The 111,711-nt window shown below is 72.2% G+C and carries 106 protein-coding genes and 1 tRNA gene (1 of these 107 only partly in view); 73 read left to right on the plus strand and 34 right to left on the minus strand.

From position 1 onward, the window contains the following. Positions 1-572 precede the first annotated feature (572 nt). The 25 genes from argS to ACFP2E_RS08435 all read left to right on the plus strand — a co-directional run bounded on the left by argS (position 573) and on the right by ACFP2E_RS08435 (position 25,055). Positions 573-2,249 carry an arginine--tRNA ligase gene (argS, locus tag ACFP2E_RS08315; RefSeq protein ID WP_378523164.1) on the plus strand — a complete coding sequence of 559 codons (1,677 nt, stop codon included), beginning with the start codon at positions 573-575 and terminating at the stop codon, positions 2,247-2,249. Between the two features lie 10 nt (positions 2,250-2,259). Then, positions 2,260-3,666, plus strand: a complete 1,407-nt coding sequence (gene lysA, locus ACFP2E_RS08320; protein WP_378523165.1) for a diaminopimelate decarboxylase — start codon at positions 2,260-2,262, stop codon at positions 3,664-3,666. After that, a complete protein-coding gene (locus tag ACFP2E_RS08325; RefSeq protein WP_378523435.1) occupies positions 3,644-4,969 on the plus strand; it encodes a homoserine dehydrogenase in 1,326 nt (441 codons plus the stop codon). Before lysA ends, ACFP2E_RS08325 begins: the two co-directional genes overlap by 23 nt. Next, positions 4,966-6,063 carry a threonine synthase gene (thrC, locus tag ACFP2E_RS08330; protein ID WP_378523166.1) on the plus strand — a complete coding sequence of 366 codons (1,098 nt, stop codon included), beginning with the start codon at positions 4,966-4,968 and terminating at the stop codon, positions 6,061-6,063. The genes ACFP2E_RS08325 and thrC overlap by 4 nt, the downstream gene beginning before the upstream one ends. A gap of 3 nt (positions 6,064-6,066) precedes the next feature. Further along, on the plus strand, positions 6,067-6,969 hold the full coding sequence (gene thrB, locus ACFP2E_RS08335; protein ID WP_378523167.1) for a homoserine kinase: 903 nt from the start codon (positions 6,067-6,069) through the stop codon (positions 6,967-6,969). A 284-nt stretch (positions 6,970-7,253) separates the two neighbouring features. Then, positions 7,254-9,161 carry a transcription termination factor Rho gene (gene rho, locus ACFP2E_RS08340; protein WP_378523168.1) on the plus strand — a complete coding sequence of 636 codons (1,908 nt, stop codon included), beginning with the start codon at positions 7,254-7,256 and terminating at the stop codon, positions 9,159-9,161. 113 nt (positions 9,162-9,274) lie between these two features. Next, on the plus strand, positions 9,275-9,643 hold the full coding sequence (locus ACFP2E_RS08345; RefSeq protein WP_378523169.1) for a response regulator transcription factor: 369 nt from the start codon (positions 9,275-9,277) through the stop codon (positions 9,641-9,643). A 64-nt stretch (positions 9,644-9,707) separates the two neighbouring features. Beyond that, positions 9,708-11,189, plus strand: a complete 1,482-nt coding sequence (locus tag ACFP2E_RS08350; protein WP_378523170.1) for a sensor histidine kinase — start codon at positions 9,708-9,710, stop codon at positions 11,187-11,189. A 98-nt stretch (positions 11,190-11,287) separates the two neighbouring features. Beyond that, positions 11,288-11,503, plus strand: a complete 216-nt coding sequence (gene rpmE / locus ACFP2E_RS08355; RefSeq protein WP_378523171.1) for a 50S ribosomal protein L31 — start codon at positions 11,288-11,290, stop codon at positions 11,501-11,503. A gap of 114 nt (positions 11,504-11,617) precedes the next feature. Then, positions 11,618-12,691 carry a peptide chain release factor 1 gene (gene prfA / locus ACFP2E_RS08360; RefSeq protein ID WP_378523172.1) on the plus strand — a complete coding sequence of 358 codons (1,074 nt, stop codon included), beginning with the start codon at positions 11,618-11,620 and terminating at the stop codon, positions 12,689-12,691. Next, positions 12,688-13,551 carry a peptide chain release factor N(5)-glutamine methyltransferase gene (prmC, locus tag ACFP2E_RS08365; protein ID WP_378523173.1) on the plus strand — a complete coding sequence of 288 codons (864 nt, stop codon included), beginning with the start codon at positions 12,688-12,690 and terminating at the stop codon, positions 13,549-13,551. Before prfA ends, prmC begins: the two co-directional genes overlap by 4 nt. Beyond that, the gene (locus ACFP2E_RS08370; RefSeq protein WP_378523174.1) at positions 13,548-14,207 is read left to right on the plus strand and encodes an L-threonylcarbamoyladenylate synthase; all 660 of its coding nucleotides are present in this window, start codon (positions 13,548-13,550) and stop codon (positions 14,205-14,207) included. Before prmC ends, ACFP2E_RS08370 begins: the two co-directional genes overlap by 4 nt. A 12-nt stretch (positions 14,208-14,219) precedes the next feature. Further along, positions 14,220-15,362, plus strand: coding sequence for a glycosyltransferase family 4 protein (locus ACFP2E_RS08375; protein ID WP_378523175.1), 1,143 nt, complete (start codon positions 14,220-14,222; stop codon positions 15,360-15,362). A 119-nt stretch (positions 15,363-15,481) separates the two neighbouring features. Beyond that, positions 15,482-15,973, plus strand: coding sequence for a hypothetical protein (locus ACFP2E_RS08380; protein WP_378523176.1), 492 nt, complete (start codon positions 15,482-15,484; stop codon positions 15,971-15,973). A gap of 108 nt (positions 15,974-16,081) precedes the next feature. Then, positions 16,082-16,237, plus strand: a complete 156-nt coding sequence (locus ACFP2E_RS08385) for a hypothetical protein (protein WP_378523177.1) — start codon at positions 16,082-16,084, stop codon at positions 16,235-16,237. A 10-nt stretch (positions 16,238-16,247) separates the two neighbouring features. Beyond that, a complete protein-coding gene (atpB, locus tag ACFP2E_RS08390; RefSeq protein ID WP_378523178.1) occupies positions 16,248-17,081 on the plus strand; it encodes a F0F1 ATP synthase subunit A in 834 nt (277 codons plus the stop codon). A gap of 82 nt (positions 17,082-17,163) precedes the next feature. After that, complete coding sequence (gene atpE / locus ACFP2E_RS08395; RefSeq protein ID WP_082550515.1) at positions 17,164-17,349, plus strand: ATP synthase F0 subunit C; 186 nt, start codon at positions 17,164-17,166, stop codon at positions 17,347-17,349. Between the two features lie 44 nt (positions 17,350-17,393). Beyond that, the gene (locus ACFP2E_RS08400; protein ID WP_378523179.1) at positions 17,394-17,966 is read left to right on the plus strand and encodes a F0F1 ATP synthase subunit B; all 573 of its coding nucleotides are present in this window, start codon (positions 17,394-17,396) and stop codon (positions 17,964-17,966) included. Then, positions 17,966-18,775 (plus strand): F0F1 ATP synthase subunit delta, encoded by an 810-nt coding sequence (locus ACFP2E_RS08405; protein WP_378523180.1) that lies wholly within the window; start codon positions 17,966-17,968, stop codon positions 18,773-18,775. Before ACFP2E_RS08400 ends, ACFP2E_RS08405 begins: the two co-directional genes overlap by 1 nt. Positions 18,776-18,828: 53 nt before the next feature. Then, positions 18,829-20,466 (plus strand): F0F1 ATP synthase subunit alpha, encoded by a 1,638-nt coding sequence (atpA, locus tag ACFP2E_RS08410; protein WP_378523181.1) that lies wholly within the window; start codon positions 18,829-18,831, stop codon positions 20,464-20,466. A gap of 2 nt (positions 20,467-20,468) precedes the next feature. Beyond that, entirely contained in the window at positions 20,469-21,386 is a 918-nt protein-coding gene (locus tag ACFP2E_RS08415; RefSeq protein WP_378523182.1) for a F0F1 ATP synthase subunit gamma, read from the plus strand. 5 nt (positions 21,387-21,391) lie between these two features. Further along, positions 21,392-22,846, plus strand: a complete 1,455-nt coding sequence (gene atpD, locus ACFP2E_RS08420) for a F0F1 ATP synthase subunit beta (RefSeq protein WP_378523183.1) — start codon at positions 21,392-21,394, stop codon at positions 22,844-22,846. 46 nt (positions 22,847-22,892) lie between these two features. Further along, on the plus strand, positions 22,893-23,291 hold the full coding sequence (locus ACFP2E_RS08425) for a F0F1 ATP synthase subunit epsilon (protein ID WP_378523184.1): 399 nt from the start codon (positions 22,893-22,895) through the stop codon (positions 23,289-23,291). 82 nt (positions 23,292-23,373) lie between these two features. Then, complete coding sequence (locus tag ACFP2E_RS08430; protein WP_378523185.1) at positions 23,374-23,814, plus strand: DUF2550 domain-containing protein; 441 nt, start codon at positions 23,374-23,376, stop codon at positions 23,812-23,814. Further along, complete coding sequence (locus tag ACFP2E_RS08435) at positions 23,811-25,055, plus strand: MFS transporter (protein WP_378523186.1); 1,245 nt, start codon at positions 23,811-23,813, stop codon at positions 25,053-25,055. The genes ACFP2E_RS08430 and ACFP2E_RS08435 overlap by 4 nt, the downstream gene beginning before the upstream one ends. On the opposite strand, the gene ACFP2E_RS08440 is transcribed toward ACFP2E_RS08435, so the two are convergent. Then, complete coding sequence (locus tag ACFP2E_RS08440; protein WP_378523187.1) at positions 24,982-25,572, minus strand: cob(I)yrinic acid a,c-diamide adenosyltransferase; 591 nt, start codon at positions 25,570-25,572, stop codon at positions 24,982-24,984. The genes ACFP2E_RS08435 and ACFP2E_RS08440 overlap by 74 nt on opposite strands. 165 nt (positions 25,573-25,737) lie before the next feature. On the opposite strand from ACFP2E_RS08440, the gene ACFP2E_RS08445 reads away from it, so the two are divergent. After that, entirely contained in the window at positions 25,738-26,115 is a 378-nt protein-coding gene (locus ACFP2E_RS08445) for an STAS domain-containing protein (RefSeq protein ID WP_378523188.1), read from the plus strand. 71 nt (positions 26,116-26,186) lie between these two features. After that, the gene (locus ACFP2E_RS08450; protein ID WP_378523189.1) at positions 26,187-28,214 is read left to right on the plus strand and encodes a protein meaA; all 2,028 of its coding nucleotides are present in this window, start codon (positions 26,187-26,189) and stop codon (positions 28,212-28,214) included. 24 nt (positions 28,215-28,238) lie between these two features. On the opposite strand, the gene ACFP2E_RS08455 is transcribed toward ACFP2E_RS08450, so the two are convergent. After that, entirely contained in the window at positions 28,239-28,745 is a 507-nt protein-coding gene (locus tag ACFP2E_RS08455) for a DUF427 domain-containing protein (protein WP_378523190.1), read from the minus strand. Positions 28,746-28,838: 93 nt separating this feature from the next. Here ACFP2E_RS08455 and ACFP2E_RS08460 point away from each other — a divergent pair, with 93 nt between their 5' ends. The 3 genes from ACFP2E_RS08460 to ACFP2E_RS08470 all read left to right on the plus strand — a co-directional run bounded on the left by ACFP2E_RS08460 (position 28,839) and on the right by ACFP2E_RS08470 (position 30,834). Beyond that, positions 28,839-29,231, plus strand: coding sequence for a hypothetical protein (locus tag ACFP2E_RS08460; protein ID WP_378523191.1), 393 nt, complete (start codon positions 28,839-28,841; stop codon positions 29,229-29,231). A gap of 113 nt (positions 29,232-29,344) precedes the next feature. Continuing rightward, positions 29,345-29,869, plus strand: a complete 525-nt coding sequence (locus tag ACFP2E_RS08465; protein WP_378523192.1) for a ferritin — start codon at positions 29,345-29,347, stop codon at positions 29,867-29,869. A gap of 56 nt (positions 29,870-29,925) precedes the next feature. Further along, complete coding sequence (locus ACFP2E_RS08470) at positions 29,926-30,834, plus strand: FAD-dependent oxidoreductase (RefSeq protein ID WP_378523193.1); 909 nt, start codon at positions 29,926-29,928, stop codon at positions 30,832-30,834. A gap of 28 nt (positions 30,835-30,862) precedes the next feature. On the opposite strand, the gene ACFP2E_RS08475 is transcribed toward ACFP2E_RS08470, so the two are convergent. Both ACFP2E_RS08475 and ACFP2E_RS08480 read right to left on the minus strand, forming a co-directional pair. Beyond that, positions 30,863-31,318 carry a hypothetical protein gene (locus ACFP2E_RS08475; protein WP_378523194.1) on the minus strand — a complete coding sequence of 152 codons (456 nt, stop codon included), beginning with the start codon at positions 31,316-31,318 and terminating at the stop codon, positions 30,863-30,865. A 21-nt stretch (positions 31,319-31,339) separates the two neighbouring features. Continuing rightward, positions 31,340-32,665 carry a hypothetical protein gene (locus ACFP2E_RS08480; RefSeq protein WP_378523195.1) on the minus strand — a complete coding sequence of 442 codons (1,326 nt, stop codon included), beginning with the start codon at positions 32,663-32,665 and terminating at the stop codon, positions 31,340-31,342. A gap of 235 nt (positions 32,666-32,900) precedes the next feature. Here ACFP2E_RS08480 and ACFP2E_RS08485 point away from each other — a divergent pair, with 235 nt between their 5' ends. Beyond that, entirely contained in the window at positions 32,901-33,395 is a 495-nt protein-coding gene (locus tag ACFP2E_RS08485; RefSeq protein WP_378523196.1) for an NUDIX domain-containing protein, read from the plus strand. Between the two features lie 111 nt (positions 33,396-33,506). Here ACFP2E_RS08485 and ACFP2E_RS08490 read toward each other — a convergent pair whose 3' ends face one another. Both ACFP2E_RS08490 and ACFP2E_RS08495 read right to left on the minus strand, forming a co-directional pair. Further along, positions 33,507-34,499 carry a helix-turn-helix domain-containing protein gene (locus tag ACFP2E_RS08490; RefSeq protein ID WP_378523197.1) on the minus strand — a complete coding sequence of 331 codons (993 nt, stop codon included), beginning with the start codon at positions 34,497-34,499 and terminating at the stop codon, positions 33,507-33,509. Beyond that, a complete protein-coding gene (locus ACFP2E_RS08495; protein ID WP_378523198.1) occupies positions 34,499-35,434 on the minus strand; it encodes an oxidoreductase in 936 nt (311 codons plus the stop codon). Before ACFP2E_RS08495 ends, ACFP2E_RS08490 begins: the two co-directional genes overlap by 1 nt. 213 nt (positions 35,435-35,647) lie before the next feature. On the opposite strand from ACFP2E_RS08495, the gene ACFP2E_RS08500 reads away from it, so the two are divergent. From ACFP2E_RS08500 to ACFP2E_RS08530, 7 genes are read left to right on the plus strand one after another with little or no spacing between them, the layout of a single operon-like run. Beyond that, positions 35,648-36,784 carry a hypothetical protein gene (locus ACFP2E_RS08500; RefSeq protein ID WP_378523199.1) on the plus strand — a complete coding sequence of 379 codons (1,137 nt, stop codon included), beginning with the start codon at positions 35,648-35,650 and terminating at the stop codon, positions 36,782-36,784. Beyond that, on the plus strand, positions 36,781-38,226 hold the full coding sequence (locus ACFP2E_RS08505) for an ABC transporter substrate-binding protein (protein ID WP_378523200.1): 1,446 nt from the start codon (positions 36,781-36,783) through the stop codon (positions 38,224-38,226). The genes ACFP2E_RS08500 and ACFP2E_RS08505 overlap by 4 nt, the downstream gene beginning before the upstream one ends. Then, on the plus strand, positions 38,223-39,155 hold the full coding sequence (locus ACFP2E_RS08510) for a branched-chain amino acid ABC transporter permease (RefSeq protein ID WP_378523201.1): 933 nt from the start codon (positions 38,223-38,225) through the stop codon (positions 39,153-39,155). Before ACFP2E_RS08505 ends, ACFP2E_RS08510 begins: the two co-directional genes overlap by 4 nt. Then, on the plus strand, positions 39,152-40,378 hold the full coding sequence (locus tag ACFP2E_RS08515; RefSeq protein WP_378523202.1) for a branched-chain amino acid ABC transporter permease: 1,227 nt from the start codon (positions 39,152-39,154) through the stop codon (positions 40,376-40,378). The genes ACFP2E_RS08510 and ACFP2E_RS08515 overlap by 4 nt, the downstream gene beginning before the upstream one ends. Beyond that, on the plus strand, positions 40,365-41,246 hold the full coding sequence (locus ACFP2E_RS08520; protein ID WP_378523203.1) for an ABC transporter ATP-binding protein: 882 nt from the start codon (positions 40,365-40,367) through the stop codon (positions 41,244-41,246). The genes ACFP2E_RS08515 and ACFP2E_RS08520 overlap by 14 nt, the downstream gene beginning before the upstream one ends. Then, on the plus strand, positions 41,243-41,956 hold the full coding sequence (locus ACFP2E_RS08525) for an ABC transporter ATP-binding protein (protein ID WP_378523204.1): 714 nt from the start codon (positions 41,243-41,245) through the stop codon (positions 41,954-41,956). The genes ACFP2E_RS08520 and ACFP2E_RS08525 overlap by 4 nt, the downstream gene beginning before the upstream one ends. A 9-nt stretch (positions 41,957-41,965) precedes the next feature. Further along, positions 41,966-42,538 (plus strand): hypothetical protein, encoded by a 573-nt coding sequence (locus ACFP2E_RS08530; RefSeq protein ID WP_378523205.1) that lies wholly within the window; start codon positions 41,966-41,968, stop codon positions 42,536-42,538. A gap of 13 nt (positions 42,539-42,551) precedes the next feature. On the opposite strand, the gene ACFP2E_RS08535 is transcribed toward ACFP2E_RS08530, so the two are convergent. After that, positions 42,552-43,103 carry a DUF952 domain-containing protein gene (locus ACFP2E_RS08535; RefSeq protein ID WP_378523206.1) on the minus strand — a complete coding sequence of 184 codons (552 nt, stop codon included), beginning with the start codon at positions 43,101-43,103 and terminating at the stop codon, positions 42,552-42,554. A gap of 17 nt (positions 43,104-43,120) precedes the next feature. After that, positions 43,121-43,798: an endonuclease NucS gene (nucS, locus tag ACFP2E_RS08540; protein ID WP_378523207.1), complete on the minus strand. Its 678-nt coding sequence runs from the start codon at positions 43,796-43,798 to the stop codon at positions 43,121-43,123. Positions 43,799-43,955: 157 nt separating this feature from the next. Here nucS and ACFP2E_RS08545 point away from each other — a divergent pair, with 157 nt between their 5' ends. The 3 genes from ACFP2E_RS08545 (at position 43,956) to ACFP2E_RS08555 (ending at position 47,426) form a co-directional block, all read left to right on the plus strand. Continuing rightward, entirely contained in the window at positions 43,956-45,746 is a 1,791-nt protein-coding gene (locus ACFP2E_RS08545) for a 3-hydroxyacyl-CoA dehydrogenase family protein (protein WP_378523208.1), read from the plus strand. Between the two features lie 83 nt (positions 45,747-45,829). Then, the gene (locus ACFP2E_RS08550) at positions 45,830-46,585 is read left to right on the plus strand and encodes a hypothetical protein (protein WP_378523209.1); all 756 of its coding nucleotides are present in this window, start codon (positions 45,830-45,832) and stop codon (positions 46,583-46,585) included. Between the two features lie 46 nt (positions 46,586-46,631). Beyond that, on the plus strand, positions 46,632-47,426 hold the full coding sequence (locus ACFP2E_RS08555) for an alpha/beta fold hydrolase (RefSeq protein WP_378523210.1): 795 nt from the start codon (positions 46,632-46,634) through the stop codon (positions 47,424-47,426). A 28-nt stretch (positions 47,427-47,454) separates the two neighbouring features. Here the strand turns inward: ACFP2E_RS08555 and ACFP2E_RS08560 are convergent, their stop codons facing one another. Continuing rightward, positions 47,455-47,997 (minus strand): CGNR zinc finger domain-containing protein, encoded by a 543-nt coding sequence (locus ACFP2E_RS08560; protein WP_378523211.1) that lies wholly within the window; start codon positions 47,995-47,997, stop codon positions 47,455-47,457. A gap of 39 nt (positions 47,998-48,036) precedes the next feature. Between ACFP2E_RS08560 and ACFP2E_RS08565 the strand changes: the two genes are divergently transcribed. Continuing rightward, positions 48,037-49,020 (plus strand): DMT family transporter, encoded by a 984-nt coding sequence (locus ACFP2E_RS08565; RefSeq protein ID WP_378523212.1) that lies wholly within the window; start codon positions 48,037-48,039, stop codon positions 49,018-49,020. A gap of 17 nt (positions 49,021-49,037) precedes the next feature. Here the strand turns inward: ACFP2E_RS08565 and ACFP2E_RS08570 are convergent, their stop codons facing one another. The 4 genes from ACFP2E_RS08570 to mce form a co-directional block, all read right to left on the minus strand. Further along, the gene (locus tag ACFP2E_RS08570) at positions 49,038-50,228 is read right to left on the minus strand and encodes an AI-2E family transporter (RefSeq protein WP_378523213.1); all 1,191 of its coding nucleotides are present in this window, start codon (positions 50,226-50,228) and stop codon (positions 49,038-49,040) included. After that, complete coding sequence (locus ACFP2E_RS08575; protein ID WP_378523214.1) at positions 50,225-51,487, minus strand: hypothetical protein; 1,263 nt, start codon at positions 51,485-51,487, stop codon at positions 50,225-50,227. Before ACFP2E_RS08575 ends, ACFP2E_RS08570 begins: the two co-directional genes overlap by 4 nt. Positions 51,488-51,687: 200 nt before the next feature. Further along, positions 51,688-53,040 (minus strand): crotonyl-CoA carboxylase/reductase, encoded by a 1,353-nt coding sequence (gene ccrA / locus ACFP2E_RS08580; protein WP_378523215.1) that lies wholly within the window; start codon positions 53,038-53,040, stop codon positions 51,688-51,690. 145 nt (positions 53,041-53,185) lie between these two features. Then, positions 53,186-53,650, minus strand: coding sequence for a methylmalonyl-CoA epimerase (gene mce, locus ACFP2E_RS08585; protein WP_378523216.1), 465 nt, complete (start codon positions 53,648-53,650; stop codon positions 53,186-53,188). Positions 53,651-53,864: 214 nt separating this feature from the next. Here mce and ACFP2E_RS08590 point away from each other — a divergent pair, with 214 nt between their 5' ends. The 8 genes from ACFP2E_RS08590 to ACFP2E_RS08625 all read left to right on the plus strand — a co-directional run bounded on the left by ACFP2E_RS08590 (position 53,865) and on the right by ACFP2E_RS08625 (position 61,344). Further along, positions 53,865-55,067 (plus strand): acetyl-CoA C-acetyltransferase, encoded by a 1,203-nt coding sequence (locus ACFP2E_RS08590; RefSeq protein WP_378523217.1) that lies wholly within the window; start codon positions 53,865-53,867, stop codon positions 55,065-55,067. Next, entirely contained in the window at positions 55,064-56,029 is a 966-nt protein-coding gene (gene meaB / locus ACFP2E_RS08595; protein ID WP_378523218.1) for a methylmalonyl Co-A mutase-associated GTPase MeaB, read from the plus strand. The genes ACFP2E_RS08590 and meaB overlap by 4 nt, the downstream gene beginning before the upstream one ends. An 83-nt stretch (positions 56,030-56,112) precedes the next feature. Further along, positions 56,113-57,234, plus strand: coding sequence for a glycosyltransferase family 4 protein (locus tag ACFP2E_RS08600; protein WP_378523219.1), 1,122 nt, complete (start codon positions 56,113-56,115; stop codon positions 57,232-57,234). Next, entirely contained in the window at positions 57,231-58,406 is a 1,176-nt protein-coding gene (locus tag ACFP2E_RS08605) for a glycosyltransferase (RefSeq protein ID WP_378523220.1), read from the plus strand. The genes ACFP2E_RS08600 and ACFP2E_RS08605 overlap by 4 nt, the downstream gene beginning before the upstream one ends. Before the next feature lie 171 nt (positions 58,407-58,577). Continuing rightward, a complete protein-coding gene (locus tag ACFP2E_RS08610) occupies positions 58,578-59,960 on the plus strand; it encodes a UDP-glucose dehydrogenase family protein (RefSeq protein ID WP_378523221.1) in 1,383 nt (460 codons plus the stop codon). Between the two features lie 110 nt (positions 59,961-60,070). Continuing rightward, entirely contained in the window at positions 60,071-60,241 is a 171-nt protein-coding gene (locus ACFP2E_RS08615) for a hypothetical protein (protein ID WP_378523222.1), read from the plus strand. A 56-nt stretch (positions 60,242-60,297) separates the two neighbouring features. Continuing rightward, a complete protein-coding gene (locus ACFP2E_RS08620; RefSeq protein WP_378523223.1) occupies positions 60,298-60,819 on the plus strand; it encodes a PH domain-containing protein in 522 nt (173 codons plus the stop codon). A 36-nt stretch (positions 60,820-60,855) separates the two neighbouring features. Beyond that, positions 60,856-61,344, plus strand: coding sequence for a MarR family winged helix-turn-helix transcriptional regulator (locus ACFP2E_RS08625; protein ID WP_378523224.1), 489 nt, complete (start codon positions 60,856-60,858; stop codon positions 61,342-61,344). 83 nt (positions 61,345-61,427) lie between these two features. Here the strand turns inward: ACFP2E_RS08625 and ACFP2E_RS08630 are convergent, their stop codons facing one another. Together ACFP2E_RS08630 and ACFP2E_RS08635 are read right to left on the minus strand one after the other, a co-directional pair. Then, positions 61,428-62,207 (minus strand): GNAT family N-acetyltransferase, encoded by a 780-nt coding sequence (locus tag ACFP2E_RS08630; RefSeq protein WP_378523225.1) that lies wholly within the window; start codon positions 62,205-62,207, stop codon positions 61,428-61,430. 257 nt (positions 62,208-62,464) lie between these two features. Continuing rightward, positions 62,465-63,850, minus strand: coding sequence for an HNH endonuclease signature motif containing protein (locus tag ACFP2E_RS08635; RefSeq protein ID WP_378523226.1), 1,386 nt, complete (start codon positions 63,848-63,850; stop codon positions 62,465-62,467). 414 nt (positions 63,851-64,264) lie between these two features. Between ACFP2E_RS08635 and ACFP2E_RS08640 the strand changes: the two genes are divergently transcribed. The 3 genes from ACFP2E_RS08640 to ACFP2E_RS08650 all read left to right on the plus strand — a co-directional run bounded on the left by ACFP2E_RS08640 (position 64,265) and on the right by ACFP2E_RS08650 (position 67,267). Further along, positions 64,265-64,429, plus strand: a complete 165-nt coding sequence (locus tag ACFP2E_RS08640; RefSeq protein WP_378523227.1) for a hypothetical protein — start codon at positions 64,265-64,267, stop codon at positions 64,427-64,429. Positions 64,430-64,476: 47 nt separating this feature from the next. After that, the gene (locus ACFP2E_RS08645) at positions 64,477-66,189 is read left to right on the plus strand and encodes a methylmalonyl-CoA mutase (RefSeq protein ID WP_378523228.1); all 1,713 of its coding nucleotides are present in this window, start codon (positions 64,477-64,479) and stop codon (positions 66,187-66,189) included. A 94-nt stretch (positions 66,190-66,283) separates the two neighbouring features. Beyond that, positions 66,284-67,267: a co-chaperone YbbN gene (locus ACFP2E_RS08650; protein WP_378523229.1), complete on the plus strand. Its 984-nt coding sequence runs from the start codon at positions 66,284-66,286 to the stop codon at positions 67,265-67,267. Positions 67,268-67,292: 25 nt separating this feature from the next. On the opposite strand, the gene ACFP2E_RS08655 is transcribed toward ACFP2E_RS08650, so the two are convergent. From ACFP2E_RS08655 to ACFP2E_RS08690, 8 genes are all read right to left on the minus strand, one after another. After that, complete coding sequence (locus ACFP2E_RS08655) at positions 67,293-67,814, minus strand: hypothetical protein (protein WP_378523230.1); 522 nt, start codon at positions 67,812-67,814, stop codon at positions 67,293-67,295. Continuing rightward, on the minus strand, positions 67,811-70,567 hold the full coding sequence (gene ppdK / locus ACFP2E_RS08660) for a pyruvate, phosphate dikinase (protein ID WP_378523231.1): 2,757 nt from the start codon (positions 70,565-70,567) through the stop codon (positions 67,811-67,813). Before ppdK ends, ACFP2E_RS08655 begins: the two co-directional genes overlap by 4 nt. Positions 70,568-70,612: 45 nt before the next feature. Beyond that, positions 70,613-71,410 carry an NUDIX domain-containing protein gene (locus tag ACFP2E_RS08665; RefSeq protein ID WP_378523232.1) on the minus strand — a complete coding sequence of 266 codons (798 nt, stop codon included), beginning with the start codon at positions 71,408-71,410 and terminating at the stop codon, positions 70,613-70,615. Between the two features lie 141 nt (positions 71,411-71,551). Next, positions 71,552-72,487, minus strand: a complete 936-nt coding sequence (locus ACFP2E_RS08670) for a hypothetical protein (RefSeq protein WP_378523233.1) — start codon at positions 72,485-72,487, stop codon at positions 71,552-71,554. A gap of 213 nt (positions 72,488-72,700) precedes the next feature. Continuing rightward, on the minus strand, positions 72,701-74,890 hold the full coding sequence (glgB, locus tag ACFP2E_RS08675; protein ID WP_378523234.1) for a 1,4-alpha-glucan branching protein GlgB: 2,190 nt from the start codon (positions 74,888-74,890) through the stop codon (positions 72,701-72,703). Further along, on the minus strand, positions 74,887-76,296 hold the full coding sequence (locus tag ACFP2E_RS08680; RefSeq protein ID WP_378523235.1) for a hypothetical protein: 1,410 nt from the start codon (positions 76,294-76,296) through the stop codon (positions 74,887-74,889). Before ACFP2E_RS08680 ends, glgB begins: the two co-directional genes overlap by 4 nt. Then, a complete protein-coding gene (treS, locus tag ACFP2E_RS08685; RefSeq protein ID WP_378523436.1) occupies positions 76,293-78,059 on the minus strand; it encodes a maltose alpha-D-glucosyltransferase in 1,767 nt (588 codons plus the stop codon). The genes ACFP2E_RS08680 and treS overlap by 4 nt, the downstream gene beginning before the upstream one ends. Before the next feature lie 17 nt (positions 78,060-78,076). Next, positions 78,077-80,080 (minus strand): alpha-1,4-glucan--maltose-1-phosphate maltosyltransferase, encoded by a 2,004-nt coding sequence (locus ACFP2E_RS08690; RefSeq protein ID WP_378523236.1) that lies wholly within the window; start codon positions 80,078-80,080, stop codon positions 78,077-78,079. A gap of 180 nt (positions 80,081-80,260) precedes the next feature. On the opposite strand from ACFP2E_RS08690, the gene glgP reads away from it, so the two are divergent. Beyond that, positions 80,261-82,846: an alpha-glucan family phosphorylase gene (gene glgP, locus ACFP2E_RS08695; RefSeq protein ID WP_378523237.1), complete on the plus strand. Its 2,586-nt coding sequence runs from the start codon at positions 80,261-80,263 to the stop codon at positions 82,844-82,846. Between the two features lie 133 nt (positions 82,847-82,979). Here the strand turns inward: glgP and glgX are convergent, their stop codons facing one another. Next, complete coding sequence (glgX, locus tag ACFP2E_RS08700) at positions 82,980-85,121, minus strand: glycogen debranching protein GlgX (RefSeq protein WP_378523238.1); 2,142 nt, start codon at positions 85,119-85,121, stop codon at positions 82,980-82,982. A gap of 172 nt (positions 85,122-85,293) precedes the next feature. Here glgX and ACFP2E_RS08705 point away from each other — a divergent pair, with 172 nt between their 5' ends. The 4 genes from ACFP2E_RS08705 (at position 85,294) to ACFP2E_RS08720 (ending at position 88,282) form a co-directional block, all read left to right on the plus strand. After that, on the plus strand, positions 85,294-86,073 hold the full coding sequence (locus ACFP2E_RS08705; protein WP_378523239.1) for an enoyl-CoA hydratase/isomerase family protein: 780 nt from the start codon (positions 85,294-85,296) through the stop codon (positions 86,071-86,073). 20 nt (positions 86,074-86,093) lie between these two features. Beyond that, entirely contained in the window at positions 86,094-86,405 is a 312-nt protein-coding gene (locus ACFP2E_RS08710) for a hypothetical protein (RefSeq protein ID WP_378523240.1), read from the plus strand. 108 nt (positions 86,406-86,513) lie between these two features. After that, a complete protein-coding gene (locus ACFP2E_RS08715; protein ID WP_378523241.1) occupies positions 86,514-87,308 on the plus strand; it encodes an electron transfer flavoprotein subunit beta/FixA family protein in 795 nt (264 codons plus the stop codon). An 11-nt stretch (positions 87,309-87,319) separates the two neighbouring features. After that, positions 87,320-88,282 (plus strand): electron transfer flavoprotein subunit alpha/FixB family protein, encoded by a 963-nt coding sequence (locus ACFP2E_RS08720; protein ID WP_378523242.1) that lies wholly within the window; start codon positions 87,320-87,322, stop codon positions 88,280-88,282. A gap of 107 nt (positions 88,283-88,389) precedes the next feature. Here the strand turns inward: ACFP2E_RS08720 and ACFP2E_RS08725 are convergent, their stop codons facing one another. Further along, positions 88,390-89,901: a lysyl oxidase family protein gene (locus ACFP2E_RS08725; RefSeq protein ID WP_378523243.1), complete on the minus strand. Its 1,512-nt coding sequence runs from the start codon at positions 89,899-89,901 to the stop codon at positions 88,390-88,392. A 212-nt stretch (positions 89,902-90,113) separates the two neighbouring features. On the opposite strand from ACFP2E_RS08725, the gene ACFP2E_RS08730 reads away from it, so the two are divergent. The 6 genes from ACFP2E_RS08730 to ACFP2E_RS08755 all read left to right on the plus strand — a co-directional run bounded on the left by ACFP2E_RS08730 (position 90,114) and on the right by ACFP2E_RS08755 (position 93,421). Beyond that, entirely contained in the window at positions 90,114-91,364 is a 1,251-nt protein-coding gene (locus tag ACFP2E_RS08730) for a glutamate-5-semialdehyde dehydrogenase (protein ID WP_378523244.1), read from the plus strand. Between the two features lie 32 nt (positions 91,365-91,396). Next, positions 91,397-91,552 carry a hypothetical protein gene (locus ACFP2E_RS08735; protein ID WP_378523245.1) on the plus strand — a complete coding sequence of 52 codons (156 nt, stop codon included), beginning with the start codon at positions 91,397-91,399 and terminating at the stop codon, positions 91,550-91,552. Positions 91,553-91,620: 68 nt separating this feature from the next. Then, positions 91,621-92,229, plus strand: a complete 609-nt coding sequence (gene nadD, locus ACFP2E_RS08740) for a nicotinate-nucleotide adenylyltransferase (RefSeq protein ID WP_378523246.1) — start codon at positions 91,621-91,623, stop codon at positions 92,227-92,229. Further along, positions 92,226-92,600, plus strand: coding sequence for a ribosome silencing factor (gene rsfS, locus ACFP2E_RS08745; protein WP_378523247.1), 375 nt, complete (start codon positions 92,226-92,228; stop codon positions 92,598-92,600). The genes nadD and rsfS overlap by 4 nt, the downstream gene beginning before the upstream one ends. Then, a complete protein-coding gene (locus ACFP2E_RS08750; RefSeq protein WP_378523248.1) occupies positions 92,593-93,225 on the plus strand; it encodes a histidine phosphatase family protein in 633 nt (210 codons plus the stop codon). Before rsfS ends, ACFP2E_RS08750 begins: the two co-directional genes overlap by 8 nt. Before the next feature lie 123 nt (positions 93,226-93,348). Further along, positions 93,349-93,421, plus strand: a tRNA-Ala gene (locus ACFP2E_RS08755). On the opposite strand, the gene ACFP2E_RS08760 is transcribed toward ACFP2E_RS08755, so the two are convergent. The 6 genes from ACFP2E_RS08760 to ACFP2E_RS08785 form a co-directional block, all read right to left on the minus strand. Next, on the minus strand, positions 93,413-95,077 hold the full coding sequence (locus ACFP2E_RS08760) for a recombinase family protein (RefSeq protein ID WP_378523249.1): 1,665 nt from the start codon (positions 95,075-95,077) through the stop codon (positions 93,413-93,415). The two genes, ACFP2E_RS08755 and ACFP2E_RS08760, sit on opposite strands and share 9 nt — an antisense overlap. Before the next feature lie 17 nt (positions 95,078-95,094). Next, positions 95,095-95,310 carry a hypothetical protein gene (locus ACFP2E_RS08765; RefSeq protein WP_378523250.1) on the minus strand — a complete coding sequence of 72 codons (216 nt, stop codon included), beginning with the start codon at positions 95,308-95,310 and terminating at the stop codon, positions 95,095-95,097. A gap of 290 nt (positions 95,311-95,600) precedes the next feature. Further along, a complete protein-coding gene (locus ACFP2E_RS08770; protein WP_378539312.1) occupies positions 95,601-96,206 on the minus strand; it encodes a hypothetical protein in 606 nt (201 codons plus the stop codon). 240 nt (positions 96,207-96,446) lie between these two features. Then, on the minus strand, positions 96,447-97,742 hold the full coding sequence (locus ACFP2E_RS08775) for an MFS transporter (protein ID WP_378523252.1): 1,296 nt from the start codon (positions 97,740-97,742) through the stop codon (positions 96,447-96,449). Continuing rightward, positions 97,739-98,320, minus strand: coding sequence for an ArsR/SmtB family transcription factor (locus ACFP2E_RS08780; protein WP_378523253.1), 582 nt, complete (start codon positions 98,318-98,320; stop codon positions 97,739-97,741). Before ACFP2E_RS08780 ends, ACFP2E_RS08775 begins: the two co-directional genes overlap by 4 nt. A 174-nt stretch (positions 98,321-98,494) precedes the next feature. After that, entirely contained in the window at positions 98,495-99,052 is a 558-nt protein-coding gene (locus ACFP2E_RS08785) for a hypothetical protein (protein WP_378523254.1), read from the minus strand. A 215-nt stretch (positions 99,053-99,267) separates the two neighbouring features. Here ACFP2E_RS08785 and ACFP2E_RS08790 point away from each other — a divergent pair, with 215 nt between their 5' ends. Next, positions 99,268-99,648, plus strand: coding sequence for a hypothetical protein (locus tag ACFP2E_RS08790; RefSeq protein ID WP_378523255.1), 381 nt, complete (start codon positions 99,268-99,270; stop codon positions 99,646-99,648). A gap of 33 nt (positions 99,649-99,681) precedes the next feature. Here the strand turns inward: ACFP2E_RS08790 and ACFP2E_RS08795 are convergent, their stop codons facing one another. Next, positions 99,682-100,683 (minus strand): glycoside hydrolase family 26 protein, encoded by a 1,002-nt coding sequence (locus ACFP2E_RS08795; RefSeq protein ID WP_378523256.1) that lies wholly within the window; start codon positions 100,681-100,683, stop codon positions 99,682-99,684. Between the two features lie 219 nt (positions 100,684-100,902). Between ACFP2E_RS08795 and ACFP2E_RS08800 the strand changes: the two genes are divergently transcribed. The 3 genes from ACFP2E_RS08800 to ACFP2E_RS08810 are packed head-to-tail and all read left to right on the plus strand — an operon-like array spanning position 100,903 to position 102,808. Beyond that, positions 100,903-102,003 (plus strand): glycosyltransferase, encoded by a 1,101-nt coding sequence (locus tag ACFP2E_RS08800; protein WP_378523257.1) that lies wholly within the window; start codon positions 100,903-100,905, stop codon positions 102,001-102,003. A gap of 3 nt (positions 102,004-102,006) precedes the next feature. Next, a complete protein-coding gene (locus ACFP2E_RS08805) occupies positions 102,007-102,168 on the plus strand; it encodes a hypothetical protein (protein ID WP_378523258.1) in 162 nt (53 codons plus the stop codon). A 10-nt stretch (positions 102,169-102,178) separates the two neighbouring features. Further along, positions 102,179-102,808, plus strand: a complete 630-nt coding sequence (locus ACFP2E_RS08810) for a sortase (protein ID WP_378523259.1) — start codon at positions 102,179-102,181, stop codon at positions 102,806-102,808. On the opposite strand, the gene ACFP2E_RS08815 is transcribed toward ACFP2E_RS08810, so the two are convergent. Continuing rightward, positions 102,801-103,586, minus strand: a complete 786-nt coding sequence (locus tag ACFP2E_RS08815; RefSeq protein ID WP_378523260.1) for an SDR family NAD(P)-dependent oxidoreductase — start codon at positions 103,584-103,586, stop codon at positions 102,801-102,803. The two genes, ACFP2E_RS08810 and ACFP2E_RS08815, sit on opposite strands and share 8 nt — an antisense overlap. Before the next feature lie 204 nt (positions 103,587-103,790). Here ACFP2E_RS08815 and leuS point away from each other — a divergent pair, with 204 nt between their 5' ends. Both leuS and ACFP2E_RS08825 read left to right on the plus strand, forming a co-directional pair. Beyond that, a complete protein-coding gene (gene leuS, locus ACFP2E_RS08820) occupies positions 103,791-106,271 on the plus strand; it encodes a leucine--tRNA ligase (RefSeq protein WP_378523261.1) in 2,481 nt (826 codons plus the stop codon). A gap of 34 nt (positions 106,272-106,305) precedes the next feature. Next, complete coding sequence (locus ACFP2E_RS08825; protein WP_378523262.1) at positions 106,306-107,193, plus strand: DegV family protein; 888 nt, start codon at positions 106,306-106,308, stop codon at positions 107,191-107,193. Positions 107,194-107,252: 59 nt separating this feature from the next. Here ACFP2E_RS08825 and ACFP2E_RS08830 read toward each other — a convergent pair whose 3' ends face one another. Next, positions 107,253-107,714 (minus strand): DUF6326 family protein, encoded by a 462-nt coding sequence (locus ACFP2E_RS08830; protein ID WP_378523263.1) that lies wholly within the window; start codon positions 107,712-107,714, stop codon positions 107,253-107,255. A gap of 278 nt (positions 107,715-107,992) precedes the next feature. On the opposite strand from ACFP2E_RS08830, the gene ACFP2E_RS08835 reads away from it, so the two are divergent. The 3 genes from ACFP2E_RS08835 to holA form a co-directional block, all read left to right on the plus strand. Beyond that, positions 107,993-109,039: a helix-hairpin-helix domain-containing protein gene (locus ACFP2E_RS08835; RefSeq protein WP_378523264.1), complete on the plus strand. Its 1,047-nt coding sequence runs from the start codon at positions 107,993-107,995 to the stop codon at positions 109,037-109,039. Between the two features lie 7 nt (positions 109,040-109,046). After that, the gene (locus ACFP2E_RS08840) at positions 109,047-111,374 is read left to right on the plus strand and encodes a ComEC/Rec2 family competence protein (protein ID WP_378523265.1); all 2,328 of its coding nucleotides are present in this window, start codon (positions 109,047-109,049) and stop codon (positions 111,372-111,374) included. Between the two features lie 65 nt (positions 111,375-111,439). Next, positions 111,440-111,711, plus strand: the 5' end (the start) of a protein-coding gene (gene holA, locus ACFP2E_RS08845; RefSeq protein WP_378523266.1) for a DNA polymerase III subunit delta. The gene runs 745 nt beyond the window's last position; 272 of the gene's 1,017 nt are visible here — the first part of the coding sequence; it begins with the start codon at positions 111,440-111,442; its stop codon lies off the right edge, out of view.

Consider the following 111,711-nt stretch of genomic DNA (forward strand, 5'->3'; position numbering starts at 1 on the left):
CCACGTCGACGACGGCACCTTCCTCTGGCGCAGTCCGTACGGACACGCCTACCTGCGTGACGAGACCGGAACCCGCGACGTCACCCCCGACCCCGCCGCCACCCGGCAGCGACTGATCGACGCCCATCGTGGGGTCGACCCGCCCGAGGAGTAGATGCCCCGCCCCACACCCCGCCAGGCAACGCTCGGCGGGGACACGGGCGTGTCACCACCCCGCATGCCAGAGGGTCTCGACGGGCTCGACCGGCGTACCTCACCGCCGTGCGTGGCTCGCGGGGTCTCGACGGGCTCGACCGGCGTACCTCATCGCCGTGCGTGGCTCGCGGGGTCTTGACGGTCTCGACGGGCTCGACCGGCGTACATCGCCGCCCTGCGCCGGCTGCGGGGGTCTCGACGGGCTCGACCGGCGTACATCGCCGCCCTGCGCCGGCTGCGGGGGTCTCGACGGGCTCGACCTCCGTTGGTCGCCGCCCTCCACACCTCGACGGGTCTCGGCGGGCTCGGCCGGCGCGCGGCTGCCGGATGGCGGTATGGGTTCGGGTGGGGCGGCGTGTCGCGGATACCCTTGCGCGGTGACTCCCGAGCAGCTCTCCGCCACGATCGTCGACGTCCTGACGACCCTGTCCGACGAGGGTGCCCTCACCCTGCCCGACGGGGTCCCGACGACGGTGACGGTGGAGCGTCCGCGCCAGCGGGAGCACGGCGACTACGCCACCAACGTGGCGTTGCAACTGGCCAAGAAGGCCGGCATGAACCCGCGCGAGCTGGCCACCCTGGTCCAGCAGCGTCTCGAGGCCGCCGACGGCATCGCCAAGGTCGACGTCGCCGGCCCGGGCTTCCTCAACATCTCCGTGGCCGCGGACGCGCAGGGCCAGGTCGCCCTGGACGTCGTCACGGCGGGGGAGACCTACGGCCGCAACGAGGCGCTGGCAGGGCAGCGGATCAACATCGAGTTCATCTCCGCGAACCCGACCGGGCCGCTGCACCTGGGCCACACCCGCTGGGCCGTCCTGGGTGACGCCATCGCCCGTGTGCTCTCCGCCGCGGGCGCCGAGGCCACCCGCGAGTTCTACATCAACGACCGCGGCAACCAGATGGACAAGTTCGCGGCCAGCATCGAGGCCGCCGCCCTCGGCCGCCCGGTGCCGGAGGACGGCTACCGAGGCGACTACATCGCCGACCTCGCCCGCGCCGTCGTCGCCGAGCAGCCCGGCATCCTCGACCTCCCCGACGAGGAGCGCCTCGTCGCGTTCCGCGAGGCCGGCTACGCCCTGCAGCTCAAGGAGCAGCAGGACCAGCTCGACTCCTTCAACACCCACTTCGACGTCTGGTTCTCCGAGCGGCAGCTCCACGACAACGGCAAGGTCGAGCACGCTCTGGAGGTCCTCGACAAGCAGGGCCACCTGTTCGAGCAGGACGGCGCGCTGTGGATGCGCACCACCGACTTCGGCGACGACAAGGACCGCGTGCTCCGCCGTACCAACGGCGAGCTCACCTACTTCGCCTCCGACACCGCCTACTACGTCGACAAGCGCGAGCGCGGCTTCGACGTGTGCATCTACCTGCTCGGCGCCGACCACCACGGGTACGTCGGGCGCCTCAAGGCGATGGCCGCCTGCGCGGGCGACGACCCGGCCGAGCACATCGAGGTCCCGATCGGCCAGCTGGTCAAGATCATGCGCGACGGCGAGGAGGTCCGGCTCTCGAAGCGTGCCGGCGAGATCGTCACCCTCGGCGAGCTGGTCGACCTGATCGGCGTCGACGCCCTGCGCTACTCCCTGGCGCGCTACCCCGCCGACAGCCCGCTGACCCTCGACGTCGCGGAGATCACCAAGGCCTCCAACGACAACCCCGTCTACTACGTGCAGTACGGCCACGCCCGCACCTGCCGGATGATGGAGAACGCCGCCGATCTCGGCATGTCCGTCGCCGACGCCCGCGACGGCTTCGACCCTGCGCTGCTCTCTCACGAGCTCGAGGGCCAGCTGCTGCGCGCGCTGGCGGAGTTCCCGCGGGTCGTCGCCAGCGCAGCCGAGCTGCGCGAGCCGCACCGGATCGCCCGCTACCTCGAGGCGACCACCTCGGTCTTCAACAAGTGGTACGACACCCGCGAGTGCCGGATGCTCCCGCAGGGCGACGAGCCCGTCGGCCCGGTCAACCTGACCCGCCTCGTGCTGGTCGCCGCCACCCGCACCGTCATCGCCAACGGCCTCGACCTGCTCGGCGTCTCCGCGCCCGAGCGCATGTGAGCGCGGACCGTTGCCTGCACACGAAGCCGGCTGGGCCCACGCCGACGGAGCCCTCAAGGGTCCGTCGTGGCTGCGCCAGCCCGCCGACCCCAACACCCTGGTCCAGCACCTGTGGTCCACGACCGCCGAGAAGGTCGACGGCCGGCTCACCGTCGGCGGTGTCGCGCTGACCGACCTGGTCGCCGAGCACGGCTCCCCGGCGTACGTCCTCGACGAGGCCGACTTCCGGGCCCGCGCCCGGGCCTTTCGCGACGCCTTCTCGGCGTACGACGTCTACTACGCCGGCAAGGCCTTCCTCTGCACCACCGTGGCCCGGTGGGTGGCGGAGGAGGGGCTCCACCTCGACGTGTGCACCGGCGGCGAGCTCGCCGTCGCCGAGCGGGCCGGCTTCGACCCCGCCCGGATCGGCTTCCACGGCAACAACAAGAGCGTCGCCGAGCTGCGCCGCGCCGTCGAGATCGGCGTGGGCCGGATCATCGTCGACTCCTTCCATGAGATCGACCGGCTGGCGGCCGTCACGGCCGACCTCGGCCGCACCGCCGGCGTGATGGTCCGGGTGACCGCGGGCGTCGAGGCCCACACCCACGAGTACATCGCCACCGCCCATGAGGACCAGAAGTTCGGCTTCTCGATCACCTCCGGCGACGCCCTCGACGCCGTACGCCGCGTGTCCGAGGCCCCTGGCCTCGAGCTGCTGGGCCTGCACTCCCACATCGGCTCGCAGATCTTCGACTCGTCCGGGTTCGAGGTCGCGGCCCGCCGGGTGCTCGCGCTGCACGCGCGGGTCTCGGAGGAGCTCGGCGTGACCATGCCGGAGATGGACCTCGGCGGCGGCTTCGGCATCGCCTACACCACCCAGGACGACCCGGCCGACCCCGCGCAGCTGGCCACCGAGCTCAGCAAGATCGTCGAGCACGAGTGCCGCGCGCTGGGCGTCGACCGCCCCCGGCTCTCCATCGAGCCCGGCCGCGCGATCGTCGGCCCGGCCATGTGCACCGTCTACGAGGTCGGCACGGTCAAGGAGGTCGCCCTCGACGGCGGCGCCCGCCGCACCTACGTCTCGGTTGACGGCGGCATGAGCGACAACCTCCGGACCGCCCTCTACGACGCCGACTACTCCTGCACCCTCGCCTCGCGCGCCTCCGAGGCCGCGCCGGTGCTGGCCCGGGTCGTGGGCAAGCACTGCGAGGCGGGCGACATCGTGGTCAGCGACGAGTTCCTGCCCGGTGACGTCGCGCCCGGCGACCTGGTGGCGGTGCCCGGCACCGGCGCCTACTGTCGCTCGATGGCGTCCAACTACAACCACGTGCCGCGGCCGCCGGTGATCGCGGTGCGGGACGGCGGGACACGGGTGGTGGTCCGGCGCGAGAGTGTGGATGACCTGTTGGCGACTGATGTGGGAGCACACGGTGAGTGAGAGCAAGGCGTTGCGGGTGGCCGTCCTCGGCTGCGGCTCGGTGGGGTCGCAGGTGGTGCGGCTGCTCGAGGAGCAGGCCGGCGACCTGGCGGCCCGGGTCGGCGCCCCGGTCGAGCTCGCGGGCGTGGCGGTTCGCCGCGTAGACGCCGCGCGCGAGGTCGAGGTGCCCGAGGGTCTGCTCACCACCGACGCCGAGGCCCTGGTCCGCAGCGACGACGTCGACCTGGTGGTCGAGGTCATCGGGGGCATCGAGCCCGCCCGCTCGCTGATCCTGGCCGCGCTCGAGCACGGCAAGTCGGTCGTGACGGCCAACAAGGCGCTCCTCGCCGACGACGGCCCGACGCTGTTCGAGGCGGCCGCGAAGGCCGGACGCGACCTCTACTACGAGGCCGCCGTCGCCGGGGCCATCCCGATCCTGCGCCCGCTGCGCGAGTCCCTGGCCGGCGACCGCGTCACCCGCGTGCTCGGCATCGTCAACGGCACGACCAACTTCATCCTCGACAAGATGGACACCTCCGGCGCCGGCTTCGCCGAGGCCCTCGAGGAGGCCCAGGAGCTCGGGTACGCCGAGGCGGACCCGACCGCCGACGTCGAGGGCTTCGATGCCGCCGCCAAGGCCGCGATCCTGGCCTCGCTGGCGTTCCACTCGCGGGTCACCGCGGCCGACGTCTACCGCGAGGGCATCTCCGAGGTCACCGCCGCCGACGTGCAGTCCGCCCGCGAGATGGACAGCGTCGTGAAGCTGCTGGCCATCTGCGAGCTGCGCACCACCCCCGAGGGCGACGAGGCCGTCGCGGTCCGGGTCCACCCGGCGATGATCCCGCGCAGCCACCCGCTGGCGTCGGTGCGCGAGGCCTACAACGCGGTCTTCGTCGAGTCCGAGGCCGCCGGGCAGCTGATGTTCTACGGTCCCGGCGCCGGAGGCTCGCCGACCGCGTCCGCCGTGCTCGGCGACCTCGTCACCGTCGCCCGCAACCGCCTCGCAGAGACCCGCGGCGCCGGCGAGTCGGCGTACGCCGACCGGGCGGTGCTGCCGATGGGGGAGACCGTCACCCGCTACCACGTTGCGATCGACGTCGACGACCGCGCGGGCGTGCTCGCGGCGGTGGCCACGGCGTTCGCCGACAACGACGTCTCGATCCAGACCGTCCACCAGGAGGGCCGCGACGAGGACGCCCAGCTCGTGGTCGTGTCGCACACCGCGACCGACGCCCGGCTCGCGGCGACCGTCGAGCACCTGCGGGGCAGGGACTTCGTCCGCGAGGTCACCTCGGTGATGCGCGTCGAGGGAGGCGCGGAATGAGCCACGACACCACCGCACGGCGGCAGTCGCTCACCCGCCAGTGGCGCGGAGTGATCGAGGAGTACCGCCCGCTGCTCGACATCCCCGAGGGCGTCCCCGCCGTCACCCTCCGCGAGGGCGGCACCCCGCTCGTGCCGTCCGGCTGGCTCTCCGAGCTCACCGGCGCCGAGGTGTGGCTGAAGGTCGAGGGCGACAACCCCACCGGCTCCTTCAAGGACCGCGGCATGACCACCGCCATCTCGGTCGCGGTGCACGAGGGCGCGAAGGCGGTCGTCTGCGCGTCCACCGGCAACACGTCGGCCTCGATGGCCGCCTACGCCGCGCGCGCCGGCCTCAAGCCGCTGGTGCTCGTCCCCGAGGGAAAGATCGCCGCCGGCAAGATGGCGCAGGCCATCCTCCACGGCGCGCAGATCATCATGGTGCGCGGCAACTTCGACCACTGCCTGGAGATGGCCAAGGGGCTCTCCGAGCGGTACCCCGTCGCCCTGGTCAACTCCGTCAACCCGGTGCGGCTGGAGGGCCAGAAGACCGCGGCGTTCGAGATCGTCGACTTCCTCGGCGACGCCCCCGACTTCCACCTGCTCCCGGTCGGCAACGCCGGCAACATCTCGGCGTACTGGCTGGGCTACACGCAGTACGCCGACCTCGGGCACGCCTCCCGGCGTCCGGTGATGCGCGGCTTCCAGGCGGAGGGTGCCTCCCCGCTGGTGACCGGCGAGCCGTTCCCCCACCCGGAGACCAAGGCGACCGCGATCCGCATCGGCAACCCGGCGTCGTGGAAGCTGGCCGTCGCCGCCCGCGACGAGTCGTGCGGCCGCTTCGCCGCCGTCACCGACGAGCAGATCCTGTCCGCGCAGCGCGACCTCGCCTCCCGCGACGGCGTCTTCGTCGAGCCCGCGTCGGCCGCGGGGGTGGCCGGGCTGCTGCAGGAGCTCGAGGCGGGGGAGTCCTACGCCGGCCGGTCGGTGGTCGTCACGGTCACGGGCCACGGGCTCAAGGACACCGCGACCGCCCTGGAGGGCTTCGGCGACCTCGTGGACAACGTCGTCGACGCCGACGTGGACGAGGCCGCCCGCGCGGCCGGGCTGCGCTGAGCCGTGGCGACCTTCGTCGACGGGCCCGTCCGGGTCACCGTGCCCGCGACCTCGGCCAACCTCGGCCCCGGCTTCGACTCGCTGGGCCTCGCGCTCGACCTGCGTGACGAGCTCAGCGCCGAGGTCTGCCGCACCGGCCTCGAGATCGAGGTGGAGGGCGCGGGCGAGGCGGACGTGGCCCGCGACGAGTCGCACCTCGTGGTGCGGGCGATGCGCGCGGCGTTCGAGGCCATGGACGCCGCCCCGACGGGGCTGCGGCTTCACTGCCGGAACCGCATCCCGCACGCGCGCGGCCTCGGCTCGTCCTCGGCCGCGATCGTCGGCGGCCTGGCGCTCGCCCGCGCGCTGGTCGCCGGCGGGAGCCTGCTGCTGGACGACGACGCGGTCTTCGACCTCGCGGTCCGGCTCGAGGGCCACCCCGACAACGTGGCCCCCGCGTTCTACGGCGGCTTCGTCATCTCCGGTTCCGAGGACGGCACGAGCTACGCCGTCGGCGCGCCCGTCGACCCCCGCGTGAGCGCCGTCGTCTTCGTGCCGCCCGTGGGCGTCAGCACCGAGAAGGCCCGCGGCCTGCTGCCGGAGTCCGTCCCGCACGCGCACGCCGCCGCCGATGCCGGCCGGGCCGCGCTGCTCGTCGCCGCGCTGGGCGGACAGCCCGAGCAGCTCTGGCGCGCCACCCGCGACTTCCTCCACCAGGACTACCGTCGACCGGCCATGCCGGACTCGCTGGCGCTGGTCGACGAGCTCCGCGGCGACGGAATCGCCGCCCTCGTCTCGGGCGCCGGCCCGACCGTGCTGGCGTTCACGGCCGGTGGTCAGGCGGGGCTCGACCTCCTGGCGCGGTGCCCGTCCGGGTGGGAGGCGCTGCCCCTGGCCGTCGACCACCGGGGCGCTCTGGTTCTCTGAGGGTCGACGCAGGCCACGCCGGGAACGTGCCCGATGCCACATCGCGTGGCCCTGGTGGTACCGTGGCCGACGTCAGCGGTCCCGTCGGACCCTCGACGCCGCACCCGTCCCGAGCAGGGACCGCGGTGCGAACCCCTTCCTCATCCCCGTGGGTCTCCCACGCAGCCGCTCGTCCTCCTGTGACGCCGGGCGGCGAGGAAACCATGACCAGCCGTGACCAGCCGTGACGGGGCGGCCGACGACCTCCCGCCGGCCCGGCACTGATGACGTGGGAAGGACCTCACGTGACCGAAACCATCGAACCCGCTGCCGAGGGCGCCAAGGCCGCCCCGAAGAAGCGCGGCGGGCTCAACGGCATGCTGCTCGCCGACCTCAAGGCCATGGCCGGCAGCATGGGCATCGCCGGCGCCGGCAGCATGAAGAAGGCGCAGCTGATCGAGGCGATCAAGGGTGCCCAGTCCGGCGGCCAGTCCTCGGGGGGCCAGTCCTCGGGGGGCCAGTCCTCGGGGGGCCAGTCCTCGGGGGGCCAGTCCTCGGGGGGCCAGACCGCGGGCAAGCAGGACCCTGGCAAGCAGGACTCCGACGACCGCGGCCGGGAGCAGCAGCGCGACCAGCGCCGGGACGAGCAGAAGGACGGGCGCAAGGACGAGCAGCGAGACCGCTCGGACCAGCAGGCCGGGAAGCAGGCCGACCGGCGCGCCCGCACCGAGCAGCGCCAGCAGCAGTCGGAGAAGCAGCAGGCCGACAAGCAGCAGGCCGACAAGCAGCAGGCCGACAAGCAGCAGGGCGACCGGCGCGACCGCGGCGACCAACGCGGGCAGCGTGACCAGCAGCGGGACACGCAGCGTGACAAGGGTGACCGTGGCGACCAGCGCCAGCAGCGGGACCAGCAGCAGGCCGACAAGCGGGACAGGTCCGACCAGTCCGACCAGGGCGACCAGAGCGGTCGCGACGACGAGGGCCGCAGCCGCAACCGGCGCCGCCGCGGGCGTGACCGCGACCGCAGCCGTGGCGGCCAGCGCAACGAGCCGGACACCACGATCCTCGAGGACGACGTCCTCGTGCCGGCGGCCGGCATCCTCGACGTGCTCGACAACTACGCGTTCGTGCGGACCAGCGGCTATCTGCCTGGCCCGGACGACGTCTACCTGTCGCTCACCATGGTCAAGAAGTACGGCCTGCGCCGCGGCGACGCCGTGGTCGGCCAGGTGCGCCAGCCCCGCGAGGGCGAGCGCAAGGAGAAGTTCAACCCGATGGTGCGCCTCGACAGCGTCAACGGGGCGGACCCCGAGGCCGCGCGGTCGCGGGTCGAGTTCAGCAAGCTGACCCCGCTCTACCCGAGCGAGCGGCTGCGCCTCGAGACCGAGCCGGGCAACCTCATCGGGCGGGTCATCGACATCGCCGCGCCGATCGGCAAGGGCCAGCGCGGCCTCATCGTCTCCCCGGCCAAGGCCGGCAAGACGATGATCATGCAGTCGATCGCCAACTCGATCACCACGAACAACCCCGAGTGCCACCTGATGGTGGTCCTGGTCGACGAGCGGCCCGAGGAGGTCACCGACTTCGAGCGCTCGGTCAAGGGCGAGGTGATCTCCTCGACGTTCGACCGTCCCGCGGCCGACCACACCATGGTCGCGGAGCTGGCGATCGAGCGGGCCAAGCGGCTCGTGGAGCTCGGCCACGACGTGGTCGTCCTGCTCGACGGCATCACGCGCCTCGGCCGCGCCTACAACCTCGCCGCCCCGGCGAGCGGGCGGATCCTGTCCGGCGGCGTCGACTCGGCGGCGCTCTACCCGCCGAAGCGCTTCTTCGGTGCTGCCCGCAACATCGAGAACGGCGGCTCCCTCACCATCCTCGCGACCGCGCTCATCGAGAGCGGCTCGAAGATGGACGAGGTGATCTTCGAGGAGTTCAAGGGCACCGGGAACATGGAGATCCGGCTGCGGCGCGACTTCGCCGACAAGCGGCTCTTCCCGGCCATCGACGCGGTGCAGTCCGGCACCCGCCGCGAGGAGCTGCTCATGAGCAAGGAGGAGCTCGCCATCGTCTGGAAGCTCCGGCGGGTCCTGTCCGGCCTCGACGGCCAGCAGGCCCTCGAGCTGCTGCTCGAGCGGCTGCGGAAGAGCCAGACGAACATCGAGTTCCTGATGCAGGTGCAGAAGTCGACGCCCACCCCGGGCTCCGACGACTGAGACCTCGACCGGTGAACCGGGCCGCACGCGCCGCGTGCGGCCCGGTTCACCTTTCTCGGGGGGCCGCGGCGGTTAGGCTGCGCCCACAGATCACATCCGGAAGGGGGAGTGGCGTGGCCAGGATCCTCGTCGCTGACGACGACGTCGACATCCGTGAGCTCGTGGAGTTCAAGCTGTCGACCATGGGACACGACATCGTCGCCGTGTCCGACGGCGCCGCTGCCATCGACGCCTGCAAGGCGCAGCGCCCCGACCTCGCCGTGCTCGACGTCATGATGCCGGGCGTCTCCGGCCTCGACGCCGTGCGGGTCATCCGCTCCGACCCGTCGCTCTCCGACCTGCCCGTCATCCTGCTCACGGCGCGCGCCCAGGAGTCGGACGTGGAGACCGGGTTCGACTCCGGCGCCGACGACTACATCACCAAGCCCTTCAGCCCGCGGGAGCTCGCCTCCCGCGTCGAGGCGCTCCTCACCCGCGACTGATGGATCTCGCGCCGCTCGGGCCCGGCACGTCGTGACCACCCCAGGCTCCCAGTCGGCTGCCCGCGTGGTGGCCTCCGCGTTCGCACCCGTGCGCGCCACGGCCGTGCTGCTCGTGGTCGTCGCCGTGGTCGGGCTGGGCTCGACCGTGTACGCCGTCGCCCGGCTGTCGCAGGACGTCCACCCCGCGCAGCAGGCACACCGGGCGGCGCTGCAGGACGTCACCGACATGGCGCTCGCTGCAGCGGCCTACGAACGCTCCGACGACCGAGCGCACCTCGTCGATCACCGCACCGCGCGCGAGCGCTGGGCCCGGCACGCCGGACTCGTCGAGGAGCTCGCGGTCAGCGACCGGGCGCTCGCCGCGGTCGTGGCGGCCGAGGTGGAGGAGACGCGTGCCTGGACCCGGGCGTCGCTGCGGCCGGGTGACCAGCCCCTCGACGACGTCCGGGCCGCCCACGACCGCACGGTGGCGGCGCTCGAGCGGGAGCTCGCCGGCGCCCGCGGTCTCGCCGTCACCGTGGGCGGCGTGACGCTGGTGCTGCTGGTGGTCGTGGCCACGTCGGGCGCCTGGCTCATGGGCCGGTCCCGCCGGCTGCTGCTCGCCGAGGTGGCGGGCCCGCTCGCCGAGCTCGAACGAGCGGCGCGACGGCTCGCGTCCTCCGGGGCCGGTGAGCGCGCCGAGCAGACCGGCAGTCGCGAGGTGCGGTCCGTGGCCGCGGCCCTGAACCAGCTGGCCGAGGCCGAGGACCTCGCCCGGGCGGTCGAGCTCCGCGTCCACCAGGAGCTGCGCTACCTCGACACCGCCCGGAGCGACTTCGTCGCCAACGTCTCCCACGAGCTGCGGACGCCGCTCGCCACCATCAGCGGCTACCTCGAGCTGATCAACGACGAGTTCGACGGCCGGGTCGCCCCTCACCACCAGAAGATGCTGGACGCGATGCGTCGCAATGTCGGACGTCTCCGGCTGCTCATCGAGGACCTGCTCACGCTGTCGCGAGCCGAGTCCGGGGTCGACGAGCTGGAGGAGGTCGACCTCGCCGCGATCGTCGTCGACGTCGTCACCGACCTTCGGATCCCGGCCGCCAACCGGGGCATCCGCATCGACCTCGGCCTGGTGGCGGGGGAGCGGCTCTCGCTCCTGGCCGACCGCCCCATGCTCCAGCGCGCGCTGCGCAATGTCGTCGGCAACGCGGTGAAGTTCACCCAGGGCAGCGGCGTGGTCGACGTCTCCGTGTCGCGTGACGCGGACGACCTGCTGGTGGTGGTGCGGGACCACGGCATCGGCATCCCCGCCGGCGAGCTCGACCGCCTCGGCACCCGCTTCTTCCGGGCGTCCAACGCAGTCGCCAAAGAGATCGCCGGGACCGGCCTGGGGGTCCGGATCGTCCAGGAGGTCGTCGACGAGCACCGGGGCGAGCTCCGCGTGCAGTCCGTCGAGGGTGAGGGCACCACCGTCACCGTGCGGCTGCCGCAGACCTCCGCAAGGCCGGTCCCTCACGGCCCGGTGGGCGTCACGGTCGCCCCGTCACTGGATCAGCGGTCCTGATTACCGGTCGGCTGGACCGGGGTGGCACAATTCATGGCTGGTTCCGGTTCACGTGGTCCGCAGGGCGCGGACGACGACCCGGCGACTGAGAGGACACCATGAAGAAGGACATCCACCCGGACTACGTCGTCACCGAGGTGACCTGCACCTGCGGCGCGACGTTCACCACCCGCAGCACCGCGACCTCCGGCAACATCCACGCCGACGTCTGCTCGCAGTGCCACCCGTTCTACACCGGCAAGCAGAAGATCCTCGACACCGGCGGCCGCGTCGCCCGCTTCGAGGCCCGCTACGCCAAGGCTGCCAAGAAGTAGCCCCGTCCAGGCGCCGGCCCCCCGCTACGGCGGGTGGCCGGCGCCTGTCGATTTCTGCACCTCACCCCAGGCCGATCCCGGCCGTCCATCCAGAGCACGCAGCAGGGAGGCGCGATGTTCGAGGCCGTCGAGGGGCTCGTCGCCGAGCACGCCGAGCTCGAGCAGCGCCTGGCCGCGCCCGAGACGCACGCCGACCCCCGGCTCGCCAAGCGCCTCAACCAGCGCTACGCCGAGCTGTCGTCGGTCATCGACGCGTGGCGGGAGTGGCAGCGGCTCGGCGACGACGTCGAGGCCGCGCGCGAGCTGGCGGCCGAGGACCCCGCCTTCGCCGAGGAGGTGGAGGCGCTGGCCGACCGGCGGGCCGTGACCGAGGAGCGGCTGCGCCGGCTGCTGGTGCCGCGCGACCCCGCCGACGCCAAGGACGCCCTCCTCGAGGTGAAGTCCGGCGAGGGCGGCGAGGAGTCGGCGCTCTTCGCCGGCGACCTCCTCCGCATGTACACCCGGTACGCCGAGCGGCGGGGCTGGAAGGTCGAGGTCCTCGACGCGACCGAGTCCGACCTGGGCGGCTACAAGTCGGTGACCGTCGCGGTCAAGGCGAAGGGCACGCCCGAGCCGGGGGAGGCGCCGTACGCCCTCCTCAAGTTCGAGGGCGGCGTCCACCGCGTGCAGCGGGTGCCCGTCACGGAGTCGCAGGGGCGCGTGCACACCAGCGCCGCCGGGGTCCTGGTGCTCCCGGAGGCCGAGCAGGTCGACGTCGTCATCGACGAGAACGACCTGCGCGTCGACGTCTTCCGCAGCAGCGGACCCGGCGGCCAGAGCGTCAACACGACCGACTCGGCCGTGCGCATCACCCACGTGCCGACGGGCATCGTCGTGAGCTGCCAGAACGAGAAGAGCCAGCTCCAGAACAAGGAGCAGGCGCTGCGCATCCTGCGGTCCCGGCTGCTCGCGGTCGCTCAGGAGGAGGCGGATGCCGAGGCCAGCGAGGCGCGGCGCAGCCAGGTGCGCACCGTCGACCGCTCGGAGCGCATCCGCACCTACAACTTCCCGGAGAACCGCATCTCCGACCACCGCACCGGCTACAAGTCCTACAACCTCGACCAGGTGCTCGACGGCGAGCTGCAGCCCGTCCTCGAGTCCTGCGTCGAGGCGGACCTGGCAGCGCGGCTGGCCGCCCTCGAGGCATGAGCGGCGCCGACGTCGACCGGCGCGCCCTCCTGGCGGAGGCCGCCGCGCGCCTGGGCTCCGGTGGCGTGGCCAGCCCCGAGCACGACGCCGCCGAGCTGCTGGCCCACGTGCTGGGCTGCCGCCGGGGCGACCTCGTGCTGCGGTCGGTCGTGCCGGGTGAGGTGGCGGAGCGCTTCCGCGCCCTGGTCGAGCGCCGGACGGGCCGGGAGCCGTTGCAGCACCTCCTCGGCACCGCCCACTTCCGCCACGTCGAGCTCGCGGTGGGGCCGGGGGTCTTCGTGCCGCGCCCCGAGACCGAGCTCCTCGCCGGCTGGGCGGTGGAGGCGGCGCTGTCGCTCGAGCGGCCGGTGGTCGTCGACCTGTGCACGGGGTCCGGGGCGATCGCCAAGGCGGTGGCCCACGAGGTGCCGCACGCCGAAATCCACGCCGTCGAGCTCGACGAGGTGGCCCACGGCTGGGCCACGCGCAACCTCGCGGGGACCGGGGTCGACCTGCGGCAGGGCGACATGGCCGAGGCCTTCGCCGACCTCGACGGCACCGTCGACGTGGTCGTCTGCAACCCGCCGTACATCCCGCTCGAGGCGTGGGAGTCGGTGGCCCCCGAGGCGCGCGACCACGACCCGTCCCTCGCGCTGTGGTCGGGGGACGACGGGCTGGACGCGATGCGGGTGCTCGAGGCGCGCGCCGCGCGGCTGCTGCGGCCCGGCGGAGTGCTCGGTGCGGAGCACGCCGACGAGCAGGGGGAGAGCGCCCCGGCGGTCTTCAGCGTCACCGGACGGTGGGGCGAGGTGCGCGACCACCGCGACCTGGCCGGGCGTCCGCGCTTCGTGACGGCGCGACTGGCAACATACCTGTCGTGAGCGAGCGATACCCGACGTCCACCGACGAGGAGCGCGAGGCAGCCGTCGCCGCGGCCAGCACGGCCGTGCAGCAGGGCAAGCTGGTCGTGCTGCCCACCGACACCGTCTACGGCATCGGCGCCGACGCCTTCGACCCGGCGGCCGTGCGCGCGCTGCTGGCCGCCAAGGGGCGCGGCCGCGAGATGCCGCCACCGGTCCTCGTCAGTGCCGCCACCACCCTCGACGCCATCGCCGTGGGTGTGCCGGGCTACGCCCGGGCGCTCGTGGAGGCCTTCTGGCCCGGGCCGCTGACGCTCGTCTGCACCCAGCAGGCCTCCCTCCAGTGGGACCTCGGCGACACCCGCGGCACGGTCGCGGTGCGGATGCCCGACCACCCGGTGGCACTGGCGCTGCTGGAGCGGACCGGCCCGCTGGCCGTGAGCTCCGCCAACCTCACCGGCAAGCCGGCGGCCGTGGACGCGGACCAGGCCGAGGAGATGCTGGGGGACAAGGTCGAGGTCATCGTCGACGCGGGGGAGGCGCCCGGCAAGGAGGCCTCGACGATCGTCGACGTGACCGGCACCCAGGGGCGTGTGCTGCGCCGCGGTGCCCTCTCGCTCGAGGAGATCAACGCCGTGCTGGAGCCGCTGGGCGCCACCCTGACGGACGACGCCTGAGGCGCGGGGTCGATGCGGGAGTACCTCGTCGTCTTCCTCGTCGCGGCCGCCGTGACCTACCTGCTCACGGTGGTCGCCCGCGAGATCGCGCTGCGGACCGGTGCCGTCGCCGCGGTCCGTGACCGCGACGTCCACGACGAGCCGATCCCCTACCTCGGCGGCCTGGCGATGCTGGGCGGGCTCTGGGCGGCGTTCCTGGTCGCGCGCGAACTGCCCTTCCTCTCCACCAACGGCGGGCCGTTCGTCTTCCGGGACGCCGGGATCGTGCTCATCGCCGGCACCATGATCTGCGCGGTGGGGGTGCTCGACGACCTGTTCGAGATCGATGCCCTGTCCAAGCTCGGCGGGCAGGTGCTCGCGGCCGGCTTCCTGATCTTCTCCGGCATCCAGTACACCTTCTTCCCCACGCAGGACGGTGGACAGTTCGCGCTCGACGCCGCGCAGGGGGCGCTGCTGACCGTGCTGATCGTGGTCGCCACCGTCAACGCCGTGAACTTCGTCGACGGCCTCGACGGGCTGGCGGCCGGCGTGGTCGGCATCGGCTCGCTGGCGTTCCTCGTGTTCTGCTACCAGCTCGCCAACCTCAACGGCGTCTCCCTGGCGATCACCGGGGCGCTGCTCAGCGCAGCGCTGGCCGGGGCCTGCGCCGGGTTCCTGCCCCACAACTTCAACCCGGCGAGGCTGTTCATGGGGGACAGCGGCTCGATGCTGATCGGGCTCGTGCTGTCGGCCAGCGCGGTGACCCTGTCGGGCCAGTTCTCCGGAGCGGAGCTCACGCAGGGCGCGTCCGGCTCGCAGGCCAGCCTGCTGCCCACCCTGCTCCCCGTCCTGCTGCCGGTCTCGATCCTCATCGTGCCCATGGCCGACCTGCTGCTGGCGGTGGTCCGGCGGACCCGCGCCGGGCGCTCGCCGTTCGCCCCGGACAAGCAGCACCTGCACCACCGGCTGCTCGAGATCGGGCACTCGCAGCGCAGGGCCGTCCTGATCATGTGGATGTGGGCGGGCCTGGTCGCGTTCGGCACCGTCGTGGCCAGCCTCTACACCGGCGGGCTGATGTGGGCCTCGCTGGCCGGCGCCGCGGTCCTCACGATCGTGCTGACGTTCGCGCTGCCCGTCGTCCACGCCCCGCACCTGCGCGCCCACGAGGACGTCTGACCGAGGGTGCCCCGACCCCCCGGTTTCCGGGCCTCCGGGGACTTTGTGATAGTTTTCACGAGCCCTCGGGAGACCTGCCCGGGGCCGACGCCCCGCCCTACCGATCCAGGACGGACGCCATGGTCCAGACCCCCCGACGCACCCGCGACAGCGGGGTGACCGTCCTCCTCGGAGGCTTCGTGGTCACCGTGGCGATCGGCGTCCTCGCCGCCGTCCTCGGCGGCGTCGTGGACGGGTCGACCGCGGCGTGGGGGGCGCTCGTCGGGGCGCTCGTCGTCGCCGTGGTCTGCGCCGGCGGCTCGTTGGTGGTCAACGTCGTCGCCGGCGTCCTGCCCACGGCGTCGCTGCTGTTCGCGCTGCTGACGTACACGCTGCAGGTGCTCGTGCTGCTGATGGTGTTCGTCGCGCTCGAGCGGTCCGACCTGCTCGGGGCGCGCCTGGACCGCGAGTGGCTTGGCGTGACCGCCGTCGTCGCCACCCTCGTGTGGCTGGTGACGCTGGTGCTGCTCTCGACGCGGCGCCGCATCCCCGCCTTCGACCTGCCGGCCCCGGAGGGGGCCACGGAGCCCCGTGAGGGGCGTCCGCACGGGGCCGAGGGGGGTGAACGATGACCCGCGGCGACTGCTATTGTCCGGGGCGCGATGAGTCAGCACAGTCCTCCGCCTGCGAGCGGGGACGACCGACCCAAGGGCGATCCGTGGCACGCGTTCGGTTACGTCGTGTCCGGAGTGGTCTTCTACGGCCTGCTCGGCTGGTTGGCGGACCGGTGGCTCGGAACCTCGTTCCTGGTGGCGCTGGGCATCGTGTTCGGTGCGGGGCTCGGCATCGTCATGACTTTTGCCCGCTTCAACCGTGCGGCTCCGCACGACGACTAGAGGAGAACTGGTGACCAACGCAGCCGTCGTGGTGCGCACCGCTGATGGAGAGGGCTTCACCCCGCCCGGCCCGGCAGACTTCGACCTGCCCCCCATCGGTGGCGGGGACGCCACGTTCATGATGTTCGGCCAGGAGTTCGTGCTCGGCGTGACCAAGCCGATGCTCCAGGTCGTGCTCGCGGGCATTCTGGTGTTCGCCTTCTTCTACCTGGCCGCCCGCAAGCGCGCCATGGTCCCGGGCCGGCTGCAGTACGTCGGCGAGGAGGCCTACGGCTTCGTCCGCAACAGCCTGGGCCGCGAGATCATCGGCGGCCACGACTTCGCGCGGTTCGTGCCCTACCTCTTCGCGCTCTTCTTCTTCCTGCTGATCAACAACCTGTTCGCGACGATCCCGTTCTTCCAGTTCCCGACGTTCTCGCGCTCGGGCATGGTCTACGGACTCGCGCTGATGAGCTGGGTCATCTACAACGCCGTCGGCATCAAGAAGCACGGCTTCGCCGGCTACTTCAAGTTGCAGTCGGTGCCCTCGGGCATCTCCGGGCCGATCCTCCTGCTGCTCGTGCCGCTGGAGTTCATGTCCAACATCGTGGTCCGCCCGGTCACGCTGGCCCTCCGTCTCTTCGCCAACATGTTCGCCGGCCACCTGCTGCTGATCCTCTTCGCGCTGGGTGGCGAGTACCTCCTCCTGGAGGGCGCGGCGCTGGTGAAGCCGGTCGGCATCCTCGCCTGGCTGCTGTTCATCGCGGTGGCCTTCCTGGAGGTGCTGATCCAGTTCCTGCAGGCCTACGTCTTCGTCCTCCTGAACGCCATGTACATCCAGGGCGCGCTCGCGGACGAGCACTGAGCAACACCCCTGAGTTCACCCCAGTAACACCCTTCGAAGAAGCAACAACCGAAAGGAAATCGCCGTGGACGGCAACCTCAACATGATCGGTTACGGCCTGGCTGCGATCGGCCCCGGTGTCGGTATCGGTCTGATCTTCGCCGCCTACATCAGCGGTGTCGCTCGCCAGCCGGAGGCCCAGAGCCGCCTGCAGTCGATCGCCATCCTGGGCTTCGCGCTCGCCGAGGCGCTGGCGATCATCGGTATCGCCCTCGCCTTCGTGCTCTGACGGGTCCCACCACTTCCTGACCCAGGACTCCGGAAGGACCTTCCATGCAGACACTTGACGCCCCGGTGGTGGTGAGGGCAGCCGAGGAGCTCAACCCGCTCCTGCCCCACGGCATCGAGATCATCCTCTCGCTCGTCGTCTTCGGGCTGCTCTTCCTCCTCGTGAGGAAGTACGTCGCCCCCGCGTTCGAGGAGACCTACGCCGCGCGTACTGCGGCTATCGAGGGTGGCCTGGCCGCGGCCGAGACCAAGCAGGCCGAGGCCGACGCCAAGCTGGCCGAGCTCGAGCAGCAGCTCGGTGAGGCCCGCCACGAGGCCGCTCGCATCCGCGAGGAGGCCCGCGAGCAGGGTGCCGCGATCATCGCGGAGATGCGCGAGCAGGCCCAGACCGAGGCCTCGCGCATCGTCGAGCACGGCAAGGCGCAGATCGAGGCGGAGCGGCAGCAGGCCGTGACGTCGCTGCGCAGCGAGGTCGGCGCCCTGGCGACGTCCCTCGCGAGCCGCATCGTCGGGGAGAGCCTGGAGGACGACGAGCGGTCCAACCGCGTCGTCGAGCGCTTCCTGGCCGACCTCGAGACGCTCGAGTCGTCGCAGACCGCCGGGAACGAGGCGCGCTGATGACGATGCGAGGCGCGTCGGCCGAGGCGCAGGGCGCCCTGGTCGACCAGCTCGAGCAGGGTCTCGGCTCCGCCGACGCCGCGAAGGTGGGCGACGACGTCCTCGGCCTCGCCGGCGTGGTGCGGTCCGAGGCCGGGCTGCGGCGCGTCGCGACCGACGTCTCGACCCCGTCGGAGGCCAAGGCCGGTCTGGTGCGCAACCTCTTCGAGGGCAAGGTCGAGCCGCTCGCGCTCGACCTGGCGGTGGAGGCGGTGCGTCGTCGCTGGACGGCCAGCCGCGACCTTGCCGACGCCCTGGAGCACCTCGGGGTCGTGGCGCTGGTCCATTCGGCCGGCAGCGGCGACGCCCGGCGGCTGGCCGACGAGCTCTTCGTCGTCGGCCAGCTCGTCAACGACAACGTGGAGCTGCGCTCCGCGCTGTCCGACCCGGCTCGCAGCGTCGACGACAAGCGCGGGCTCCTCCGCTCGCTGCTCGACGGCAAGGCGCTGCCCGCGACCGTCCGTCTGGTGGAGCAGGCACTGGCCGGCTCGCACCGCTCGACCGGGGTCGCCATCGCCGAGTACCAGAAGGTCGCGGCTGCGGTCTACGGCGAGCAGGTGGCGCGGGTCCGCGTCGCCCGCCCGCTGAACGACGGCGACCGCGAGCGCCTGCGCCAGGCACTGAGCCGCCAGTACGGCCGCGAGGTCCACCTCAACGTGGTGGTCGAGCCCGGGCTGGTCGGCGGCATGCGCGTCGAGATCGGTGACGACGTCATCGACGGCAGCGTGTCCGCGCGGCTCGACGAGGCCCGACGCAAGCTGGCCGGCTGACCCGGCCCCCAACCGAACATCCAGTAGTACGAGAGCCAAGAGAGTAGGCAGAGATGACGGAGCTTTCGATCCGTCCGGACGAGATCCGGGACGCGCTGCAGCGCTTCGTGTCCGAGTACCAGCCCGACGCCGCCAGCAAGGAAGAGGTCGGCACGGTCGCCCAGGCCGGTGACGGTATCGCCCGGGTCTCCGGTCTGCCGTCGGCCATGGCCAACGAGCTGCTGGAGTTCGAGGACGGCACGCTGGGCATCGCCCTGAACCTCGACACCCGCGAGATCGGTGTCGTGATCCTCGGTGACTTCGACAAGATCGAGGAGGGCCAGACGGTCCGCCGCACCGGCGAGATCCTCTCGGTCCCCGTCGGCGACGGCTTCATGGGCCGCGTCGTCGACCCGCTGGGCAACCCGATCGACGGCCTGGGCGACATCGAGACCGTCGGCCGCCGCGCCCTGGAGCTCCAGGCGCCGACCGTGACGCAGCGGAAGTCGGTCCACGAGCCGCTCGCCACCGGCATCAAGGCCATCGACGCGATGACCCCGATCGGTCGCGGCCAGCGCCAGCTGATCATCGGTGACCGCGCGACCGGCAAGACGACGATCGCGATCGACACGATCATCAACCAGAAGCAGAACTGGGACTCCGGCGACCCGACGAAGCAGGTCCGCTGCATCTACGTCGCCATCGGCCAGAAGGGCTCGACCATCGCCTCCGTGCGTGGCGCCCTCGAGGAGGCCGGCGCGCTGGAGTACACCACCATCGTCGCCGCCCCCGCGTCCGACAGCGCCGGCTTCAAGTACCTCGCTCCCTACACCGGCTCGGCCATCGGCCAGCACTGGATGTACGACGGCAAGCACGTCCTGATCGTCTTCGACGACCTGACGAAGCAGGCCGAGGCCTACCGCGCCGTGTCGCTGCTGCTGCGCCGCCCGCCGGGTCGTGAGGCCTACCCGGGTGACGTCTTCTACCTGCACAGCCGGCTCCTCGAGCGCTGCGCCAAGCTCTCGGACGAGATGGGCGCGGGCTCGATGACCGGTCTGCCGATCATCGAGACCAAGGCCAACGACGTCTCGGCGTTCATCCCGACCAACGTCATCTCGATCACCGACGGCCAGATCTTCCTGCAGTCGGACCTGTTCGCGTCCAACCAGCGCCCGGCCATCGACGTCGGTGTGTCGGTGTCCCGCGTGGGTGGCGCCGCGATGACCAAGGCGATGAAGGCCGTCACCGGCTCGCTGAAGGTCGACCTCGCGCAGTACCGCGCCATGGAGGCCTTCGCGATGTTCGCCTCCGACCTCGACGCGGCGTCGCGCCAGCAGCTCGACCGCGGCCAGCGGCTCATGGCCCTGCTGAAGCAGCCGGCCTACTCGCCGTACCCGCTCGACGAGATGACCGTCTCGCTGTGGCTCGGCACCACCGGCCGTCTCGACCGCGTCCCGGTCGGCGACGTCATCCGCTTCGAGCAGGAGTTCCTCGACTACCTGCGCCGCTCGCACGACGGCATCCTGTCGGCGATTCGCGAGTCGCTGAAGTTCGAGGACGAGACCGAGAAGTCGCTCGAGGGTGCCTACGACTCCTTCCTCGACCAGTTCGAGACGTCCGAGGGCGGCTCGATCAAGGTCGGCACCGAGCCCCAGGCCGAGGCGCTTGAGGACGAGGACCAGGAGCAGATCGTCAAGCAGAAGCGGGGCTGACGATGGCCGTATCGCTGCGTGAGTACCGCGCGCGGATCAGATCGACCGAGTCGATGAAGAAGATCACGCGCGCCATGGAGCTCATTGCTGCGTCCCGAATCATCAAGGCGCAGCAGCGGGCCCAGTCGGCCGCGCCCTACGCCCGCGAGCTGACCCGTGCCGTGTCCGCGGTGGCGACGTACTCCAACGTCGAGCACCCCATGACGCAGGAGTCGGAGGACCCCAAGCGGGCCGCCGTGCTCATCGTCACCAGCGACCGCGGCCTCGCGGGCGCCTACTCCTCGAGCGTCATCAAGGAGTACGAGCGCCTCGCGGAGAAGCTCCGGGACGAGGGCAAGGAGATCGACACCTACATCTGCGGGCGCAAGGGCGAGGCGTACTTCAAGTTCCGCAACCGGCGGATCATGAAGTCCTGGACGGGCTTCTCCGACCAGCCGTCGTACGACGTCGCCGCCGAGGTGGGTCAGACCCTGATCGACGCCTTCCTCGCGGACGCCCAGACCGATGAGGGCGGGGTGGACGAGGTCCACGTCGTCTACACCCGGTTCCGGTCGATGCTGGTGCAGGAGCCCACCGCGGTGCGGCTGCTGCCCCTGGAGGTCGTCGAGGGGGAGGAGCGACCCGCCTCGGACGAGGTGCTGCCGCTCTACGAGTTCGAGCCGTCCCCCCAGGAGGTGCTCGACCAGCTCCTGCCGCGCTACGTCCAGAGCCGGATCTTCTTCGCGTTCCTGCAGGCGGCGGCTTCCGAGCTCGCCGCCCGGCAGAAGGCGATGAAGTCCGCGACGGACAACGCGGAAGAGCTGATCAAGAAGTACACCCGAATCGCCAACCAGGCCCGCCAGGCCGGCATTACCCAGGAAATCAGCGAGATCGTCGGAGGCGTCAACGCGCTCGCCGACGCCACCTCCGGGAGTGAGTGAGAGACATGACTGCAACGGTTGAAGAGACCAAGGAGACCGGCGCTGCGGGTGTCGGTCGCATCGCCCGGGTGATCGGCCCGGTCGTCGACATCGAGTTCCCCGTTGACTCGATGCCGGAGATCTACAACAAGCTCGAGGTCGAGGTGACCCTGGCGGGCGAGACCACGGTCCTCCCGCTCGAGGTGGCCCAGCACATCGGTGAGGGCATGGTCCGCGCCATCTCGCTGAAGCCGACCGACGGCCTGGTCCGGGGCGCCTCGGTGCGCGACACCGGCAACCCGATTCAGGTCCCCGTCGGCAACGCGACCCTCGGCAAGGTCTTCAACGCCACCGGTGACGTGCTCAACCTCGAGGAGGGCGAGCGCTTCGAGGTCGACGAGCGGTGGGGTATCCACCGCAAGGCCCCGGCCTTCGACCAGCTGGAGTCGAAGACGCAGATGTTCGAGACCGGCATCAAGGTCATCGACCTCCTCACCCCGTACGTGCAGGGCGGCAAGATCGGCCTGTTCGGTGGTGCGGGCGTCGGCAAGACCGTGCTCATCCAGGAGATGATCGCGCGTGTCGCCAAGGACCACGGTGGTGTGTCGGTGTTCGCCGGCGTCGGCGAGCGCACCCGTGAGGGCAACGACCTGATCGTCGAGATGGAGGAGGCCGGCGTTCTCGGCCAGACCGCCCTCGTCTTCGGCCAGATGGACGAGCCGCCGGGCACCCGGCTGCGCGTCGCGCTGTCCGCGCTGACGATGGCGGAGTACTTCCGCGACGTCCAGAAGCAGGACGTGCTCCTCTTCATCGACAACATCTTCCGGTTCACCCAGGCCGGTTCCGAGGTGTCCACGCTGCTCGGCCGCATGCCGTCCGCCGTGGGATACCAGCCGAACCTCGCCGACGAGATGGGCGTGCTGCAGGAGCGGATCACCTCGACTCGCGGTCACTCGATCACCTCGATGCAGGCGATCTACGTGCCGGCGGACGACTACACCGACCCGGCTCCGGCGACCACGTTCGCGCACCTCGACGCGACCACCGAGCTGTCGCGTGAGATCGCGTCGCTGGGTATCTACCCGGCCGTGGACCCGCTGACCTCGACCTCCCGGATCCTCGACCCGCAGTACATCGGTCAGGAACACTACAACTGCGCGATCCGCGTCAAGCAGATCCTGCAGCGCAACAAGGAGCTCCAGGACATCATCGCGATCCTCGGTGTCGACGAGCTCTCCGAAGAGGACAAGATCATCGTGTCCCGGGCTCGCCGGATCCAGCGCTTCCTGTCGCAGAACACCTACGTGGCGAAGCAGTTCACCGGCATCGAGGGCTCGACGGTCCCGGTGTCCGACACCATCGAGGCGTTCAACAAGATCGCCGACGGTGAGTACGACCACGTGGCCGAGCAGGCGTTCTTCATGTGCGGCGGTCTGGACGACGTCGAGCAGAAGTGGGCCGAGATCCAGAAGAACCTCTGACCGGATCCGCCAAGGCGGCCCCGGCCGCCCGCGAAAGGACTGACTGATGAGTGACGCACGGCTCCAGGTGGAGCTCGTCGCTGCCGACCGGACGGTGTGGTCGGGCGAGGCCGCGCTGGTCATCGCCCGCACCACCGAGGGCGACGTCGGCATCCTGCCCGGCCACGCGCCGCTGCTCTCGCTGCTCGTGGACGGCGTCGTCGACGTCCGCACGGCCGACGACGAGACCTGGATCGCGGCGGTCGACGCCGGGTTCCTGTCCGTCGCGGGCAACCGGGTCTCGATCCTGGCCGAGCACGCCCAGATGTCCCACGACATCGACCTCGAGAAGGCACGCGCCGATCTCGAGCGGGCCGAGCAGGCCGGCGAGCAGACCGACGGCGCCGAGGCGGCGGTCACCGCCGCCTGGGCCCGCGCCCGGATCCGGGCGGTGGAGCAGGCCTGACCACGACCCTCCGGTGACGCCCCGCTAGGGTGTGCGCACCGCGTTGGACGTGCGCCCGTGCGGGGCGCCGGAGGGAGGGTGGATGCCGCTCTGGCAGTGGGTGCTGGACACCATCGGTGTCCTGTTCGCCCTCGTGCTGCTCTACGGCGTCGCCCTCGTCGTCCGGCGTCGCCTGCTCGCCCGCAACGGCGGCACCTTCGAGCTCAGCTACCGCGTCCGACCCGAACGGGTCGGGCGCGGTTGGCTTCTCGGGCTCGGTCGCTACTCGGGCGACGACCTCGAGTGGTTCCGCATCTTCTCCCTCTCTCCGCGGCCCAAGCGGGTCTGGCGCCGCGCCGACCTGAGCTACGGCGGCCGGCGCGACCCCGAGGGCGTCGAGCAGATGTCGCTCTACCCCGACCACGTCGTGGTCCTCTGCGCCACCCCGGGCGGCCCGCTCGAGCTGGCCATGGCGCCACCGTCGCTGACCGGCTTCCAGGCCTGGCTCGAGGCGGCCCCGCCGGGCGCGGCCGCCGAGCTGTGAGCGCGCCCGGCGGCGCCGGCCCGCTCGCCGTCGATCGGGCCCGCCGGGCCGTCGGTCTCGTCTTCATCCTCAACGGGTTCTGCTTCGCCGCGCTCGTCGCCCGGCTGCCCGACGTCCGGCGCGACCTCGACCTGACGAACAGCGCGCTGGGGCTGCTGCTGCTCGCGATCGCCCTCGGCTCGGTGCTGGCGCTGCCCTCGAGCGGCACCCTGATCCGTCGTACCAGCACCGTCGCCGTCGTCCGGGGTGGAGCCGTCCTGGTCGTCCTGGGCCTGCTGCTGGCGGCCTCCGCCGTGGTCGGCCCGGCCTCGGTGTGGCTGACGGCCGTCGGCTTCTTCGCCTACGGCGTCGGCACCAGCGTCTGGGACGTCGCGATGAACGTCGAGGCGGCGGCCGTCGAGCACGGGCTGGGCCGGACGGTCATGCCCCGGTTCCACGCGGGCTGGAGCATCGGCACGATCCTCGGCGCCGGAGTGGGCGTGGTCGTCACCAAGGTCGACGTCTGGCTGCCGCTCCACCTCGGCACGGTCTCGGTGGTCGCGCTGGTCCTCGTCACCCTCGGCGTGGCGGCCTTCCTCGGCGCCGACCCGGAGGCCGACGACGACGACACCGCACCGGTCGCCGGCGGCCGGTCCGCCTGGCGGGAGCCCCGCACCCTCGCGATCGGGCTCATGGTGCTCGCTTTCGCGGCCGCGGAGGGCACCGCCAACGACTGGCTGGCGCTGGCGCTCATCGACGGCTACGACGCCCCGCAGTGGGTCGGCGTGCTCGGCTTCGCCGGCTTCGTCACGGCGATGACCACCGGTCGGCTCGTCGGGCCGGTGCTGCTCGACCGGTTCGGGCGGGCGCCGGTGCTGTGGAGCACCTGCGCGGTCGCCGCCGCGGGGGTGCTGCTGGTGGTGCTCGGCGGCCACCCGGTCCTCGTGGGGCTCGGCGTGGTGGTGTGGGGCCTCGGTGCCTCGCTCGGCTTCCCGGTCGGCATGAGCGCGGCCGGCGACGACCGCCGGCGGGCGCCCGCCCGGGTCAGCGTGGTCGCGACCCTGGGCTACGCGGCGTTCCTGGCGGGACCGCCGCTGCTCGGCCGGCTAGCCGACGCAGTCGGAACGCGCGAGGCCCTGCTGGCGATCGCGGTGCTGATGGTGCCGGCCGCAGCGACTGTTGCGGCGGTCAGGCCTTCCGCTCCCCGCCCGGCACCCACAGGACGTCGCCCTGCTCCCGGTTCGCGTGGCGGGCGAGGATGAACAGCAGGTCCGAGAGCCGGTTGAGGTAGGTGATCGCCACCTTGTTCATGGTCTCGGCGTGCTCCTCCCACGCGGCCCAGGCGGCGCGCTCGGCGCGCCGGACGACGGTCCGGGCGACGTGGAGGTGGGCGGCGGCCACGGTGCCGCCACTGAGGATGAACGAGCTCAGCTTCGGCAGGTCCGCGTTGTAGTGGTCGCACCAGTGCTCGAGCCGGTCGACGTACTCCTGCTCGATGCGCAACGGCGGGTACTCCGGGTTCTCGACGACTGGGGTGCAGAAGTCGGCGCCGACGTCGAACAGGTCGTTCTGGATGGTCGTCAGCACCTGCACGACGTCCTCGTCGAGCCCGCCCGACGCGGCTGCGTGGGCGAGGGCGACGCCGATGGCGGCGTTGGCCTCGTCGACGTCGGCGTAGGCGCGCAGCCGGACGTCGGTCTTGGTGGTCGCACTCATGTCGCCGAGCCGCGTCCGGCCGTCGTCCCCGGTGCGGGTGTAGATGCGCGTCAGGTTGACCATGCGCGAAGCGTAGACGGGCACGCGAAGCAGGACTCGCCGGGGCGCAGGCAACCGATCGGGCGTGAGCAGCGTCATAGTGGGTAACAGGTGGGTGTCGCGTCGCCACGGCCGGTCGGGCCGGGTGGCGCGCCGAGCCGGGACCGGGCCCGGGGAGGGATGTGGCGGATGAGTCAGTCGACGGGCAAGGGGACGGCCGAGGAGGGCGGGCGCGCCGACGGCTGGGTCGCCGGCGGGGCCGAGCTCATGGTCGACGGATCGACCCTCGTGCTGTGCGGGGACCTCGACGTGCGCAGCACGCCGGAGGTGCGCACCGCGCTCTACGACCTCCTGGCGTCGTGCGAGGGCGACGTGGCGGTCGACCTCACCGGCGTGACCGCGATCGACCTCACCGCGCTCAAGGTGCTGGCGATGGCGACCAGGGAGGCCGGCCACGAGGGCCGCCACCTGGTGCTGCGGGGCTGTGGTCCGGCCGTCCGGCGCATGCTGCACCTGTCGCGGCTGATCCGCCTCGTCGAGGTCGACCGGGCGGCCGCCACCGCCTGAGGCCCGCCGCTGTTGGATACCCCACACGCCAACCGGTTACCTCCCGGTAGCCGGAGTCCTACGCTCGCCCCATGAGCGAGAAGGACCGCCCCTGGGTGATGCGGACGTACGCCGGCCACTCGACCGCCGCTGCCTCCAACGCGCTGTACCGCACCAACCTGGCCAAGGGTCAGACCGGCCTGTCGGTCGCGTTCGACCTGCCGACGCAGACGGGCTACGACCCGGACTCGTCGCTCGCGCGCGGCGAGGTTGGCAAGGTCGGTGTCCCGGTGCCGCACCTCGGCGAGATGCGCCGCCTGTTCGAGGACATCCCGCTGACGGGGATGAACACCTCGATGACGATCAACGCCACCGCGATGTGGCTGCTGGCGCTCTACCAGGTGGTGGCCGAGGAGCAGAACCCCGACCTCGCCCCGGAGGAGGTGGCCGCCCAGCTCGCGGGGACCACCCAGAACGACATCATCAAGGAGTACCTGTCGCGTGGGACCTACGTGTTCCCGCCGGAGCACTCGCTGCGGCTGATCTCGGACGTCATCTCCTACACGGTCAACCAGATCCCCAAGTGGAACCCGATCAACATCTGCAGCTACCACCTGCAGGAGGCCGGGGCGACGCCGACGCAGGAGCTCGCCTACGCGATGTGCACCGCGATCGCGGTGCTGGACGCTGTCAAGGCGTCGGGCCAGGTCGGGGAGGAGGACTTCGAGAAGGTCGTCGGCCGGATCTCGTTCTTCGTCAACGCCGGCGTCCGGTTCGTCGAGGAGATGTGCAAGATGCGCGCCTTCGTCGAGCTCTGGGACGAGCTGACCCGGGAGCGCTACGGCGTGAAGGACCCGAAGATGCGCCGGTTCCGCTACGGCGTGCAGGTCAACTCGCTGGGCCTGACCGAGGCGCAGCCGGAGAACAACGTGCAGCGCATCGTGCTCGAGATGCTCGGCGTCACCCTGTCAAAGGACGCGCGGGCGCGTGCGGTCCAGCTGCCGGCGTGGAACGAGGCCCTCGGCCTGCCGCGGCCCTGGGACCAGCAGTGGTCGCTGCGGCTGCAGCAGGTGCTGGCCTTCGAGTCCGACCTGCTGGAGTACGACGACATCTTCAGCGGCTCCCGCGTGGTCGAGGCCAAGGTGGCCGAGCTGGTCGCCGGCGCCAAGGCCGAGATGGACCGGGTGCAGGCCATGGGCGGTGCGATCGCCGCCGTCGAGTCGGGCTACATGAAGCAGCAGCTGGTCTCCGCCCACGCCGCGCGGCGCGCGCGCATCGAGTCCGGCGACGAGAAGATCGTCGGCGTCAACTGCTTCGAGTCCACCGAGCCCTCGCCGCTCACCGCCGACCTCGACGGCGCCATCCAGACCGCCGACCCCGAGGCGGAGGCCGCGGCGCACCGGTCGGTCGAGCAGTGGAAGGCGCAGCGTGACGAGGCCGCGGTCGCCGAGGCGCTGGCGCGCCTCGCCGCGGACGCGAAGACGAACGCCAACCTGATGACGGCCACGCTCGCCGCCGCCCGGGCCGGCGCGACCACGGGGGAGTGGGCCGGCACGCTGCGCGAGGTGTTCGGCGAGTTCCGCGCCCCCACCGGCGTCTCCGGCGCCGTCGGCGTCGCCGAGGCCGGCGCCGAGCTCGCCGAGGTGCGCGAGCGGGTCCGCGCCACCGGCGAGGAGCTCGGCGGGCGGCTGCGGCTGCTGGTCGGCAAGCCCGGGCTCGACGGCCACTCCAACGGCGCCGAGCAGGTCGCGGTCCGGGCGCGCGACGCCGGCTTCGAGGTCGTCTACCAGGGGATCCGGCTCACGCCGGAGCAGATCGTGGCCGGCGCCGTCGCCGAGGACGTGCACTGCGTCGGGCTCTCGATCCTGTCGGGCTCCCACATGGAGCTCGTGCCGGCGGTGCTGGACGGGCTGCGGGAGGCCGGTCTCGAGGACGTGCCGGTCATCGTCGGCGGGATCATCCCCGACAGCGACGGACGACGGCTGGTCGAGATGGGCGTGGCCGCGGTCTACACGCCCAAGGACTTCGGGCTGACCGGGATCATGGGCGGGATCGTCGACGTCATCCGGCGCGCCCACGGCCTGGAGACGACCGAGGCGGCCGGCGCCACGTCGGTCTGACCAGCCGGCCGGTCACCAGCCCCCTCACCAGCCCCAGGTGCCGGGCCCGCCCTTGAAGGGCCCGACCACCCGGCTGGTGATCCACCCGCCGTAGAACCGGCCCTCCTGAGGGCGCACGGTCTCGCCGTCGACGCGGCACTCGTCGACGGCGGCGGGCATCACGGCCACGTGGTCGCGCAGCGACTCGAACCCGCGCACCGGGTCGGCGTACGTCCAGGCGGCCCGCTCGGCGGTGGGGCCGTCGGGGGAGACCAGGTCGAAGTACGACGCCCGCCCCTTCCACTCGCAGTGGGTGGTGCCGGGGACCGGCTGCAGCACGCCCTCCTCGAAGGCCGAGGCGGGCAGGTAGTACGTCGGCGGGTGGCTTGTCTCGAGCACCCGGAGCGCCTCGCGGGTCCGGGCGACGGCGCGGCCGCCGAGGACCACCTCGACGAGCTCGTCGCTGCGGTCGATCCGGGGCGGGCGGGGGTAGTCCCAGACGGACTCCTGGCCGGGACCGGGCTGCTCGGGGGCGGTACGCGGGGCGGGCACGTCGTCGACGGTAACCGGGGGCCGGTCACTGGTGGACTCACTGGGCGGACGAGTGAGGTGAGGCATGCCTAACCAAGTGCTACCCTGCTGGACGTGGGCAAGAAGAAGGACCTGAAGCGGACCCCGGAGGGGTCTGCCCTGCCTGCGAAGGTCGCCAAGGCAGAGAAGGCGCTGAAGAAGGCGCGCAAGAAGGCCGCACGCGCCGAGAAGGCGCTCGAGAAGGCCCGCGCCGAGGCTCAGCGCGAGGCCCAGCGCGAGGCCCAGCGCGAGAGCCGGAGCGAGACCGGCGCGGCCGACAAGGCGGGTGCTTCGAGGCCTTGCCTGCCCAAGCCCGAGTGCTGCGTGTCGAAGGACCGCTGTCGCCGCTGCCCGATCCGGATGCTCAAGGAGGGCACGCTGCCCGAGGGCATGACCGTGAAGAAGCGGGTGCTGGTCACGACCGACGGCAAGAAGGTCACCAAGAAGCAGCTGCAGAAGGTTGCCTGAGGCCAGCCTGCCCTTGGGTGCCGGGCACCCCGGCGGCTGCCATAGTTCGGACATCACCGCTCCGCCCTCCGCGGTGGCGGACGTGACGAGAACGCGACGAGAAGGAGACCCGAGTGCCTGCCGCCCGCTTCGTCGAGCAGCTGAACGCCCAGATCGGCAACGAGCTCGCCGCCCACAACCAGTACCTCGCCTGCGCCGTCTACTTCGACGCGCAGACGATGCCGCGGATGGCCGCGTTCTTCTACGAGCAGGCGCTCGAGGAGCGCACGCACGCGATGATGATGGTCCAGTACCTGCTCGACACCGACGCCGACGTGGTGATCCCCGGCGTCGAGGCGCCGATCCCGTCTTTCGGCGACGTGGTCGCGCCGGTCGCGCTCGCGCTGGAGCAGGAGAAGCGCGTCACCGAGCAGGTCAACGGGCTGCTGCGAACCGCCCGCGAGGAGAACGACTTCGCCTCCGAGCAGTTCATGCAGTGGTTCATCAAGGAGCAGGTCGAGGAGGTCGCCACCATGACCGACCTGCTCGCCGTGGTCACCCGCTGCCGCGACGACCTCGAGGACATCGAGGAGTACGTCGCGCGTGAGCAGAACGGCGGCGACGCCGACCCGACGGCGCCGCGCCAGGCCGGCGCCTGACCCACCGGTCGCCGAGACCCGCGGCAACGACGTCCGGGTTGCGACAGACTCGCCCCATGAGCAGGACCATCGTCGTCGGCGCCGGGGTCGTCGGGCTGAGCTGCGCCGTGCGCCTGCTCGAGGCCGGGCACCGCGTCGACGTGCTCGCCCGCGACCTTCCACTGGAGACGACCTCGGCCGTCGCCGCCGCGATCTGGTACCCCTACCGGGCGCTGCCGCAGGACAAGGTGACCGCCTGGTCCGCCACGTCGTACGCGGTCTTCGACGCGCTCGCCGACACCGACCCGGAGTCGGGGGTGCGGATGCTCACCGGCACCGAGGTCTTCACCAGCCGGCAGCGGGAGCCGTGGTGGCGACGGGCGGTGCCTGCGCTGGACCGGGAGACCTCGCTGCCCGAGGGGTACGCCGACGGCTGGACGTTCGTGACGCCGGTGGTCGAGATGCCGGTCTACCTGCGGTGGCTGGTCGGTCGGCTCGAGGAGCTCGGCGGCACCATCACCCGGATGAACCTGCGCGAGCTGCCGTCCGGGGCGGACCTCGTCGTGAACTGCTCGGGGCTGGGGGCGCGGCTGCTCGGGTCGGACCGGTCGGTGGTGCCGGTGCGGGGGCAGGTCCTCTACGTCGAGCAGGTGGGGCTGGAGCGCTGGTGGCTGGACGCCGCCGGGCCGACCTACGTCGTGCCACGCAGCCACGACATCGTCGTCGGCGGCACCGACGTCGAGGGGGAGTGGAGCCGCACCCCGTCGCAGGAGGTGGCCGACGCGATCTGGCGGCGCGCAACCGCCCTGGTGCCGGAGCTGCGTGGTGCGCGGGTGCTGCGGCACAAGGTCGGACTGCGGCCGGTGCGGCCGGCGGTCCGGCTCGAGCGGTCCGGTGACGTCGTCCACTGCTACGGGCACGGCGGCGCCGGAGTCACGCTGAGCTGGGGCGTCGCGGAGGAGGTCGTCGCGCTCGCCGACTGCTGAGCCGACGGCAGCGCGTCGGCCGCTTGGGTCAGCTGCGGAGGTCCTGCTGGAGTCCGACCACGTCGTGCGACTCCTGCAGCCAGTCGCGGAGCTCGTCGTCCAGGTCAGCCGGGTCCCCGACCCGGACCTGGTGGGCCCGCCAGCGTGGGCCGTGGTCGGCGCGTCTCACGACACGCTCGCTGTCGAGCCACCGGTGGAGGGCGAAGTTCGCGACGAACCCGTCGTGCCGGGGCTCGAGCCCGGCGAAGCGGACCCGTGCCACCGCCACGAGCCGGGTGCGCTGCGGCAGGACCTGAACGTCGCCGAGCCCGTGCAGCATCGCGACGTATGCCCGCGCGAGGTCGAGGGCCTGCGGCGTCGAGCCGGCGAACAGCTCCTCGAGCGTGAACCTGCCGCAGGAGTGCCACATCCGCGGCGTCACCAACCGGGCCCCGCAGTCGGGGCAGGTCCACAGCCCGGCGAGCGGGTCTTCGTCGTGGGTCATGGCGGGTCCTCGGGCCAAGTGTCACTCGCGGGGGACGGGCTCCGGCAGCTCGGCCGGCGTCATGCGGCAGCCGTTGTGGGTGGGTCGGGGTCGTCCGGGTGGGGTGATGTCGTGGGTGCCGGTGTGGTCGCGGAGGAATTGTTGGCCGTGGGGTTCGGCCCAGAGCCAGACGCCGGTGTCGGGGGTGGTGTAGGTCCAGCCGGCGTGGGTCTTGAGGCGGTGGTGGCGGCGGCAGAGGGGTGCGAGGTTGCAGTCGCAGGTGGTGCCGCCGGATGCGTGGGGGATGGTGTGGTCGTGGTCGCAGCGGTGGGCGGGGCGGGTGCACCAGGGGAAGACGCAGGTGGGGGTGAGCAGGCTGGTGCGGGTCTTGAGGCGGTCGGGGATCTCGTAGGCGTCGACGGCTGCGTGGTCGGTGAGGTCGATGACGGGGACGACGGTGAGGTGGGTGTCGTCGCGGCCGCACCAGGTGCGGATCTGCTGCTCGAGGATGGGGCGGCCGGTGGTCTGGCAGCGGCCGACGGGGTCGTGTCCGGCGATGGCGTCGGCGGACAGGTGGACGTAGAGGGTGGTGTGCTTGCGGCGCCGCTTCGGGGTGGGGGTGCGGTCGAGGAGGGCGGCGGCGGTGTGGGGGTCGGCGAGGATGCCGGCGGCGCGGGCGCGGCGGACGTCGAGGGACTCGGGGACCAGCTGGTCGGCCTCGTCGAGGTCGGCGAGGTGGGCGGCGATCTCGGCCAGGGTCTGGTCGAGGTCGTGGAGGTCCTTCCAGTCGGCGCGGATGGTCATCTCGGCGATGCCGGTGTCGTTGATCGAGTCCTCGTGGAGGGTGGCGTGGCGGGAGTCGAGGGCCTCGAGCTGGGCGGCCTCGCGGTCCTCGGGGTGGAGCCGGAGCATGGCCTCGTCGAGGAGCCGGTCCAGGACGACCGGGCCGACGGTGTGGGCGATGGGGGCCAGGGCGGTGTCGAGGTGGGCGGCGACGTCGGCGGGCTGGCCGTAGACGGCCTGGGCGATGCGGCGGGCGCGCCAGGCCTCGACCTCACAGGCGCAGACGCGGGCCCAGACCTTGGGCAGCCGGTGGGCGAGCACGAGCGCGTCGCGGATCAGGGCGTCGCCGGCGGCGGTGGAGCGGCCGGTCGCGGCGGCGAACGGGGCGGCGGCGTCCCAGGCGATCGCGGGGATCATCGGGTCGGCGTAGTCGTCCTCGACCCAGACCTCGCCGGGGTCGGGATGGGCGTGCGCCCAGGCCAGCGCGAGCTGGAGCAGCTCGGCTTCGGCGGCGGTCTCGGCGGCCCGGACCTGCCGCACCCGCGCGAACATCGCGGTGGGGGTGGGGTGGTCGTCGGGCTCCATGAACGAAGTGTAGTCGAACACCTGTTCGAGAACAAGGGGATCATGTGGACCTACTTGGCGGATCCCCCTGGTCGCCAGCCAGGGTCAACGTTGGGATGAGGGAAGACGCCCAACCTCCACGTGGGACCGCCCGCACATGCCGAGGCGGCACGGACCAACTGACATGCTGAGGCACGTGGACAAGGGCTCAGTCGACTGGCCAAGGCGCTTCCCCCGGCTGTTCGAGGATTCGTACGTGGACTACGCAGCCGCTCGGATCTCGTACGTCGTGGGCGCGGCTCCAGAGGCTCTTGTCACTCGCCTCCACATCGTGGCCGTGACCGAGCGGGCCGAGGTCGTGGTGTGCCGGAGCGCGGAGGGCGAACGCTTCCTTCCGGGAGGAAGGCGAGAACCAGGCGAGTCGCTCCTCGAACTCGCAAGGAGGGAACTCGTCGAGGAGGCAGGCGCTGCCCTTTCGGGAACGTTGCTCCACTTCTCCTCGCACCGGGCGGACAGCGAACGAAACGAGCCCTACCGCTCGCATTTCCCACACCCACGCACGTACTGGGGCTACGCAGTCGGGCACGTGCGGGTTGCGGGCACGCCATCCAATCCACCTGACGGCGAGAACGTCGTGGAGGTGCTTGCTCTTCCGCCCGTCCAGGCGGCCGACTACCTCGCAAAGAACGACCCGCTGCATGCCGACGTCCTTCGGCATGCAGACGCATTGGGCCTGATCCACCGGCTCTAGCGGGGCGGAGCAGAGTCCGGATCTCTGGGAGAGCCCCGACCCGGTCGTTGTCGTCCATCCGTCCCTGTTGCCCGCAGCGATCGAGCAGTGGCCCTCGAGTGAGGCGGCCGCTCAGGCGCTGACGCTCCGCCTGACGTCCATCGGGGTGTGACCGGTCCACTGGTGGAACGCGCGGTGGAAGGAGTTGGGGTCGTCGTATCCCAGGAGGAAGGCGATCTCGACGATTGGCAGGGCCGAGGTGGTCAGGTAGTGGTGGGCCAGGTTCTCGCGAACGTCGGCGAGGAGGCCGGCGAAGGTCGCGTCCTCGGCCGTCAGCCGGCGCTGCAGGGTCCGGGTGCTCATCCCGAGCTCGCGGGCCACGCCGGACGCCGTACCAGCGCCAGCCGGCAGCAGCTCTACCAGCGCGGCGCGGACCCTCCCGCCGGTGGTCGCGTTCGCATCCAGCTCGGCCAGCCGCTGCCGCAGCTCGGGCGCGAAGAACTCCCACATGCGCGCGTTCGCCGTCAGGAAGGGCCGCCGGGCATCCATCGACGAGAACCGGACACGCGTGGCCGCGCCCTGACGCACCCGACAGTCCAGCCACGCCTCCCACGCGGCGACGCCCCGTGAGCCCCGCGGCACCTCGACCTCGAGCGGCACGACCCGGGTGCGCGTGCCGAGCCGGGCCAGGGCCACCCAGAACAACACCTCCACGCCGGCGAGCACCTCGGGCGGCGGCTCGGTCGCCGGCCACACGATGCCCAGGTCGAGCCCGTCCTCGCGGTGGTCGACGTCGAGACGCAGCGGCCAGCAGAGCCGCTTGTGCACGGCGATGCGGTCCGCGGCGGTGCGCAGGTCCGGGCTGCACATGGCCGCGAAGATCGGCGCGTCGAACGACTCCAGGCTGAGTGCGTCGGCGATGGCGACGGCGAGGTCGGCTCCGGTCACGAGCTCGTCCAGCGCGGTGAACAACGCGTAGTAGTCCGACGGCGGGAGCGTCACCTCGGTGTGTGTGAGCAGGTCCCCGGGCAGCCCCGCGGCACGCAGCACGTCCGCCGGCGCGACCCCGAGGTCGGCCAGCAGGACCCGGGCGCCCGGTCCGAGCCGGAACGGGGGGTGGGCCATCAGTCCCGGACCGGCTCGGTGACGTCGAGCGTCAGGCCGGTTTCCCGCTCGCACACCTCCCAGAGCCGGGCGATCGCCTCGTCGGCACCTCGCCGCACCAGCGGCTTGCGGACCGGGCGGCCGGTGGAACCGAGCAGCGGGCCGTACATCTCGCCGCCGGACGCCGACGGGTCGGTCGCGGCCCGGAGCTGGCTGAGGGCACCCCGCTCGGTCGTCATCCCGGTCGTGCGTGCGAGGAACACCGACGAGGTCCCGATGAGCCCGCCGCCGCCGTGCTGCTGGGTGGTGGTCTGGAGATCGGAGTTGGTCAGGCCGGGGTGGGCGACCAGGGCTGCGGCGTCGACCCCGGCGCGCTCGAACTGCCGCTGCAGTCCCTGGGCGAGGTGGCGCATCGCGAGCTTGGTGTTGCCGTACTGCCGCCACGCGTCGTAGCCCGTGCGCTGGTGCGGGTCGTCGACGTCGAGGGCCCGTCCGGTGTGCTGGGCCACGGACGACAGCGTCACGACACGGGCGCCGGGTGTGCTCACGACCCGCGGGAGCAGGAGGGAGAGGAGCGCCCAGTGGCCGAGCACGTTCACGCCGAGCTGGCGCTCGAAGCCATCCTCGGTGGTGCCCTCCGGCATCGCCATCAGGCCGGCGTTCAGCATCAGGATGTCGAGCCGGTCGTGCCCGGCCAGGATCTTGTCAGCGGCCTTGCGCACCGAGGCGAGGGAGCCCAGGTCGAGCTCGACGACCTCGAGCGCCGCGTCTGGGTGGGCGGCCAGGATCTCGTCGCGGGCGGCGGCGGCCTTCTCCTGGTTGCGGGCGGCCATGACGACGTGGGCGCCGCGCCCGGCCAGGGCCATTGCCGAGGCGAGACCGAGACCGCCGTTCGCGCCGGTGACGACGGCGACGCGGTCGGTGAGGTCGGGGATGTCCTGTAGGGACCAGCTCATGGGAAGGGCCTTCGGGTGGGAGGAACGGGCTGTCGAGCACGACGCTACGTCGGCGCGCACGACACCTCACTCGCAGATCGCGCCAATCGGCCGGCGATCTGCGCCAGGTGATGTCGGGCGGGAAGGCGTCTGGACCAGTTGTGACGTACGTAACCCTGTCCGACGCACGTCGTTCACGGGGCAAGGGAGGCCCGGGGTTCCAGAAGGAGAACCATGTCGAAGACCTGGCAAGTCGGATCGGCCCTGCTGCTCGGAGCAGTGCTCGCCGCGGGAGCGGCGCCGGCTGCGGCTTCGCCCAACGAGGCGAAGGCCGAGAAGAAGAGCAGCGGAGCGATCGAGCCCGGCCAGCAGCGGGGCGCGAAGGTGCTCAAGGTCGGCTGGTGGTGGTCGCTCCACGAGCCGCCGCCGGACACCGGCGTCGTCGCGCCGACCTTCCCGGGCTCGCCGAACATCCCGCAGGGCACCTTCCCGGTGGCGGCGGTCAACGGTGACGCCGAGAAGGTCGCGGCGATCGAGCTGGTGCTGCGCGCCGACACCGGTGCCAAGGTGAAGAAGCTCGACCTCGTGCTGCGCGAGAGCGCCGAGCCGGGCACGAACGCCCACGCCGACGCCGCCCGCATCCTCGCCTGCCCGATCACCGAGGTGTTCTGGGCCGACGGCGCGGGATCGGCGTGGAAGGACAAGCCGACCTACGACTGCGAGACCGCCTCGGCGGTCGGCAAGCGCGACGAGAACGGCCTGTGGCGCTTCGACCTCTCGGAGATCGCCCAGGGCTGGCTGGCCGAGGACAACGCCAACTCCAGGGCGGTCGTCCTGGTCGAGGACGTCGAGGCGCCCGAGTCGTTCCAGGTCGTGTTCGACGGCGTCAAGGAGAAGGGCATCGGTCTCCGGCTGCAGGCGACTCCGCCGGCAGCCGTGGAGGAGCCGGGGGCTCCCGGCGGCACGGACTCCGACAGCGGCTCATCCGGGTCGCCCGCCTCCGTCGGTGGGGGCGGAGGCGTCGGCGGGGGACTGTCCGTGCCGTCGGGCGGGGGTGCACCGCTGGACGCCGGCGGCGACCTCACCGCCGCGGACGACCTCGGCGGGGGCGGGGAGCTGACTGCCGCCGGCGAGGCGGAGACGACCTCGACCGCGGCCGCGACCACCCCGGTCGCCGCCATGCCCGCGTGGTACTCCGGCATCCCCAAGGCCGGTCTGCTGCTGCTGCCGCTGGGCCTCGTCCTGGCGTACGTGATCATGCTGGCGCTCGGCCCCGCCGGTCGTCCGGTCGTCGCGACCGGACGCCACGGCGTCAGCCGCGCGCTCGACCGGCTCCGGTTCGCCGGCCGCGACATGGGGCGCGGCCGGTGAGCCGCCGGGCAGGGGCGCGCCGCGTCACCGCGTTGGGCTTCGCGCTCGCGCTGCTGGTGACCGCCGGCTGCGGCCAGAAGGCCGGCGTCAACACGATGTACGCCGGTCCCGGCGGCACCGCCGCCCAGGCGGGCCAGCTCGCCGGCGGTGACGGCTTCGGCGGTGCCGGTGCCGGTGCCAGCGGCGACCTCGGCGGACTCGGCGGGGGCGGCGGCGCCTCCGATGGCGGATCGCTCGGCAAGAGCGGCGGCAGCCTCGGCGGCAACGGCACCACCGGTGGCGACCCGCAGAACCCTGGCGGTCAGAGCCTTCCCCCGGGCACCGCGCCGCCGCCCGGTCAGGGTGACACCACCGGCGTCACGGCGGACACCATCAAGATCGGCGTGCACGCGCCGGTCACCGGTGCCTCCGCCCTGTCGCAGGGCACGTTCGAGCGGGCCGTCGGCACCTACTTCGCCGCCGTCAACCGCGCCGGTGGCATCAACGGCCGCAAGGTCGAGGTCATCTTCGAGGACGACGGGTTCGACCCCAACCGGGCCCGCAGCGTCTGCAAGAAGCTCGCCGAGCAGGACGAGGTGTTCCTGCTGATCGGCGGCGCCGGCGCGGACCAGATCGACGCCTGCGCCCGGTACGCCGCGGCCATCGGTGTGCCCTACCTGTCGGCCGGGGTGCACGAGACCCGGCCCGGCCTCGGTCCGCTCGCCAACCTGTCGACGTACTTCGCGCTGTCGCTGACCTACGAGCAGCAGGTGCCGCTCCTCGCCAAGCTGGTCAAGTCGCAGTTCGGTGGCCAGAACGTCGCCGTCGTCGTGGCCGACAACGACAGCCTCGACAACTTCTTCGCGAAGGCGGCCTCGGCGGTCAAGGGCGTGGCGGGCGACAACCTGGTCCTCAGCCGGCGGATCCCCAAGAACACCGCGGCCGAGGCTGCGTCGGTGGGGACGAACATCTGCCAGAGCGGTGCAAAGGTCGTTCTCTGGAACGCCAGCCCGAGCTCGCTCATCAACGTGTCCAAGGCGATGGCCTGCCAGGTCACGTTCATCGGTCCGGGCCTCACCAACGGCCTCAACATCGTGGCCACGGGCGCCTGTCCGGCGGTCGACGGCGCCCTCTTCTACTCCCCGTTCCCGGGGATGGACGTGATGCGCCAGGACAAGGCCTTCGTGAGCGCCTACCAGTCCAAGAACAACGCCAGCCCCGACGACATCGGCGCGGCCATCTACGGCATGGAGAAGCTCGTCGGCACGATGCTCCAGGCGACCGGCAAGGACCTGAGCCGGGAGTCGTTCATGGCCACGATCGCCAGGGTCAAGACGTTCGACAGCGGGGTCTACCCGCCGACTAGCTTCACCAGCCGGTTCGGTGGCACCGCGATGCACCTGCTGCAGGCCGACTGCGGGAAGCGCGAGTACGTCACGGTCCGCAGGAACGAACGGCCGTGACCAGCCTCTCCACCGTCCTCACGATCAGCCTGGCCGACGAGCTCGGTGTCGCCTTCGTCATCGGAATCCTCCAGGGGAGCGTCTACGCCCTGGTGGCCCTCGGCATCGTGCTCGTCTTCCGGGCCTCGGGCGCGTTCAACTTCGCGCAGACCGAGTTCGGCACCACCGGGCTCTTCGCGGCCTACGCCGCCAAGGTGCTCATGGGCTGGAGCTATCCGGCGGCCATCGCCTTCGGGTTGGCGGTGGCGGTCGCGATGGGCCTGCTCACCGAGCGGCTCGTGGTCCATCCGCTGCGGAACTCCTCGCGGGTCACTGTGCTCGTCGGCACCGCGGGGGTGGCGCTCGCGGCCGTCGGCTTCCAGTTCTGGCAGTTCAACGAGACGCTGATCATGACGATGCCCCGCATCAACGACGCGTTCTTCCTCGTGCCGCCGTTCGGGGCGCCGGTCACGGTGCAGCAGCTGATCACGCTCGGCGTGCTGATCGTGGCCTCGGTCCTGCTGGCGATCTTCTTCCGGTCGCCCTGGGGGCTCGCGGTCCAGGCATCGCAGCAGGAGTCGACGGCCGCCGAGCTGGTGGGCATCAACGTCCGTCAGGTCTCGATGCTGATCTGGGCCATCGCCGCGCTGCTGGGTGGCCTCGCCGGGATCCTCTCCGGGCCCTTCACCACCTTCACGGCCGGCTTCCTGACCTTCGGCACCGGCCGGGCACTGCTGCCGGGCTTCATGGCCGCCGTCCTCGCCGGCATGCGCAGCATGCCGGGGGCGGTGGCGGGCGGGCTCACCGTCGGGGTGATCGAGCAGCTCGGGACGCTCACGATCCTCTCCGAGGTCCCCGGGCCCCGCGCCATGCTGCTCTTCGGCTTCCTGCTCGTGGTGCTGCTGATCAAGCCGCAGGGCATCTTCGTCCCGAAGGCGGCGACGGCATGACGACCACCGCAGACCGCTCCGCCGCCCCACGGGACCCGGCCCGCAAGCCCCCGGACGACGCCGCCGACCGCACGATCGTGATGCCACCGGTGCCCGCAACCCTGCCCGAGGACGACCCGACCGAGGTCAACTCCGCCCTCGAGGGCGAGCACGCGGAGTTCCGGCCCACCACCGGGGGCTGGGTCGCGCGCGGCCTGGTGTGGGCGTTCCTGGCCTGGGTGGTGCTGGCCTTCCCCGTGAACTTCCTGTCGCCCTTCGAGGTGGGTGTCGCCGACATCGACACCGCCTCGCTGGCGGCGATCTACGCCATCGGCGGGCTCTCGCTCAACGTGCTGCTCGGCTACTGCGGCCAGATCTCGTTCGGCCACCAGGCGTTCGTCGGCATCGGCGCCTTCGCCTCGGCGTACATCGTCAGCGACCTGCAGCTCAGCTTCTGGCTCGCGATCGCGGTGGCAGCGCTGTTCGGCGGGGTGCAGGCCGCCCTGCTCGGCGCGGTGTCGCTGCGGCTGACGGGCCTCTACTTCGCGCTGGTCACGCTGGCGTACGGCACCTTCGCCCAGGAGACGCTCTTCGGCATCGCAACGATCACCGGCGGCGAGGGCGGCAAGCCCGCACCCCGGCCGGAGCTGTTCACGAGCGGCTACCGCTACTACTTCGTCTGCCTCGGCTTCCTCGCCCTGGTGCTGTGGCTCGACTGGCGGCTGACCTCGTCCCGGGCCGGCCGCGCGATGGCGGCGCTCAGGGAGAACCCCCGAGTCGCATCGTCGTACGGCATCGACGTCCGGGCCTACATCCTCGTCGCGTTCACGGTCTCCGGCATCTTCGCGGGAATCGCCGGGTCGCTCATGGCCCACCACGACGAGGTGATCGTCGGCAGCTCGTTCGACTTCCGGCTCGCACTGCTCTTCATCCTGATGACCGTCGTCGGCGGCCTGCGCAACCGGGTCGGCGTCGTGATCGGGTCGGTCTTCTTCGCACTGCTCGAGGAGGGCGCGCTGGTGGACATGTTCCGGCTCGAGGGCTTCTTCGAAGGCTTCCTCGACCTGCCCACCGAGTTCGTCGCGCTCGTGGTCGGCCCGATCCTGCTCGTGCTGACGCTCACGCTCTACCCCGGCGGCATCGGCCAGCAGGTCGCCCCGATCCGCGGCTGGCTGGCCGGGCGACGCTTCGACCGGCACGCCGGTGCCACCCAGGAAGTGGAGGTGTCCGATGTCCGTGCTTGAGATCGACCGGGTCAGCATCCGGTTCGGCGGCATCCAGGCGCTGCGCGAGGTCAACCTGCGCGCGGGCGAGTGGGAGATCGTCGGGATCATCGGCCCCAACGGCGCCGGCAAGACCACGCTCTTCAACTGCATCACGGGCTTCTACCAGGCCACCTCCGGCCGGATCCGGTTCCGTGGCCGCGACATCACCTCGATGCCGGTCCACAAGCGCACCGCTCTCGGGGTGGGCCGCACCTTCCAGAACGTCGGCCTCGTCAAGAACGCCACCGTTGCCGAGAACCTTGCCACCGCCCAGCACCTCCAGGTCACCTACGACCCGTGGGCCGGCATCGTCGGCACCCCCGCGAGCTTCGCGGAGGAGCGGCGGGTCCGGGAGCGCGGCGAGCTGATCCTCGACCTCCTCCAGCTGCGCGACGTCGCCGGGGCGCGCGTCGCGGACCTGCCCTACGGCGTGCTCAAGCGGGTGGAGATCGCGGCCGTCCTCGCCACCGACCCGGACCTGCTGCTGCTCGACGAGCCCGGCTCCGGCATGGGGCCCGAGGAGGCCCACGCGCTCGGTGACACGCTGCTCGACCTGCGTCGCGAGTTCGGGCTCACGATCGTGATGATCGACCACCACGTGCCGCTGGTGACCCGCGTCTCCGACTACGTCTACTGCCTCAACTTCGGCGAGGTGCTCGCCGAGGGCGCCCCCGACGACGTACGCCGTCACCCCGAGGTGGTGCGCGCCTACCTGGGCGAGGACCCCGACCCGGCGCCGGCTGACCCGACCAGGCCGCCGACCAGCCCGCCGACCAGCCCGCCGGCCACCCCGCTGCCGGCGGCCGACGAGGCGCCGACCCTCACCGACCTGGAGCCCGTCCGATGAGCACGCCGCTGCTGCAGGTCCGCGACCTCGTCGTGGGCTACGGCCCCCACCCCGTCCTGCACGGGGTGGACTTCGAGGTGGAGCAGGGCGAGGTCTGCGTGCTGCTCGGCCTCAACGGCGCGGGCAAGACCACCACCGTCTCCACCATCGCGGGGCTGCTGCGCCCGCAGTCCGGGAGCGTGCTGCTCGACGGCAAGTCGCTCGGCCGCAAGTCGCCGTCGGCCCGGGTCCGGCAGGGCATCTCGCTGAGCCCGGAGGGCCGCCGGGTGTTCCCACGGCTGACCGTCCGGCAGAACCTCCGGCTCGGGGCATGGAGCCGGCGGCGGTCGCCGCGCAAGGTCCGCAAGCAGCTGGAGCTGGTGCTCGACTACTTCCCGCGGCTCGCCGAGCGCGAGGACCAGGACGCGGGGACGCTCTCGGGAGGCGAGCAGCAGATGCTCGCAGTGGGCCGCGCGCTCATGTCCGACCCCCGCCTCCTCGTCATCGACGAGGCGTCGCTGGGCCTGAGCCCGACCCTGGCGCGCACGGTCTGGGAGGTCACCTCCCGGATCAAGGCCGACGGCACCACCGTGCTGATGGTGGAGCAGAACGCCGGCGCCCTGCCCTTTGCCGATCGCGCGCTGATCATGGAGAAGGGCACGCTCGTCCACACCGCGGTGGGCGAGGAGATCCGCAACGTCAACCTCCGCGAGGCCTACCTCGGGGTGTGAGGAGCCACCATGTCCAACCTCTCCCTGTCTGCCCTCCCGGGCGGTCCCAACCTCGGCCGGCTCGGCGGCCAGATCGGCGTGCTGCTCTGCGTCGTCGGGTTCCTCGTCATGTTCTTCGGCTGGAACGGCGCCGCGAGCACCAACTTCGTGCCGGCCCAGTTCCCGTTCCTGATCTCGGGCGGCCTCGTCGGCCTGGGCGTGGTCGTGCTGGGCTCGGCGCTGCTCCTGGTCCAGAACCAGCGGGCCGACATGGCGCGGCTCGAGGCCGCGATGGAGCGGGTCGCCCTTGCCGTGGAGCGGCAGTCGCAGGGCGGCCAGCCGGGCATGGTGCCCGGCGCGATGCCCGGCGCCATGCCCGGCGCGATGCCCGGCATGATGGCGGCCCCGGGCGGGCTCGGCGGGTACGTCGTCGCCGGCGGCTCGTCGTACCACCTGCCCGACTGCACCCTGCCCGAGGCGCGGACCGAGGCCCACATGGTGCCGCTCACCGACGTGCCGGGAAGCGGGCTCGAGCCCTGCCGCGTGTGCCGGCCGCCCCAGTTCGGTCGGCTGGTCGAGGGCGCGATCGCCCCGGGTCGCTAGCCCGGAAGGGCCGTCAGGACCCGTCCGGGCGGCTCCAGCGGCGCCGCCCCGCGACGAGCAGCGGCACCCCGACGGCCAGCGCGACGAGGGTGCCGCCCAGCGGTCCCCACTCGGGGTCGAGCGCCTGCCCGACGAGGGCGCCGACGACGACCGCGACCAGCAGCACCGAGGCGAGCAGGACGTTGCGGAAGAGCTCCTGCATGAACAGCGCGGAGAAGGACGCCTCCGACGGGCGGCCGGCCGAGTCGAGCGGCACCACCTGCACGACGGCGTCGGCGTTCACCGGGCCGTAGACGTGCGGGAAGGTCTCGCCGGTGTCCCCGGCCCCGTCCGGGGCCTCCTCGACGACGGGGGAGGTGAGCCGGTCGGTGTCGATGACGAGCAGCACCATCGGCTCCTCGACATCGGCGTAGAAGCGGTCGCGGACGCCCTGCCACTGGTCGCCGCGGCTGGCGTGGATGAAGCCCTCCTCCGCCAGCGTCCGGCCCCGGGTGGACACGGTGTAGGCGCCGGCGCGGCGCGCGGCCTCCCAGTCGGAGCGCAGGGCGAGGTGGAAGATCCGCATGCTTGCTCGCTCAGGGCTCAGAAGAGCCGGTGCTCGGAGTCGTCGAGGCCGCGGAGCGCGTCGTAGTCGACGACCGCGCAGGCGATGCCGCGGTCGGTGGCGAGGACGCGCGCCTGGGGCTTGATCTCCTGGGCGGCGAAGATGCCGCGGACGGGCGCGAGCAGCGGGTCGCGGTTGAGCAGCTCGAGGTAGCGGGTGAGCTGCTCGACGCCGTCGATCTCACCGCGGCGCTTGATCTCCACCGCCACCGACAGCCCCTCGGCGTCGCGGCACATCAGATCGACCGGCCCGATCGCGGTGGGGTACTCGCGGCGGACGAGCGTCAGGCCGTCACCGAGGTGGGCGGGGTGCTCGGCCAGCAGCTCCTGGAGGTGCTTCTCGACGCCGTCCTTCTGCAGCCCCGGGTCGACGCCGAGGTCGTGGGACGACTCGTGCACGACCTCCTCGATGAGGATGCGCAGGGTGTCGTCGGTCTTCGGGCTCGTGACCGTCCACTCGACGTGGCCGTCGTCGTTCTTGCCCTCGCGCACCGTGCAGGGCGGTGACATCCAGTTCAGCGGCTTGTAGGAGCCGCCGTCGCTGTGGACCAGCACCGACCCGTCGGCCTTGATCATCAGCACGCGGGTGGCCATCGGCAGGTGGGCCGTCAGCCGTCCGGCGTAGTCGACCTGGCAGCGGGCTACGACGAGTCTCACGGGGCGCGAATCTACCGTGGCCGTCGGCCCGGGCCGAGCCCCGGGGACCGCGCGCTGCCCGCGGGAGCCGGCTCCCCGGCGTGGGCCCCGGGGCGCCGGGCGAGGGGTGACAAATCCGACAGCCGGCGCGTGTCGCCGCTCTGGCAGGATGCCCCGCATGACCAGCAGCGAACGTGTTTTCAGGACCGTCGGCGTCATCGGCCTCGGCACCATGGGTGCGGGCATCGCCGAGGTCTTCGCCCGCAACGGGTTCAGCGTCATCGGCGTCGAGCAGAACGACGAGGGCGTGGCCCGCGGCCGGGCGCACCTCGAGCACTCGACGGCCCGCGCGGTGAAGCGCGGAAAGATGACCGAGGCCGACCAGGGCGAGCTGCTGGGGCGGATCACGCTCACGACGTCGATGAAGGACCTCGCCGAGGCCGACTTCGTCGTCGAGGCCGTCGTGGAGTCGCTGGAGGTCAAGAAGGAGATCTTCCGGCAGCTCGACGAGATCGTCGCGCCGGACGCGATCCTGGCGACCAACACGTCCTCGCTGTCGGTCACCGAGATCTCCACGGCGAACACCCGTCCCGGCCGGGTCATCGGCGTCCACTTCTTCAACCCGGCGCCGGTCCAGAACCTCGTCGAGATCATCCGCACGGTCGTCACCGAGCCCCACGTGCTCGAGGACGTGAAGGGGCTCGTCGCCGCCCTCGGCAAGAACCCCGTCGTCTGCGGCGACAAGGCCGGCTTCATCGCCAACACGCTGCTGTTCGGCTACCTCAACCACGCCGTCGCGATGTACGAGGGCAGGTACGCCACGCGTGAGGACATCGACGCCGCCATGCGCTTCGGCTGCGGCTACCCGATGGGCCCGCTGGCGCTGCTCGACCTGATCGGCCTCGACACGGCGTACGAGATCCTCGAGACGATGTACCGCCAGGGCCGCGACCGGCTCCACGCGCCGGCGCCGATCCTCAAGCAGATGGTCACCGCGGGCATGCTCGGCCGCAAGAGCGGCCGCGGCTTCTACACCTACGAGGAGCCCGACAGCCCGGTCGTCGTCCCCGACCACGAGACCCCGTCGGCCGACGCGGCGCCGCAGCTGCGGCACGACATCCGGCAGGTCGGCGTCGTCGGCACGGGCACGATGGCCACCGGCATCGTGGAGGTCTTCGCCAAGGCCGGGTACGACGTCCTCTTCGTCGGGCGCTCGCAGGACAAGGTCGACGGCGTCCGCTCGGCCATCGAGCGCTCGCTCGACAAGGCGATCCAGCGCGGCAAGCTCGAGGAGTCCGCCCGGGCCGAGGTGCTCGGCCGGCTCACCGGGACCACCTCGCTCGACGACCTCGCGACCGTCGACATCGTGGTCGAGGCGATTGCCGAGGACCTGCGGATCAAGAAGACCCTCTTCGAGAACCTCGACGACATCTGCAAGCCGGGCGCGATCCTGGCCACGACCACGTCGTCGCTGCCGGTGATCGAGTGCGCGAAGGCGACGAAGCGTCCCCAGGACGTCATCGGCATGCACTTCTTCAACCCGGCGCCGGTCATGAAGCTGGTCGAGGTGGTCTCGACGGTCGTCACCGACGACGCTGTCAAGGAGACCACCCGGGCGCTGTGCGCCAAGGTCGGCAAGGTCGCGGTCTCGTGCGGCGACCGGGCCGGCTTCATCGTCAACGCGCTGCTGTTCCCCTACCTCAACGACGCGGTCAAGATGCTCGAGGCGCACTACGCGACGGCCGACGACATCGACACGGCGATGAAGCAGGGCTGTGCCCTGCCGATGGGGCCGTTCGAGCTGCTCGACGTGGTCGGCAACGACGTCTCGCTGGCGATCCAGCGCGAGCTCTACCTCGAGTTCCGCGAGCCCGGCTTCGCCCCGGCGCCGCTGCTCGAGCACCTCGTCACCGCCGGCTACCTCGGCCGCAAGACGAAGCGCGGCTTCCGCGACTACAGCGCCCGCTGACGGCCGGTCGGCCCCGGCCACCAGGATCCGGGCCGCCCGAGGAGGGCGGCCCGGACCTTGCCCGCGCGCCGTAGGCTGAGGCCATGGAGCTGCTCGTCATCCTCGTCTTCCTGGCCGGGATCCTGGCCGCCGTGGGAATGGCCAGCAAGAGCAACCAGCGCAAGGCGCTGGAGCGCAAGGAGTCCGAGCTGGCGCCGGTCCGCAAGCTGGCGTTCGAGGACATCACGGCGCTCGGCGAGGAGCTCCAGGCGCTCGACCTCGAGCTGACCGGCCACCAGCTCGACGAGGGCCAGAACAGCGACTACCAGCGCGCGCTCGACGCCTACGAGGCGGCCAAGACCGCGGGTGACGCGATCACCGAGCCCGAGCACATCCGGCACGTCACCGAGATCATCGAGGACGGGCGCTACGCCATCGCGTGCGTCCGCGCGCGGGTGGCGGGCGAACCGCTGCCGACCCGTCGCCCGCCGTGCTTCTTCGACCCGCGCCACGGGTTGTCCGTCGTGGACGTCCCGTGGACCCCGCCCGGCGGCACCCAGCGCGACGTCCCCGCGTGCGCGCTGGACGCCGAACGGGTGCGGGCCGGGGCCGAGCCCGACGCCCGCATGGTGATGGTCGGCGCCCAGCGGGTGCCGTACTGGGCGGGTGGCAAGGCCTACCAGCCCTACGCGCGTGGCTACTTCGGCGCCTTCACCCCGATGGACTGGATGTTCGCCGGCCTGCTGTTCGGCGGCCTCGGCGGGTTCAACATGCTCGGCGAGATCGGCGAGGGGATCGGCGGCGCCATCGAGGGGATCGGCGACGGCATCGGCGACATGTTCGACGGCTTCGACTTCTGACACGCCCGAACGATTCGGGCGGGTGGGCGGTCGATAGCCTCGGCCCATGCCTGCCCCGCCCCGCGCCGACGGCCTGCACACCACGAGCTACGGAGACAGCGGCCCGCTCGTGGTGTTCTGCCACGGCCTCTTCGGGCAGGGGAAGAACTGGACCGGCATCGCCAAGGAGCTCGCCGCGGACCACCGGGTGCTCCTGGTCGACATGCCGCACCACGGCAGGTCGGCGTGGAGCGACAGCTTCGACTACCTCGACGCCGCCGACCAGGTCGCCGGGCTGTTCTCCGAGGACGACCCCGTGGCCCTGGTCGGCCACTCGATGGGCGGGAAGATCGCGATGCTCGCCGCGCTGCGCCACCCGGCGCGGGTGGAGCGGCTCTGCGTCGTCGACGTCTCGCCCGTCCGCTACGAGCACACCGCCGAGTTCGTGCGCTTCATCGACGGCATGAAGGCGCTCGACCTCGACTCCCTCGAGCAGCGGCACGAGGCTTCGAGCCACCTCGAGGAGTGGGTGCCCGACCGGACCATCCGGAGCTTCCTGCTGCAGAACCTGCGCCGCCACGAGGACGACTGGTCCTGGCAGATCAACCTCGAGGTCCTCGGTCGGGACCTGCTGGAGATCGGCGACTGGCCCGACGACCGGCTGCCCGGGGACGCGTCGTACGACGGCCCGGTGCTGTGGATGGCCGGCCAGAACTCGCCGTACGTCCGCGACGAGTACGCCGAGCCGATGGACCGCTGGTTCCCGCGCAACCGCAGGGTCACGATCAAGGACGCCGGCCACTGGGTGCACTCGGAGCAGCCCGAGGTCTTCGTCGAGGTGCTGCGCCGCTTCCTGACCTGACCGCCGGCGTCTGCCGGGTCCGGCGGGGTCAGTCGGCGCCGGCGGCCTGCCGGGCCCGGTAGGCCGCGACGGCGGCCCGGTTGGTGCAGGTGGTGCTGCAGAACCGGCGGGACCGGTTGCGGGAGAGGTCGAGGACGATGCCGTCGCAGTCGTCGTCGGCGCAGGTGCCGAGCCGCGACATCTCGTCGAGGCGGATGACGTCGATCATCGCCATGGCGGTCTCGACGACGATCCGGGTCGGCAGCGGGTCGCCGGGGGAGACGGCGTGGAGGTGCCAGTCCCAGTGGTCGTGGCGCACCAGCTGGGGGAGTGCGCCCGCGCTCGCGAGCATCGCGTTGACGATCTCCACCGCGCGGTCCCGGTCGCTGCTGAGCAGCTCGCGCAGCTCGTCGCGCAGCGCCCGTACGGCCTCGAGCTCGGCCTCGTCCCCGTCGCGCCGGCCGCTGTACTCGTAGCGCACGTAGAAGTCGTCGAGCTCCTCGACCGTCGTCATCGTGTCTGGCTCGAGCCCGCTGTTGGCCAGCTCGACCGCGGCCTGGAGCGACGTGGCGGTGTCATGCGTGAAGATCACATTGACAGATTACACGTCGCGGGCCTAGTGTCACGTGCCATGACGACGATGACCAATGACATGCCCCTGGGTGGGGCGGTGACGACGCCGGCGCCGAACCGGACCGCGAGTGGGCTGGCGTTCGCGTTGGTCTCGGCGCTCACGTTCGGCCTCTCGGGCGCGCTGGCGCGCCCGCTGCTCGACGCCGGGTGGAGCTCGGGCGCCGTGGTGCTGGTCCGCGTCGGCCTCGCCGCCGTGCTGGTGGTGCCGTTCGGCCTCGCCGCACTGCGCGGCCGCTGGCACCTGCTGCAGCGCTCCTCGGGCCTCGTGGTCATGTACGGCCTGCTCGCCGTGGCCGGGGCGCAGTTCGCCTACTTCTCGGCCATCCAGTACATGCAGGTCGGCCCGGCGCTGATGATCGAGTACACCGCGCCGGCCGCGGTCGTGATCTGGATGTGGCTGCGCCACCACCAGCGCCCCGGCCCGCTCACCCTCGTGGGCGCGCTGATTGCCGCCGCCGGCCTCGCCCTCGTGCTCGACGTCTTCTCGGGTGCCGAGCTGAGCGTCGTCGGCGCGCTGTGGGCGCTCGGCGCGATGGTGGGGGCCGCCGCCTACTTCGTGATCTCCGCCGACGAGCGCAACGGTCTCCCGCCGCTGACGCTCGCCGCGGGCGGCCTGGTCACCGGTGCTGCCGCGCTGGGCGCGCTCGGCGTCGTCGGCGTGCTGCCGATGCGGGCCACGACGGCCTCGGTCGCGTACGCCGGGCAGACGGTCGCCTGGTGGGTGCCGCTGGTGCTGCTGGGTGTGCTCACCGCCGCCGTCGCCTACACCACCGGCATCGCCGCCGGCCGCCGGCTCGGGTCGCGGGTGGCGTCGTTCGTCGCCCTCTCCGAGGTCGTCGCCGCCGTGGTGTGGGCGTGGCTGCTGCTCGGCGAGCTGCCCCGGCCGGTGCAGCTGCTCGGCGGCGCGCTGATCCTCGCCGGCGCGGTGGCGGTCAAGGCCGGCGAGCGCACCGTCACCCGGCGCGAGCCGACGCCGGCCTGACGGTCAGGGCCCGGTCGTCACCGGGCATCCTGCCGCTTGACCACGATCTCGCGGGTCAGCATCAGGATCGCCGCCGCCGTGGGGATGGCGAGCAGGGCTCCGACGACGCCGAGGAGCGCGGCGCCGACCAGCGCCGCGATGACCGTCACGGCGCCGGGCACGTCGACGGAGCGCGACATCACCCGCGGGTAGATGACGTAGTTCTCGACCTGCTGGTAGACGACGTAGAAGACGATGCAGGCGAGGCCGATCGTGGGGTCCTCGGCGAAGCCGATCGCCGACACGAGGACCGCGGCGATGGTCGCTCCCACCATCGGGATCACCGAGAGCAGTGCGACGACGAAGGCCAGCGCGACGGCGTACTCGGCGAGGCCGACGACGAGCAGGAACACCAGCGACGACAGGCCGGCGATCACGGCGATGACGAAGGCGCCCGACACGTAGCCGCCGACGCTGGCGATGACCCGGTCGCCCAGTCGCTCCACCCGGGCGCGCCGCGAGGCGGGCGCCAGCCGGTAGACGGCGTGCTTGGTGGCCTCCAGCGAGGACAGGAAGTACAGCGTCAGGACGGTGACGATGAAGGCGTTGGCCACCGCGGACAGGACCGCGAGGCCGACGCCGACGACGCCGCCGAAGACCCGGGAGGCGTAGTCGCCCTGCTCGATGTAGTCGCGGGCCCGCTCGAGGAGGCCGAAGCGCTCGTCGAGCTCCTGCACGGTCGGGTTCGCCTGGAGCCGGTCGAACCACTCGGGGGCGTTCTCGGTGATACCGGTGACCTGGTCGCTGATCACCGGCACGATCGCGAGCACGAACAGGCCCACGGCCGCGAGCACACCGACGGTGACCGCGAGGACGGCCCACGCCCGCCGCAGGCCGCGCCGGACCAGGAGCTCGACCACGGGGTTGAGGCCCGCCGCGAGGAACATGGCCACGACCACGAGGATCAGCACCGAGCTGATGCTCAGCAGCTGGCTGCCGAGCCAGTAGGCCAGCAGGGCGCCCGCGCCGCCGAAGAAGCCGATGTAGAAGGGGGAGTGCCGGGAGAACGGCTGGCCCGGCTCCCCGAGGTCGTGGTGGGAATCGCCGGCGGCGGGGGAGGCCGGCGGGGCCGACGGGTGCTCGCCCTCGCGGGCGGCCTCCGCCGGAGCCCCGTCCGGCGCCTCGCCCTCCCGGGCGTCGTCCTCGGTGGGAGCCGGGCCGCTGCTCAACTCTCGTCCTCGCCGAAACCGGCGACGACGTCACGAAGCGACGCGAGCTGGGCCGAGATGGCGTCGCGGCGCTTGGTCATCCGCTCGACCTCGGCCTTGACCGCCGCGAGCTCGCGCTCGGCCTCGGCCTGGCCGGAGGTGGTGATCGAGGACGCCTGGGACCGCGCCGAGGCCACGACCTGCTCGGCCTCGCGACGGGCGCGGGTCAGCAGGGCCTCGGCCTCCGACTGCGCCTGCTGGCGCTGCGTGGCGGCCTGGTTGGCAGCCTCGCGGGCCCGGTCCTCGGCTGCCGCCGCGCGCTGCTCGGCCTCCTCGACGAGGCGCTTGGTCTCCGCCATCGCCGTGGCGTGGTGGTCGGTGGCCTCCTTGGCGAGGCGCTCCTTCTCCACCGCCAGCGTGCGGCGGGCCTCCTGGACCTCGCGGTCCGCGGCCGCGCGCAGCTGCTCGGACTCGCGCTTGGCGCCGGTGCGCAGGTCGTTGGTCTCCTGCTGGGCGGCCAGCCGCAGCTGGTCGGCCTCGCGGCGCGCGGAGGCGAGGAGGTCCTCGGCCTCGGCACGGGCGAGGTTGCGCTCCTGCTCGGCGTCGGCGAGCAGGCGGGCCCGGGTCTCGTCGAGCTCCTTGAGCTGGACGAGACGCATGTCCTCGGCCTCGGCGGCCGCCTCGGCCCGCAGCGAGTCGGCGTCCCGCCGGGCACGCTCGCGGATCTCCGCGGCGTCCCGCTCGGCGGCGGCGCGCACGTCGCCGGCCTCCTCCTCGGCGAGGCGCAGCATGGCGCTCGCGCGCCCGCCCAGCCCGGCGTACGACGGGGTCTGCTGCTCGGCGAGCTCCTTGCGGGTCGCCTCGAGCTGGGACTCCAGGTCGGCGACGCGCTTGCCGGAGCTCTCGGCGCTCGACCGCATCTCGGTCAGCTCGGCGGCCAGCTGGCGCAGCCGGCTGTCGACGGCCTCCTTGTCGTAGCCGCCGCGACGCACGGTGGGCAGACCCTGCGTCGCGCCGGTGGTGGAGGAGCCGCCGGCGCTGATGCCGCGCGGCGCCGGCGAGGCGGTCGCCGCCGGCCGGGCCGGTGCGGGCGCGGCGGCCGGGGGCCGGATGGCGGTCGCGGTGGCTGCCTTGGGCGCATTCCCGCTCTTCGCGGGGGCCGCCCCCTCCTTCACGGTGGGGAGAACCTGCGTCTTGTCGGAGTCGGCCGGCGTCGCGGTCGCCTCCTGGCCCTCGTCGGGCTCCTCGTCGAAGATGGACAGACCCTGCTGGTCGCTCATGCTGCGCTACCTCTCCCGGATTCGTTGGTGCGGCGTCGATGGGTGGCGTGGGGGACCCCCGTTGCGCGCGGTGGCGCGTCGCGGCGTCGGCCACCAGTCTCGCCTACGGCCCGGACGCAGAGCACCCCGGCTCGCGGAAATGATCACGCGAACCGGGGTGTCCCGGGCAGGTGGCTCCAAGGGGCCGGAGCGGTGGGCGGTCAGACCCCGCGGAAGCGGTTGATCGCGTCGAGGTGCTGGTCGCGCATCTCCTGGTTGCGGACGCCCAGACCCTCCTCGGGGGCCAGGCACAGCACGCCGACCTTGCCCTGGTGGAGGTTGTGGTGGACGTCCAGCGCCGCCTGGCCGACGTCGTCGAGGCCGTAGGTCCTCGACAGGGTCGGGTGGATCTTCCCCTTGGCGATCAGGCGGTTGGCCTCCCACGACTCGCGGTAGTTGGCGAAGTGCGAGGAGATGATGCGCTTGAGGTTCATCCACAGGTAGCGGTTGTCGTACTCGTGCATGTACCCGCTCGTGGAGGCGCAGGTGGTGATCGTGCCGCCCTTGCGGGTGACGTAGACCGACGCGCCGAACGTCTCGCGACCGGGGTGCTCGAAGACGATGTCGATGTCCTCGCCGCCGGTGAGCTCGCGGATCTTCTTGCCGAAGCGCTTCCACTCGGCCGGGTTCTGCTCGGTGCCCTCGTCGTTCCAGAACCGGTAGCCCTCGGCGTTGCGGTTGATGATGAGCTCGGCGCCCATGCTGCGGCAGATGTCGGCCTTCTCCTCGCTGGAGACGACGCAGATCGGCGTGGCGCCGCCGTTGAGGGCGTACTGCGTGGCGAAGCCGCCGAGGCCGCCGGAGGCGCCCCAGATCAGGACGTTGTCGCCCTGCTTCATGTCGCCGCCGTTCTTGCTGACCAGCTGGCGGTACGCCGTGCAGTTGACGAGGCCGGGGGAGGCGGCCTCCTCCCAGGTCAGGTGGTCGGGCTTGGGCATGAGCTGGTTGGCCTTGACCAGCGCGATCTGCGCCAGGCCGCCGAAGTTGGTCTCGAAGCCCCAGATCCGCTGCTCGGGGTCGAGCATGGTGTCGGAGTGGCCGTCGGGGTGCTCGAGCTCGACCGAGAGGCAGTGGGCGACCACCTCGGCGCCCGGCTGCCAGGAGTGCACGCCGGGGCCGGTCTTGAGCACGACGCCGGCGAGGTCGGAGCCGACGATGTGGTACGGCAGGTCGTGGCGCTTGGCCAGCGGGGACATCCGGCCGTAGCGCTCGAGGAACCCGAACGTGGAGACCGGCTCGAAGATCGAGGTCCACACGGTGTTGTAGTTGATCGCCGAGGCCATCACCGCGACGTAGGCCTCCCCCGGGCCGAGCTCGGGCAGCGGCACGTCGTCGACGTGCAGCGACTTGCGGGGGTCCTTGTCCCGGGTGGCGATGCCCTCGAACATGTCGACCTCGTCCTTGTGCACCGTCACGGCGCGGTAGGAGTCGGGGAGCGCCAGGTTGGCGAAGTCGTCCGCTGTGGTGGCCTCGCCGTTGGACTGGGCGAGGATCGCGTCGAGGATGTTCTGCACGTCAGCTCCTTGAGCTCGGGGGCGTGGCGGGCCTGAGGCTACTGGTCGGTAACCCTTGTGGCGAGGGATTCGGGATGTGACCCATCCAACTCGAACGGGTCCCTTCCCGGGGGGCGTGTCAGCTGGCGGTCGGCCGGTCTGCGGGTCAGTGGGCGGCGGCCGGCTCGACGAGCTCGACCAGGACCCCGCCGGCGTCCTTGGGGTGGACGAAGTTGATGCGCGAGTCGGACGTGCCGCGGCGCGGGGCGTCGTACAGCAACCGGACGCCGCGCTCGCGCAGCACCGCGCTGACCGCGTCGAGGTCGGCGACGCGGTAGGCGAGCTGCTGCATGCCAGGCCCGGAACGGTCGAGGAACTTCGCGATCGTCGACTCGGGGGAGAGCGGGGCGAGCAGCTGGATGTGGCTGCCGGAGTCACCCACGGCCATCATCGCCTCGCGGACGCCCTGCTCCTCGTTGGTCTCCTCGTGGGCAAGGCGCATGCCGAAGGTGTCGCGGTAGAACGCGACGGCCTCGTCGAGGTCGGGCACCGCGATCCCCACGTGGTCGATGGCGGTGAACAGGTTCTGGGGCACGTCGGCCAGGGGACCGGCAGTCGGAGAGGCGCTCATGGCGCACATCGTGGCCCGACGCCCCTGGTGTCGCGAGCGGGTGTGAGGTTTTCCTCACCTCACCGAAGCGGGTCGACCCCCTGACCGGATGGCGGTCCGGGTGGGTATCGTCGCCAGTGAGAGCCCGACCACATCTCGGACACATCCCGGCACCGCCGGCGGCGCGCAGCCGAGGGTCGCGGCCGGTCGCTACGCAACAGCAGGAGGCACTCCCATGTCAGCACGCACTGGCGGATCCGTGATCGTCGCGGGGGCCCGCACCCCGATCGGGCGCCTGCTCGGCTCCCTCAAGGACCACACCGCCGCCGACCTCGGCGGGATCGCGATCAAGGGGGCGCTGGAGAAGGCCGGGGTCTCCGGCGACCAGGTCGACTACCTGATCATGGGCCAGGTCATCCAGGCCGGCGCCGGCCAGAACCCCGCCCGCATGGCGGGCGTCAAGGCCGGCATCCCCATGTCCGTCCCGTCGATCACCATCAACAAGGTCTGCCTGTCGGGCATCAACGCCATCGCGCTGGCCGACCAGCTGATCCGCGCCGGCGAGCACGACATCGTCGTGGCCGGCGGCATGGAGTCCATGACCCAGGCCCCCCACTTCCTGCCGAAGTCCCGCGAGGGCGCCAAGTTCGGCGACGTGAAGCTCGTCGACTCGATGGCCTACGACGCGCTCTTCGACCAGTTCACCTCCCAGGCGATGGGCCTGCTGACCGAGGAGTGCAACGCCGCGGCTGCGAACCTCACCCGCGAGGAGCAGGACGAGTTCGCCGCGCAGTCCCACCAGAAGGCAGCCGCCGCCTGGAAGAACGGCGTCTTCGACGACGAGGTCGTGCCCGTCGAGATCCCGCAGCGCAAGGGCGACCCGATCGTGTTCGCCCAGGACGAGGGCGTGCGCGGCGACACCTCCGCCGAGTCGCTCGGCAAGCTGCGCCCGGCCTTCAGCAAGGACGGCACCATCACCGCCGGCTCCTCCTCGCAGATCTCCGACGGAGCCGCCGCGGTCGTCGTCATGAGCAAGGCCAAGGCCGAGGAGCTCGGCCTCACCTGGATCGCCGAGATCGGCGCCCACGGCCAGGTCGCCGGCCCCGACTCCACGCTGCAGCTGCAGCCCGCCGCGGCCACCGCGAAGGCATGCGCGAAGGAGGGCATCGACCCGGCCGACCTCGACCTCGTCGAGTTCAACGAGGCCTTCGCCGCGGTCGGGATCTCCTCGGCCCGCGAGCTCGGCCTCGACGAGTCCAAGGTCAACGTCAACGGCGGCGCGATCGCGCTCGGCCACCCGGTCGGCATGTCCGGCACCCGCATCACGCTCCACCTCGCGCTCGAGCTGCAGCGCCGGGGTGGCGGCGTCGGCGCCGCGGCGCTGTGCGGTGGCGGCGGCCAGGGCGACGCCCTCGTCATCCGCGTCCCGAAGGCGTGAGCCGCCGCTCGACGGGCGACGTCGGCACGCTGGTCGCGCGGGCTCGCGAGGGCGACGCCCGCGCGGTCGCGCGGCTGATCTCGCTGGTCGAGGACGCGTCGCCGCTGCTGCGCGAGGTGATGGCGGCGCTCACGCCGTACGCCGGCCACGCGCAGGTCGTCGGCATCACCGGCTCGCCCGGCGTCGGCAAGTCCACGTCGACGTCGGCGCTGGTCACCGAGCTGCGGCGGGCCGGCAAGCGGGTCGGCGTGCTCGCGGTCGACCCGTCCTCGCCGTTCTCCGGCGGTGCGCTGCTCGGTGACCGGGTCCGGATGCAGGACCACGCCCTGGACAAGGACGTCTACATCCGGTCGATGGCGTCGCGCGGCCACCTCGGCGGGCTGTCCTGGTCGACGCCGCAGGCGCTGCGCGTCCTCGACGCCGCCGGCTGCGACGTGATCCTCGTCGAGACGGTCGGGGTCGGGCAGAGCGAGGTCGAGATCGCCGGCCTCGCCGACACCACCCTCGTGCTGCTCGCCCCCGGGATGGGCGACGGCATCCAGGCGGCCAAGGCCGGCATCCTCGAGATCGGCGACGTCTACGTCGTCAACAAGGCCGACCGCGAGGGCGCCGACCAGCTCCGGCGCGACCTGCGCTCGATGCTCGCCCTCGCGGAGCGGCAGGAGGGCGCGTGGCGGCCGCCGATCGTCAAGACCGTCGCGGCGCGGCCCGAGGGGGTCGACGAGGTCGTCGCCGAGATCGACAAGCACCACGCCTGGCTCGCGGAGTCCGGCGAGCTGCAGGCACGGCGTACCCGCCGGGCCCGCGACGAGATCGAGGCGATCGCCGTGACCGCTCTGCGGGCGCGCTGGGGCGACGTCCACGGCCGGTCCGAGCTCGACGACCTCGCGGCCGCCGTGGTGGCCGGCAAGGCCGACCCCTACTCCGCGGCCGACGAGCTGCTCGCCACCTTCACCGACTGACAGCCGACGACCGACACCGGGGCGTCGGCCGCCACACTCCGGCGCGCCACCGTCCGTTCATCCCTGGCGGACATGCTCGCCGCATGCGCGTCGCAGTCGTCAGCGAGTCCTTCCTGCCGCAGGTCAACGGGGTGTCCAACACGGTGCGCCACGTCGTCGACCACCTCGTCCGGCTGGGCCACGAGCCGCTCGTGGTCGCGCCGGCGCCCGGCCCCACGTCGTACGGCGACGTGCCGGTTGTCCGGGCCCGGTCGCTGGGGCTGCCGGGCTACAAGTCGTTCCCGGTGGCCATCCCCGACGGGACCGTCGAGCGGGCGCTCGCACGCTTCCGGCCCGACGTCGTCCACCTCGCCTCGCCGATCGTGCTGGGTGCGATCGGCCTCCGCGTGGCTCGGCGGCAGGGCGTGCCGGTGCTCGCGGTCTACCAGACGGACGTGGCCGGCTTCGCCCGCCACTACGGCCTGCGCGCCGACGCCGTCGTCGACCGCTGGGTCGGCCGGCTGCACCGCCGCTGCCAGCGCACGCTCGTCCCCTCCAGCACCTCGATGTCCCAGCTCTCCGCGCTGGGCGTGCCGGACCTGCACGTCTGGCGGCGCGGTGTCTCGCTCGGCCTCTTCGGTCCCGGGCGTCGCGACGGCGCGCTCCACCGCACGTGGTCGCGCGGGGGTCGCGACGTGGTCGTCGGGTACGTGGGCCGACTCGCACCCGAGAAGCAGGTACGCCGCCTCGTGGAGCTGTCGTCACTGCCCGGCACCCGGCTGGTCGTGGTCGGCGACGGGCCGGAGCGGCCGTGGCTCGAGCGGCACCTGCCCGGCGCGGTGTTCACCGGGATGCTCGGCGGCGAGGAGCTCGCCACGGCGTTCGCCTCGCTCGACGCGTTCGTGCACCCGGGGGAGTCCGAGACGTTCTGCCAGACCGTCCAGGAGGCGCAGGCCAGTGGCGTCCCGGTCGTGGCGGCGGCCGCGGGCGGCCCGCTCGACCTCATCGAGCAGGGTGTGACCGGAATGCTCTTCGACCCCGCCGACCCGGCGGGCATGTTCGCGGCCGTGGCGACCCTGGTCGAGGACGCCGGGTTCCGTGAGCAGATCGCGCAGGTGGCCCGGCACCGCGTCGCGCGGCGCAGCTGGGAGCACGTGGTCGAGGAGCTCGTCGAGCGCCACTACCGCCCGCTGCTCGGCCTCGCCGGCGGTCCGGTGGCCGCGTGACGGCCCGGGTCGCGCAGCTGGCCAACTTCATCGGCCCCGCGTCGGGCGGGATGAAGACGGCCGTCGACCGGCTCGGTCGCGGCTACGTGGAGGCCGGCGCCGAGCGGCTGCTCGTGGTGCCGGGGCCGCGGGACGAGGTGAGCCAGACCGCCCACGGCCGGGTCGTCCAGCTCCGCGCGCCCCGGGTCGGCGGCGGCTACCGGCTCATCGTCGAGCCGTGGCGGGTGGCCGACGTGCTCGAGGAGTTCGGGCCGACCTCGCTCGAGGTCTCGGACAAGTCGACGATGCTGCCGGTCGCCCGGTGGGCCCGCCGGCAGGGAGTCACCGCGATCCTGTTCTCCCACGAGCGGCTCGACGCGATGATCTCGCTGCGTACCGGCTGGGAGACCGGCGTGGGCGCTCCGGTCGCGCTGCTCAACCGCGTGCTCGTCCGCCAGTTCGACCACGTCGTCGTGACCTCCCGCTTCGCCCAGCGCGAGCTCGCGGCGGTCGCCGCCGCGGCGGGCACCAGCCTGCACCGCGTCCCGCTCGGTGTGGACCTCGAGACGTTCCGCCCACCCCTGCGGGAGCGGCGGGCCGGACGCTCGGACGACGGCGTGCTCCGCCTGGTCCACGTCGGGCGGCTCTCCCGCGAGAAGAGCCCCCACCTGGCTGTTGCCGCCGCCGTCGACCTGCACCGTCGCGGCGTACCCGTCCGGCTCGACGTGTACGGCACCGGGCCCCACCGCGACGAGCTCGAGGAGGTCGCCGGCGACGCGCCGGTCGTCTTCCACGGCCACGTCGCCGGCCGCGACGAGCTCGCCGCGCGGATCGGCCGGGCCCACGTCGCGCTGTCGGTCTGCCCGGGCGAGACCTTCGGGCTCGCTGTTCTGGAGGCCCTCGCTTGCGGCACCCCCGTCGTCACCGCGTCGTACGGCGGCGCCCGCGAGCTGGTCGACCACCGGTGCGGCGCGTGGGGCGAACCCGACGCGGCGTCGCTCGGCGACGCGGTGCTCGATCTCGCGGCGCGACCGGAGCGGGCGACCCGCGCCGCGGCACGGGCGCGGGCCGAGCAGTTCTGCTGGTCGGCCACGGTCGCCGGGATGGCCGCACTCCACGGCATCGGCGACGCCGCGGTCGGCGGGACCGGGGTCAGCCCGGCAGCACCGGCACCGGCCGCGCGGCCGGCCTGACCCCGCGGCGTCGCCTTGCGCGGCACCGCCACGTGAACGTCCGGTCAACAACGGACGGACCGGCGGCGCGGCCGTTCCGTCGGCGTTCACGCGACCTTCAGGCCGACACCGCCGGGCGGTCGGGCGGGCCGCCGACGGTGGTCCCGACGACCGACACGAAGGGGGATCACCGTGCCTGCCCAGCCAGCACAGCAGCCCGTCCGGACCCGACCGATGACCGTGATCGGCACCGGCTACCTCGGCGCCACCCACGCGATCTGCATGGCGGTGCTCGGCCACCGGGTGCTCGCGCTCGACACCCACGCCGAGAAGCTCGAGGCGCTCGCAGCGGGGAACGTGCCCTTCCACGAGCCCGGGCTGCCGGAGCTCCTCCGCAAGGCACTCGACTCGGGCCGGCTGCGGTTCAGCGACGACCTGGCGGAGGCGGCGGCCTTCGGCGACGTGCACTTCGTCTGCACCGGGACCCCGCAGCTGCCGGGCTCCCGTGGCGCCGACCTGAGTCAGGTCGAGGCGGTCGTGCGCGGCCTCGCGCCGCACCTGGACCGGCCCGCGCTCGTGGTGGGCAAGTCGACCGTGCCGGTCGGCACCGCCGCGCGGATGCGTGCCGTGCTGCAGCGGCTCGCGCCCGCCGGCCGCGGCGCCGAGCTCGCGTGGAACCCCGAGTTCCTGCGCGAGGGCCGCGCGATCGAGGACACCCTGCAGCCGTCGCGGCTCGTGCTCGGCGTGACCTCGGCGAGGGTCGAGGAGACGCTGCGCGACGTGTTCCGCCCCGTCATCGATGCCGGCGTCCCCGTCGTCACCACCGACCTCGCGACCGCCGAGCTGGTGAAGGTCGCCGCCAACTCCTTCCTTGCCACCAAGATCTCGTTCGTCAACGCGATGGCCGAGGTCTGCGAGTCGACCGGCGCCGACGTGCTCGACCTGGTCGAGGCGCTGGCACACGACGACCGGATCGGCGGCAAGTTCTTGCGCCCCGGGCTGGGCTTCGGGGGCGGCTGCCTGCCCAAGGACATCCGCGCCTTCGCGCACCGCGCCGAGGAGATCGGCTGCGGCGACGCTGTCTCGTTCCTCCACGACGTGGACGCCATCAACGCCCGCCGCCGGCTCCGGGTCGTGGACCTGGTCCGCGAGCAGGCCGGCGGGCACCTCATGGGCGCGCGGGTCTGCGTGCTGGGGGCGGCGTTCAAGCCGTCCTCCGACGACGTGCGCGACGCCCCGGCGCTCGACGTGGCGCGGCGGCTGCACGAGGAGGGGGCGACCGTCACCGTGTTCGACCCGCAGGCCATCGAGAACGCCCGGCGGACCCACCCGGAGCTGTCGTACGCCGGTAGCGTGCTCGAGGCGGCGACCGGCGCGGACGTGGTGGCCGTGCTGACCGAGTGGGACCACTTCCGGGCGGTCGACCCGGCCTGGCTCGGGCGCGCCGTGCGCGTGCGCGCCGTGGTGGACGGCCGGCACGCGCTGGACGCGGGGGCGTGGCGCGCCGCCGGCTGGCGCTACGCGGCGCCGGGCAGGCCGACCGTGGCCCCGCGGGAGCTCGCGGCGCTGGCCTGAGCCACGTCGACCCGGTTGGTGCGGGCGCGCCTGCGCGGCCAGGTGGTCCAGACCTGATTGACTGGTCTGGACCTGTCTCTCGGGGGCGAAAGAGTGGAGTTGTCTCGGGCATGAACCGCAAGAAGGTGGTCCTCACCCTGCTGGTGCTGTTCCTCGGGTTCTGGATGTTCTCCGACCCGAAGGGCTTCGCGGTGGCGGCCAAGGCGCTGGGCGCGGGGTCGTGGGCGCTGCTGACCGACGTGTTCAACGGTCTGATCCGGTTCGCCCGGGAGCTCGCCTGACCGGCCGGGAGGCCCGGCAGCGCGAGCCCCTCGCCCCGCCGCAGGCCGACCCCGGGGTGCTGCTGCCGCGGCCCCGCGACCCCGACATCGGCAAGCACCTTCTCCACGAGGAGGGCGAGGTCGTCGTCGACGTCGTACACCACCACTGGGTGGCCTACACCGTGCCGCTGCTGGAGTCGGCGGCGGCAGTGCTGCTGCTGGGCGCGACGGCGGCGGTGCCGGTCGAGATCTCCAGCGTGCCGTTCTTCCTCGCGCTCGGGCTGTTCGCCCACGCCGCCTGGGGTGCCGCGCGCGAGCGGCGCGACCGCTTCGTCATCACGAACATGCGCGTCTTCCGGATCCACGGGGTGCTGTCGCAGCGGTTGGCGACGATGCCGCTGCACCGGATCCTGGACATCACTGTCGTCAAGCCGTTCCACGGTCGGCTCCTGGGCTTCGGGCACTTCGTCTTCGAGTCCGCCGCCCAGGAGCAGGGGCTGCGCGAGATCCGCTACGTCGGCCGCCCGAACGAGCGCGACCTCGCGATCCAGCGAGTGGTGCAGCGCTCGGGACTGCGTGGCCCGCGCACCGGGCGCTGACCGGCTGCAGGGGTGCGGGGCCGCTAGGGTCCCTGCGTGACCCTTCCGTTCGACCCGATCGACGAGGCGGCCCGGCAGTGGGGCAGGCGCTGGTCGGGAGTCCCCGGGATGCACGCCGTGACCTCGCTGATGCGCGTGCAGCAGCTCGTCATCGGTCAGCTCGACGCGATCCTCCGGCCCCACGGGCTGACATTCGCGCGCTACGAGGCGCTGGTGCTGCTGGTGTTCTCCTCCCGCGGATCGCTGCCGCTGGGGAAGATGGGGGAGCGGCTCCAGGTCCACCCGACCTCGGTCACCTCGATCGTGCAGCGGCTCGAGGCCGCCGGACTCGTCGTACGCCGCCCTCACCCGGAGGACGGTCGTGCCGTCCTTGCCGAGATCACCGACGCTGGGCGAGAGGTCGTCGAGGCCGCGACCGCCGACCTCGTCGAGGCTGAGTTCGCCCTCGGGGCACTGGGGGAGGAGCAGCTGCGCGACCTGTCGGCACTGCTCAAGCCCGTACGCCGGGCCGCCGGCGACTTCTGACTGGGGGTCCCTCTGGGCGGCCGTGTGCCGGGCACGCTCCTGCTCAGGACGCGAGGGCTGATGGCCGCGTACGGCAACCGCACTCACGTGCCGCAGATGTAGGGCACGGTTCCCCCGACGGCGCGAAGGCCGAGCCGTTCCAGAATGGGTCGGCTGTTCTCCGAAGCATCGACCTGCAGTGTCGAGTAGCCGCGCTCCAGGGCGATGCCTGCGCGTCGCGACACCAGGGCGCGGTAGATGCCGCGTCCTCGGTAGCGGGCAAGCGTGCCTCCGCCCCACAGACCCGCCACTCGGGTGCCCGCGAGGGGCGCCAACCAGGCTGCGCTGACAGCCAGCTCCCCGTCCTCGACGAGGAGGATCTCAACGGGTGCCGTGCCCGCGAGTCTTGCTTCCAAGTCGTCTGCCAGCCAGGACCAGTCTTGTGCCCACACTTCGCTTTCCAGGGCTGCGATGCGTTCCAGGTCGTCCCGGGATGTGACGGCCCTGAGCGTGAGGTCCGCGGGCACGTCCGCACCACCGGCCAGAGCGGAGGCATCGCCAAGCAGGAGGGTCTCGTGTGGCTCGGGCCTGGCTCCATGCCTTTCCAGCAGCGGTCGGAGGTCGCCGCGATCGTGGTCGAACGTCTTCCACTCGAAGCGGCGGTTGAGGTCGGCGTAGAAGGCGAAGGTTCGCGCGACCAACGCCTCGAGCTCCCCTGATGTCTGGGAAGACGGGTCCCGGGTGAACATCGCGAAGCCTCCGCGCGTAGTCAGGCATCGCGTCAGGGGTCCGTCCTGGTCACCGACCCAACCTTCGGGCAGACGGGTCGGAAACGAACCTCGGACCTCGCGGTCGTACACGTCCAGGAGTTCGCCGATCGTCATTCGATCAGCCTTTCACGCCCGTTCGGAACCGGAAGCGCGGAGGCGGAGCTCGCCTTGGGGGAGGACCAGCTCAGCGAGCGTGGCAAGACCCCGTGGCCGCGGTGGTTGAGGTGCGAGCGCAGCGAGCCTCGAAACCCGGAAGTGAAGGCAGGGCGGCGACCACAGGTCGGTCGAGCCCGACGAGACCCCCGGAAGCGGGCTGGTGACATGCCCATATCCCCGCCGGGGCTGGTGCGGCGGGGTGTGGGGCGGGGCAGCTACCGCTCGGGTGGTGTGCCGGGGCGGTGGGCGTCGATCAGCCGCTGCCGACACGCGGCGGGGTCGGGGGTGACGTCGCGGGTTCCGGTCTCGTCACGCAGGTAGGCGTGGCCGTGGGGTGAGCGCCAGAGGAAGACGCCGTCGTCGACGTGGGTGTACGACCAGCCGCCGTGTGTCTTCAAGCGATGGTGCTTGCGGCAGAGCGCGGCCAGGTTGCACCGACAGGTCGGGCCACCTCGTTCCCCGTGGGGGATGACGTGGTCGTGGTCGCAGGCCCGTGCTTTGCGGGTGCACCAGGGGAAGACGCAGTGGTGGTCGCGGTCGTCGACCAGGTCGGCCAGCCGGTCCGGCACCTCGTAGGCGCCGACGGGTGCGCAGCCGGTCGGGTCGACCACCGGCTTCACCGTGATGGCCACGTCGGGCGCCTGCAGCCAGCTCTCGATCTGGTCGGTGGTGATCGGGCATGCCATCCCCTCGACGCGGCCGAGCGGACCGGTGCCGGTGATCGCGTCCTCGGACACGTGGATGACCAGGGTGATCTTGCGGCGGCGGGTGGGGCGGCGGTGCAACCGGCGCGGCCCGTCGGTCTTGGACTCACCCTCACCGCTGTCGCTGGTGAGGTCGAGGGTCTGGGCGCCGCGGGCGAGCTCGCCGACCGCCTTGGACCGGCGGACGTCGAGGGACTCGTCGGAGCCGAGCTGGCGGAGCTGCGAAGCGAGGTCGGCCACGGCGTGCTCGAGGTCGAGGGCGTCGGCGGCGTCGAGGACGCCGTGGACATCGACGGTGCCGTCGAGGGTGGCGGAGTCGAGGTGGATCTCGAAGGAGCGGTGGTCGGCCGCTCTGCCGAAGCGTTCCTGGGCCAGGTCGGGATCGTGGCGGGCGATCGCCTCGTCGATGAGGTCCTTCACCTTGGTCAGACCGATCTTGTGGGCCACGTGGGCGACGTGCCGGTCCACGAACTCGGCCGCGGCCCGGTTGAGGGCAATGGTGTGGCGGGCGATGTGGCGGGCCCGCCACGCCGGCAGGTCACCGTGCACCACCCGGCGGTAGAGCCGCGGGAGCCGGTAGCGCAGCTCGACCGCCTCACCCAGAAACGCCCGACCCGCGTCGGTCGACATCCCCAGACTGGCTGCCCACTCGGCGACGCAGAACTCCGTGATGAGCGGGCACCCCTCACCCGCGATCGGGACCGCGGTGTCCGCGCCGTCGAGCTCGAACCCGGCTGCCTCGACCAGCGACTCGACGGGGTGCTGGACTGCCCACTCCACGCCCGCCACCAGTAGCTCGGCCTCCGCGACCTGGGCCGCGCGGCGGCGGTCCCGGGCGAAGGCCAGCACCTCGACCGGGGACTCGCCCGGAGAGGTGGAGACCGTGGTCGCTGTCATGGCTCTACTCAAGCACCGACCACCGACACTCCAAGCCCGAAAAGCCCGTGGTTGAGCCCGATTCCACAAACCCGAAAGTAAAGAAATTCTCGAACCGCAACCACAGCGGTCGACCCCCAGCAACCGGGAGCCCGGAACCAGCCGCAAGCAGGACCGCAACCCAAGCGGCGGGTGACCACGCATCCCGATCAAGGCGGCCGGGCACGAACCAGCCGCGAGCCGACAAGGGGTCTCGACGAGCTCGACCACCGTGTGGTCACCGCCCTGCGTCACTCACCGGGTCTCGACGGGCTCGACCGGCGTACGTCGCCGCCGTGCGTCACTCGCCGGGTCTCGACGGGCTCGACCGGCGTACGTCGCCGCCGTGCGTCACTCGCCGGGTCTCGACGGGCTCGACCGGCGTACGTCGCCGCCGTGCGTCACTCGCCGGGTCTCGACGGGCTCGACCACCGTGTGGTCGCCGCCCTGCGTCACTCACCGGGTCTCGACGGGCTCGACCACCGTGTGGTCGCCGCCCTGCGTCACTCACCGGGTCTCGACGGGCTCGACCACCGTGTGGCCGCCGGCCTGGACTCGTGACGGCTGCGGGATTGGCGCATTTAGTAGGACGTCCTACTATCTGTGACATGGCCGACACCGCACGCTCCCGCTGGCAGTTCCGCTACGAGGCCTCGCGCGTCCGCGACGCCGACTTCACGACCCTGAGCGGGCTCGAGGTCGAGCCCGCCTACGGCACCGACGACTCGGAGTGGCCGGGCGAGTTCCCGTTCACCCGCGGGCTCTACCCAACCGGCTACCGGGGCCGGACCTGGACGATCCGCCAGTTCGCCGGCTTCGGCAACGCGCAGCAGACCAACGAGCGCTACAAGATGATCCTCGGCCGCGGTGGCGGCGGTCTCTCGGTCGCGTTCGACATGCCGACCCTGATGGGTCGTGACTCCGATGACCCGAAGTCGCTGGGCGAGGTCGGCCACTGCGGTGTCGCGGTCGACAGCGTCGCCGACATGGACGTGCTCTTCGACGAGATCCCGCTGGGCGACGTCACCACCTCGATGACGATCAGCGGCCCCGCCGTGCCGGTCTTCTGCATGTACCTCGTCGCAGCCGAGCGGCAGGGCGTCGACATCGGCACCCTCAACGGCACGCTGCAGACCGACATCTTCAAGGAGTACATCGCGCAGAAGGAGTGGCTCTTCGGCCCCGAGCCCCACCTGCGCCTCATCGGCGACCTGATGGAGTACTGCGCGGAGAAGATCCCGGCGTACAAGCCGCTGTCGGTCTCCGGCTACCACATCCGCGAGGCGGGCTCGACCGCCGCGCAGGAGCTTGCGTTCACCCTCGCCGACGGCTTCGGCTACGTCGAGCTCGGCCTCTCGCGCGGTCTGGACGTCGACGTCTTCGCCCCTGGCCTGTCGTTCTTCTTCGACGCCCACGTCGACTTCTTCGAGGAGATCGCCAAGTTCCGGGCTGCCCGCCGGATCTGGGCGCGCTGGATGCGCGACGTCTACGGGGCGAAGACCGAGAAGGCGCAGTGGCTGCGGTTCCACACCCAGACGGCCGGCGTCTCGCTGACCGCGCAGCAGCCCTACAACAATGTCGTCCGGACCGGCATCGAGGCGCTCGCCGCGGTGCTGGGCGGCACCAACTCGCTCCACACCAACGCCCTCGACGAGACCCTGGCGCTGCCCAGCGAGCAGGCCGCCGAGATCGCGCTGCGCACCCAGCAGGTGATCATGGAGGAGACCGGCGTCGTCAACGTCGCCGACCCGCTCGGCGGCTCGTGGTACGTCGAGGCGCTCACCGACAAGATCGAGGCCGAGGCCAACGCGATCTTCGACCGGATCCTCGCGATGGGCGGCTCGTCGCTGACCCACACCGACACCGAGGCGCTCGCCGAGACGATGCGCCGCTCGAGCGGCTCGACGGGGGAGAAGGCCGAGTGGCCGATCACCCGGGGCATCCTTCGCGGCATCGAGGAGGGCTGGTTCATGTCCGAGATCGCCGAGGCCGCGTTCCAGTACCAGACCGCGCTCGAGAAGGGCGACAAGAAGATCGTCGGCGTCAACTGCCACGAGGACTCCGTCACCCACGACCTCGAGATCCTCCGGGTCTCCCACGAGGTCGAGGTCGAGCAGGTCGCCGAACTGAAGAAGCGGCGCCAGGCCCGCGACGACGCCGCCGCCAGGGCCGCGGTGGCTCGCATGGTCGAGGTCGCCCGCACCGACGAGAACATGATCGAGTCGATGCTCGAGGCGGTCCGCGCCGAGGCCACGCTGGGCGAGATCTGTGACGCCCTGCGCGCCGAGTGGGGCGAGTACCGCGAGCCGGCCCGCTTCTGACACGGATCTTCGGGGGCCTCGCCGACCCGCCCGGGACTCATCGCTGACCCGCCCGGAGGTTTCGGGCGGGTCAGCGCTTCCTAGGATGGGGCCCATGACGCAGCAGCCGTTCTCGCGCCCCGGTGCCTTCGACCTGTCCGCGCTCAAGCGGCCCGCCCCGCAGGGCGGCGGCTCCCCGGCCGGGGGCGCCGCCGGTGCTCCCCGCGCCGCGGCGGGTGGCGGGGGAGCGGCCGCGGGTGGTGCGACCGGCTCGCCGTACGCCGTCACGCTGGACGAGCAGAACTTCCAGACCACGCTCGAGAAGTCGATGACTGCGCCGGTGCTGCTGGTGTTCTACTCGCGCAGCCGGATGCCGGAGAGCGGCCAGCTCGCCGACGACCTCGTGACGCTGTCGGCCGAGTTCGAGGGCAAGTTCCTGGCCGGCCTGGTCGACATCGACGCCGTCCCGCAGATCGCGCAGGCGATGCAGATCCCGTCGATCCCGCTCGTGGTCGCGGTCCTCGACGGCCGGCCGATGCCGCTGCTGCAGGACGCCGCGCCGCTCGACCAGCTGCGCACCATGCTCGAGCAGGTCATGCAGCAGCTGACCGCGCAGGGCGTCACCGGCCGCCACCAGCCCCGCAACGACGCCCCGGCGCCCGACGCCGAGGGCGAGGAGCCGCAGGCCGACCCGCGCTACGCCGCCGCGCAGGACGCGCTCGGCGAGGGCGACATCGACCGGGCGGTCGCGGAGTACCAGAAGCTCGTGGACGCCAACCCCGCCGACGCCGAGGCGGCCGCCGGCCTGGCCATGGCCAAGGTGCTGCAGCGCACCCAGGGCGTCGACCTGCAGCAGGCCCGCGAGGCCGCCGCGGCCTCGCCCGACGACGTCGACGCCCAGACCCTCTGCGCCGACCTCGACATGCTCGGCGGCCACGTCGACGACGCCTTCAACCGGCTCATCGACCTCGTCCGCCGCAGCTCCGGTGCCGACCGCGACCGGGCGCGCGAGCACCTGATCGGCCTCTTCGGCGCCGTCGGCAACGACGACCCGCGGGTGCTGCGCGGCCGTCAGAACCTCGCGTCCGCGCTGTTCTGATTCCCTGCCGGACCGGGTGACCCGGTCAGGCTGCCGGGCCCCTGCGGCGTACGTCGTCGACGGCGGTCATCGCGTCGCGCAGCTCGGCGAGCCAGTCCTCCTCGTGCTGACCGACGAGCCGCACGCACCACGCCAGCGCCTCGGAGCGTGACCGGGCGACCCCGGCCTCGACGAGGGTGTCGAGCACCCGCCGCTGCGGCTGCTTGAGCCGCGTCATGACGGGCGCCGACACGTGGGTCCAGAGCTCACGCCGGTCGCCGAGCACGACGCCCCATGACACCTTGCGTCCGTAGCGGTGCTGCCCCTCGCGGGCGACCTCCATGCGCTGCGCGCGGGTGTCCTCGCGGATGCCCGACGCGCGCCCGGCGCGCTTCTCCTCGACGACCGCATCCGGGTCGTCCTCACCGTGCTCCACGTCGGGGAGCACGAGCATGACCGTGATCTCGTCGCGGTCGATCGTCACCTCGGGCGCCGAGGCCTGCCACTCCTGGGGGAGCCGGCCGGCGAACCAGCCGGCGACCTTGGCCCGGTCCTCATCTGTAATCATGTAATCAGTGTTGCACCGCTTTCAAGCGACAGGGCTCCCTCGACCTGGACCTCGTCCCGGACCTCGGCCTCGTCTGCTCGCAGCTGCTGCTTCGCGACCGCGGATCGCCCGGCCTCCAGCCGGGCGACGGGGACCCGGAACGGCGAGCAGGACACGTAGTCGAGCCCCACCTCGTCGAAGAAGTGGATCGAGGCCGGGTCGCCACCGTGCTCGCCGCAGATCCCCAGGTGCAGGTGGGGGTTCGCCCTGCGCCCTGACAGGGCAGCCGTCCGCACCAGCGAGCCCACGCCGGCCGTGTCGAGGCTCTCGAACGGGGACACCGGGAAGACCCCGCGCTCGAGGTACTCGGAGAAGAACGACGCCTCCACGTCGTCGCGCGAGAACCCCCAGGTCATCTGGGTCAGGTCGTTGGTGCCGAACGAGAAGAACTCCGCCGAGCGGGCGATCTGGTCGGCCGTCAGCGCGGCGCGAGGCAGCTCGATCATCGTCCCGACCTTGTAGTCGACCCGGTCGCCGCGCTCGGTCGCGACGTCCTCGGCCACCCGGTCGATCTCGCCCCGCACGAGGTCCAGCTCCCGGACCGTGGCAACCAGCGGGATCATGATCTCCGGCCGCGGGTCGCCGCCCGCGTGCTTCCGGTCCGCTGCCGCCTCCAGGATCGCCCGGGCCTGCATCGTGAAGAGCCCGGGGATGACGATGCCGAGCCGGACGCCGCGCAGGCCAAGCATCGGGTTCTGCTCGTGGAGCCGGCGTACGGCGTCGAGGAGCTTGCGCTGCCTCCGCTTGCGGTGGCCCCTGGTGTCGGCGATCGCCATGGCGACGGACAGCTCGGTGTAGTCGGGGAGGAACTCGTGCAGCGGCGGGTCGATCAGCCGGATCGTCACCGGCAGGCCGTCCATCGCCTCCAGGATGTCGGTGAAGTCCTGGCGCTGCAGCGGGAGGAGGGCGTCGAGTGCGTCCTTCACCCCCTGCTCGTCGTCGGCCACGATGAGGTTCTCCACCAGCTCACGCCGCTCGCCGAGGAACATGTGCTCGGTCCGGCACAGGCCGATCCCGGCGGCCCCGAACCGCCGCGCCCGGGCCGCGTCCGCGGCCGTGTCGGCGTTCGTGCGAACCCCCAGCCGGCGGGTGGAGTCGGCGTGCGCCACGAGCCGGGCCACGGCCCCGACCAACGGGTCGTCGACGTCGTCCCCCTCGAAGTGGCGCACCACGAGGGAGTCGACGACCGGTACGGCGCCGTCGAAGACCTCGCCGGTGGTGCCGTCGATCGAGATCACGTCGCCCTCGTGCACGGTCTTGCCGCCGCGGACCTCGAACTTGCCCTCCTTGGTGTCGACGTCGAGCGTCTCGGCCCCGCAGACGCAGGTGCGGCCCATGCCGCGCGCCACGACAGCGGCGTGCGAGGTCTTGCCGCCCCGGCTGGTGAGGATGCCCTTGGCGACGACCATGCCGTGCAGGTCCTCCGGGCTGGTCTCCTTGCGGACGAGGATGACGGCCTCGCCGCGCTCCGCCCACTCGACCGCGGTCGCCCAGTCGAAGACCGCGCGACCGACGGCCGCGCCGGGGGACGCGTTCATCCCGCGCGCGAGCAGGGTGCGCTCCGCGCGCTCGTCGAAGCGCGGGAACATCAGCTGCGCGAGCTGCCCGCCGGTGACGCGCCGCAGCGCCTCGTCGAGGTCGATGAGCCCCTCGTCGACCATGTGCGAGGCGATCCGGAACGCCGCCTCCGGGGTCCGCTTGCCGACGCGGGTCTGCAGCATCCAGAGCTTCCCGCGCTCGATGGTGAACTCGATGTCGCACATGTCGCGGTAGTGCGCCTCGAGCGTGCTCATGATCTCGAGCAGCTCGTCGTGCGACTTCTTGTCGATCGTCTCGAGGTCGGCGAGGGCGACGGTGTTGCGCAGGCCCGCCACCACGTCCTCGCCTTGCGCGTTCTGCAGGTAGTCGCCGTACTCGCCCTGCGCGCCGGAGGCAGGGTCGCGGGTGAAGCAGACGCCGGAACCGGAGTCCATGCCCCGGTTGCCGAAGACCATCGCCTGGATGTTGACCGCGGTGCCGAGGTCGTCGGGGATCTGCTCCTGGCGGCGGTAGAGGATCGCGCGGGGGGTGTTCCAGGAGTCGAAGACCGCCCGGACCGCGAGGTCGAGCTGCTCGCGGGGCTGCTGCGGGAACTCGCGGCCGGTGTGCTCACGGATGATGCCCTTGAACACCTCGACCAGGCCGGCGAAGTCCTCGGCGGTCAGCTCGAGGTCCCCGGTCACCCCCCGCTCGGCCTTCAGGTCGTCGAGCGCGTCGTGGAAGAGGTGGCCGTCGATGCCGAGCACCGTGCCGCCGAACATCTGCAGCAGCCGCCGGTAGGAGTCCTGGGCGAACCGCTCGTCGCCGCCGCTCTGGCGGGCCAGTCCGTGCACCGAGTCGTCATTGAGGCCGACGTTGAGGACGGTCTCCATCATGCCCGGCATCGAGAACTTCGCGCCGGAGCGGACGCTCACGAGCAGCGGGTCGTCGTGGTCGCCGAGCCGTCGGCCCATGCGCTCCTCGAGCTTCGTCAGATGGGCCGCCACCTCGTCGGCCAGCGCCGTCGGCTCGCCGCCGCCGTCGAGGTAGGCACGGCACGCCTCGGTCGTGATCGTGAAGCCCGGTGGCACGGGCAGGCCGAGGTTGGTCATCTCGGCCAGGTTGGCGCCCTTGCCCCCAAGGAGGTCCTTCTGGTCCTTGCTGCCGTCGGCGAAGTCGTAGACGAAGGTGCTCATCCCTCGATCTTGGCGGCCCCGCGGCGGTCCCGGCAGGGACTTTCGTCAGCGCCCCGACTCGGTGTACGGCGTGCCACCCTCGCGCAGGTTGGCGAGGGCCGCCTCGATGCGGCGGGCCGTGAAGTCGGCGGCGCGCTCGCGGACCTCGTCGAGGGTGCAGAACGCGGCGCTGCGGATCTCGCGCTCCTCGCGGACGACGTCGTCGAGGATCGAGGCGTCGTGCACCCCGCCGTCGAAGACCAGGCAGAGCGCGTCGTCCCAGCCGCTCCAGGAGGGCAGCCAGTCGGTGAGGACCAGACCGCCCGCCTTGATCTCGAGGCCGAGCTCCTCGTCGACCTCGCGGCTGACCGCGAGCTGCGGGGACTCGCCGACCTCCACGACCCCGCCAGGCAGGTCCCAGTCGCGCTTGTAGGTGAGCTGGCACAGCAGCACCCGGCCGTCGTGGTCGCGCACCAGCATCTGGCTGATCGCGCGCTTGCGGGGGAGGAACGAGTTGAGCAGCGCCCGGAAGCCCTCGGGCTCGCTCGCCGGGAGGTCCGAGGCGAGCCGGGCGTAGACCACGTGGTCGCGGTCGGGCCCGCGCCGCACGCCCTCGCGCCGCAGGCCGGCCCAGGTGGCCAGCCGCTGCCCCGGGACGTCCTCGGCCTCGACCCACGCCTCGACGCGGCCGTGCACCGTCAGCGCCTGCTCGACCTCGCGGCGTACGACGTCGACGGCGGCCCAGTGGCCCTCCGCGTGGACGTCAAGGGTCCAGCTGATGCGCACGGCCCCGTCCTCGACCCGGTCCAGCCGGGTGACGTCCTCGGCGCCGGCGCCGGCGTCCGCGTCGTGCTCCTCGCTCACGTCGGCCACCCTAGCCCGCGTTCCCTGAGGGGTGGGGTGCGGCTTCACCACGGTATGTGGGACTGCCCGCACCTCCCGTGGCGTACAGCACTGGGGAGGTGCGGTCGTGGCTACATACCGTGGTAGAGCCGCGCCGGGAGCTCAGCAGCCGAGCAGGCGGGAGAGGCGCGCTGCAGTCACTCGAGGACGGTCGTAGTCGCTCCAGACCGCCCGGAACATCCGGTACCCGGTGACCTCGAAGAGAAGGTCCTCGCGCTGCTTCTCGGCGAAGACGACGTCGCCGGCCTCCTGGTCGGGGGCCACGAGGCGCCCATACTTGACCCGCCCGTCGAACTCGCCCAGCACCCCGTGCCGGGGCCAGCCCCAGTCGCAGGTCCCCAGCAGGCGTCCGTCGGCGTCCCGCACCTCGAACTGTGGCTCGGGGGCGGGAAGGTGGTAGCTCCAGCACAGCCATCGCCCGCGGGACTCGCCGACCGACTCGGCGCGTCCGTCGGCCATGCGGAGTGGCACGTGCAGATGGCGCTTGCCGGGCCAGTGGGCCATCAGCTCGAAGCGTCGATGGAGCGCCGGCTCGGTGCAGAGCGACTCGTGAAGCACGGAGTCGAGGGTGCACAAGGCCGCTTCACCGTCGCCCAGGCTGGCGGCTTCCAGGGCTGCTCGGTCTGGCGTCGTCACGGGCTTCCCGTCGAGCTTCGTGACGTCGTCGTCGAGCGTGAACCCCTCATGGTGGACCACTCCTGCTTCGGTCCGGCCGGCACCGCCGTCAAGCCGGGTGACGTGGACGAGATCCAGCGGAAGCCCCCACACGCTGATGCCGTGCGCGATCGCAGCGCTGACATGGCTGAGGACCACCCCTTCGCCCAGGGACCGCAGCACCGCGTGGGCGCGCAGCAGGTGCCGCCCGGTGTCATCAAGGGCTGCCCAGTGGTCCGGCAGCGTGTAGAAGCCGCGGCGGAACCTCATCCACTGCTTGCCCCGTACGAACCTGGCGACGTCTCGATCGTCGTACCCCACGTCGTGGGCCTCGCCCCAGGTGAAGAAGCCGTGCATGTCGACCAGAGCGCGGATGGGATCCATCCGCTCAGCGTCGTACGTCGTTCCCGCGCTCTGGCCCGGGCCGGGGGCGGGCTGTGAAGGGAGCGTCCGCGAACGCCACCTGTGGACGGCCAGCGGGCTGTGGCGGGTGTCCGTGCTTCACCAAGGTCCCGTGGTGTGCCTGCACTTCCCGAGAGTCATACGCCTCGGGAAGTGCAGGTTCGCCGACATACCGTGGTGAAGCCGCGGCCGTCGTCACGCCTTGCGCAGCCAGAGGGTCGCCAGCGGCGGCAGCGTCAGCGTCGCGTGGGCGGGCTGGCCGGTGTGCTCACCCTCGTGGGCCTCCACGCTGCCGAGGTTGCCGACGCCCGAGCCGGTGTAGCCCTCGGCGTCGGTGTTGACGACCTCCTCCCACCTGCCGGTCGAGGGGAGCCCGAGCCGGTAGTCGTGGTGCGGGACCGCGGAGAAGTTGGCCACGCACACGAGGTCGGCGCCGTCGTCGCCCCGTCGCAGGAACGAGAACACGTTGCGGCCGGCGTCGTTGGCGTCGATCCAGGTGAACGCGCTGGGCTCGTGGTCGCGCTGCCACATGGCCGGGGTGTCGGCGTAGACCGCGTTGAGGTCGCGGACGAGGGACTGCACGCCGCGGTGCTCGGGGTGGTCGAGCAGCCACCAGTCGAGCTCGCGGGCCTCGGCCCACTCCGACTCCTGGCCGAACTCCGCGCCCATGAAGAGCAGCTGCTTGCCGGGGTGGGCCCACATGAAGGCGAGGTAGGCGCGCAGGTTGGCGAGCTGCTGCCAGCGGTCGCCGGGCATCTTGCGCAGCAGCGAGCCCTTGCCGTGCACGACCTCGTCGTGGCTGATCGGCAGCACGTAGTTCTCCGACCAGGCGTAGACGATCGAGAACGTCATCTCGCCGTGGTGGTAGGAACGGTGGATGGGGTCGTGCTCGACGTAGCCGAGCGAGTCGTGCATCCAGCCCATGTTCCACTTGAACCAGAAGCCGAGGCCGCCGTCGGAGGTGGCGCGGGTGACGCCCGGCCACGAGGTCGACTCCTCGGCGACCGTGATCGCGCCGGGGACCCGCTTGCCGACGGTGCCGTTCATCTCCTGGAGGAACTGCACCGCCTCGAGGTTCTCGCGGCCGCCGTGGACGTTCGGCGACCACTCGCCGGGCTCGCGGGAGTAGTCGAGGTAGAGCATCGACGCGACGGCGTCGACGCGCAGGCCGTCGACGTGCATCTCCTCGAGCCAGTAGAGGGCGTTGGCCACCAGGAAGTTGCGGACCTCGCGACGGCCGAAGTTGAAGATGTAGGTGCCCCAGTCGGGGTGCTCGCCGCGCGAGGGGTTGGGGTCCTCGTAGAGGGGGGTGCCGTCGAAGCGGGCCAGCGCGAAGTCGTCCTTGGGGAAGTGCGCGGGCACCCAGTCGACGATGACGCCGATGCCGGCCTGGTGCAGCCGGTCGACGAGGTGGCGGAAGCCGTCGGGGTCGCCGAACCGCGAGGTCGGTGCGAAGTACGACGTGACCTGGTAGCCCCACGACCCGCCGAAGGGGTGCTCCATCACGGGCAGGAACTCGACGTGGGTGAAGCCGAGGTCGGTGAGGTAGGGGACCAGGTGGTCGGCCAGGTCGGCGTAGCTGTAGGTGCCGCCGCCCCAGTGCTTGCGCCAGGAGCCGAGGTGGACCTCGTAGACCGACATCGGCTGGTGCAGCGGGTGCCGCTTCGCGCGCTGCGACATCCACTCCTGGTCGCCCCACTCGTACGTCGACTCGAAGACGACCGACGACGTGGCGGGCGGGATCTCGGTGTGGAAGGCCATCGGGTCGGCCTTCTCGCGCCAGTGCCCGTCGGCGCCGAGGATGACGAACTTGTACCCGGTCCCGGAGCCGACGCCGGGCACGAAGAGCTCCCACACGCCGGAGGTGCCGAGCTGGCGCATCGGGTGCTCGCGGCCGTCCCAGTTGTTGAAGGACGCCTTGAGCCGCACGCCGCGCGCCGCCGGCGCCCACACGGCGAAGGAGGTGCCGGTGATGGTGTCGCCGGTCGGCGTCTCGTAGCGGTGGACGCGCGAGCCGAGCACCTCCCAGAGGTTCTCGTGACGGCCCTCGTTGATGAGGTGGAGGTCGACCTCGCCGAGCGTCGGCAGGAACCGGTAGGGGTCGTCGACGTCGTGGGAGGGGCCGTCGTAGGCGACGCGCACCCGGTAGTCGGGCACCTCGTCGCCGGGCAGCACGCCGACCCAGATGCCTTCGTACTCGTGCTCGAGCCGCGTCTCCTTGCCGCCGTGGACGACGGAGACGGAGGAGGCGAGCGGCCTGAGGACGCGCACCGTGACCGACCCCTCGTGGGGGTGCGGCCCGAGGATGGCGTGCGGGTGGCCGTGCTCGCCCCGCACCAGCAGGTCGAGCTCGTGGTGGTCGACGGGCATCACGGAAGTGGTCATGACTCCTCGATCCTGGCGATGGCCTCGAGCGGGATCGACACCCAGCTCGGTCGGTTGCGCTTCTCGTACACGGCCTCGTAGACGGCCTTGTCGGCGACGTACGCCGCAAGCAGCGCCTGCTCGTCGACCGTCACGTCCTCGCCGGCGTAGGCGTCGAGGAAGGCCTGGGTGTTGCGGGCGGCCCACTCGGCCGCCCGGTAGTGGCGCTGGTCCTGCCCGTCGGGGTCGACGTCCGCGGCGGACTTCTCGGCGACCCGGGGGGCGTAGTCGAAGGAGCGCAGCATCCCGGCGACGTCGCGCCAGCGCGAGTCGGGCCGGGTGCGCTCGGCGAGCGGCTTCGCGGGCTCGCCCTCGAAGTCGACGAGCTTCCAGCCGTGGACGGTGCGCAGCGTCTGCCCGAGGTGCAGGTCGCCGTGGATCTGCTGGACGGGGACGTCGCGCATCCGGCGGACGTGGTCGAACAGGCCGCGGAGGCGTGCCGCGTGCGGCTCGAGCTCGGGGACGATGGCGACGGCCTCGTCGAGCCGGCGGTGCATGCCGTCGGCCAGCGCGTCGACCTGCTCGCGGGCGAGCACGTCGGTCGGGAAGCTCTCGGCGAGCGTCTGGTGGGTCTCGGCGAGGGCGACGCCGAGCCGGGCCGCCTCGCCGGCGAAGTCCCCGCCGACCTCGTCGGCGTGCAGGTCGGCCTCGCCGAACAGGTTGCGCACGCTGTTCAGGGCGAGGTCCCAGCCGTCGCTGGCGGTGCGCAGGAACTCCTGCAGCATGGCGAGGTGGAGGACCTCGCCGTCCTCCTCGACCTCGAGCCAGCCGTAGAGCGCGGCGACGTGGTCGCTGCCCGCGCGGGTCAGGACGTCGTGGACGGTGACGTCGGGGTTGGCGCCCGGCGTCACCTTGCGGAACACCTTCATCAGCGAGTCCTCGCCGAACATCGCCGTGGAGTTGGACTGCTCGCCGCTGAAGAGCGTCGAGTGGACGGTGAGGTCGAGCTCGTGGCCGGGCAGCCGGTGGAACTCCAGCGGCCCGCCGGACGGCGGCTCCGCGAACGAGCGCAGCCAGCAGGCCATCGCCTCGCGGTCGTGCAGCGCGTCGTAGACGTGGCTGTCGCCGAAGTCGGGGTCCTCCCACTCGCCGACCTTGGCGTGCTCGAGGTGGTCCTGCGGCTCGGGGTAGAACGCGAGCGGCACCTGGTACCGCTCCCGGTCCGGGGAGGAGCCACCGCCGGCACCGTCGGCGTACTCGACGGTGACCAGGTCGATCGCGGCGTGCGGCCCGCCCGGCTCGGCACCGGGCACCTCGCCGATCCTGCTCACGCCGGTCACCGTGAACGGGCGTCCCTTCCCGCCGAACCAGCGGGCGTGCTCGAGGAACAGGGCCAGCAGCTCGGGCGGGTGGTGGACGTCCGTCATGCAGGGGCTCCCTCGTCTGTCGCGGGGCGGGTCAGCCGGAACCAGTAGAAGCCGTACCCACCCAGCGTGAGCAGATACGGGAGCTCGCCGATGCGGGGGAACGGGACGTTGCCGACCAGCTCCACGGGCACCAGCCCCTCCCAGCGGCGCAGGTCGAGCTCCACGGGCTGCGGGAAGCGGGAGAGGTTGTTGACGCAGATGATCACGTCGCGGGTGCCGTTGTCGGCGAGGTGCTCCCGGGCGTACGACAGCACGCTGGGGTTCGAGCCGCCGAGGTCGGTGAACGACCCGAGCCCGAACGCCGGGTGGGCCCGCCGGTTGTGGATCATCCGCCGGGTCCAGTGCAGCAGCGACGAGGAGTTCTCGAGCTGGGCCTCGACGTTGACCGCCTGGTAGCCGGTGACCGGGTCCTGGATCAGCGGCAGGTGCAGCTTGCCGGGGGTCGCGGACGAGAAACCGGCGTTGCGGTCGGAGGTCCACTGCATCGGCGTCCGCACGCCGTCGCGGTCACCGAGCCAGATGTTGTCGCCCATGCCGATCTCGTCGCCGTAGTACAGGACGGGCGACCCGGGGAGCGAGAGCAGCAGCGCGGTGAACAGCTCCATGCGGTTGATGTCGTTGTCCAGCAGCGGGGCGAGGCGCCGGCGGATGCCGATGTTCGCCTTCATACGGGGATCCTTGGCGTACTCGTCCCACATGTAGTCGCGGTCCTCGTCGGTGACCATCTCGAGGGTCAGCTCGTCGTGGTTCCGCAGGAAGATGCCCCACTGGCAGCCGGAGGGGATGTCCGGCGTCTGCTCCATGATCTCGGAGATCGGGAAGCGCGACTCGCGCCGCACCGCCATGAAGATGCGGGGCATCACCGGGAAGTGGAACGCCATGTGGCACTCGTCGCCGCCCACCTCGGGGTCGCCGAAGTACTCCACCACGTCGGCCGGCCACTGGTTGGCTTCGCACAGCAGCACCCGGCCGGGGTACTCCTCGTCGACGATCCTGCGGACCTTCCTGAGGAACTCGTGGGTCTCGGGGAGGTTCTCGCCGTTGGTGCCCGGCCGCTCGTAGAGGTAGGGCACGGCGTCGAGCCGGAAGCCGTCGAGACCCATGTCGAGCCAGAACCGCATCGCGTCCAGCATCGCCTCGTGGACCTTCGGGTTGTCGAAGTTGAGGTCGGGCTGGTGGTGGAAGAACCGGTGCCAGTAGTACTGCTGGCGGACCGGGTCCCAGGTCCAGTTGGACGGCTCGGTGTCCACGAAGATGATGCGCGCTTCCTCGTAGAGCTCGTCGGTGTCCGACCACACGTAGAAGTCGCCGTAGGGGCCGTCCGGATCGGTCCGGCTGGCCTGGAACCACGGGTGCTGGTCACTCGTGTGGTTCATGACGAAGTCGATGATCACGCGGATGCCGCGCTTGTGCGCCTCGTCGAGGAAGTCGTGGAAGTCCTCGACGGTGCCGCACTCGGGGAGGATGTCGTTGTAGTCGGCGACGTCGTAGCCGCCGTCGCGCAGCGGCGAGGTGAAGAACGGCGGTACCCACAGGCAGTCGACGCCCAGCCAGTGCAGGTAGTCGAGCTTCTCGATGAGGCCGCGGAAGTCACCGGTGCCGTCGGCGTTGGAGTCGCGGAACGACCGCACCAGCACCTCGTAGAAGACGGCGGTCTTGAACCACTCCGGCTCCTCGCTCACCGGCTTCAGCCCGCCGGCGGTTCCCGTGAGAGCCCCGGTGGTCGCCCCGGTGGTCGCCCCGGTGGTCGCCCCGGTCGTCATGGTCGCGGGGCGCTCGCTCAACGGGTCCTCCTGACGCTCAGCACGTGAGCGGGTTCGTGACCCGGGTCGAGCCGCACGTAGTTGTGCTGGCCCCAGCTCCAGGTCTGGTCGGTGATCTCGTCGTGGACGAGGAGGGAGTCGTGCCAGTCCATGCCCATCGCCGGCAGGTCGAGGTGGACCATCGTCTCGCGCGTGGCGTGCGGGTCGAGGTTGATCACGACGATGACGGTGTCCTCGTCGCCCTCGCCGGGCGGGTCCGTGGGGAGCCGGGTCGACTTGGAGTAGACGAGGACGTTCTCGTCGTCGCTGCTGTGGATCGTGACGTTGCGCAGCAGCTGCAGCGCGGGGTGCCGGCGCCGGATGTCGTTGAGCCGGGTGAGGTACGGCGCCAGGGTGCGGCCCTCGGCCGCCGCGCCGTCCCAGTCGCGGATCCGGATCTGGTACTTCTCCGAGTCGAGGTACTCCTCGCTGCCCGGCTTCACGGCGACGTGCTCGAAGAGCTCGTACCCGGCGTACACACCCCAGCTGGGGGAGGAGGTGGCGGCCAGGGCCGCGCGGACCTTGAACGCCGCCGGCCCGCCGTACTGCAGGTAGGCGTGGAGGATGTCCGGGGTGTTGACGAAGAAGTTCGGCCGCATCAGGTGGTCGGTCTCGTGGGAGAGCTCGCGGAGGTAGTCCTCGATCTCCCAGCGGGCGGTCCGCCACGTGAAGTAGGTGTAGGACTGGTGGAACCCGACGGCGCCGAGCCCGCGCATCATCGCCGGCCGGGTGAACGCCTCGGAGAGGAAGAGGACGTCCGGGTCGGAGCGCCGGATCTCCCGCAGCAGCCACTCCCAGAACGCCACCGGCTTGGTGTGGGGGTTGTCGACACGGAAGACGCGGACGCCGTGGCTCATCCAGAGGCGCACCACCCGGAGGATCTCGCGGCAGATGCCCTCGGGGTCGTTGTCGAAGTTGAGCGGGTAGATGTCCTGGTACTTCTTGGGCGGGTTCTCCGCGTAGGCGATGGTCCCGTCGGCGCGGGTGGTGAACCACTCCGGGTTGGTCTGCACCCACGGGTGGTCGGGCGCCGCCTGCAGCGCGAGGTCGAGCGCGACCTCGAGGCCGAGCTCGCGCGCCCGCCTGACGAACGCGTCGAAGTCGTCGAACGTGCCGAGGTCGGGGTGGATGGCGTCGTGGCCGCCGTGGCGGCTGCCGATCGCCCAGGGGGACCCGGTGTCGTCGGGGCCGGGGGTCAGCGTGTTGTTCGGGCCCTTGCGGTTGACCTCGCCGATCGGGTGGATCGGCGGCAGGTAGATGATGTCGAAGCCCATCTCGGCCACGGCCTCGAGCCGTTTGGCGGCGGTCCGGAAGGTGCCGCTCGTGACCTTGCCGGTCTTCTCGTCGCGGGTCGCGCCCTCGGAGCGCGGGAAGAACTCGTACCAGCTGCCGTAGAGCGCCAGGCGGCGGTCGGCGTACACGGAGTAGGGGCCCTCCACGGTGACCAGCTCGCGGAGCGGGTGGTCGTCGAGAATCCGCTCGAGGTCGGGGTGCTGCAGCGCGGCCAGCCGTGCCTCGGCGGGCCGGCCGGTGTCGGCCGCGGCCGCGATGCCGCCCTTCACGAGCCGGGCAGCCTCGTCGTGCCCGGCCGGCAGCCCGGCGAGCACCCGCTCCAGCAGCAGCCGGCCCTCCGTGAACATCAGCTCGACGTCGACCCCGGCCGGGATCTTGATCCCGGCGTCGTGCTGCCAGGTGGCGACGGGGGCGGACCAGGCGTGGATCTCGAACGCCCACGCGCCCTCGGAGTCGGGGGTCACCCAGGCGTCGTACCGGTCGGGCTCGCTCTCGTGCTTGGTCATCCGCACCGGCGGGCGCCGCACGCCGGCGGGGTCGGTCAGCACGACCTCGGCGCCGAGCTTGTCGTGCCCCTCGCGGAACACGGTGGCGGTGACGGGGAACGGCTCGCCCAGGGTCGCCTTGGCGGGCTGCCGTCCCAGGTCCACGACAGGCATGACGTTCATGACGGGGATGCGTCCGACCATGGGCACCACCCTTCCGAACTCCGGTGCAGGGGCGCAACCCGCCGACCACGCGGCAGGCGGCGGGGAAGGTCACCGCGGCCCGACCCGTGTGAGCCGGCTCGACCGGGGTATGGCGCACGTCTCAGAACATGCCCCAATGCGGGGTTGGATCGTTCCAGAGAATGGCGCTACCGTCGTCGGGTGCGTGCAATTCGACGATTCACCGTCCGTCCCGTCCTGCCGCCGGCGCTCGCGCCGCTGGGGGACCTGGCCGGCAACCTGCGCTGGTCGTGGCACCCCGAGACCCAGGACGTCTTCCGGGCCATCGACCCCGACCTCTGGGAGCGCAGCCACCACGACCCGATGCGGCTCCTCGGCGCCGTCGGCCGCGAGCGGCTCGACGAGCTGAGCCAGGACCCGCAGTTCCTCGAGCGCCTCGAGGTGGCCCGCGCCGACCTCGACGCCTACCTCAACGGCGACCGCTGGTACTCCGGCGCAGGCGCGGACGCCCCCCGGTCCATCGCCTACTTCTCCCCGGAGTACGGCATCACTGCCGTGCTCCCGCAGTACTCCGGCGGCCTCGGCATCCTCGCCGGCGATCACCTGAAGGCCGCCAGCGACCTCGGCGTCCCGCTCGTGGGCGTCGGCCTCCTCTACCGGCACGGCTACTTCAAGCAGTCCCTCTCGCGCGAGGGCTGGCAGCAGGAGACCTACCCGATCGTCGACCCCGACGAGCTCCCGCTGTCGCTGCTGCGCGAGCCCGACGGCAGCCGCGCGATCGTCACCATCGCCCTCCCGGGCGGCGCGGAGCTCGTCGCCCGCATCTGGGTGGCCAGCGTCGGCCGGGTGCCGCTGCTGCTCCTCGACTCCGACGTCGAGGAGAACCCCGACCACCTCCGCCAGGTCACCGACCGCCTGTACGGCGGCAACAGCGAGCACCGGCTCCGCCAGGAGCTGCTGCTCGGCGTCGGCGGCGTCCGCGCGCTGCGCGCCTGGTCCCGCATCACCGGGGCGCCGGCGCCGGAGGTGTACCACACCAACGAGGGTCACGCCGGCTTCCTCGGCCTCGAGCGGATCCGTGAGCTCACCGTGGGCGGCGGCCCGGAGCTGGACTTCGACACCGCGCTCGAGGTCAGCCGCGCGTCCACCGTGTTCACCACCCACACCCCGGTCCCGGCCGGCATCGACCGGTTCCCGCGGGACCTCGTCGAGCAGTACTTCGGCGGCGCCGGAGCCGGTGCCGTCCCGGGCGTTCCGGTCGACCGCGTGCTCGCGCTCGGCGCCGAGGACTACGAGGGCGGCGACCCGGGCGTGTTCAACATGGCCGTGATGGGCTTCCGTCTGGCGCAGCGCGCCAACGGCGTCTCCCAGCTCCACGGGCACGTCAGCCGCGGGATGTTCAACGGCCTGTGGCCGGCCTTCGACGAGGCCGAGGTGCCGATCACCTCGATCACCAACGGCGTCCACGCCCCGACCTGGGTCGGCCGCGAGGTCTTCGAGCTCGCCGCCGAGCAGGGCGCCGACCCCGACACCGACGACCCGGACGCCTTCTGGCAGGTCGTCGACAAGATCCCGGGCTCCGCGGTGTGGGCGACCAAGCGCCAGCTGCGCGAGAACCTCGTCCGGGACGCCCGTAAGCGGCTCGCCCGGTCGTGGGTCGAGCGGGGCGCCGCCGCCGCCGAGCTGTCGTGGATCGAGTCCGCGCTCGACCCCGACGTGCTCACCATCGGCTTCGCCCGCCGCGTTCCTTCGTACAAGCGGCTGACGCTGATGCTGCGTGACCCGGAGCGCCTCAAGCGGCTCCTGCTCCACCCGGAGCGTCCGGTGCAGCTGATCATCGCCGGCAAGTCGCACCCCGCCGACGACGGCGGCAAGAAGCTGATCCAGGACATGGTGCGCTTCGCCGACGACCCCGAGGTCCGGCACCGCATCGTCTTCCTGCCCGACTACGACATCGGGATGGCGCAGCCGCTCTACCCGGGCTGCGACGTGTGGCTCAACAACCCGCTGCGCCCCTACGAGGCCTGCGGCACCTCCGGCATGAAGGCGGCCCTCAACGGCGGCCTCAACCTGTCGATCCTCGACGGCTGGTGGGACGAGTGGTTCGACGGCAACAACGGCTGGGCGATCCCGTCCGCCGACGGCGTCGACGACCCCGACCACCGCGACGACCTCGAGGCCACGGCCCTCTACGACCTCATCGAGAACGAGGTCGCGCCGCGGTTCTACGACGTCGACGCGGAGGGCGTGCCCACCCGCTGGCTGGAGATGGTGCGCCACACCCTCAAGTCGCTCGGCCCCAAGGTGCTGGCGACCAGGATGGTGCGCGACTACGTCCGCAAGCTCTACGCCCCCGCGGCGCAGACCGGGCGCCGGCTCAACTCCGACTACCGCGGCGCCACCGAGCTCGCGGCGTGGAAGATGCGGGTCCGCTCCGGCTGGCACGCCGTGCGCGTGGAGCACGTCGAGAGCAGCGGCGTCGGCGACTCCGCCGAGGTCGGCAGCACGCTCTCGGTCCGTGCGTTCGTCTCGCTGGGCGACCTCGCGACCTCCGACGTCGACGTGCAGCTCGTGCACGGCCAGATCACCGGTGAGGACGCACTCGTGGACACGCGGTTGCAGTCGCTGGGCGAGGCCGAGAGCTACGAGGGCGGCCGCTACCGCTTCGACGGCGAGGTGCGCCTCGACCACAGCGGGGCGTTCGGCTACACCGTGCGGGTCGTGCCCAGGAACGACCTGCTCGCCTCGCCTGCCGAGCTCGGTGTGGTGGCGCTGCCCACACACTGAGCCCCCCGCCGGGGGGTCGCCTCGCGGCGTCCCCCGGCGGCCTGCAGGATGATCCCGGACCGGCGCGAGCTGTCACCGTCCAGCCGACAGCTCGCGCCGGTTCGTCGTTCCCGGGGTCGCCGGCCCGCCGGGCTCAGGGGTGGGCGCGGATGACCAGGACGCTGCGGGCGTCGAGGTCGAGGCAGTCGCCGGCCTTGACCGACGTCCCGGCCGGGAGCGCCGGGTCCGTCGCGAGCACCACCTCGCCGGAGTGGACCCAGTCGTTCTCGGGGAGCACCACCTCGACCGGCTCCGCCGAGCTGTTGAACCACATGGCGAACGAGCGGTCGTGCTGCTGCTCGCCGCGGGGGCCGGGCGAGCGCAGCGGGTCGCCGGACACGAACATCCCGATGACGCGCAGCGAGTCGTCGTGCCAGTCCTGACGGGTCATCTCCCGCCCGGACGGGTGCAGCCAGGTGAGGTCCTTCGCCCCGCCCTCGATGGTCGGGGTCCCGTCGAAGTGGTGGCGCTGGCGCAGCGTGTGGTGCTCGCGCCGCAGCCGCAGAGCCGCCTTTGTCACCTCGTAGACGTCGAGCCAGGCGTCGTCGGGCCGCCAGTCGATCCAGGAGACCTCGTTGTCCTGGCAGTAGGCGTTGTTGTTGCCGCCCTGCGTCCGACCGCGCTCGTCGCCCGCGGTGATCATCGGCGCGCCGCTCGACAGGCAGAGCGTGACCATCAGGTTCGCCGCCTGGCGGCGGCGCAGCGCGACGACGTCCTCGTCGTCGGTCTCGCCCTCGACGCCGCAGTTCCAGGAGCGGTTGTCGTCGGTGCCGTCCCGGTTGTGCTCCCCGTTGGCCTCGTTGTGCTTGCGGTCGTAGGAGACCAGGTCGCGGACGGTGAAGCCGTCGTGGGCGGTCACGAAGTTCACCGAGGAGTACGGCGAGCGGCCGTCGTCGGCGTACAGGTCCGAGGAGCCGGCGAGCCGCGAGGCGACCTCGCGCACTCCGGCGGAGTGCTGCCGCCAGAAGTCGCGGATGGTGTCGCGGTACCGGTCGTTCCACTCGACCCACGGCGGCGGGAACGACCCGACGCGGTAGCCGTCCATGGACGCGTCCCAGGGCTCGGCGATGAGCTTGACGTACCGGAGCACCGGGTCCTGCTGGACCGTCGTCATGAAGGCGCCGCGCATGTCGATGTCGTGGCCGGTGCGCGCCAGCGCCGAGGTCAGGTCGAAGCGGAAGCCGTCGACGTGGAACTCGGTCACCCAGTAGCGCAGCGAGTCCAGGATCAGCCGCAGCGCGCCGCGGTCGGTGGTGTCGACGGTGTTGCCGCAGCCGGTGACGTCCCAGTACGCGTCGGCGCCGGTGCCGGCCCGCTTGTAGAAGCCGACGTCGTCGAGGCCGCGGAAGCAGTACGACGGCCCGTCGCGGGGCCCCTCCGCCGTGTGGTTGTAGACGACGTCGAGGATCACCTCGATGCCGGCGCGGTGGAAGCTCTTCACCATCTGCTTGAACTCGGTGACCTGCTGGCCCGTCGTGCCCGAGGACGAGTACGCCCCGTGCGGGGCGAAGTAGCCGATGGTGTTGTAGCCCCAGTAGTTGGTCAGGCCGCGCGCGGCGACCGCCGGCTCGGTGAGGAACTGCTGGACCGGCAGCAGCTCCACCGCCGAGACGCCGAGGTCCTTGAGGTAGTCGATGACGGCGTCGCTGCCGAGCCCGGCGTAGGTGCCGCGCAGGTGCTCGGGCACGCGGTCGTGGAGCGCGGTGAAGCCCTTGACGTGGAGCTCGTAGATCACCGTGTCGCGCCAGCGGGTGAGCAGGTGCCGGTCGCCCTCCCAGTCGAACTCGTCGTGCACGATGACAGAGCGCGGCATCGAGGCGGCCGAGTCGAGTTCGCTGCGGGTCGCGCCGTCGCCGGTGTGGGGGAGCAGGGCGGGGCCAGGCGTCACGTCGCCGGTGATGGCCCGGGCGTACGGGTCGACGAGGAGCTTCGCGGGGTTGAACCAGCGGCCGTGCTTCGGGTCCCAGGGGCCGTCGGCCCGCAGGCCGTACTGCTGGCCGACGGGGATGCCGGGGATCTGGCCGTGCCAGACGCCGAGGGTGTGCTCGGTGAGCCGGTGACGGGTCTCGGTGCCGTCCTCGTCGAAGAGGCACACCCACAGCGCGGTGGCCTCGGGGGACCAGACGGCGAAGTTCGTGGCGGTCGGCGCCCAGGTCGCGCCCAGCATCTGGTGGTGTCCCGGCCAGACCGGCGCGGTCTCGTCCCGGTGGCTCCAGCGCCATGTGTTCGGGGTCACCCGGCCCATTGTGGCGCAGGCCGTGTGCCATGGGGGCCCGGGGCACGCACCCCGAGGCCGTCGTCCGGGCTCCCCCCGATGCATGGTTACCCTGCCCAGCAGCCGCCGGCAGGCGCCGGCGCCGCCCCGGTGCCAGGCCGGCACCGGGTCCCGACTCTCAGGAGGACCTTCCATGGGTGAGTTCTGCCGTCTCGAGATCGCCGACGGCGTCGGCACGATCCGGCTCGACCGACCGAAGATGAACGCGCTCAACGAGCAGGTCCAGGAGGAGATCCGGGCGGCGGCGACCGAGGCAGCCGGGCGCGACGAGGTCCGGGCCGTCGTGGTGTGGGGCGGCGAGCGCGTCTTCGCGGCGGGCGCCGACATCAAGGAGATGGCGGACATGTCCTACACCGACATGGTCCGGCGCTCCGGTGGCCTGCAGTCCGCCTTCACGGCCGTCGCGAAGATCCCCAAGCCCGTGGTGGCGGCCGTCAACGGCTACGCGCTCGGCGGCGGCTGCGAGCTCGCGCTGTGCGCCGACGTGCGCATCGCCGCCGAGGACGCCGTGCTGGGCCAGCCCGAGATCCTGCTCGGCATCATCCCCGGTGCCGGCGGCACGCAGCGGCTCACTCGCCTGGTCGGCCCGAGCAAGGCCAAGGACCTCGTGTTCACGGGCCGCTTCGTGAAGGCCGACGAGGCGCTGCAGATCGGCCTCGTCGACCAGGTCGTCGCGCCCGAGAACGTGTACGACGAGGCGCTCGCCTGGGCCCGCCGCTTCACGAGCGCGGCCCCCTTCGCGCTGCGCGCGGCGAAGGAGAGCATCGACCGCGGGCTCGAGGTCGACCTCGAGACCGGGCTGGAGATCGAGCGCCAGCAGTTCGCGGCCCTGTTCGCCACCGAGGACCGCACCATCGGTATGCGATCCTTCGTCGAGCACGGACCGGGCAAGGCCGAGTTCGTGGGTCGCTGACGATGAAGAGGAGAGCCGGCGTGAAGGTGACGTCAGCGAGGGCGCGCACGTCCGTCGCGCAGGTGGTGTGGCTGCTGTGCGTGGTGGCGGCGCTGCTGCTCGCGGTGGGTGCGCTGTTCATCGCCCTGGCCTTCAACCGCGACAACGCGCTCGTGAGCCTGGTCCTCGACGGCGCGGAGGTCGTGGACCTCGGCATCTTCTCGCGCACGGACGGCATCAAGCAGTTCGGCGGCGAGGACGCGGAGACCAAGAACGCGCTGCTCAACTGGGGCGTCGCCGCGGTGGCCTACCTCGTGGTGGGCCGGCTCGTGGACCGGGTGGTCCGCCCCTGACACCTCGCTGTGAGCCAGCCCACCGAGGGCGCCATTTCACAGCAAGTTTCCCGCCGGTAACATCGCAACCACATCGAGTGCACAGGAGGGGCCGCAACGGCCATCACCATGAACATTGTCGTGTGTGTGAAGTACGTGCCCGACGCGACGGCTGACCGCCGTTTCGAGTCGGACAACACCGTGGACCGCGTCGGCGTGGACGGGCTGCTCTCGGAGCTCGACGAGTACGCCGTCGAGCAGGCGCTGCAGATCAAGGACAAGGCCGAGAGCCCCGAGGACGTGACGGTCACCGCGCTGTGCGTGGGTCCGGAGCAGGCCACCGACGCCGTGCGCAAGGCGCTGCAGATGGGCGCCGACAAGGGCGTCCTCGTCAGCGACGAGGCCGTGGCCGGCTCGGACGCCGTGGCGACGTCGCTGGTGCTGGCCAAGGCTGTCGAGAAGATTGGTGGCGCCGACCTCGTCATGTGCGGCATGGCCTCGACCGACGGCGCGATGAGCGTCGTGCCGGCGATGCTGTCCGAGCGGCTCGACTGGCCGCAGGTCACCTACGCCGCCGTGATCGAGACCCAGGGCGACCAGGTCCGCATCAAGCGTGACGGCGACACCGCGACCGAGGTCGTGGGCGGCACCATGCCGCTGGTGGTCTCCGTGACCGACCAGTCCGGCGAGGCCCGCTACCCCTCGTTCAAGGGGATCATGGCGGCCAAGAAGAAGCCGCTCGAGACCTGGTCGCTGTCCGACCTCGGTGTCGACGCGTCGCAGGTCGGCATGGACGCCGCGTGGACGCAGGTCCTCGAGACCACCGAGCGCCCGCCGCGGACCGCCGGCGAGATCGTGACCGACGAGGACGGCTCGGGCGCTGCTGCGCTGGCCGACTTCCTCGCGTCCAAGAAGTTCATCTGAGGAGCGTGACGATGTCCGAGATCCTGGTACTGGTCGACCACGCCGACGGTGCGGTGAAGAAGCCGACCCTCGAGCTCCTCACGATCGCCCGGCGGCTCGGTGAGCCCTCGGCGGTGTTCATCGGCTCCGGCGCCCAGGGCGCCGAGGTGGCCGAGGCCGTGAAGAAGTACGGCGCGGAGAAGGTCTACGTCGTCGACGACGCCGAGCTCAAGGGCTACCTGGTGGCTCCGAAGGCCGAGGCGCTGCAGCAGCTGGCCGAGAAGACCTCGGCCGCGGCGGTGCTGATCCCGTCGTCGGTGGAGGGCAAGGAGGTCGCCGCCCGGCTGGCGATCAAGCTCGAGTCGGGTCTGATCACCGACGCGGTGGACGTGCAGGCGCAGGACGGCGTCCCGGTGACCACGCAGAGCGTGTTCGCGGGCAACTACACCGTCAACGCGAAGGTCACCAAGGGCACCCCGATCATCACGGTGAAGCCGAACTCGGCCGCGCCGGAGGAGGCCGCGGGCGCCGGCACGGTCGAGGAGTTCGCCGCGACCGTGTCCGAGTCGGCCCGCAAGGCGCAGATCGTGGCCTCGCAGCCGCGGCAGGCGTCGGGTCGCCCCGAGCTGACCGAGGCCGCCATCGTGGTCTCCGGCGGCCGCGGCACCGGCGGCAACTTCGAGCCGGTCGAGCAGCTCGCCGACGCCCTCGGCGCGGCGGTCGGCGCCTCGCGTGCCGCCGTCGACTCCGGCTGGATGCCCCACAGCTTCCAGGTCGGCCAGACCGGCAAGACCGTCTCGCCGCAGCTCTACGTCGCCAACGGCATCTCCGGCGCGATCCAGCACCGCGCCGGCATGCAGACGTCCAAGACCATCGTCGCGGTCAACAAGGACGAGGAGGCGCCGATCTTCGAGCTCGTCGACTTCGGCGTGGTGGGCGACCTGCACGCCGTGCTCCCGAAGGCGACCGAGGAGATCACCAAGCGCAAGGGCTGATCCCGGCCCGGTCCCGACACGCTTGCTGCGCAAGCTGCTCGACCACCGAAAAGCGCTGACCCGCCCGAAAGCTTCGGGCGGGTCAGCGTCATTTCGGGGCTGTGCGCTCAGCGGTTGCGGAAGAAGCCGAACGAGCCGCCCTCGTCGATGATCCCGACGGGGAAGGCCTTGACCCGCCGGTCGCCCTTGTCCGGGCCGCGCTTGACGGTCCGGATCCGGACCAGCCGCTCGGACACGTTGTTGGTCGTGTCGCTCTCCACCAGGTTCAGCAGCGGGTTGGCGTGGACGACCACGTTGTAGAGGCCGTCGGGGACGTTCTTCAGGCGGAACGCCTGGCCGACCCGGTACTGGTAGTAGGTGTCGCCCGAGCCGGCCGAGAGGACCTGCCGGACCGACAGCGCGCCGCGGCCGTCGCAGGCCGTGGAGAGGTCGGTGCCGCCGGGCTGCCAGTCGGCGCCGGGGACGGTGTAGTCGACCGCGTCGGTGTTGGCGAGGCAGAACGACTGCTTGCGCGACTTCACGACCTGGCCGCCCTCGACGGCCTCGAGGCGGTACTGCGCGAAGTCCTCGAAGTGCCAGTGGTTGTGGTTGCCGGCGTGCCAGCCCATCTCACCGACCGGGTCGGGCGTGCGGCCGACCTGCTCGCCGTCGCTGTCGAAGAAGAACTGGTACGTGTGCAGGTGGTCGTCGCTGTCCTCGCGGAAGCCCTCGACCACCAGCGGGCTGTCACCGGCGTTCCACACGTTGGCCGCGAAGCGCAGCGCGGTGCTCTTCCGGTTCACCTGGAGGTCCCAGGCCGGCAGCGAGCGCAGGTCCGGCAGCGGGCCGGCCTGGGCGCCCTCGGCCGTCATGGGCCGCTCGTCGAGGCCGCGCTCGCCCGGCGCCGGGTGGCCGTCGGCGCTCCGGGGAGCCCTCGGCCGGAAGCTGCCGTCCTCCTTGACCACCTTCAGCGTGAAGGTGCGGGTGGCGTCGGCCTCCTCGATGCCGAAGGCCGTGACGTAGGGCTCGGTGATGGTCGCGGTGACGTCGTACTCGCCCTGCTTGAGCGGGAGCGACATGCCCCACTCGTCGACGATGTGGTTGGACCAGCCGGCCTGCACGCCCATCACGGAGCCGAGCGTGTAGGGGTTCCACGGGCAGCCCTGCGGGTAGGGGGAGCGGGCGGGTGCGTCGGGGTGGATGCGCTGGCCGCGACCGTTCAGGCAGCCCGGGAGGGTCATGCTGGTCAGCGGCTGCGTGGAGCCGGGTCGCGTGATGGTCACGTCGACGAAGTCGGTCAGCCCGGTGAACGACGTCATGCTGCCCTCGGGCAGCGTGACGCGGGTGCCGTCGGGCTGGACCCAGGTGGCGACGACGGGGTCGTCGTACGACGCCCGCTGCGACCACACCTCGACGGCCGCCTCGGGCGCGACGACCCGCAGCCCGAGGTTGGTGTAGGCGTTGCCGCGCCAGGTCTGGGCGGTCACCTCGGTCGGCGCCCACAGGGTGAGCGGCGAGGTCGTCCCGTCACCGTGGCCGGGGGCGGCGGAGCTGGAGCCGCCCGGCAGGAGGGCGACGGAGGCGGCGAGCACCGCCGTACCGCCCAGCAGGGAGGCCAGGCGGGTGGTTCGAGCGTGCACGGGTACTTCCTCTCTCGGGGATCCGGATCCCCTGGTCGGGGACGGCCGTCCCTCGCAGCATTGACGCGGCCGGACGTCGATCGGTTGCGTCCGGGACGACACGTCGTGACGTGGTCCAGACGGGACTCTGCAGACGTGTCCGGACCTCGCGCCGAGCATGACGTTCCCGAGACGGCCCCAGCCCCCGTGCGGCTGCCGACTAGTCTCGCAGCATGGCTGACGAGTCTCCCGTCATTTCCGCTGCGGAGCGCGCCCGCGCCGCCAGCCACGGCCTGGCGGTCGCCACCCGCGCCGCCAAGGACGCCGCGCTGCACGCGATGGCCGACGCCCTCGTCGCCGCCACCGCCGACGTGCTGGCCGCCAACGCCGAGGACCTGGCCCGGGCCGAGGAGGCGGGCACCCCCGCCAACATCCTCGACCGGCTGCGGCTCGACGAGGCCCGCGTGGCCGCGATGGCGCAGGGGCTGCGCGACGTCGCCGGCCTGCCCGACCCGGTCGGGGAGGTGGTCCGCGGCAGCACCCTCGCCAACGGGCTCGAGCTGCGGCAGGTGCGGGTGCCGTTCGGGGTGGTCGGGATGATCTACGAGGCGCGCCCCAACGTCACCGCCGACGCCGCCGGCATCTGCCTGAAGTCCGGCAACGCCGTCCTGCTGCGCGGCAGCTCCAGCGCGCGCTCCAGCAACCGGGCGATCGTCGCGGTGCTCCGCGAGGGCGCCGCGGCCGCAGGGCTCGACCCCGACGTGGTGCAGCTGGTGCCGGGCGACTCCCACGACAGCGTCAAGGAGCTCATGCGCGCCCGGGGTCTGGTCGACGTGCTGGTCCCGCGCGGCGGCGCCGGGCTCATCCGCAGCGTGGTCGAGGAGTCCACGGTGCCCGTGATCGAGACGGGCGTCGGCAACTGCCACGTCTACGTCGACCGGGCGGCCGACCTCGACATGGCGCTGTCGATCGTGGTCAACGCCAAGACCCACCGGACCAGCGTGTGCAACGCTGCCGAGTCGTTGCTCGTGCACGCCGACGTGTCCGACGAGTTCCTCCCGCGGGTCGTGGCGGCGCTCCAGGACGCCGGCGTCACGATCCACGGCGACGAGGCCTTCACGGCGTACGACGGGGTCGTGGCGGCGACCGAGGCGGACTACGCGGAGGAGTACCTCTCGCTGGACATCTCGGCGCGCGTGGTCCCCGACCTCGAGGCGGCCGTCGACCACATCCGGCGCTACTCCAGCCAGCACAGCGACGCCATCGTCACCGGTGACCAGGCCGCGGCCCGCCGGTTCGTGGCGGCCGTGGACTCCGCCGCCGTCCTGGTCAACGCCTCCACGCGCTTCACCGACGGCGGCGAGTTCGGCTTCGGCGCCGAGATCGGCATCAGCACCCAGAAGCTCCACGCCCGCGGCCCGATGGGGCTGCCCGAGATGACGTCCACGAAGTACGTCGTCACCGGGGACGGGCACGTGCGCTGAGCCACACCGGAGCGACCGGTATCCTCTGCAGCATGTCGCTCAGCGTCCTCACCACCCTTGCCGCCGAGGAAGCCCACCACGAGGTCGACCAGCTCCTCAGCTGGGGCATCGGCGTGGTCTCCCTCGTCATCCTGCTCGGCATGCTGCTCGCCCTCGTGGCGTTCGGCGGAGGACGCGAGCACAGCTGAGCACCGCACCGCGCGACGCCGCGCCGACCGCCCAGCCCGCCCCGACCCGCCGCCGGCGGGTCGGCGTGATGGGCGGCACGTTCGACCCCATCCACCACGGGCACCTCGTGGCGGCTTCGGAGGTCCAGGCCTGGTTCGACCTCGACGAGGTCGTGTTCGTGCCCACGGGTGCGCCGTGGCAGAAGGCGCACCGCGAGGTCTCGCCCCCGGAGCACCGCTACCTGATGACAGTGATCGCCACGGCGTCGAACCCGCGCTTCAGCGTCTCCAGGGTCGACGTCGACCGCGGGGGGCCGACGTACACGATCGACACCCTGCGCGACCTCCACGAGCGGCTGCCCGACTCCGACCTCTACTTCATCACCGGCGCCGACGCGCTCGCCGAGATCTTCACGTGGCGTGACGCCGAGGAGCTGTTCGAGCTCGCGAACTTCGTGGGCTGCACCCGGCCGGGCTACGAGATGGACCCGGCCACGCTCGAGAAGATCCCGGCCGACAAGGTGACCATGGTCGAGATCCCCGCGCTCGCGATCTCCTCGACGGACTGTCGCGAGCGCACCCGGCGGGGCGAGCCGGTCTGGTACCTCGTGCCGGACGGCGTCGTCCAGTACATCGCCAAGCACCACCTGTACGAGGCGGGCGTTCCCGCCGCCACCCTTCCGGAGGACCTCACGTGACCGCCACCGACCACGCCCTCGAGCTGGTCCGCGCCGCCGCCCGCGCCGCGTCGGACAAGCTCGCCCAGCAGATCATCGCCTTCGACGTCAGCGAGCAGCTGGCCATCACCGACGCCTTCGTGCTCGCCTCGGCGACCAACGACCGGCAGGTCAAGGCGATCGTCGACGAGGTCGAGGACAAGCTGCGGGAGATCGGCGCCAAGCCGATCCGCCGCGAGGGCGAGCGCGACGGTCGCTGGGTGCTCATCGACTACGGCGACGTGGTGGTGCACGTGCAGCACGAGGAGGAGCGGCAGTTCTACGCCCTCGAGCGGCTGTGGCGCGACTGCCCGACCATCGAGCTGCCCGCCGACGTCACCTCCGGTGGCTGACGGTTCCCCCGCCCGGCCGCGGCGGCTGGTGCTGCTGCGGCACGGCCGCACGGCGTGGAACGTCGAGCGGCGCGGCCAGGGCCATGCCCAGGTCGAGCTCGACGACACCGGCCACCGCCAGGCCCGTGCCGTGGCGCCCGCGGTCGCCGCGATGTCGCCGGCCCTGATCTGGTCCTCGGACCTCGCGCGGGCGCTGCAGACCGCCGGCTACGCGGCCGAGGCGACCGGCCTCGAGGTCGTCGTCGACGACCGGCTGCGCGAGTACGACCTCGGCGAGCGCACCGGGATGACCATGACCGAGTACGCCGCGGCACACCCCGAGGAGTACCGCCGCTTCCGCGCCGGCCGGTACGACGTCGTGCCCGGCGGCGAGACGACCCCACAGGTGGTCAAGCGGGTCACCGAGTCGGTCCACGCGGCGCTCGACGCGCTGGCGCCGGGGGAGTGCGGCGTGCTCGTCGGCCACGGGGCCGCGCTGAAGGTCTCCGTCGTCGCGCTGCTGGGCTGGCCCGAGGAGGCTGCGGCGACCCTGCAGGCTCTCGACAACTGCGCCTGGGTCGAGCTGCGCGACTCCGGCGTCGACGGCCGGCTGCGGCTCGCGGCGTACAACCGCACCGTGGTCTGACGGGCCTCGAACGGGCGGGTGACCGGGGTTCCGACCCCCGATTTCGTCCCCGGACGAAGGTGTGGCTAGTATTCACCGCGTTGTCCGGCACGAAGACCGCAAGGTCGAAGGGCCGAGAAACATGGGGCTGTGGCGCAGCTGGTAGCGCACCTGCATGGCATGCAGGGGGTCAGGGGTTCGAGTCCCCTCAGCTCCACCGAGACGGACGGCTTGCGAACCGCAAGCCGTCCGTTGCCATTTCGGCGGCGTTGTCGTCGTCCGTGTCGTGGGCGTTGGTCGCCAGGACGTCCGCCGCGGCGGGGTCGTAGAGCCGGAACGTGGGGCGGATGTCGTCGCGGTCGTGCACCACGATGCCGTCGACCAGCGCACCGTACAGGGATTTGCGGACGCTGACGTCTCCGTCGCGGATGCCGGCGACCAGGTGAGCCCGCAGGTCGTCCAGCTGCCGCTGGGTCGGCACTGCCGGCAGCGTGGGCGCCTGCAGCTGGAGTTCGAGGTCGGCGACGTGCGTGCGGAGGGCCAGGAGTTCGTCGTCGAGCTCCGCGGCCCGCGCCTCGAACCGGGCCGCGGTCAGCGAACCGCTCTCGTAGTCGTCCTGGTAGCGGTTCCGGACCCGCTGCTTGGCGGCCAGCACGGACGAGGCTGCCTGCAGCTGCTCGGTCAGGGGCGCCTGGCGCGAGTCCCGGGCGGTGAGGTGGGCCTCGATGGCCTCCTCGAACAGGGTGCTGTCGGAGTATGCGGTGAGCAGGGCCTCGGTGACGAGGTGCTCGAGGTCCTGGGCCGGGAGGGACGGGCCGGTGCACTGCTTGCTGCCGTAGCGGCGTGCGGTGCCGCAGCTGTAGTAGCGCACGACGCCGCCGGTGCGTCCGGTGCCGCTGGTGCCGACGTAGGAGCCGTCGCAGCGGCCGCAGCGGATGGTGCCGGTGAGCACGAACTCGCCGCGTCGGGTGGAAGCGGCGGCGGCGTCGGTGCTGCGCAGGTCGGCGATGGCCTGGGCCTGCTCGAACAGGTCGGGGTCGATGAGCGCTTCGTGGGCGCCCGGGTGCCAGGTCGTGAGGTGCCGGACCTCGCCGACGAAGGCTCGGTTGCGCAGCACCTTGGCGACGCTGGACTGTGACCAGCCGCGGGCGCCTGGACCGGGGACGGCGTTGTCGTTGAGACCGTTGGCGATGGCGCGGGCGCCGCGCTGCTGGTTGACGTACTCGTCGAAGATGCGGCGCACGACGCCGATGGTGGCGGGGTCGCTGGTGATGCGGCCCTCGGCGTCGACGGCGAGGCCGTAGCCGACCCGGCTGGTCAGCGGGATGCCCTTGGCGATCTTGGCGGCGTTGCCGCGCTGGATGCGGTCGATGATCATGGACCGCTCGAACTGGGCGAACATGCCGAGCATCTGCAGCAGCAGCGTGCCCAGCGGTGTGGCGGTGTCGAAGTGTTCGGTGGCGGAGTGGAACCCGACGCCGTGGCCGGCGAGGTGGTCGACGGTGTCGAGGAGGTCGATGAGGCTGCGGGACCACCGGTCGATGCGGGCGACCAGCACCAGGTCGAAGCGGCCCCGCTCGGCGTCGGCGAGGAGGCGTTGGAGCTCGGGGCGGCCGTCGACGTCCTTGGCGCTGGCACGCTCCACGTAGTCGCCGACGACCGTCCAGCCGGGCTGGCTGGCGACGTAGGGGAGGAGCCGCTGTTCCTGCGCGTCGAGGCTGAACGGCTGGTTGCCCTCGTCGGTGGACGCGCGGCGATACAGGGCGACCCGCACCGTCGGCGTCGTGGCCCCCGTGGCGGCGTCGGAGGGCGTGGCCCGGCGGGCGGCGGTGCTGGTCCGTCGGGTCGCTGGACGGGTGGTCTGTGCGGACATGGGTGGACCTCCGGGGTTCAGGCGGCTCGCGGCGCGCGGCGGCGCTTCACCGGGCGGGCGGCGTCGGTCTGCAGGGTCGCAGGCGCTGCGGACACGTCGTTGTCGCCGCGGGCCTGGGTCTCGGGGGCTGGTGGGGTCGCGGGCCGGGGTGCCGGCGAGTCGAGGGCGTCGTCGAGCTCGGGGAGGAGCGCCGCGAGGGCTCGGACGGCTTGGTCGTGGGCGGGCCCGGTCATCGCGACCGAGCTGGGGTCGCCCAGGGCGACCGGGGCCCGGCCTCGGCTGGTGGCTTGGCGTCCCTGCGCGAGGGCCGCGGTGGTCTGGTCAGCAGATCGCACGCCACCCCATGTGCCGTCGCCCGGCGCCCTGACAGTGGGGCTGATGCTGTTGCTCACGTGAGCCGGGACAGGGTGGGTCGGCGCGGCAGCCAATGGCGCCGGATGCCTGAGCCGTTCGGGCGAGCTTCTCTACGACCTGCTCGCGACATGCCCTCGCGGGGGCGCGGAGGAACCGTCGGCCGGGGCGGTCACTGGTCGATCGGCGGGATCACGATGGTGCGACGCATGAGGACGTTCTCGATCTTGGCGTAGGCGTGACAGAACCGGTCGACCAGGTCTGCCGGCCACGACGCGAGGATCTCGTCCACCCGCTGCACCGCAGCCTCCGGCTCAGGCGGCCGGGCGGCGGATTCGGCCACGTCACGTCCTTCGGGCAGGAAGTGGCGCAGGGTCGACCAGTACCCGGCGAGCACCGGGTCGGTCGGGCATCCGGCGACGACCCAGGCTTCCAGGTCGGGGTCCGGCGGCGGCCCGGGGAACTGGGTGCGGACCACATGCCGCACCAGGCCGAAGAACCCGTCGGGGTGGTTCGTGCTCCACGAGCCGACGGAACGTTCCGCGTACCAGGCGCCGCGGCTGTCGAGCAGCGTCAGATGCAGGTCGAGGGTGGGGAAGTCGCCGAACTGGTCGAGCAGGATCCGGCGCAGGCGAGCCCGGGAGATCTCGTCGAGCGCCGCTGCGGCCGGCGGCTCGCCGACCGGCTGGGGCAGGTGCCGGGCGAGGCCCCGGCGGATCACTGTCGGTGAGCCCTCCCCGCCCGTGGCGTCGGGGACAGGCCGCAGCGGGCTGCTCACCGGATGCGCCCGGTGGAGGCGAGTAGGTTGATCGACTTGATCATGCTTGCCAGCGTGCCGGCTGGTGGAGCCGACGCAGTCGTGTCCCGCGCTCCTTCCCACGGCCGTGCCCCGGCTCTCGGCCCCGGAATCGCGAACCTCAGGCAGGAGCCGCCTGCGGGATGACCTCGGTGTGTTCTTCAGGTCGTTGTTTGACACGGCAGGGGCCTCCCGCGCCGCACGCACGGCGGCGTGAGCGGCTCACCCGGCGCCGGGTGGAGGGACGTCGGCGATCTCGGCGGATGGATGGGTGGGTTGGCCGGTTGCGGTGGCCTCGGCCAATGAGCGGGCGGGAGGCTTCTCTGGAACGGGCCTTCGGTGGAGCTGGTCTCGTAGCCGGACGGCGACGTATCCGGCGGCGATCAGGATGGCGACGGCCTTGATGGCGAAGATCGCGCGCCAGTCGAGGAGCACCACGAGGAGTGAGCCCAGCGCCAGTGAGATGGCTTGGGGGGTGGTCAGCACGACCTCGACGGCCGTGGATACCCGTCCCATCACGCGCTGGGGGGTGCGTCGCTGCAGGAGAGTCATGTAGCTGACCATGACGAACGGCAGCGACACCCCCAGCACCGCAATGAAGGCCAGGACCATCGTGAGCGTCGGGGCGGCGGCGATGCCGGCCGAGCCGAGTGCCATCGCCAGCAGCCCGAGGGTGGCGGCTGCGATCTCGCCGCGCTGCTTGACCAGCCGGCTGACGACGAGTCCGCCGAGGACTGCGCCGACGCCTTGGACACTGACGAGCACGCCGGCGTAGCTGGCCGGGCGGTCGAACCCGTCGAGCAGGGCGTAGATCGCGGCCTCGCTGAACCCCAGCACCAGGAGCGTCAGGCCGAACCCGGCCAGCAGGTGCTTGAGGAGCCGGTCGGCGACCAGGTGGCGGAGGCCGACGGTGAGCTGGCTGCGCAGCGGGGTGGGGTCCGGGTCGGGACGGTGCTCTTGGACGGGAATGGTGGCGATGACCGCGGCGGCGACCAAGAATGTCGCGACGTCGATCAGCGCCACCAGCCATCCGCCGATGCCAGCGAAGAGGGCGGCGCCGAGTAGGGGGCCGAACAGGCGGAACCCCTGCTTGGTGGTCTGCAGCGACGCGTTGGCCTCGACCAGCAGATCTTCGGGCAGCAGTTCCTTGAGGAGTCCGTTCAGGGCGGCGGGGAGGACGATGAAGCTGATCCCGTACCCGAACGCGACGGCCCAGACCAGCCACACGTCGCTCGCGTCACGTACCAGCACCAGGGGTGCGACGACCGCCGCCGACGCGAGGTTGCCCCACACGAGCAGCGGCTTGCGCCGTACCCGGTCGATCCACACCCCGAGCAGCGGCGCGAACAGTGCTGGAACGACCATGAAGAAGAACGTCAGACCGGCCAGCGAGTTCGACCCGGTGAGGGTCTTCACCCACATCGACAGCACCAGGAGCATCATCGAGTCGCCCAGCATCGAGGCGGTCAGGCCTCCGAAGAGCCTCTTGAAGCGGGGCTGGGCGAACGCCCGCCTCATGGGGTCGTTTCCAGTTCGATGGGCGCACCCCAAGCCACGAACTCGCACAGGCGAGATCCTTCGGGTCGCTGGTCAGGGTCAGCGAGCCGGTCGCGGTACTTGCGGAGTAGCTCGCTGACCTCATGGTTCATAGCGGCCAGTTCCTCCGCCGTGAGCCAGGTCGCGGTCTGGGTCATGGACCTGGCGGAGTTCCACTCCGGTTCCTCTGCCGCGGCGCGGGTTAGTGAGGCGTAGAAGCGGTCCAGCCAGCGTTCCAGCATCATCCGGCTCAGCGCATCGGCGGTTGGACGCGTGCTCGGATCGGTGTCTTCGTCACCCCAGTTGAATCCGAGGTGCACGGTCCGCCATGGCCGCTGGCGACCGTGGCCACCGCCGGCTTCCTCTACGAAGCCGTGCTCGGCGAGCTTGCGCAGGTGCCACGAGCAGTTCGCGGGGTTCTCGTCCAGAAAGTCCCCGAGCGCGGTCGCGGTCAACGGACCGTGGATCGCAAGCAGTTCCAAGATGCCCACCCGCACCGGGTGGGCCAGAGCGGCCAGCTCACGGGGGTCTCGCAGGTGACGGTTCTTCGGCGTCGACACCCAACGAAGGTATCCTTTCGAAAGGAATCTTTCAATGCAGCGGACCTCCCATCTGGCGCTGACTGTGATGACCGGCGTCCGCGCGGAGTGCGGCAGGTGCGTGCGTCTGCGGTCGCGCGCTGTGCGGCATGGGCGTGCCGTCGGAAGCGTGAACAACCGCATCAGGCGCAACACCTAGGGAATGCGGTAGGCACCCTGGCGCACTCGCACCAGTGCCGCGGGCTCCTGGCGGGCGAGCTGCGACAGCGCCCGGCGCACCGAGTCGGTGCAGTACGGCACCCCGGCCGCGGCGAGCTGTTCGCGAATCTGCGCGGTGTTCACAGGCGCAGCCCCGGGGCCGTCACCGACGAGGCTGCGGACCGCCGCTAGGACGTGCCCGCGTGCCTCCGCGGCGGCTCCGCCGGCGGCCGCCGAAGCGGCGTCGGGTCGGGTGGCGCGCAGCGTGTAGCTGCCACGCCGCAGCTTCACGATCACTGCCCGCTCAGGGTCGCGGGCCTCGCGCGCCAGTGCGTGCCGCAGCCAGTCGCTGGTCCACTGGCGACCGGCCGGCCCCAGCTCGCGACGCAGGTCCTCCAGCGAGAACACCAGGTGGCCTGCCTCCGTCAGACGTTGCGCCGCGGCGCGCAGCGCCACGAGCGCCGGCCCGGGCAGTGGCGGGTTGCCCACCTTGCCGGCCGCCAGGCGATCCCGGCGAGCTGACGCGACCGATGCGAGGGGAACCGTCGCGAGCACGTGTGACGTCGTGGTTCGCAAGCCGTCGATCGCAGTCCACCGGACAGAGGGCCGGCTTCCGCAAGGGAGCCGGCCCTCTGGCATTTCCCCGGACCCGAGCCGTAGCCACGGCACCTCGCCGGCGTTGTTGGTGCTGCGGGTCGACGGTCGACCGCGCTTCGTGGACGACGGGGGTCCCGCTCGTGATCGTGCTGCCGCTCCTGGATCGGGCTCGTGTGTCGGACCTCCGGTGGCCCGCGAGGGCCGCCCTGCTGCTCGCCGTGCACCTGCTGGGCCTGCTCTGCCTGGCGTCCGCCCTCCCGATGGGCGGGATCGACCGTCTCTGGGCGGGGGAGGCGGCTCTGGCCCTGCTGGGGGTGACGATGGTGCTGGCCGGGGTGGCGGGCTACGTCGGATCGATGGCCGGCGCCGCGGTGTTCGTCGTGGTGGTGGGGTTCCTGGGCCCGCGCCTCTCGCTCGAGATCGGCCCGCGCCTCGCGTCCGCGCTCGGACCGACTCCGGACGACGTGTACATCCCGCTCTTCGGCGTGCCCGTCCTCCTGCTGCCGCTGCTGATGCTGGGCGGGATCGCGGGCGTCATGGCGCGGTGGTGGTAGCCGCTCACGGCCGGAAAGCGCGTGGGGGAGCCGTCAGCGGTCGGCGAGGGCGCGGCGCAGCGCCCGGATCACGCCGGGCGAGGAGTTGGCCCGCCAGTCGCGTTCCTTGAGCGCGTGGAACCAGATGAGGGCGCGGACCTGGGGCATGCCGGACCTGTCGAGCGCCCGACGGGTCCAGGCCGCCTTGCTGCGCCGAGGGTCGCGCGGCGCGCCGTCGTCGACCTCCGGCTCCTTGGAGGAGACCTCGCAGATCCAGACCGGCGCCGTCGGGTGCAGCGCCGTCAGGCGGTCGTACATCCGTCCGAAGATCGCGTCGAACGAGCGCCACCGTCCCCAGCCGTCGTCCTCGCCCCAGTTGAAGCCGTCGATCCCGAGCACGTCGACGTAGCGGCGGCCCGGCCAGATCTTCTCGACCGGGGTGGTTCCGGCGTAGGTGTCGGCGGACGGGTTGAAGACCCACCGGACGTTGCGCACGCCTGCCTCGCGGAAGTGGTCGACGACGTGGCGCCACGCCTGCCGGAACTCGCGGTAGGTGCCGCCCTCGGGCCGCTCACCGGACCTGGTCGGCTGGAAGGGCTGCCAGTCGCCGTTCATCTCCGGCCACGGCCGGACCCAGACCCGGTGGGGATGGGCACGCAGGGCCTCGACGATGGTGTCGAGGTAGTCGTCGTGCCGGCCGGCCGACCACTCCGCGTAGCGGGTGCCGTCCATGTGCCACGACACCAGCACCTTGCGGCGGCCGCCGTCGGCGAAGGTCCGCTCGAGCGGGCCGGGGAAGACGTCGCCGTAGCCGTAGTAGGACGACGCGATGTCGGTCCGCGAGCGCACCAGCTCCTCGAAGTCCGCGAGCCGTGACGGGTCGGCCTGCATGCCGTCGACGTACGCGCCGAAGGCCGGCGCGGCGCTCCGTGCGACCCGGTCGCGGGTCGGCGCGGCGTCCCCGGAGGGCGCGGTCGCAACCGCCGGCCGGGGTGCGACGAACGCGACCGGGAGGAGCAGGGCGGCCAGCAGGCGCAGCGCGGGACGCGGGGGCACGGCAACCTCCCGAGCGGGTGCGGGCGTGGGGCCGGTGGGGCCGGTGGGACTGTGAGACCAGTGTCACCCGTGGATGCCCGAAATGGGTGAAGACTGCAAGGAACCCTTGGCGTGTCCCGCGCCGGCACGCCACCTTGACGGTTGAGGGACTGGGTCCGGCGCAGGGGGAGTGCGGCGGGCGATGGGGCCGGTCGAGGGGACAAACTCCGTGGGGGAGTCATGCAGGGCCGTGCACGGCGGCGACCGATCCTGGTCGCCCTGATACCGGCGCACGACGAAGAGGTCGTGCTGCCCGCAGCGATCGCGTCGCTGCAACGGCAGACGCTGCTGCCCGACCAGATCGTGGTCGTCGCCGACAACTGCACCGACGCCACCGCCGCGGTCGGCCGCGGCTGCGGCGCCCGCGTCGTCGAGACCGTCCTCAACGAGCACAAGAAGGCCGGGGCCCTCAACCAGGCGCTGGCCATGATCATGCCGCGCCTCCACGACGACGACTGCGTGCTGGTGATGGACGCCGACTCGCGGCTCGACCCGGACTTCCTCGAGGCGGCCTGCCGGCTGCTGCGAGACTCGCACCAGCGGCCCGACAGCCGCGGCCCCCGCGGCCTGGGCGGCGTGGGCGGCACCTTCCGCGGCGGGCCGGGCGCCGGGCTGCTCGGCGCGTTCCAGCGCAACGAGTACGCCCGCTACGCCCGCGACGTACGACGGCTCAAGGGCAGGGCCCTGGTGCTCACCGGGACCGCCTCGGTCTTCCCCGTCCGCGTGCTGCGCGAGGTGCAGCAGGCACGCCGCGACGGCCGGCTGCCGGACCGGGCGGGTGCCGGCGAGGTGTACGACGTCAACGTCCTCACCGAGGACAACGAGCTGTCGCTGGCGCTGATGCACCTCGGCTACGGAATCCTCGCGCCGCGCGAGTGCACCCTGGAGACCGAGGTCATGACGACGTGGGGAGACCTCGCCCGGCAGCGGCTGCGGTGGAAGCGCGGGGCGCTGGAGAACATCGTCGACTACGGCCTCACCCGGGTCACCGTGGCCTACTGGGGGCGGCAGCTGATGAGCCTGCTCGGCCTGCTCGCCACGACCGGCTACCTCGGCTCGCTGGCCTACGCGGCCACGGTGGGCTTCAACATCCACCCGTTCTGGCTCGCCGCGTCGCTGGTGTTCTCGCTGGAGCGGGTGGTCACGGTCCGACGGCGGGGCTGGTCGCAGATGGCGATGGCCGCCGTCCTCGTCGTGGAGATGGTCTACGACGTCTTCCTGCAGGTGGTCCAGGGGCGAGCCTTCGCCCAGGCCCTCCTGCGCACCCAGAAGGAGTGGTGAGCGATGTACAACAGTGGGGGTGTTGCCGGCGCCGGGGCGGGGGTCGGCGGTGGCTTGGCGCTGACCGGCTTCACCGGCAGCTCGCTCTGGCTCTTCCTGACCGCCTTCGCGCTGCTGGCCCTCGGGATGGCCCTCTGGCGCACGGTGCCCCGGCGCGAGCTGTGAGCGGCTGACAGTGTGGCGGCGGCGCCTGGCGGTGGCGTGCGTCCTCGTCGGGACGGCACTGCTGCTCACGGTGCTCGTCCGGGTCGTGTCCGACGAGCACCGAGCCGCCCGGGCCCAGCTGGCCCTGGCGGCACGGGTGCCGGCCGGCGCTGCCGTTCCCTACGAGGCCGTCCCCGGCGCCCCGTTGCCCGTGCGCTCCGAGGCCGACGCCCCCGTCGCCCGGGCCGTTCCCGTCGGTGACGCGCTGGCGGTGCTCCGGATCCCGCGCCTCGGCGACGACTGGAGCTGGGTCGTCGTCGAGGGCGTCGAGGCGGACCAGCTCGCCCAGGGCGTCGGCCACTACCCCGGTACGGCGCTGCCCGGCGCGACCGGCAACGTGGGGCTCGCGGGCCACCGCCTGGGCCACGGCAGCCCCTTCCTGCAGTTCGACGACCTCGAGGTCGGCGACCGGGTCATCGTCGAGCAGGGCTCGACCACGTGGGTGTACCGGCTGACCACCCCGCCCCGTCGCGTGCCGGCCGACGCGGTGTGGGTGCTCGACCAGCGCGACCGGGCCGAGATCACGCTGACCACCTGCTGGCCGCTGTGGGGCTCTGCCGAGCGGCTCTACGTCACCGGGGAGCTCGAGCAGGTCAGGTGATCGTCATCCCGCCGTCGACCGCCAGGGTCTGCCCGGTGACGTAGCCGGCGGCGGGGGAGGCGAGCCAGACCACGGTGGCGGCGAGCTCCGTCGGGTCGCCCTTGCGTCCCATCGGGATCCGGCCCAGCTGGGAGTCGATGTACCCGTCGGGGTACTGGTCGGTCATCTCCGAGGCGAAGAAACCAGGCGCCAGCGCGTTGACCCGGATTCCCTTGCGGCCGGTCCACTGCTGGGCCAGGTCGCGGGTGAGGCCGATCAGCCCGGCCTTCGACGCGGCGTACGCCGCCTGCGGCAGGCCGGCGGTGGTCAGGCCCAGCACGGAGGAGATGTTGATGATCGACGAGCCGGGCTGCATCACCCGGCCGCACGCCTGCGCCATCCAGTAGCAGCCGTTGAGGTTGACGTCGATCACCCGGCGGAACTGCTCGGGCGTCTCCCGGGTGGCAGGCACGGCGGTGCCGACGCCGGCGTTGTTGACGAGGACGTCGACCCGGCCGAGCCCGGCGACGGCGGCGTCGACGAGCGCCTGGCACGAGTCCGGGTCGGCGACGTCCGTCGCGACCGTCACCGCGGTGCGGCCGGCCTCCCGGACCAGCGCCGCGGTCTCCTCGAGCCGGTCCGCGCGGCGGGCTCCGAGGACGACGTCGGCCCCTGCCTCGGCCAGCGCCCGGGCGAAGGCCACGCCGAGGCCGGAGGAGGCCCCGGTGACGACGGCGACCCGGCCGTCGAGCCGGAACAGGTCGAGAGCAGTCTGGGTGTGGGGCTGGGTGTCGGTCATGGCGGCGACCCTAGCCACCGGCCGCCGCCCCACGCGGGGTGCCGGGGCTCCGGCGCCTCGCGCTACCATGACCGGGTGCGCAGGATCCTGCTCCTTACCTAGCCGCGTCGACGAGCACAACGCGACGCGGCCGCCCCTCGTGCCCGAGGGGCTTTTTTGTGCCCGAGACAGCGAGCAGGTCCGACCCGAAGCGAGAGAGACGAGATGAGCGAGCAGCCCCAGCAGCAGGCCGAGCAGGCGACGTACGACGTGGTCGCCGCCCAGGACAAGTGGCGCAAGGTCTGGGACGAGCTCGACCCCTTCCGGGCGCACGACGACACCGACGCGGAGCGCAAGTACGCGCTGACGATGTTCCCGTACCCGAGCGGCGACCTGCACATGGGCCACGCGGAGGTCATGGCGCTGCACGACGTGATCGCCCGCTACTGGTGGCAGCGCGGCTTCGAGGTGCTCAACCCGATGGGCTGGGACTCCTTCGGCCTGCCGGCCGAGAACGCCGCGATCCGCAACGACGCGCACCCCGCGGACTACACCTACGGCAACATCGCCACGCAGTTCGAGTCGTTCCGCAAGTACGGCGTGAGCTTCGACTGGTCCCGCCGCTTCAACACCTCGGACCCGTCGTACTACCGGTGGACCCAGTGGCTGTTCCTGAAGTTCCACGAGAAGGGGCTGGCCTACCGGAAGAACAGCCCGGTCAACTGGTGCCCCAACGACCAGACCGTGCTGGCCAACGAGCAGGTCGTCGACGGCGCCTGCGAGCGCTGCGGCGCCGAGGTCACCAAGCGCGAGCTGACACAGTGGTACTTCCGCACCACCGCCTACGCCCAGGAGCTGCTGGACTGCCTGGACGACCTGCAGCCGACCTGGTCGGACAAGGTCGTCAACGCGCAGCGCAACTGGATCGGCCGCTCCGAGGGCGCCCACGTCGACTTCGTCGTCGAGGGCCGGGACGAGCCGCTGACCGTGTACACGACCCGTCCGGACACCCTGTTCGGCGCCACGTTCATGGTGGTCGCCGCCGACGCCGCGCTGGCGAGCGAGCTGGTGACCGACGGGCAGCGGCCGGCGCTGGAGGACTACCTGGTCGAGGTCCGCAAGGAGACCGAGATCAACCGGCTGGCCACGGACCGGCCGAAGACCGGCGTGTTCCTGGGCATCCACGCGACCAACCCGCTGACCGGTGCCCGGATCCCCGTCTGGGCGTCCGACTACGTGCTGGCCGACTACGGCACCGGCGCGATCATGGCCGTGCCCGGCCAGGACCAGCGCGACTGGGACTTCGCGAAGGCCTTCGACCTGCCGATCGTCCGGACCGTCCAGCCGCCCGAGGACTGGGAGGGCGAGGCGTACACCGGCGAGGGCCCGGCCATCAACTCCGCCAACGACGAGATCGACCTGTCCGGGATGGGCGTCGACGAGGCCAAGTCGACGACGATCGCCTACCTGGAGCGCAAGGGCCTGGGCAAGGGCACGGTCAACTTCCGGCTGCGCGACTGGCTGCTGTCGCGGCAGCGCTACTGGGGCGCGCCGATCCCGATCATCCACTGCCCGGTCGACGGCGAGGTGCCGGTCCCGGACGACCAGCTGCCCGTCGAGCTGCCCGAGCTGCGCGGCGCCGACCTGAAGCCGAAGGGGACCTCGCCGCTGGGCGCGGCGACCGAGTGGGTCAACGTCTCCTGCCCGACCTGCGGCGGTCCGGCGACCCGCGACACCGACACCATGGACACCTTCGTGGACTCGTCCTGGTACTTCTTCCGCTACGTCTCGCCGCAGGACGACACCCAGGCGTTCGACAAGGACCTGGCCAACACGTGGGGCCCGATCGACCTGTACGTCGGCGGCGACGAGCACGCCGTGCTGCACCTGCTGTACGCCCGCTTCTTCACCAAGGCGCTGCGCGACATGGGCCTGGTCGACTGGGACGAGCCGTTCTCGGCATACCTGTCGCAGGGCAAGGTCATCAACCAGGGCCGCAAGATGAGCAAGTCGCTGGGCAACGGCGTCAACCTGGGCGAGCAGCTCGACGCCTTCGGCGTGGACGCGGTCCGGCTGACGCTGGTCTTCGCCAGCCCGCCGGAGGACAACATCGACTGGGCCGACGTCTCCCCGGCCGGCTCGCTGAAGTTCCTGCAGCGGGTCTGGCGGCTGAGCGGCGACGTCACGTCCGAGCCCGGCGTCTCCTTCGCCGACGGCGACGTCGCGCTGCGCAAGGTCACCCACAAGACCGTCCACGAGGCCGCGACCCTGGTCGAGTCCCACCGCTTCAACGTCCTGGTCGCCCGGACGATGGAGCTGGTGAACGCGACCCGCAAGGCCATCGACTCCGGCTGCGGCCCGGCCGACCCGGCCGTCCGCGAGGCGACCGAGGCCGTCGCGATCCTGCTCTCGCTGGTCGCGCCGTACACCGCCGAGGAGATGTGGGAGCGGCTGGGCCACGAGCCCACCGTCGCCCGCGTCGGCTGGCCGACCGTCGAACCGGAGCTGCTGGTCGAGGACGCCGTCACCGCGGTCGTGCAGATCCAGGGCAAGGTCCGCGCCCGGCTGGAGGTCTCGCCCGACGTCAGCGAGGCCGACCTCGAGGCGCTGGCGCTGGCCGACCCGCAGGTCGTGAAGGCGATCGACGGGCGCCCGGTACGCAAGGTGATCGTGCGGGCCCCCAAGCTCGTCAACATCGTGGTCTGACGTAGGGCTGGTGACGGGCCGCTACCCTGCGCCCATGTCCTCGGGCCGGCCCGTCATCGTCACCGACTCCACGTCCACCCTCTCTGCGGAGCGGGCGGCCGAGCGCGGCATCGTCGTGGTGCCGCTGCAGGTCGTCATCGGCAACGAGGTGTACGACGAGGGGGTCGGCGGCGCCACGCCCGAGACCGTCGCCGAGGCGCTGCGGGAGTTCCGGCCGGTCAGCACGTCACGCCCGGGGCCGGAGCGGCTGCGGGAGGTCTACGAGGCCGCCGGCCGCGACGGCGCCACGGCGGTCGTGTCGATCCACCTGTCGGCGGAGATGAGCGGCACCTTCGAGTCCGCCCAGCTCGCCGCGGCGCAGGCGTCAGTGCCGGTGCTGCCGGTCGACACCAGGCAGGTCGGGGTCGCCACCGGCTTCGCCGCGCTGGCCGCTGCCGACGTCCTCGACGCCGGGGGCTCGGCCGAGGAGGCGGCGGAGGCCGCCCGCCGGCGGGCAGCCGCGTCCACGTCGCTGTTCTACGTCGACACGCTGGAGTACCTCCGGCGCGGCGGCCGGGTCGGCACGGCGGCCGCGCTCATCGGCGGCGCGCTGGCCGTCAAGCCGCTGCTGGAGATCCGGGACGGCCGGGTGGCGACCCGCGAGAAGGTGCGGACCACCACCCGGGCCCTCGCGCGGCTCGAGGAGCTCGCCGCCGAGGCCGCGGGGGAGGGGCCGGTCGACCTGTGCGTCGCCCACCTCGCCGCCGCGGACCGCGCGGCGCAGCTCACCGACCGGCTCCGGACCCGCCTCGGGGACCAGCTGGAGGGGCGCGAGCCGGTGTGCGCCGAGGTCGGCGCGGTGCTCGGCGCCCACGTCGGGCCCGGCATGCTCGCCGTCTGCGTGGCTCCCAGGCTCGACGGAGGGGAGTCCCCCTCCCGCTGAGTCCTGGCGCGTGACGCGCACCCACCGGCCGTCGAGCGGTCGGCGCGCTGCTCCTCGGCTCACGCGGTCGCCATGGTGGCCGAGGCCGCCGACGACGTGGTGCGGGGCCAGGTCCAGGCGATCCGCAGGATGAGGACGAGCAGCATTGCTTCCAGGACGACGCCGAGGCCGTAGAAGTACGTCCAGGACTCGCCCACGACGTTGAAGGCCGCGTAGGGGATCTGGATCGCGGCCACGACGAGGTTCGTGGTGCGGTTCGCCCGAGCGGGCAGCGTCATCGACAGCACGACCATGAGGATCGGGACCGCCATGAGCGCGAGGAAGATGGTCAGCAGCGCCTGGCTGACGCCGAACTCCCAGACCATGCCGGCGAGGATGCCTTCGACGACGCCGGGTTTGAAGAAGGCGATGATGTCCACGTAGGCGTAGAGGAACATGACGCCTGTCCACGCCGCGGCGAGCTTGGCCCTCACCGGGATCGGCGGATCCTCGAGTGACGTCGTCGGGTGGCGTGTGCTCATCGTGGGCCTCCGTGGTGGGTGCGAGGATCGGTGGGTCCACGATCGCGGTGTCCGCCGGCGGGCACACCCGTCCTGGGGCCGGAGCTCGCTCAGCCGATGGCATGGTCCCCGGCTCGTGCTTTCGGCTGATCCGCCGCTGGTGCGCCGACCCTGTGCCGGGTCGCTCGGGCGCCCCCGACGGGCCGCTCGCCGTCCCCAGGTCGGGGTCGGGCGCGTCCCGTCCACAAGACCGCTGAGGCGTCACCTGCCGGGGCGCCGACGCTCGTAGCGTCGCCCGCATGCCCAGCCGCCGTCGCCACCCCGACCACCAGGAGGCCGTCGCCCTTCGCCTCGCCCACCTCGGGGCCGAGCTCGACGCGGTGCGACGTGAGGCAGTGGCCGACCTCGGGGCCCCGGCTGCGGGATCGTTCGAGCCGTCGCCGGTCGTGGAGTCGCCGGTCGTGGAGTCGCCGGTCGTGGACTCGTGGCCGTCCACGATGCCACCTCCGACGCACACGCGCGTGCGGGTGCGGGTCAGTCCACCCCTGACCGGCGCGGTGCCGCAGGAGCCGGCCGAGCCAGACCCCGGGCCGGCGGTGGTGCCGCTGCCCGGCCGGCACGCCGACCGGCGTACGGCCCGACGCACGATCAGGGTTGCCGGGGCCGGCACCGGGCTGCTGCCGGAGACGCTGCGCGGCCGCTACGCGCTCGGCCCGCCGCAGCTGGCGCTGGTGGCGGTGCTCGTCGCGGTCGGGCTGGCGGTGACCACGTGGTGGGTGGTGCGCGCCGACCCGCAACCGGTGGCGGCACCTCCCGGTCCGCAGCCGGTCGCGGGGCTGGCCACCCCCGCCGCCCTGGCGGCCCCGGCCGCGCCATCCGGGACGGCCGCGACGTCGCCCGCCGCGGCAGCGGAGCAGGTCACGGTCCACGTCTCGGGGCGGGTGCGGCGGCCCGGGATCGTGGTGCTGGACGCCGGTGCCCGGGTCGTCGACGCGCTCGATGCCGCCGGTGGCGCGCGGCCCGGAGTCGACCTCGGGACGCTCAACCTGGCGCGGGTCCTCGTCGACGGCGAGCAGATCGCCGTGGGGGTGGCGACGTCCGCGGCTGCCGCCGCTGCTGGAGTTTCCCCGGACGGTGGGCCAGCGGCCGCCGCCCCGATCGTCGACCTCAACACCGCCACCGCGGAGCAGCTCGAGACGCTGCCCGAGGTCGGCCCGGTGACGGCCGAGGCGATCCTGACGTGGCGCGCCGAGAACGGCGGCTTCACGGCCGTGGAGGAGCTCCTCGAGGTCGACGGGATCGGCGAGGCCACCCTGGAGACGATCGCGCCGCACGTGACGGTGTGAGCGCCGCGTGAGCGGTGACCGGGCCGGGGGGACGGGCCGCACCGACCTCCGGATGCCGCTGCTCGCGCTCGCCGCCTGGTCGGGCGGGCTGCTGGCCCGGGCGGGCTGGGAGCCGGCGGTGGCCGCCGCGCTGGTCGGCCAGGTCACGCTCGTGGTCCTCCGTCGGCGCAGCGGCGGTCAGCGGGCGCGCTGGCTCACCGCCGCGGGGATGCTGCTCGTCGGGACCGCAGTCGCCGCGGCGGCACTGCTCCGTCTCGGGCTCACGGACGCCACCCCCGTCGCGGACCTCGCGCAGGAGCGGGCGGTGGCGGTGGTCGCGTTCGACGTCTCCTCCGACCCCCGCCCGGTGGCCGGTGGCCTCGGCGGCGAGCAGCGGGTGGCGCTGCGGGCGACGGTGACGGCGGTCAGCGGTCGCGGGCTGCACCATGCGCTCCGGGCACCGGTGCTCGTGCTCGCCGACGACGGCTGGGCGGAGCTGCCCCTCGGCGCGCGGGTGGTCGCCACCGGCCGGCTGGTCCCCGCCGACGACCCGGCGCTGGCCGCGCTGCTGCTGCCGACCGGCGACCCGCAGGTGGTGGCCGGACCGGATGCCTGGTGGCGTGGCGCCGGGGCGGTTCGGGAGTCGATCCGCCGGTCGGTGGCGCACCGCCCTCCCAGCCAGGCGGCGCTGGTGCCGGCGCTCGTCGACGGCGACGACACCGGCCTCGACGCCGAGCTGGCCGAGGACTTCCGCGACACGGGGCTGACCCACCTGCTCGCAGTCTCCGGCACCAACCTGACGCTCGTCGTGGGCTTCCTGCTCGTCGTCGCCCGGTGGGGCGGGGTGCGGGGCCGCGGGCTGTACGCCGTCGCCGCGGCCGGCATCGTCGGCTTCGTCCTGCTGGCCCGGACCGAGCCGAGCGTGGTCCGCGCGGCCGCCATGGGGACGGTCGCGCTGCTGGCCATGGGCACCGACGGCCGAAGACGCGGGACGCGGACCCTGGGTGCGGCCGTGGTGGGGCTCCTGCTCGTCGACCCGACGCTGGCGGTCTCGGTCGGGTTCGCGCTCTCGGTCTCCGCCACCGCCGGGATCCTGCTGCTGGCGCCGGTGTGGCGCGACGGGCTCGCGCGGTGGCTGCCGCGCTGGGTCGCCGAGGCGGTGGCGGTGCCGACCGCCGCGCAGCTGGCCTGCACCCCGCTGGTGGCGGCCATCTCCGGGGAGGTCAGCCTGGTCGCGGTCGTCGCCAACCTTCTCGTCGCCCCGGCCGTCGGCCCCGCCACCGTGCTCGGCCTCGCCGGTGGCCTCGCCGGACTGGCGTGGCCCTGGGCGGGCTCGGTCGTCGGCACCGGCGCCGCGTGGTGCGTCGCCTGGATCGTCGCGGTCGCCCGCCGCGGTGCGGCGCTGCCGACGGCGGCGGTCGGATGGGGCGAGGGTCCGCTGGCGCTGGCGCTGCTGGTGGCGCTCACGTTCACGCTGGCCTTGTTCGGGCCCCGGCTCGTGTCCCGCCCGGCAGGCGGGATCGCGGTCACCGCGGTGATGGTGACCGCGGTGGCGGTGCGGCTCCCCACGTCCGGCTGGCCACCGACCGACTGGGTGGTGGCCGCCTGCGACGTGGGTCAGGGGGATGCGCTGGCGCTGCGGGCCGGGCCCGCCTCGGCCGTCGTGGTCGACGCCGGCCCGGACCCCGTCGCGGTCGACGACTGCCTCGACGCGCTCGGCGTCGACGAGGTGCCGCTGGTGGTGCTCACCCACTTCCACGCCGACCACGTCGACGGCCTGGCGGGTGTGCTCGGCGACCGGGAGGTCGGCGCAGTCGAGGTGACCCCCCTGGCCGACCCGCCGACGGGCGCCCGGTCGGTCGCCGACACCGCCCGTGCCCACGGCGTCGCGGTCGCGTCGGCGGCCTACGGCGGGGCCCGCCGGGTCGGCGACGTCACGCTGCAGGTGCTGTGGCCGCCGCCCGCGACACCGACGACCGGGCCCGGCGACGGCAGCACGGCCAACGACGCCAGCGTGGTCCTGCTCGCGGAGGTCGACGGCGTGCGACTGCTGCTGACCGGCGATGTGGAGCCCCCCGCGCAGGCGGCGCTGGCCCGAGCCTGGCCGGGGCTGACGATCGACGTGCTGAAGGTGCCCCACCACGGCAGCAGCCACCAGGACCTCGACTGGCTGCTCGGGCTCGGTGCCGGCGTGGCGCTGGTGAGCGCGGGGGAGGACAACGACTACGGCCACCCGTCCCCGGTGGTGCTCGACCCGCTCGAGGCGGCCGGGATCCGGGTGCTGCGCACCGACGAGGACGGCCACGGCGTCGTCACCGTGGACGACGGCGGGCTGGGCACCGTCACGTCCGGCTGAGGGCGTGCGGGCTGTCGGGTGGGGCGTCGGCACCTGTCGCCACCGTGTGCGAGGCTGTGCGCACCATGGCCCCTTCCTCCTCCCGGACCGGCTCCTCCGGCGCCACGCCCGCGCCCGACCAGGTGCTCGGTCGCGTCGTCCTCGTCACCGGCAAGGAGGAGTTCCTCGGCGAGCGCAGCGTCGAGGCGGTGCGCGACGCCGTGCGTCGCCACGACCCGGAGGCCGAGGTCTCCGAGACCCGAGGCGCGGACCTCACGCTCGCCACGCTCGGGGAGATGTCGGCCCCCTCGCTCTTCTCCAGCACCCGCTGCGTCGTGGTGCGCGGCATCGAGGACCT

It is taken from the genome of Nocardioides sp. GCM10027114, from assembly GCF_042659625.1.
GTDB lineage: Bacteria > Actinomycetota > Actinomycetes > Propionibacteriales > Nocardioidaceae > Nocardioides.

Excerpts from the sequence above, each read along its gene's own strand:
- ACFP2E_RS08325 (WP_378523435.1), top strand. The coding sequence starts at position 3,644 with ATGTGGGAGCACACGGTGAGTGAGAGCAAGGCGTTGCGGGTGGCCGTC.
- thrC (WP_378523166.1), top strand. The coding sequence starts at position 4,966 with ATGAGCCACGACACCACCGCACGGCGGCAGTCGCTCACCCGCCAGTGG.
- rpmE (WP_378523171.1), top strand. The coding sequence starts at position 11,288 with ATGAAGAAGGACATCCACCCGGACTACGTCGTCACCGAGGTGACCTGC.
- prfA (WP_378523172.1), top strand. The coding sequence starts at position 11,618 with ATGTTCGAGGCCGTCGAGGGGCTCGTCGCCGAGCACGCCGAGCTCGAG.
- prmC (WP_378523173.1), top strand. The coding sequence starts at position 12,688 with ATGAGCGGCGCCGACGTCGACCGGCGCGCCCTCCTGGCGGAGGCCGCC.
- ACFP2E_RS08375 (WP_378523175.1), top strand. The coding sequence starts at position 14,220 with ATGCGGGAGTACCTCGTCGTCTTCCTCGTCGCGGCCGCCGTGACCTAC.
- ACFP2E_RS08380 (WP_378523176.1), top strand. The coding sequence starts at position 15,482 with ATGGTCCAGACCCCCCGACGCACCCGCGACAGCGGGGTGACCGTCCTC.
- atpE (WP_082550515.1), top strand. The coding sequence starts at position 17,164 with ATGATCGGTTACGGCCTGGCTGCGATCGGCCCCGGTGTCGGTATCGGT.
- ACFP2E_RS08400 (WP_378523179.1), top strand. The coding sequence starts at position 17,394 with ATGCAGACACTTGACGCCCCGGTGGTGGTGAGGGCAGCCGAGGAGCTC.
- ACFP2E_RS08405 (WP_378523180.1), top strand. The coding sequence starts at position 17,966 with ATGACGATGCGAGGCGCGTCGGCCGAGGCGCAGGGCGCCCTGGTCGAC.
- atpA (WP_378523181.1), top strand. The coding sequence starts at position 18,829 with ATGACGGAGCTTTCGATCCGTCCGGACGAGATCCGGGACGCGCTGCAG.
- ACFP2E_RS08415 (WP_378523182.1), top strand. The coding sequence starts at position 20,469 with ATGGCCGTATCGCTGCGTGAGTACCGCGCGCGGATCAGATCGACCGAG.
- atpD (WP_378523183.1), top strand. The coding sequence starts at position 21,392 with ATGACTGCAACGGTTGAAGAGACCAAGGAGACCGGCGCTGCGGGTGTC.
- ACFP2E_RS08425 (WP_378523184.1), top strand. The coding sequence starts at position 22,893 with ATGAGTGACGCACGGCTCCAGGTGGAGCTCGTCGCTGCCGACCGGACG.
- ACFP2E_RS08430 (WP_378523185.1), top strand. The coding sequence starts at position 23,374 with ATGCCGCTCTGGCAGTGGGTGCTGGACACCATCGGTGTCCTGTTCGCC.
- ACFP2E_RS08440 (WP_378523187.1), bottom strand. The coding sequence starts at position 25,572 with ATGGTCAACCTGACGCGCATCTACACCCGCACCGGGGACGACGGCCGG.
- ACFP2E_RS08445 (WP_378523188.1), top strand. The coding sequence starts at position 25,738 with ATGAGTCAGTCGACGGGCAAGGGGACGGCCGAGGAGGGCGGGCGCGCC.
- ACFP2E_RS08450 (WP_378523189.1), top strand. The coding sequence starts at position 26,187 with ATGAGCGAGAAGGACCGCCCCTGGGTGATGCGGACGTACGCCGGCCAC.
- ACFP2E_RS08470 (WP_378523193.1), top strand. The coding sequence starts at position 29,926 with ATGAGCAGGACCATCGTCGTCGGCGCCGGGGTCGTCGGGCTGAGCTGC.
- ACFP2E_RS08475 (WP_378523194.1), bottom strand. The coding sequence starts at position 31,318 with ATGACCCACGACGAAGACCCGCTCGCCGGGCTGTGGACCTGCCCCGAC.
- ACFP2E_RS08480 (WP_378523195.1), bottom strand. The coding sequence starts at position 32,665 with ATGGAGCCCGACGACCACCCCACCCCCACCGCGATGTTCGCGCGGGTG.
- ACFP2E_RS08490 (WP_378523197.1), bottom strand. The coding sequence starts at position 34,499 with ATGGCCCACCCCCCGTTCCGGCTCGGACCGGGCGCCCGGGTCCTGCTG.
- ACFP2E_RS08495 (WP_378523198.1), bottom strand. The coding sequence starts at position 35,434 with ATGAGCTGGTCCCTACAGGACATCCCCGACCTCACCGACCGCGTCGCC.
- ACFP2E_RS08500 (WP_378523199.1), top strand. The coding sequence starts at position 35,648 with ATGTCGAAGACCTGGCAAGTCGGATCGGCCCTGCTGCTCGGAGCAGTG.
- ACFP2E_RS08515 (WP_378523202.1), top strand. The coding sequence starts at position 39,152 with ATGACGACCACCGCAGACCGCTCCGCCGCCCCACGGGACCCGGCCCGC.
- ACFP2E_RS08520 (WP_378523203.1), top strand. The coding sequence starts at position 40,365 with ATGTCCGTGCTTGAGATCGACCGGGTCAGCATCCGGTTCGGCGGCATC.
- ACFP2E_RS08525 (WP_378523204.1), top strand. The coding sequence starts at position 41,243 with ATGAGCACGCCGCTGCTGCAGGTCCGCGACCTCGTCGTGGGCTACGGC.
- ACFP2E_RS08530 (WP_378523205.1), top strand. The coding sequence starts at position 41,966 with ATGTCCAACCTCTCCCTGTCTGCCCTCCCGGGCGGTCCCAACCTCGGC.
- ACFP2E_RS08535 (WP_378523206.1), bottom strand. The coding sequence starts at position 43,103 with ATGCGGATCTTCCACCTCGCCCTGCGCTCCGACTGGGAGGCCGCGCGC.
- ACFP2E_RS08545 (WP_378523208.1), top strand. The coding sequence starts at position 43,956 with ATGACCAGCAGCGAACGTGTTTTCAGGACCGTCGGCGTCATCGGCCTC.
- ACFP2E_RS08550 (WP_378523209.1), top strand. The coding sequence starts at position 45,830 with ATGGAGCTGCTCGTCATCCTCGTCTTCCTGGCCGGGATCCTGGCCGCC.
- ACFP2E_RS08555 (WP_378523210.1), top strand. The coding sequence starts at position 46,632 with ATGCCTGCCCCGCCCCGCGCCGACGGCCTGCACACCACGAGCTACGGA.
- ACFP2E_RS08565 (WP_378523212.1), top strand. The coding sequence starts at position 48,037 with ATGACGACGATGACCAATGACATGCCCCTGGGTGGGGCGGTGACGACG.
- ACFP2E_RS08575 (WP_378523214.1), bottom strand. The coding sequence starts at position 51,487 with ATGAGCGACCAGCAGGGTCTGTCCATCTTCGACGAGGAGCCCGACGAG.
- mce (WP_378523216.1), bottom strand. The coding sequence starts at position 53,650 with ATGAGCGCCTCTCCGACTGCCGGTCCCCTGGCCGACGTGCCCCAGAAC.
- ACFP2E_RS08590 (WP_378523217.1), top strand. The coding sequence starts at position 53,865 with ATGTCAGCACGCACTGGCGGATCCGTGATCGTCGCGGGGGCCCGCACC.
- ACFP2E_RS08600 (WP_378523219.1), top strand. The coding sequence starts at position 56,113 with ATGCGCGTCGCAGTCGTCAGCGAGTCCTTCCTGCCGCAGGTCAACGGG.
- ACFP2E_RS08615 (WP_378523222.1), top strand. The coding sequence starts at position 60,071 with ATGAACCGCAAGAAGGTGGTCCTCACCCTGCTGGTGCTGTTCCTCGGG.
- ACFP2E_RS08630 (WP_378523225.1), bottom strand. The coding sequence starts at position 62,207 with ATGACGATCGGCGAACTCCTGGACGTGTACGACCGCGAGGTCCGAGGT.
- ACFP2E_RS08635 (WP_378523226.1), bottom strand. The coding sequence starts at position 63,850 with ATGACAGCGACCACGGTCTCCACCTCTCCGGGCGAGTCCCCGGTCGAG.
- ACFP2E_RS08645 (WP_378523228.1), top strand. The coding sequence starts at position 64,477 with ATGGCCGACACCGCACGCTCCCGCTGGCAGTTCCGCTACGAGGCCTCG.
- ACFP2E_RS08650 (WP_378523229.1), top strand. The coding sequence starts at position 66,284 with ATGACGCAGCAGCCGTTCTCGCGCCCCGGTGCCTTCGACCTGTCCGCG.
- ACFP2E_RS08655 (WP_378523230.1), bottom strand. The coding sequence starts at position 67,814 with ATGATTACAGATGAGGACCGGGCCAAGGTCGCCGGCTGGTTCGCCGGC.
- ppdK (WP_378523231.1), bottom strand. The coding sequence starts at position 70,567 with ATGAGCACCTTCGTCTACGACTTCGCCGACGGCAGCAAGGACCAGAAG.
- ACFP2E_RS08670 (WP_378523233.1), bottom strand. The coding sequence starts at position 72,487 with ATGGATCCCATCCGCGCTCTGGTCGACATGCACGGCTTCTTCACCTGG.
- glgB (WP_378523234.1), bottom strand. The coding sequence starts at position 74,890 with ATGACCACTTCCGTGATGCCCGTCGACCACCACGAGCTCGACCTGCTG.
- ACFP2E_RS08680 (WP_378523235.1), bottom strand. The coding sequence starts at position 76,296 with ATGACGGACGTCCACCACCCGCCCGAGCTGCTGGCCCTGTTCCTCGAG.
- treS (WP_378523436.1), bottom strand. The coding sequence starts at position 78,059 with ATGACGACCGGGGCGACCACCGGGGCGACCACCGGGGCGACCACCGGG.
- ACFP2E_RS08690 (WP_378523236.1), bottom strand. The coding sequence starts at position 80,080 with ATGGTCGGACGCATCCCCGTCATGAACGTCATGCCTGTCGTGGACCTG.
- ACFP2E_RS08705 (WP_378523239.1), top strand. The coding sequence starts at position 85,294 with ATGGGTGAGTTCTGCCGTCTCGAGATCGCCGACGGCGTCGGCACGATC.
- ACFP2E_RS08715 (WP_378523241.1), top strand. The coding sequence starts at position 86,514 with ATGAACATTGTCGTGTGTGTGAAGTACGTGCCCGACGCGACGGCTGAC.
- ACFP2E_RS08720 (WP_378523242.1), top strand. The coding sequence starts at position 87,320 with ATGTCCGAGATCCTGGTACTGGTCGACCACGCCGACGGTGCGGTGAAG.
- ACFP2E_RS08730 (WP_378523244.1), top strand. The coding sequence starts at position 90,114 with ATGGCTGACGAGTCTCCCGTCATTTCCGCTGCGGAGCGCGCCCGCGCC.
- ACFP2E_RS08735 (WP_378523245.1), top strand. The coding sequence starts at position 91,397 with ATGTCGCTCAGCGTCCTCACCACCCTTGCCGCCGAGGAAGCCCACCAC.
- nadD (WP_378523246.1), top strand. The coding sequence starts at position 91,621 with ATGGGCGGCACGTTCGACCCCATCCACCACGGGCACCTCGTGGCGGCT.
- ACFP2E_RS08760 (WP_378523249.1), bottom strand. The coding sequence starts at position 95,077 with ATGTCCGCACAGACCACCCGTCCAGCGACCCGACGGACCAGCACCGCC.
- ACFP2E_RS08765 (WP_378523250.1), bottom strand. The coding sequence starts at position 95,310 with ATGACCGGGCCCGCCCACGACCAAGCCGTCCGAGCCCTCGCGGCGCTC.
- ACFP2E_RS08775 (WP_378523252.1), bottom strand. The coding sequence starts at position 97,742 with ATGAGGCGGGCGTTCGCCCAGCCCCGCTTCAAGAGGCTCTTCGGAGGC.
- ACFP2E_RS08800 (WP_378523257.1), top strand. The coding sequence starts at position 100,903 with ATGCAGGGCCGTGCACGGCGGCGACCGATCCTGGTCGCCCTGATACCG.
- ACFP2E_RS08805 (WP_378523258.1), top strand. The coding sequence starts at position 102,007 with ATGTACAACAGTGGGGGTGTTGCCGGCGCCGGGGCGGGGGTCGGCGGT.
- ACFP2E_RS08815 (WP_378523260.1), bottom strand. The coding sequence starts at position 103,586 with ATGACCGACACCCAGCCCCACACCCAGACTGCTCTCGACCTGTTCCGG.
- leuS (WP_378523261.1), top strand. The coding sequence starts at position 103,791 with ATGAGCGAGCAGCCCCAGCAGCAGGCCGAGCAGGCGACGTACGACGTG.
- ACFP2E_RS08825 (WP_378523262.1), top strand. The coding sequence starts at position 106,306 with ATGTCCTCGGGCCGGCCCGTCATCGTCACCGACTCCACGTCCACCCTC.
- ACFP2E_RS08830 (WP_378523263.1), bottom strand. The coding sequence starts at position 107,714 with ATGAGCACACGCCACCCGACGACGTCACTCGAGGATCCGCCGATCCCG.
- ACFP2E_RS08835 (WP_378523264.1), top strand. The coding sequence starts at position 107,993 with ATGCCCAGCCGCCGTCGCCACCCCGACCACCAGGAGGCCGTCGCCCTT.